Genomic DNA, 115,343 nt, shown 5'->3' on the forward strand with positions numbered 1-115,343 from the left:
CCCCCACTTCGACGAGATAGAGGATCATCTCGTTGTCGCCGCGCGAGGCGGCGTTGTGCAGCGCCGTGTAGCCGTTGTGGTCGCGGACGTTCACGTCCGCGCCCAGTTCCTCTACGAGGTACTTCACGGCAGGTATCCAGCCTTCGGGCGTATGGCGGTGCGCGTTGCCCGCGAACCCCTCGCCGTACCCGACGCCGGAGGCCGCGTGGATCGGCATTACGCCCGGTCCGCCCGGGGGCACGGGCGGCAACCCCGAGGCGTCCGGCGCGTTCGCCCGCGCCCGGTCCGCCGCTTCGGCGGCCTCGATCAGCTTGGCCCTCACGTCTTCCGTGAGGTTGTCGAGATCCTTGTCGGGGAACTCCTCCTGCTCCTCCTCCGGCAACTGCTCCCGAATGTCCTGGAGCAGCTTGAGGCGCTCCTCCTGTGGGAGTTCGGCGTACGATGAGTCGCGCAGCGCGTTCAGCGCCTGTTGCCGCAGAAATTCGTCCGGGGAGAGACGCTGGCGCCGGGGGGGCGCCTTGGTCGGGATGTTCGGGTCGGCCCCGTACTCGACGAGGAGCTTCATCGCCTCGACGTCCGTCGCGTAGGCGGCACGCCAGAAGGCGGTGGCGCCGTTCGTGTCGACGAGACCGCAGTTCCGGTTGCCGCAGCCGGTGTAGACCATGTACCACGGATGCCGCGTGATCCGGTGGTTGGGGTCCGCGCCCGCATCGAGCAGCGCGCGCGCCACCTCCAGGTAGTTCGCGCTCTGGAGCGGGCGCTCCTGCGGTTGCGGGAACCGCGTGCGCGGCTGCCAGCGGGCGTTGATGACGGCCCACAGCGGCGAGACACCGTTGAGTTCGGCGGCGATGTTCGGGTCCGCACCCCGCTCGAGGAGCATGAGCACGAGGTCGAACTGGCCGTTGATCGCGGCCATCACGAGCGGGCTCGTCCCGTCCGCCGCGCTCACCACGTCGATGTCCGCTCCTCCGTCGAGGAGGGCGACGGTCGACTCCACGTACCCCTGCCGCACCGCGTGCAGGAGCGGCGTGAGGCCGCCGATCTTCTCGACCGGGGGCAGGAAGAGACGGCTGAAGTCGCTCTCGTCCTCTTCTTCCTCCTCCTCCTCGGGGAGGCCTTCGGCATACGCCTCGCGGCCTGCCCGCACGGCGGCCTGAAGCTCGCCGGGCGTCGGGGTGCGCGCCTCATCTCCCTCTCCGGTGAAGGCCTCGAGCACCTCCGTCTCACGCTGCCGCGCCAGGCGGTCCAGCTTTTCCTGCTCGATGATATCGATGACGAGCGACGTGACGTCGGGGTCCGCGCCGCCCTCCAGGAGCGCGCGGATCGCGTCGGCCCGGTTTCCGGCCGCGGCGAACGTGAGCGGCGTCTGGCCCCACTCCGTCTCGACCGCGTCGGGATCCGCGCCCGCGTCGAGCAGCACCCGGATCGCGTCGGGGTCGCCGGACGCCGCGGCGAGATGGAGCGGCGTGGCGCCGCTGTTCGCGGTCAGGGCCATCGCGTCCGAACCCGCCGCGACCAAGCTGCCGAGAATCTCCGCCGAGCCCCGGCGCGCCGCGAGGTGGAGCGGCGTGTACTGCCCGATCCGCGTGACGGCCGCCACGTCGGCCCCGGCGTAGATGAGCATGTCGGCGAGTTCCGCGTCGCCCCTGTCGGCGGCCCAGTGCAGGGCGGTCATGCCGTCTCCCTGCGCCGCGTTGACGTCGAGCCCCTGCCGCAGGAGTTCGCGCACCGTCTCGACTTCGCCGCGCATGGCGGCGTCGGCGACGGGCGAATCGGGCGGCGAATGGGGCGGCGTCCCCGCCGAGACGAGGACGGCCGCGCAGAGGACCGCGAAGGCGTGCCGGAGCCTGCCCGCCCGCACGTTCAGGTCCCCGCGTCCGTCGCGACCGGGTCGGCCTGGTTGAGCGACATCGGGCCGGTACTGTCGCCGAACTCGTGCATGTCGTCGACGCCGAGGCCGTGCAGGACGGACAGCATGGCGTTCGCCATCGGCGTCCCGTCGGGCGCCTTGATGTGCAGGTCGCCCTCGAGCATCCCGTTGCCGTGTCCGAGCAGGAAGAGCGGCGCCCGGCGGTGGTTGTGCAGGTTCGCATCGGCCATCGGCGACCCCCACAGCACCACGCTCTGGTCGAGCAGGCTCGACTCGCCGTGCATCGTGTTCTTCAGCTTGTCGATCAGGTACGGGAGCTGACCCACGCGGAACTGGTTGATCCTGTTGAACTCCAGCACCGCCTCCTCCCGGTTCCCGTGGTGGGAGGCCGGGTGGAAGGGCCGGTCCGACTCGCTGTCGGGGAAGACACGGTTCTGCGCGTCGCGCCCCGTCTTGAAGGAGATAACGCGCGTCATGTCGGTCTCGAGGGCGAGCACCTGGATGTCGAACAGCATCTGCATGTGCTCGGTGAACGAATCCGGCACGCCGGCCGGCGCCTCCGGCAGGGCGCGCTCCTCGCCGCTTGAGTTCCGCCCCTCGACCATCTGAATCCGGCGCTCGAGCTCGCGGACGTTCGTCAGGTACTGGTCCATGCGGCGCGCGTCTTCCGCGCCGAGGGTGCGCTGCACGGAGGAGACCTCGCCCGAGATCCAGTCGAGGATGCTGCGCCGCGTGGCCCGCCGCGCTGCCCGCTCCGCCTCGGTACCGCCGGCGCCGAACAGGAGGTCGAAGGCGACCCGCGGATCGCGGATCATGGGCAGCGGTTCCGTCGGCGACGCCCAACTCAGCGAGTCGGTGTACGCGCACGAGTAGTTGTACGTGCAGCCGCCCGCCTGGTCGAGGTTCTCGATGCAGAACTGCATCGACGGCATCGGCGTCTCCTGGCCGAAGCGCTGCGCATAGATCTGATCCATCGAGGTTCCGCAGAAGATGTCGGACCCCTGCGTCTGCTTCGGGTGCGCCTGCGTGAGGAACACGGCGCTCGACCGGAAGTGGTCCCCGCCGATCTCGGGCGGCGTGAACGCCTCGGCGTTCCGCACATCCGTGTTGCTGATGATCGTCAGGTGCTCGCGGTACGGCCGCAGCGAGACGAGCGCGCTGTCATCGATGATCTCGAAGTCGCGTCCCGCCTTCTCCGGCGCGAAGAGAAACTTCGTCGCGCCGTGCTCGCGGTTGCACCCCGCGAGGCCGTGCACCTCCTCGATCGCGATGAGCCGGGTCCCCGTCCCCTCGGTCAGGCTCTTCGCGCTCGTCGATCCCCACAGACGGCCCGCCGGGACCATCGCATCGAGGAACGGCAGGGCGAGCGTGGCCCCGACCCCACGAATGAAGGTCCTGCGAGGCAGGTGCTGTCCGGTGATGAATTCCATGTTCTCCCTCTCGGAACGTCGGACCGTCGCCCGTCCGCACGGGCCGTCTAGCGGCGGTCTTCGGAAACCTCCTCGGAAACTTCCTCTTCTACCGCCGTCGCGGGCATGGCCCGCTTCATCCTGAAGGCGTCGCCGTTCACAACGCCCATGATCAGCGACGAAAGCTTGTAGTCGTCCTCTTCCGCATCCTCCACGACCGACCGGATCCAGGGCTGGTCGTAGTACTCCACGCGGCGGCCGAGCGCGTACGCGGCCAGGTTCTCCGTGAAGTTCCGGAGCAGCGGCAGCGGGCGCGTGAGGAGCGCATCGACGAGTTCAGGCGGCGTCTGAACCGCCGTCCCATCGTAGAAATCGCCACGCGTGTCGAGCGGCATCCCGTTCTCCCGCAGGCGCCACTTCCCGGTCACGTCGAAGTTGTCCAGCGCGAGGCCGATCGGGTCCATGAACCGGTGGCAGGAGCGACACGCCGGACTCGCCCGGTGCATCTCCATCCGCTCGCGCGTCGTGAGCAGCCGTCCGTCCATCGACTCTTCCGTCTCATCCAGGTCCGGCACCCCCGGCGGGGGCGGCGGGGGCGGCGTCCCCAGCAGGACCTCCATCACCCACTTGCCCCGCAGCACCGGCGATGTGCGGTTGGCCAGCGAGGTTAGGACGAGGACGCTGCCGTGGCCCAGGATCCCGACACGCTCGTCGCCGGGATAACTCACGCGCTGGAAGTCGCGCCCGGCCACACCGTCGAACCCGTAGTGATGGGCTAGGCGTTCGTTCACGAACGTGTAGTCCGCCCGGAAGAAATCGAGCACGCTCCGGCCCTCGCGGATGAGGCTCTGGAAGAGGAGTTCGGTCTCCCGCTTCATGGCGTCCGCGAGGTTCTCGTCGAAGTTCGGGTAGAAGTTGGGGTCGGGGCGGACCTTGTAGAGATCCTGCAGCCGCAGCCACTGCGACACGAAGCGCGAACTCAGCGCCTCGGAGCGGGGGTCGGCGAGCATGCGGCGCGCCTGCCGCTCCAGTTCGCCGGTATCGGACAGCCGCCCTTCGACCGCCGCAGTCCGCAGTTCCTCGTCGGGCGGAAGGCCCCAGAGGAAGAACGAGAGCCGCGACGCGAGATCGATGTCCTCCAGCGCGTAGGCCTCTCCGCTCCTGACGCCTTCGGGCTCGCGCTCGAGCCGGAGGACGAAGAAGGGGCTCGCGAGGATGGCCTCGAGAGCCATGCGCACGCCGACCTCGAACCCGCCCTGCTCGACGCCCATGTCGTAGAACGTCATCAGGCCGTCGACCTCGCTCGGTTCGAGCGGGCGGCGGTAGGCGCTGCGCGCCAGGTCGGTCAGGATGCCGCGGGCGCAGGGCCGCTCCTCGTCCGACGACGTGGGACGGCAGGTGAAGATGCGCTTGCGGATCGGCGACTCCGACACGCCGGTCGGGTTGTACGGCCCGCCGACGATGAGATCCTGCAGGTGCGGCAGCGTCGTGACGCCGCCCCCGCCCGAACCGCCGCCGGCGTTGGACCACGCGTGCGGCCGGATCAGATCCTCGTACGGCCCCTCCTGCTTCCGGATGAAGGCGGCGGACACGCGGTGCTGGCCGGCGCGGACGAAGACCGGTTCCGAGCCGACGGGCGTGAAGCCGCGGTCATCCGCCCCACCGCCGCGCCGCGTGTAGTGGAGGAGCGCGACCCGCTCGCCGTCGATCGAGATGTCGACGTCCTCCATGCGGGAGTTCGCGCCGGAGGTGAAGACGAGCGAGAAGGTGTATTCGCCATCGGCCGGGAACGTGTGCTCCACGACCATCCCGCCGCGCGTCCCGAATGGGGCCCCTTCCACGTGGTCCCACGGGTGCTGCGAGACGTACTGGGAGTTCTTGTACGTCGTATTGACGGCGGGAGCGTTGCGGTCGCCCACCGCCATGCGGCTGATCTCCGCCGCCCCGTTCAAGTAGGCGTCGAGGAGCGTCGGCGAGAGCGCCTGTACGTCCGCGATGTTGTCGAAGTTGGCGCTCATCTGGTCGTTGGGGAGCCACTTCCCGGCGTCGACCTCGAGGCCCAGCAGGTCGCGGATCGCCCGCTCGTACTCGGGGCGGTTGAGCCGCTGGAAGGTGCGGCCGCCCGGGTTCGGGTCCAGGGCCGCCGCGTCGTCGACGATGGTCTCGAGCGTCTCGACGAGTTCGAGGAGTTCCTCTTCCGCCGGACGGCGCACCCCGGGCGGCGGCATCATGCCGGCGCGCAGCTTGCGGATCATCTTTTCGGCGGTCTCGGCCTCTTCGTCCGCGGCGTCCACATCGAACGGTTCGAGGTCGAGGTTGCCCGCAAACCGGCGACTGTTGTGGCAGTTGGTGCAGACGCCCTGGACGATGTCGTTCGGCCCCGCCATGACGGGGGCGGCCGTCGCCGGAGACGGGGACGGGGCGGGCGTGTGGACGAACTCGGCGACCGAACCGACGCCGGGCTGGCCGGCGGCCCCCTCCACGGCCGCGGCGGACGCGACCCGGCCTTCCTGCGCCGAGAGGCTCGCGGGGACCGCGAGAACCAGCGCCAGGGCCGCGCCGACCGTGCGGATCGCCATCATTCTGTACGCTTCCTGTCCGGGCATTGAAACCGCTTTTTTCAACCGGTTCGCACTCGGCGCATTAAAAGATGTATCCGCATAACACGCTAAGCACGGAACCCGCTGTGTGGCAAGCGGCGGGAGCCCATTCAGGAGTCTCGCCAGCGCACCGATTCGGGGGTGATCTCGTCCACGGTTCGGGCGCCCAGGAGCGCCATCGTGCGCCGGAATCCGTCGTCGAACCACTTGAGGACGAGGTCCACGCCCCGCTCGCCGCCGGCTCCCAGCGCGTAGAAGTAGGCGCGGCCCGCCAGACAGGCCCTCGCCCCGAGCGCGACGGCCTTCGCGATGTCGCTGCCGCGGCGGACCCCGCCGTCGATGAAAACATCGAGCCGGTCCCCGACCGAATCCGCGACCGGCTGCAGCAACTCCAGCGTCGGGGGCGCATCGTCGAGTTGTCGTCCGCCGTGGTTCGAGATCACGATCCCCTCGACGCCCGCCTCCGCCGCCAGGGCAGCGTCTTCGACCGTCTGGATACCCTTGATGACGATGGGACCATCCCAGATCGAGCGCAGCCAGTCGACATCATCCCAGGCCAGCTTCGGATCGAATTGCCGGTTCACGTATTGTGCGAGACCCATGGCGTCGACGCCCCCCGCCCCGCCCGCCGTATCCCGGCTCACGGCGCTCGAGAAGACGATCGGTTCGGAGGTGAGGAAGTCCCACGTCCAGCCGGGTTTCCGGATCCCGTCGACGACCGTGTCGAGGCCGAGCTGCGGGGGGAGCGTGAACCCAAGCCGGACATCGCGCTCGCGCCGCCCGAGCACCGCGACATCGACCGTGAGCAGGAGCGCCTCGTAGCCGGACTCGCGGGCCCGCTCGACGAGTTCCGCGACCAGGCCGCGGTCCTTCCACACGTAGACCTGGAACCAGCGGGGACCGGAACTGACGGCGGCCACCTCTTCGATCGAGCGGGTGCCGAGGGTCGAGAGGCTGTAGGTGAGCCCCGCGCGCGCCGCGGCCCGGGCCACGGCGAGTTCGCCCTCCGAATCCGCGATGCGGCTGAACCCGGTGGGGGCGAGGATGAGCGGCAGCGGGTGGCGCCGGCCGAGGACCGTCACACCGGGATCCACGTTCGTCACATCCCGCAGGACGCGGGGCCGGAACTCCAGCCGGTGGAAGGCGTTGCAGTTCCGCGCCTGGGTGCGTTCGTCCTCCGCCGCGCCGTCGATGTAGCCGAACACTCCGCGCGGGAGCCGGCGCCGGGCGACCTCCCGAAGATCCTCGACGCTTGCGCAGCGGCCCAGCCGGCGCGCGACGGGGTTTAACTCGAGCTTCCTGAAGCGGACGACGGAGCGCAGCGTCCTCAGCACCGAGACCTCCGAAACTCCGAACGCTGCGGCAAAGAGCGTCCCGCCGGCGAAGCCGAGGATCGCGAGCACGGGGGGCCAGATGTCCACGAGGGACGCCATGGGGAGCCCCCTGGGCAGCGTGTCGGCGAGGACTTCGATCAGCGCGCCGACGAGGGCCCCGGCCAGCGCCCAGATCAGGGCGACCCGGGCGATCCCGCGGATGTGTCTGCGCCTCTTCGTCATGTCTGCCTCCCGACATGGGCCTCGGCTTCGATCTCGACCCGGTATCCTGACCCGATGAGACCCGCCTGGACCAGCGTGTTGGCGGGGCGGATGCCGCCGAAGCGTTGACCGTGCGCCCGGGCCACGGGCTCCCAGTCCGCCAGTTCCGGCACGAAGATCCGGGTCCGGACCACGTCCTCGAGGCGTCCTCCCAGCGCTTCGATCGCCCCCTCGATCTTGTCGATGATGAAGTGGGTCTGCGAGGCGGGGTCGTCCCCACCGACCAGGCGGTCCCCGTGCGTGGCCGTCGTCCCGGAGACCGCGATGCGGTCGCCCGTCCGTACCGCCCGGCTGTAGCCGGCGAGATCCTCCCACACCGTGCCGGAATCCACCCGCATACGGCCGCCGCTCCCGGTGCGGACGGGATACGGCGACGGAAACTCGTCCAGGTGATGGCTGAGGTCGCCCGCCGCGGTCAGATAGGGCGGTCGCCGATATTCATCCCCGCAGTCTCCGGGAATGGGATCCAGCGGTCTGCTCGCTGCCGCCAGCGTTTTTCGGTCTGCGGCGTCGAGCTTCAGCGACGAGAGCTGCAGGTTGTCGGCGATGTGCTCGCGGTGCCCCAGCCGGGCGCCAATGATCACGCCCGCCACCGCGGGCCGGTCGAGGATCGCGCGCGCCGCGACGTTCGCCATCGACACGCCATGCTTCATCGCCACCGCCCGGACCGCCGCGAGCAGCACCTGAAGGCGGCCCCAGCCGCCCGCCGCCTCGACGAAGCGGCGGTACTTCATCTCGGACCACGTCTTCACGCCGTCCGGCCCCGGGTCCTCCACATCGAGCCAGCGCCCGGTGAGCAGGCCGCCCGCCAGCGTTCCGTAGGCGAGGAGCTGGACGCCGTGCCGGAGACAGACCTCCGTCATCGCGCCGGCGGCGCGTCCGTCGAGGAGGGAGTACGAGACCTGGTTCGAGGCCACGTCGATGCCCGTGTGGCACGCCATGTCGAGGTGGACGGCGTCGAAGTTGGTGAGGCCGAGGTGCCGGATCAGGCCTTCGTCCTTCAGTTCCTGGAGCGCGAACAGGCGGTCGAGCCAACTTGGATCCGCGTAGCGCCAGGCGTGGAACTGAAGGAGGTCGATCGCGTCCGCACGGAGCCGGTCGAGAGACCGCTCCACGGCTTCGCGCACGGTCGCGGGCGTGTGCGGACCGGGCGCGGGCGTCCACTTGGTGAGGAGCTGCATGTCTCCGTCGCGATGCGGGGCCCGGGACGCACACGCACCGGCGATCTCCTCGGCCGAACCGTAGTGGTCCGCCATGTCGAACGTCGTGAAGCCGGCCGCCGTGTAGGCGTCCATCGCGGCCGCGGCGGCCTCGACGTCGGTCGGACCCTCGCGTTCCAGGTCGGCGACCTGCCACAGTCCGGTCAGCACCCGCGAGATCTCCAGGCCGGGAGCCAGTTCCCGGCGCTCCGGCCTACTCAGGAGGCAACTCGCGGAAGAGGCGGTCGATGTCCGCGCCGGAGGCCCGCAGCGTTCGCATCCTCCGGATGTAGATGAGCGATCCCAGCGCCATGACGACGGTCCAGAGCAGCGTGGAGCTGAAGTACCACGCCGCGAAGCCCTCCGCGAGGTCCTTCCACGTGTGCGTCACGAGAAACGTCCCCAGCAGCACGATTCCCGCCACGCACACGAACGTTCGCACGGCCGGGCCGCGCAGCACGCGGAAGTTCGCGGCGATCTCGGGGTTCCGCCGCGGGAGAACGAGCACGGAGACGCACATGAGGAGGAAGTTGACGAGCATCGACGTAACCATGATGTCGACGCCGAGGAAGAAGTCCCCCGCCCATTCGCTGCCGACGATCGCGACGGAGGCCAGCGCGGTCGAGAGAAGGATCGCGGCGTGCGGCGTGCGGTGCGTCGGGTGTACCCGGGCGAGGCCCGACGGAAAGATCCCGTCCTCGGCCCACGCGAAGACGAGGCGCGAGACGGAGAGGATCATCGCCGGCAGGTCGTTGATGAGGGCGATCGCAGCCCCCGCCACGATGAGCACCGTCCACCCCGGCGGGAGCACGTAGCCGAGGAGTCCGGGGGCGGTGAGGTCCTGTTCCTGCGCCCGCGCCCACACGAATTCCCACGGAACCGTGTGATAGACGGCGGCCGTGAAGAGCAGGTAGTACGCGCCCACGATGAAGACCGCGAGGCCGATCGCGAGGGGGAGCGCGCGGTTGGGATTCCGTGCCTCGCCGCCCGCCTGCGCGATCGCGTCGAAGCCGACGAAGCTGGCGAAGAGGAGGGCGGAAGCGGCGAGAAAGCCGGCCGGGTCGAGCGGCGGGGGCGCGGCCGCCGGCACCTCCACGCCTTCTCTCGCGAGCAGCGCCGCGGCGAAGTCGCCCTGGTCGAACGAGAATCCGGCCACGATGACGATCGCGCCGAGCGCGAACATGACGACCATGAGCGGCAGCACGGTGCGTTCGTAGGCCCTGAGGCCGCGCAGGTTCACCCACGCGAACGTCCACAGCATCGCGAGGGCCAGCCCCACCCGGACCGGGCCCGTGTCGAGCGCGCCGGCCACCCCCTCCATGCCGAGGGCGCCCGCGATGTCCCGCAGGAACGGGACGATGAGATAGGAGACGACCCCGATGACGATGGAGAGGCCGAACCACTGCGAGAAGCTCGCCACGAAGCCCCAGTACGGACCGAGCGCCCGACTCGCGAAGACGTAGCTCCCGCCGGCGCGCGGCATGGCGGAAGCGAGGATCGCGTAGGCGAGCCCCGCGATGACGGCCGGCAAGGCGCCGAACGCGAACGCCGGCAGTACGTTCTCCGCGATCCCCGGCACGTTCCGCTGGATCATGACGGGAACCACGTTGATCCCCGCGCCCAGCATCGAGCAGATTCCCGTTGCCGCCAGCCCCCACAGTCCGAGTTGGCGCGCGAGTCCCGTTCCGCCGGCCCCCGGGGCCCCCGCGCCTCCGTCCAGCGTCGTCAGACTTCCTCCCCCGCGAGGAACATCCACGTCTCGACGGCGGTGTCCGGGTTGAGCGACATGCTCTCGATCCCCTCCTCCACGAGCCAGCGCGCCAGATCGGGGTGGTCCGACGGTCCCTGCCCGCAGATGCCGATGTACTTGCCCGCCGTCGCGCAGGCGCGGATCGCCATCGAGAGCGTCGCCTTCACCGCCGCGTCGCGCTCGTCGAAGATGTCGGCGATGAGCCCGGAGTCGCGGTCGAGGCCGAGGGTGAGCTGCGTCATGTCGTTCGACCCGATCGACATCCCGTCGAAGTGCTCGAGGAACTCGTCCGCGAGCAGGGCGTTCGAGGGAAGCTCGCACATCATGATGAGCCGCAGACCGTCCTTCCCGCGGGCGAGGCCGTTCTCCGCCAGGAGGTCGACGACGGCCCGCGCCTCGGCCACGGTGCGGACGAAGGGGACCATCACCCACACGTTGTCCAGTCCGATCCGGCCGCGGACACGCCGCAGCGCCCGGCATTCGAGTTCGAAGGCGGGGCGAAAACTCTCCGAGACGTAGCGGGACGCGCCGCGGAAGCCGAGCATCGGGTTCTCCTCGTGGGGCTCGTAGCGGCGGCCGCCGATGAGGTCCGCGTATTCGTTCGACTTGAAGTCGGACAGGCGCACGATGACCGGCTCGGGGGCAAAGGCCGCGGCGATCGTGGCGATCCCCTCGGTCAGCTTCTCGACGTAGAACTCGACCGGATCCGCGTAGCCGGCGTGCTGGAAGCGGATCTCCCGCTGGAGTTCGTCCGGCAGGCTTTCGAAGTCGAGCAGGGCCTGCGGATGGACGCCGATCATGCGGTTGATGATGAACTCGAGCCGGGCGAGGCCGACCCCGGAGTTGGGGATGGAGGCGAAATCGAACGCGCGGTCGGGGTTCCCCACGTTGAGCATGACCTTGAGCGGGATCTCCGGCATGGCGCCGAGCCGGATCTCTCCCTCCTCGAAGTCGAGCAGCCCTTCGTAGACGTAGCCCGCGTCGCCCTCGGCGCAGGACACCGTCACCTCGTCGGCGTCAGCAAGCTCCGTCGTCGCATCGCCGCAGCCCACTACCGCGGGGATGCCGAGTTCCCGCGCGATGATCGCCGCGTGGCAGGTGCGGCCGCCGCGATTCGTGACGATGGCGGCGGACTGCTTCATCATCGGTTCCCAGTCCGGGTCCGTCATGTCCGTGACGAGCACATCGCCGCGCCGGAAGCGCGCGATCTCCGAGGCGGACTCGATGACGCGCGCCGGACCGCCCCCGATCCGGCCGCCGATGCTGCGCCCCTCGGCGAGCACCCGGCCCCGCTCCTTGAGTGTGAAGCGGGAGATGACGCCGCCGGCGCGACTCTGCACGGTTTCCGGGCGCGCCTGCAGGATCCGCAACGCACCGTCGATGCCGTCCCGGGCCCACTCGATGTCCATGGGACGGCCGTAGTGGTCCTCGATGAGGAGCGCCTGGCGGGCGAGTTCGTGCACCTCATCGTCCGTCAGCGAGAAACGGAGCCGCTCCTCGGCGGGAACGTCGACCGTCCTGACGGAGGCGGCCGCGGAATCCGAGTCCGCGTACACGAGCTTGATCGCCTTCCCCCCCAGGTTCCGACGCAGGATCGCGTGGCGCCCGGCGCGCAGCGCGGGCTTGTAGACGTAGAACTCGTCCGGGTTCACGCCCCCCTGCACGACGGTTTCTCCCAGACCGTACGCGCTCGTGATGAACACGACGTCCCGGAACCCCGACTCGGTATCCAGCGTGAACATCACCCCGCTCGACCCCTTGTCCGCGCGCACCATGCGCTGGACGCCGACGGAGAGCGCAACGTCGCGATGCGCGAACCCGTGGTGGACGCGGTAGGCGATCGCGCGGTCGGTGAAGAGCGAACCGTAGACCTCGTGGACCGCCGCGAGGACCGCCTCCACGCCCCGGACGTTGAGCAGCGTGTCCTGCTGTCCCGCGAAGGAGGCTTCCGGGAGGTCCTCGGCTGTGGCGGAGGAGCGCACGGCGACGGAAACGTCGCCCGGGGCGCTGCCGCCAGCGCCGAGTTCGCTGTAGGCCGTCTCGATCCGGGCGGCGAGTCCCGGCGAAAGCGGCGTATCGGCGATCCAGCCCCGTATTTCGTGGCCTGCGCGGGCCAGCGCCCCCAGATCCTCGACGTCCAGGGCATCGAGCGAAGCGTGGATGCGCGCTCCCAGTTCGCCCGCAAGGAAATCGCGGTAGGCCCGGGCCGTGATCGCGAAGCCGCCCGGGACATCCACCCCCGCGGCCGAGAGATGGGAGATCATCTCGCCGAGAGATGCGTTCTTTCCCCCGACCGATTCGAGATCGGCGAGTCCGATCGACTCGAATGGCGCGATATACGAGGCTGAATGCGCGGGCAAGGCGGCTCCGGGCGGTTGTCTCAAGCCAATCGAAGCGGGAGAATCAGCGTACGATGACCCAGCGAACGGTTTTCTTCGTTTCCGACCACTCGGGCGTCACGGCCGAGACCCTCGGCCACAGCCTGATCGCGCAGTTCGACGCCCTCGACTTCACGAAAATCACCGTACCATTCGTCTCCACCGTCGACAAGGCGAAACGGGCTGCCAGGAACATCAACACCACGGCGCGCGTGCAGGGGTCGCCGCCCATCGTCTTCAGCACCCTCGTGAAGGAGGACGTGCGCGACACCGTGCGTGAGATCGTGGAGGAGACCGACGCCCTCTTCCTGGATTTCTTCGACTCCTTTCTCGATCCGCTCGAGAAGGAATTCGGCCACAAGTCGCAGCACGCCATGGGCGTGTCCCACGGAATCCAGAACTACCGGGAATACGACCGCCGCATCGAGGCGATGAACTTCGCGCTGTCCCACGATGACGGCTCGAACCCGCAGGGATACGACCGGGCCGACCTCGTGCTGATCGGCGTGTCGCGATCGGGGAAGACCCCGACCTGCCTTTATCTCGCCCTCCAGTACGGCGTGTTCGCCGCGAACTATCCCCTCACGGGAAGCGATCTGGAGGAGCGGAGGGTCCCGTCCGTCCTCTCCCCGCACCGCGACAAGATCTACGGGCTCACGATCGAGCCCCAGCGCCTCGGGGAGTTGCGGAGCGCGCGCGGCATCGGCCGGCGCTACGCCTCGCCCCGCCAGGTGAGTTTCGAGATCCGCCAGGCTCAGTCGCTGTTCGAACGCCTCGACATCCCCTTCATCGACGCCACGCGCTGCTCGATCGAGGAACTGGCCAGCCGGATCCTCGACGCGACCCGCCTCGAACGGCGCACGACATCATGATTCACTCTCCGACCGGAGGTCCCGCCATGTGTGATTCCCGCACCGATTCGGCTCTCGGCGCCCGACCGGCACCTGCCGGCCCCCGTTTGGCTCCCGCCGGCGTCTCGACGCTGCTCGGTCTCGCGCTCGCCGCGCCCGGGGCCGCCGCGCTCCCGCAGGAGGGTGACGCGGCCCAGGCGTGGGATGTGACCGCGCCGCTCGGCGCGACGCGGGAGGTCGATTTCACGACGGACGAGGGGACGTGGATGTCGATCGACCTCGAGCCGGGGGGGCAGTGGCTCGTGTTCGACCTGCTCGGGCACATCTACCGGCTTCCCGTTGAAGGAGGCGAAGCGGAGGTCCTCACGCAGAACACCGGCGTGGCCGTGAACTACCACCCGGCCCTGTCGCCCGACGGGGCCACGATCGCCTTCATCTCCGACCGCGGGGGCCAGAGCAACCTGTGGCTGATGGACGCGGACGGCTCGGACCCACGTCCCGTGTTCGAGGACCAGGGGCTGCGCGCATGGGAGCCCGCCTGGAGTCCCGATGGCCGCTTCATCGCGGTGCGGCGGGCTTCGACGCGGCGGGGCGGGGGCGGTCCGGCGCCGGGCATCTGGATGTACGCGAAGGACGGCGGCGGGGGCGTGCAACTCGTCGGCTCGGACTATTCCGGCGCCCAGTGGCCTTCGTTCTCGCCCGACGGAGGGTCGCTCTACTTCCACTTCCGGGCCGCGCCTCCGGGGCTGGGGTCCGGCCGGCTGGACATGACACAGGGCCACAAGCAGATCCGGCGCCTCGACCTCGAGACGGGACGGGTCGACGAGATCACCTCCGGCATCACGGTCCAGCAGGGGCAGACGTCGAGCGGCGGGGCGATCGCGCCGGAACCGTCTCCGGACGGGCGCTGGCTCGCCTTCGCACGCCGCATCCCGGACGGGACGATCTCTCACGACGGGCACCGCTTCGGGCCCCGCACCGCGCTCTGGCTGCGCGAGCTGGAGACGGGGGCCGAGCGCGTCCTCATGGACCCGATCGAGGTGGACATGGCGGAGGGGATGAAGGTGTCCCGCGACCTGCCCGGGTACAGCTGGGCTTCGGACTCGCGCTCGCTCGTGGTCTCGGCGGGCGGGAAGATCCGCCGCGTGGACCTCGACGGCGCCGTCGCGACGATCCCCTTCACCGCCCGCGTGCAGCGGACGATCTCGGAGATGGCGGGCCGCCCGCAGATGGCGCTCGGCGAGACGTTCCGGGTGAAGTTCCCGCGCTGGACCGCCTCCTCGCCGGACGGGAGCCGGCTCGCCTTCCAGGCGGTGGGGCGGGTGTGGATCATGGACCTGCCGGACGGGACGCCGCGGAGGCTCACGCCGGATTCGTTCCAGCCGTTCGAGATGGCGCCCGCGTGGTCGCCGGACGGGCGCTCGATCGCCTTCACGAGCTGGGCGGACGCCGCCCAGGGACAGGTGTGGCGGGTGCCGGCGGACGGCGGCGAACCACGGCAGCTCACGACGCGGGCGGCGGAATACCTCAACACCGTGTGGAGTCCTGACGGCGGGGACATCGTCGTCACGCGGGGGTCGGGTGCGACGACTCGCGGCCGGACCGTGGCGAGCAACCAGTTCTTCGACTTCGTGCGCGTGCCGGCGGAGGGCGGCGACGCGACGCTGATCGCGAAGGTGGCGCGGCCCTACACCGGCGGGCGTCCGCTCATGCCGCGGCGGCCCGTCGCGCAGGCGTCGTTCGGACCCGACGGGCGGCTCTTCTATCCTGAGACACTGGGGCCCGGCGACGGCGAGCCGGCGGGGACGGAGATCGCCTCCATCCGCCTCGACGGGAGCGACCGCCGCGTCCACTTCACGCTGCCGGACGCGGACGAGGCGGCGGTGTCGCCGGACGGGGCGTGGCTCGCCTTCCAGGAGGGCGACAATGTGTACCGGATGCCGTTCCCATACGGCGGGACGGGATCCAACATCGTCCGCATCGCCAAGCGCAACGGCCAGCTCCCGGTCACGCAGGTCAGCTTCGAGGGCGGGATCCATCCCCGCTGGCGCGACGCGAACACGCTCGAGTTCGTGAGCGGCCCGCGCTACTACATGCACGACCCGAACAGCGGCGAGACGGTCGAAACGCCGATCGACCTCGAACTCCCGCGCCACATCGCCCGCGGCAGCGTCGCCTTCACCGGCGCCCGCATCATCACGGCCGAGGACGACCAGGTCATCGAGGGCGGCGACATCGTCGTTCGGGACGGCCGCCTCGCCTGCATCGGCGAGTGCGACACCGCCGGGGCGGATCGCGTGATCGACGCGGCCGGCACGACGATCATGCCCGGCCTCATCGACATGCACGCGCACCATCACCGCGACCATGTGGGCGTGATCCCGCAGCGCAACTGGGAATCCGCGATCTACATGGCGTACGGGGTCACGACGACGCTCGACAACTCGCAGTGGTCGTCGAACGTCTTCCCCGCCGCCGAACTCGTCGAGGCGGGCGCCATGATCGGCCCGCGCACCTATAGCACCGGGGACCCGGTCTATTCCGGCGACGGTGCGCGCCAGAACGAGATCTCGAGCTACGAGTTGGCGGACCAGAACGTCGCGCGCCTCGCCTCCTGGGGCGCGGTGATGATCAAGGAGTACCTGCAGCCGCGCCGCGACCAGCGGCAGTGGGTCACCGACGCGGCGCGCGTGCGCGGCCTGCGCGTGACCGCCGAGGGCGGCGATATCGAGTACAACATGGGCATGATCATGGACGGCCACACCGGCTGGGAGCACCCGCTGAGCTACGTGCCGCTGTACGACGACGTCGCGAAGTTCTTCGGGCAGGCCGACGCCGTATACTCCCCCACCTTCATCGTCGGCGGTCCCGGCGCCTGGAACGAGGAGTACTTCTACCAGACCGACGACGTGTGGAAGGACGAGAAGCTGCGCCGCTGGCTCCCGTGGCGGATGCTCATCCCCTCCACCCGGCGCCGCATGATGCGCCCGGAGACGGACTACAGCTTCCCCCTCATCGCGCGCGGCCTCGGCGACATCATCGAGGAGGGCGGCTGGGGCGCGATCGGTTCGCACGGCCAGCTGCACGGCCTCGGGTCCCACTACGAGGTGTGGATGGCCGCGGCGGGCACGGACGAGATGACGGGAATCGAGGTCGGCACGATCCACGGCGCCCACTTCCTGGGCCTGGCGCACGAGACCGGATCGCTCGCCGAGGGCAAGCTGGCGGACTTCATCGTCCTCAACTCGAACCCGCTCGACGACATCCGGAACACGGCGGACATCCGACTCGTGGTCAAGGACGGGATCGTGTACGACGCGGACACGCTCGACGAGGTGTGGCCCGACCCGAGACCGTTCGGCGAGTACTACTGGGTGGACGAAGACGCGCTCATGAGCGACGACCGCTCCACCGACTACTGGGACCGTCGGAGGGAGGGCGGCGGCGGTCCCGATCCCCGGAACTGACATTGTGACAGGGTGCTAGCTGGACGCGGACGTCAGTTGATCCCAGGTTGAGGGTTATCGGGAACCTGGACACGGAAGGCTGCGGTCCAGAGAGCTGCAGCACGTGATTCGGTTCCGGAGGAGGCAGGCGTAATGGGAGCGGAACTCATCGGGATTCTGAGCGTGGGCGCGGCGCTGGCCGCGCTCATCCTCGGCGTTTCGCACAGGCACCGCGACGACATGAAGGGAATGCGCGGCGAGATCCACGGGCTTCGCGACGAGGTGCGCGGCGAGATCCACGGGCTTCGCGACGAGGTGCGCGGCGAGATCCACGGGCTTCGCGACGAGGTGCGCGGCGAGATCCACGGGCTTCGCGGAGAGATGCAGGGGATGCGCGCGGAGCTTCGAGAGGAGATTCAGGGTGTGCGGAGCGAAGTGAACGACCTCCGCGGAGAAGTACACGAGTTCCGCGTGGAGATCACGGATCGGGTGGCACGGATCGAGGCGAAGGTGTTCAACGGCGCGGCGGCCGAACCGGGCAACGCGGCGTGATCGCAGCGGCCGGGTTCCGTCAGTCGTTGCCGGCGATCGAGCGGCGGATGGCGCGGGCGGTGATCCCGGCCCGGTAGTCGACGAGGCGCCGTCCGTTCTCGATCGTCCGTTCCACCGGTGAGAGATCGACGCCGTTGATCGAGAGGAGGCCCGCTTCGAGCCGCTGATCCGCGCGGATCGTGTTCGGATCGACCGTCGCCATTATGGATGAATAGTGATAGTCGTCGTGGTACTCGTTGCGGGTGGCGACGCACTCGTCCGGCTGCTGGAATATTCCCAGTTCCTCCTTCAGATAGTCGCAACTGTAGATGTCTTCCGTATAGTATTCCGGGATGAAATGGACGCGTGCCGGTCTGTCCGCCCAGGCCGCGTTGAGGGCGGCGGCCACGTTCTCCATCCCGCTCACGTTCCCTCCGCTGTCCCCGATGAGGACAAGATCCTCGAACCCGTGCACGGCGAGGCTGCCCAGGACGTCCGTGAGCATGGCCTCGAACGTCTCCTGCCGGACGCTGATCGTGGCATGGTAGCGCATGTGTCCGGACGGCGGATCGATGTTCCCCTCCGGCACGAGCTTGATGACCGGGGCGACGAGCGCGTTCCCCAGTTCGCGCGCGATCGCCTCCGCCGTGGCCCGCAGCACGAAGTTGTGCTTGCCGCTGGCCAGGTAGGGGCCGTTCTGCTCGATGCCGCCGGTGCCGATGATCGCCGTCGTCATCCCCTCGGCGAGCGCGTCGCGCACCTCCATCCACGTCATCTCTTCGATCCACACCGTGTCGAGCCGGTCGATCGGGCGCGGAGCGTCGAGATCCTGAGCGTGGAGCGGAGCGGCGGCGACGACCGCGAGAGCGAACAGCCCGCACGCGGCGAGTCGGCGGGCGCGGCGCGAGGGCGGCGTGCGAGGCGGGGCTTGGCTTGTCACGGCGGTCTCCCGGGATCGAGGCTACGGCGGGCAGCGGGTCATCCCTTACTATACGGCGACGACCGGGCGAGATTCGAGGTCCGCGTCGGAGTCCCGGAAATTCGGAGGGTCCCATGAGGTCAGTTCCAAGCGCCCACGCCCGCGCCCCGCGGGCCGGATTCCGGCCGGCGCGTGTCCGGCCGGGGAGCGTCCTGCCGGGGGGCACCCTGCTGGCGGTCCTTGCGGCGGCGTGCGGCGGGCCCGCACCCGAGGCGGAGCCGTTCGACGTGGTGGAGGCGACGATTCCGGAGATGCAGGCGGCGATGGAGAGCGGGCAGGTCACGTCGCGGCAGATCGTCATGGAGCACCTGGCGCGGATCGCGCGCTACGAGTGGCAGATCAACGCGGCCGTGTCGATCAATCCGACCGCGCTCGCGGAGGCCGAGGCGCTCGACGCGGAGCGGGCGGCGGGCGACGTGCGCGGGCCGTTGCACGGCATCCCGGTCGCGCTCAAGGACAACATCCACACGACACACATCCCGACGACGGGCGGGTCGCTCGCCTTCGAGGGGTATCACCCGCCGTACGAGGCCACGCTGACGACGAACCTGCGCGAGGCGGGCGCGATCATCATCGCGAAAGCGGGGCTCACGGAGTTCGCGAACTTCATGGCGGGGCCGCCGAACCAGATGCCCGGTAACTACAACGCCCTCACGGGTTACGGCCTCAACCCCTACGATCCGCGCCGCGACCCTCGGGAAGACCGGGACGATGGGCGTCCGGCGCTCACCACGGGCGGCTCCAGCTCCGGAATCGGGACCGCCGCGAGCTTCTGGTCCGCGAACGTGGGGACGGATACCGGCGGGTCGATCATCAGCCCCTCGAACGCGAACATGCTCGTCGGCATCCGGCCCACGATCGCGCGAGTCAGCCGCTGGGGCGTGGCGCCGGTGACACTGGACCACGACATGGCGGGGCCGATGGCCCGCACCGTGACGGACGCGGCGATCATGCTCGGGGCGATGGAGGGGGCGCAGCCCGACCCGAACGACGCGGCCACCGCGCGGTGCGAGGCGCCGCCGGGCCGCGACTACACGCCCTTCCTGAACGCCGGCGGGCTGGAGGGCGCCCGGATCGGGATCCCCAGGGCCTTCTACTACGAGCCCGTGGAGGTCGGAGGCGAGACGATCGGGGGCCTCGGCGAGGAGGCCGCGGCGCTCATGTCCGAGGCCATCTCGGTGCTCGAGGCGGCGGGCGCGATCATCGTGGACCCGGCCGAGATCCCGAGCTTCGTCGATCCGGACCCGGAGGCCAACTTCAACACGTGGCCGCTCTGCATCGGCGGGCACCAGGCGAAGGGGTCGGACGAGGGGTGTTCGGTCAACTTCAAGTACGGGATGAAGCGCGATTTCGATGCGTGGCTCGAATCGCTCGGGCCCTCGGCGCCGGTCCGGACGCTGACCGAGCTTCGGGAGTGGAACCTCGCGCACCGCGACGCGGGGTCGATGAAATACGAGCAGTCGCGCTACGACATCTCCGATGAGATGGACGTGGAGGCGGACCGCGCCCGGAACGCGGCGGACATGGCGAAGGACTCGCTGCTCAGTCAGATGCGGGGGATCGACGCCGTGCTGGAGGAATACGACCTGGACGCGATCTTCACGCCGGGGAGCCGGGGCGCCGCACTCGCAGCGCGGGCACAGTACCCGCACATCGTCGTGCCCTTCGGCTTCGTGCCCAACGCACCGACGCCGGCCTTCCCCGAGGGCTTCGACGCACGGCCCGCGCCGTTCGGGATCGGGTTCACGGGGGCCGCCTGCAGCGAGCCGCGGCTCATCGAACTCGCGTACGCCTTCGAGCAGGCCAGCCTGCGGCGCGTGCCGCCCGAGAGCTTCCCGTGAGCTACACCGTAGAGGATCTGGTCGACCTGTTCGACCTTGAGCCGGTGGAGCGGAACATCTATCGCGGGGAGAACCGGGATATCGGCTCGGGCCGGATCTTCGGCGGACAGGTGCTCGCCCAGTCTCTCGTGGCGGCGCGACGGACCGTCGACGCCGAGGACCGCTCCGCGCACTCGCTGCACGGGTACTTCATCCTGGCCGGCGACCTGGAGATTCCCGTCGTCTACTTCGTGGACCGCCTGCGCGACGGACGGAGCTTCACCACGCGGCGCGTGACGGCGATCCAGCACGGACGCGCGATCTTCAACATGTCCGCCTCGTTCCACAAGACGGAGGATGGCATCGAGCACCAGGACGAGATGCCGGATGTGCTGCCGCCGGAGGCGCTCGAGTCGGAGATCGACATCATCCGGCGGAACGCCGAGCGCGTTCCCGAGCCGCTCCGTTCCCTGCTCACGCAGGACCGGCCGCTCGACCGGCGTCCCGTGGCCCCGCTCGACCCCTTCAAGCCGAAGCCGGACCGGCCCGTCCGGCGGGCCTGGATCCGCACCGTCGGAGAATTGGGCGACGATCCGCTCGACCACCAGGCGGTCCTCGCCTACGCCTCCGACTACGGGCTCCTGCGCGCCGCCCTCGTTCCGCACGGGCGCACTTTCTTCGACCGCGACCTGATGGGCGCCTCGCTCGACCACGCGATCTGGTTCCACCGTCCCTTCCGGGTCGACGACTGGCTCCTGTACGTGACCGAGAGCACGGTCGCGAGCGGGGCGCGGGCGTTCACGCGCGGGAGCTTTTTCACGCGGGAAGGGGCGCTCGTGGCCTCGGTCGCCCAGGAGGGGGTGATCCGGACCGGAGGCCGGCCCACTCCGGCTGACGGACCCGCAACCGATGAGGGAGACGACAAATGACGCGACGAACCACACGACTCGGCATCCTTTTCTGCTCCATCGCGGTCAGCGGGGTCGCCGCGGCGTGCGGCGGCTCCGGCGACGAAGGCGGCTCCGCGAACGCGGACGGCGCGGCGCCGCAGCTTGAGCCCGTCAACGACCTGCCCAACCCCTACGAGCGCCTGGAACCGTGGGCGGACCTGCCTCCGGGCGCAGTGCAGTGGGGGCAGGTCACGGGCGTCGAGCAGGGGCCCGACGGCCATCTCTACGTCCTGCACCGCTGCTTCGAGAACAGCTGCGCCGACCGGCCCGAAGACCCGATCGTCAAGTACGACATGTCCGGCCGGGCGCTCGCTTCCTGGGGCGCGGGACTGTTCAACTATCCGCATGGATTTTACGTGGACGGCGAGGGAAACGTCTGGGCGACGGACGCCCGCGGAAACGGGGAACTCGGGCACCAGGTGTTCAAGTTCAGCGCCGACGGCGAACTCCTGCTCACCCTCGGGCAGGCCGGCGTCGCGGGCCTCGGGCCCGATGTGTTCAACCAGCCGACGGATGTCCTCGTCCTTCCCGGCGGCGACTTCCTCGTCACCGAAGGTCACGGCGAGGGCAACGACCGCGTCGTGCGCTTCAGTCCCGAGGGGGAGTTCCTCGACGCCTGGGGCGGGCCCGGCTCCGGCCCCGGCCAGTTCAGCACGCCGCACGCGATCGCCAGCGACTCACAGGGACGGATCTTCATCGGCGACAGGGCCAACAACCGCATCCAGATCTTTCTCGAGGACGGCACGTTCCTGGAGGAATGGAAGCAGTTCAGCCGTCCCAGCGGGATCTTCATCGACGACGACGACACGATCTACGTCGCGGACTCCGAGAGCTGGGGGCCGAACAACCCCGGCTGGAAGAAGGGAATCCGGATCGGGAGCGCGCGGGACGGCTCGGTCTCGTACTTCATCGAGGACATCGAGTCCACGACGATCGAGCACAGCGGGGCCGAAGCCGTGGGCGTGGATTCGGAGGGCAACGTCTACGGCGGCGTCGTCCGCCGACGCATGCTGGAGAAGCACGTGCGCGTGAGGTAGGGGGCCCGCGCCGGGTACCGCGGCCCGGACCGCGGCGCGGCTACTTCGTCCAGATCACCACGGCTCCGCAGCGCGCGTCGTATCCGCCGAACTCCGGCGGCAGCTCGCCGGCTCCCTGGTACACCTCGATGCCGCCGACCTCCACGGGCAACACGAGCGAGTCCAGCTCCCGGACCGGAATCGGGGAACCATCGAGATAGGCGCTGAGTTCGCAGCCTCCGGGCGTGAATCCTCCGGCTGCCCGCGAACTCTCGACCCAGCAGTCGCGGAACCCGGAGCCGGGGCAGCGAAGGCGGATGCCGGGCGCGTCGGCGAGCATGTGCGAGACGCGGAGCGGGCGCCGGCGGTCGATGTCCTCCAGCGTGAAGTACGTGCCGCCGCCTATCAGTTCTCCGAAGTACTTGCGGTCGTAGAACCCGTTGATTTCCAGCCGCCTCGGTCGGGTCGCCGTCACCACGAGCGGTTCCATCTCCACCGGCGCGGGCACGAGGCCGACCTGGAGTTCCGTGCTCAGTCCGCGGACCACCGTCACCTGGTAGCGGAGCGAAGCGTAGCCGATCCTCTCGACCTCGAGCAGGTGCTCCCCGCCGGGCACGCCGGTGAGGGCGAACCGGCCCTGGCGGTCGCTCTGGACCTCGGCCGGCCGCCCGACGAGCGACACCGTGGCCGTGGCCACCGGCTCCTCCGTGGACGCATCGAGCACGCGGCCCACGATCCTCCCCGGGTCGATGTCTCCGAACAGGACGTGCAGGTGGACTTCGACCGGCATACCGGGTTCGAACACGATCGTCGATTCCTCGCTCGAATCATCCCCGAACTCCGCCCACAGCGTCGCCGCCGACACACCGCCGGGAACGCAGACCGAGAAGCGCCCGTCGGCCCCGGCGGGTTCGCGGAGCGGCCTGAGCACCTGCTCGCTGGTCCAGCGGAGGACGACCGTAGCCCCGGGAAGGTTGAGCGCCCCCGACTCCTCCGTGACGAGGACGTGAACCGACGCCCGCTCGCCGCACTGCGCCTGTTGGCCCGCGGCCGCGCCGGCGGTCGTGGCCAACTGCGCAAGCACCAGAGGCGCCAGCGTCGCCGCCCATCTAACGGTTCGGCTGGTCATGTCCCGACTCCCGTGAAGAAAGACTACCTGGTCCAGGCGACGACGGCGCCGCAGCGGTTGCGCTCGTCCCGGAACTCGGCCGGCAGGCCCGCCGGTCCCGTATAGACCTCGAGACCGGCGACCTGGTTCGGCACCACCACTCCACCGATGCCGGATATCCGCAGAGGGATACCGTCGACGTATATGGCCACCGGACAACCCTTCCAGCCCATGAGCCCCGTCGTGTTCACCAACGTCACGCCCCGGCTGCGGATCTCCGGAACATGGTCTTCGATAAAGCGGCCGACGGTGCTCGGCCGCCAGCGCTCGATGTCCTCCGCGGTGAGGAACCTGCCGACGCCGAGCATTTCGCCCCGCAGCCTGCGTTCGTAGAAGCCCGTGACCTCCAGTTGGCGCGGCCGCGTGGCCGTCGCCACCAGCGGGTCCATCTCCGCTGAAGTCGGGACGAGGCCGATCTCCACTTCCGTCGTGAGACCGCGGTGCACCGCGACCACGCGGCGTAGCGGTGCGTAGCCCGGGCGCTGCACCTGCAGTGCGTGGACCCCGACAGGCAGGCCGCTCAGGACGAACCGGCCTCGGCCGTTCGTCTCGACCGTCCCCGTCCGCTCGGACACGGACACGGCTGCCGCGGTCACGGGATCCTCAGTCACGCCATCATTCACCTGGCCGATGATCCGTCCTGTCCCCGCCGAGCCGGTGAGGATCCGCAACTCGACAGCCGTCGTCACTCCAGGCTCGAACCCGACGACCGCCTGTTCGCTCGAGCCGTCCCCGAACTCGGCCCAGAGGGTCGCCTCCCGCCCGTCGTCGGGAACGCACAGTTGGAAGCGCCCATCCGCCCCGGCCGCACCGCGCACCGGCGTGCGCTCGGCGGCCGTCCAACGAAGGACCACCGTGGCTCCGGGCGCGTGCACGGTCCCCGACTCGTCCGCGACGAGGACTCTCAGCAAGGCCCGGTCACCGCAGTCCTGCGCCTGCCGCGCCTCGACGGATCCGGCGCCGGCCGCCAGCGAAACCACCATCAGCGCCGCCATCGCCCGGGCGCGCGTCGGATTCAGGTTGATAACCATATTCGTCACAAGGACGGCTCCCGGTCGGGTCAGGTCACTCCACGGGCGCCGAGAGTCGAACTCGCGGCGTCGGAGTTTCATGCGAACGCCGAGTCGATCGCGGCGGCGTGCCTGCCGAGGAAGGCGTCGAATTCCGCGACCAGCGCGTCGCAATCCTCGTCGTCGTGCGCCATCGAGACCGTGACGAACCCCCGGCGGGCCACGTAGAACCCGGCGAGCAGCATCTCGAGCTGGAAGAGATCGCGGGCCGCCATCGGCGTGTGGGCGACGTCGGCGCGGCGGCGGATCGGCGTCCGCTGGAAGTGGACGGTCATGATCGAACCGCGGCCCGTGACCTGCGCGGGCGCGTCCCTCGCCGCCGCGACCCCGTTGAGGGCGGCCCGCAGGGCGTCTCCCCGCACCGTCAGCCGTCGCACCGCGTCGGGCGTGAACACGTCCCGCAGCCCCGTGAGGCCCGCCGCCATGGTCAGCGAGTTGTTGTTGTGCGTGCCGGGGTGGCTCAAGTGATTCTCCCGGCGCGGATCGAAGCGGTCCATGAGATCGGCGCGTCCCCCGAAGGCGCCGAAGGAGGCGCCGCCCCCGAGGTACTTTCCGAAGGTCGTGAGGTCGGCGTGGATGTCGAGCGCCCCCTGCAGGCCGCCCGGAGCGAGCCGCGACGTCTGGACCTCGTCGAAGACCAGGGGGACGCCCGCCCGGCGCGTCGCGTCCCGAAGCGCCTTCAGAAACACCCGGGTGCCGGGGATGCATCCGCCGCCCGCGAGCATCGGCTCCACGAGCACGCAGGCGAGGTCGGTCGCCCGTTCCGCGATGAGGGATCGCGCGGATTCGGCATCGTTGTAGTCCGCGACGATCCACGGGAAGGGCACGTTGAGGCGCCGGTCCGGGCCCGTGAAGTTCAGGGGTCCGCCATGATACGCACCGTCGAACACGAGCACGCCCTCCCGGCAGGTCACGGCGCGCGCCAGGCTGACCGCCATGAGGTTCGCCTCCGTCCCGGAATTCGTGAAGCGCAGACGGTCGACGGACGGAAAGCGGCGACAGATGAGTTCGGCGAATTCCTGCTGGTTCGGGCTCGGCCCGCCGAGGGTCAGGCCCCTCCCCGCCGCCTCCACGATCGCGGCCCGGATGGCGGGGTCCGAGTGGCCGTAGAGCCCGGCCGTGTAGTCATTGAGGAAATCGACGTAGACGTGCCCGTCGAGGTCGTGGAGCCGCGACCCTTCGCCCCGGACGATGGTGACCGGGAAGGGGTCGTAGTGGTTGACCGTTCGCGTGTCCGCTCCCGGCAGGTAGTTCGTCGAGCGCTCGAAGCTCGCCTGGCTCAGGGGATTCGCGGCCGCATAGCGGGCCGCCGCGTCGGCCGCGAGTTCCTCCAGCGATCGCGTCCGGACCGGGCCAGTCGTCATCTGTTCCATCCCGCGCTCGGGTTCCGCTACGTTGCCGGTACGACCCGGTGCGCCCCCGGTGCGAGCGGGCGTCTCCCGGACGGTTGCACCCCATCGGAGGATACCAAGATCGTGGAGAGAAGAAAACTCGCCCATACCGACCTGGAAGTGTCGCGTGCCTGCATGGGCACGATGACGTTCGGGTCGCAGACCGATGTCGATACCGCCGCGGCGATGGTGGACCTGTGCTTCGAGCGGGGGATCGACTTCTTCGACACCGCGAACGTCTACAACCAGGGCCTTTCGGAGGAGATTCTGGGAGAGGTCCTCGGGGACCGGCGCGCGGAGATCGTCCTCGCGAGCAAGGTCCGCAATCCGATGGGAGACCCCGTCGAATACACGGGCCTCTCGCGCGACGCGATCCGCCGCGGCATCGACGAGTCGCTGCGGCGGCTCGGAACCGACTATCTGGACATCTATTACCTGCACCTGCCGGACTATGACACGCCCATAGAGGAGAGTCTCGCCACGCTGGAGGAGCTTCGCGTCGAGGGCCTCATCCACTATCCGGCGACGTCCAACTACAGTGCGTGGCAGATGGGCGAAATGTTCTCGGTCTGCGAGCGGGAGGGCTGGGCGAAGCCGTGGATCGCGCAGCCGATGTACAACCTCGCGGCGCGCGGAATCGAGCAGGAGTACCTCGCGTTCACGAAGCGCTACGGGATCTCGAACGTCGTCTACAACCCGCTCGCGGGCGGGCTTCTCACCGGCAAGCAGAGCCCGAAGGGACCGCTCCCCGGAACCCGCTTCGACGACAACCGGATGTACCTGGACCGTTTCTGGCACGACGAGTACTTCCACGCCGTGGCCGAGGTCGAGACGATCGCCCGGGACGCCGGCCTGACGCCGGTGCAGCTCGCGCTGGGGTGGCTGCGGGCGCAGGAGGGCGCGGATTGCATCATCCTCGGCGCCTCCCGCATGGAGCACCTGGAGGAGAACCTCGCCGCGTTCGACGCGCCGCCGCTCGGCGACGAGGTGCTTGCCGCCTGCGATGGCGTGTGGGCGCGGCTCCGCGGCCCGACGCCCGCCTACAACCGCTGAGTCTCGAGCGCGGCGCGAACCACGCCCGGGGTGCCGTTACGCGTCGCGGGGCGAGCCCTCCAGCAGACCCTCGAAGGGGCGTTCCTCCGCGCCGTTCTCGGTGCAGACGGCGTAGTGCGTCTCCGCCGACCCGTACAGCGCGACGCCGGCCGTCTCCCCCTGCTTGTTCAGGAGGAAGAAACGGACGTCGAAGTTCGGGAGGCCGCGTTCGTTGAGGAGGCGCGACTCGACCGTGTTCGACCGGATCCGCTCCAGCGTGGCCATGCCCGCGTCGAGCGGGCTCATCCCCTGGCGCATGAACTCGACGGCGAGGAAGGAGGAGAGGTTGTAGAGGTTCGCCTCGCCCCGGCCCGTCGAGCCGACGGCGCCCACGTCGTTGTCCACGTACAGCCCGGCCCCGAGGATCGGGGAGTCGCCGGTGCGGCCGGGGATCTTCCAGGAGAGCCCGCTCGTCGTGGTGACGCCGCAGACGTCCCCGTCCGCGTTCACCGCGTTGCAGTTCGTCGTCCCCCAGAAGGAATGGGCCGGGATCAGGCCGTCGTCGACCATCGAGAGCCCGGCTTCGAGCCGCTTGCGCGGGTCGAGCCAGTGGCCGGGATCGATCCGCCGGCGCCACTCGAGCCACAGGGCGCGTGACGCCTCCGTGTTGAGGTCGTCCTCGATCTCGAACCCGAGTTGGCGGGCGAACGCCTGGGCGCCGGCGCCGACGAGGAGGTGGTGGTCCGTGAGTTCGGCCACGGCCTTCGCGACGAGCGACGGGGTGCGGACGCCCTCGAGCGCCGCGACGCCGCCGGCCCAGCGCCGGGGACCGTGCATGCAGCAGGCATCGAGCTGGACGACGCCGTCCGCGTTGGGGAGCCCGCCGTAGCCGATCCCCATCTCGGTGGGGTCGTTCTCCGGAATGTTCACGCCCGCCATGAGCGCATCGAGCACGTCCTCTCCCTCGACGATCCCGCGGAAGGCGCGTTCCACCGAGCTTTCGGGTCCGCCGTTGTTGAAGCGGATCCCGCTGAGGTCGGAGACGACGATGGGCGGAGCGGCCCGCGGGCGGTGGACGGCGGGAGCCCCGAAGCGGGCGGCGGCCCCGGGAGGACGGCGCTCGGCGGCCAGAGCGGCGGGTGTGGCTGCCGCGGCCAGGCCGGCGGCGGAGGTCCGAACGAAGTCTCGGCGGTCCATGCTCATGTTCTCCATCCTCGGTCGAAGAGCCCGTTTGCCCTCAACATACGACGGTCTGGATGGAAGCCGCAGATGGAAGCCGATGGTGCGGATGGCGGCGGGCACGAATCGATGTTATCATAAGTTAGTATCATGATAACATATGGTCCGGCAACAGCAAAGATCGGAACGGGATGCCGCAGGATGATCCGCACCCAGATTTCGGTAGACAGAGAACTCTACGAGAGAGCCAGGGAAGCGGCCCGGCGAGAGGGAATCTCGCTTGCGGAGCTGTGCAGGAGAAGTCTGGCCGAGACCCTCTCGAGGCTGCCCGACGAGCATCCGTGGATGGCCTATCTGGGAACGGTCGATGGTGAGTCCGGAGACAGCGCAACCGTCGATGAAGTGGTCTACGGGCGCGCGACGCCTTGAAGGGACGAAAGGTCTTCCTCGACACGGGCATCCTCATCGCAGCTCTCAACCGGCGGGACCGGTACCATGCGCAGGCGCGTTCGCTGTTCGGCGGACCCTTGCCACGCTGGCATTCCTCGGTGCTCGTCTGGTCGGAGGCGTATTCCTGGCTCCTGCACCGCCACGGCGAGGAGCAGGCCCGTGCGTGCCGCCGTCTCGTGGAGAACCTCGACGGACTCGTCCTGCTCGAGGGAACGTCCCGGCTCCACCGTGACACCTGCCGCATCCTCGACCGGTTGCGAGGGGCGCGCCTGACGTACGTGGACGCGTCCAGTCTTGCCCTGATGGAACAACACGAGATCGGGATTGCATGGGCCACGGACCATCACCTGGGGCTCACCGGGGCGGAAGTGTTTCCTCGATCGTGAGCCGGGATCGGGCGCCGTCTCTCGGCCTCAGTCGCGGAGCGCCTGTCTCTCGAACAGCAGCCGGTCGAGTCCCTGCGTAAGCCCCACCCGTTCCGGCGCCAGCCGGGCCGCGAGGAGGGTTCCGCCCACGTACGGCTCCGCACTCGACCCCGCGTCGTGGCGGATCGAGAGGCGCTCGCCGGGAAGGCCGAAGATCGATTCCACGGAGATGACGTAGCTCGGAAGCCGGAGCGAGTGGACCTGCGCGCCGCCGATCGTCGCCCCTCGCGCCTCCCGTGACCCCAGCGTGTCCTCGACCGGCCGGCCGAATTCGTTGGTCGCGACCGTCCCCAGGAACTCGGCCAGTTCCTGTGCGGTGCCGCTCGGCGCGTCGGGCTTCGCCACCGAGGCCATGTCGACGATCTCCCAGTGCGGCACGTGGCGCGCCGCGATCCCGGAGAAGTGCTTCAGCAGCGCCGCCGTGATCGAGAAGTTGCCCGCGGCGATCACGCCGACGCCCCGGGCGCGGGCGGCCTCGTCGATCTCTCCGTATTCCCGGCCCGTGAGCCCCGAGGTCCCGACGACCGCGGCCACGCCCGCCTCGATCGCGCAAATGATGTTGCCGTAGACGGCGCTCGGGTGCGTGTAGTCGATGTAGACATCGGCCGACTCGCGGAGCGCTTCGCCCACGTCGGCGGAAATCCGCACGCGGGAGCCGTCCGTCTCGCCCTGCACGTCCCCGACGGTCTGTCGCGCCGCCCGCCGCGCCACCGCGCCCGTCAGCTCGAACTCCTCCGATTCGAGGATGGCGGCCACGACGCTCTCGCCCGTCCATCCCGTAGCCCCTCCCACGCACACCCGAATGCTCATCTTCGCTCCCGTCCGTTGGCGGTTCCATGGCGGCTCTGTGACGGTTCCATGGCGACCCGATGGTGGCTCTTCCGACGTTCCCGCGGGAACGTCTTCAGTCTCCCGGACGGTTGGCGACGATCGCGATCCGGGAGCCGTCGGGGCTCACGGCAAGCCGGGTGATGCCCTCGACGCCGAGGTCCGAGAAATCGGCGATCTCCGTCCAGTCCGAGCCTTCCGACCAGGCGAACAGCCGGCCGCCATCTCCCATGAGGATCTCGCCCTCGGGCGTCCACGCGTAGTCCTCCCGCCCCGGTAGCGTGAGCGTGATCCGCTCGCTGGCTCCGTCAGCCGCGCCGAGACGTTCGATCCACCACTCCTCGTCCGAGATTTTTCGCACGAAGGAGATCGCCGCCGTCCCCGGCACCCGGTGGATGGACCGGCCCGGGCGCTCCGCGACGACCCGAATCTCCCCGCTGAGCGCGTCGCCGACCTGGAGCGTGGGGGGATCTCCGAGGATGAACATCGCCACGACGTGTTCGTTGGCCCACGCGTGGTATCCCACCGGCTCGGCCGTCGCGAAGATCGGCCCCAGCGGCTCGCCCGAGAGGTCGTAGCGCCACAGGTACTGCTTACCCCGGATCTCGTGGATCGCGGAGAAGGCGTCCTGCCCGGGGATCTGGAGCGCCGAGAACTCGCTCGCCTCCTCCGTGCGCGTCAACCGCTCCGACGCGCCGGATCCCGCGCCGTCCCCCGCCCCGGAGGCCGCGAGTCGCATGATCTCCGTCTGCCTCCGGTCCAGCGCCGCCGTGTGGAGGATCGCCGAGCCGTCCAGGAGGAAGCTCGGCTGGTTGTCGTACGCGTCGCGGTCCGTCGCCTGCGCCAGACCGGAGACCGAGAGCGCGCCCCCGTCACGCACGAGCGTACCCATCCAGATGTCGGTCGAGGGGGAGCCCGCAGCCGTCGGAGTATAGCCCTCCGGCGCCGGCCCGATCTCCGGCATCGGCCCATCCGGCGGCTCCGCCGGGAAGGCGACCGCCGCCTCCGGTCCGCCGCTCTCCGGCGCTCCCCCGTTCTCTTGAGCGCAGGCCACCGCGACCGCCGCCGCGAACCCGCCGAACGCCAGGGTCACCATCGTTCGCTGAGTCAGTTGTGCCATGCCTTCCTCCTGACAGCCCGACTAAGGGTCTTGCGGCAGAACGCCGAGGATGACGCGCGAGGGGTGTTCGGCCGACCGGTACACGGTCTGCGTCGCGGCCCGGTAATCGCCCGGTGACGCCGTGTAGGTGTCCACGAACGTCTGCGGGTTGCGGTCGTAGGCCGGGAACCATGAACTCTGGACGTGGACCATCAGCCGGTGCCCCGCCTTGAAGGTGTGGAAACGGTCCCGGAGGTCGATCTCGATCCGTGTGACCTCTCCCGGCACCATCGGCTCCGGATTCTCCAGGTCGTTCCGGAAGCGGCCCCGCATGATCTCGCCCGCGAGATGCATCTGGTATCCGCCCATCGGGACGTCGCAGTTGGCGCTGGGCGGCGCGTCGCCGGGATAGACGTCGATCAGCTTCACGATCCAGTCGGAATCCGTCCCGGTCGTCGAGACGAAGATCTCGGCCCCGATCGGGCCCGCGATCGTGAGATCCTCCGCCAGTGGTTCGGACTGGTACACGAGGACGTCGGGGCGCTCCGAGGCGAAGCGCTGATCCTCCACCTTCCACAGGTGGCCGAGCGTGGTGCGCTCCTCGGCCGAGAACGGCACCGGGTTGGCGGGGTCGCTCACGTATGAATCCGCGTGCGAGCCCGCCGCCGCATCCCCGGCCGACCCCGCGGCGGAGTCGGCGGTACGCGTCGGCGGCTCGAAGCCCAGCGTTCCGTCCGGCCCCAGGTAGATGCTCACCGGAGTGATGCCCACCGGCGGCCATGCGTCGTAGGCGCGCCACTCGTTCGTCCCCGTGAGGAAGACGTTCGCCTCCGTCGCGTCCCACGTCCCCTCGTCCTTCAGGTGGTGCTCGAAGAAGGGGTACTGGAACTCGCGCTGGAAGTGGAGCGAGGTCCTGCTGTCGAAGGCGATGCAGCCGAGGAAGTCGCCGTCCATGCGCCGCCAGCCGCCGTGGAGCCAGGGGCCGACGACGAGCGTGTTCTCGAGGCCGGGGTTCTCCGTCTCGACTGTGCGGTAGATCGACATCGGGCCGTAGAAGTCCTCGGTGTCGAACCAGCCCGCCACGTTGAGCGTCGCGGGGCGGACATCGTCGAGGTAGCGGAGGGCGTTCTGCCGCTGCCAGAACTCGTCGTAGTTCGGGTGCTCGATGAAGTCCCGCCACGCCGGCACGTCGCCGTGGAAGTAGAGTTCGTCCACCGCGATGGCGGAACCGGCGTTGAGGAAGAAGTCGTAGCCGGAGGGGGTGCCGTAGTCGAAGCGGGCGCCGCGCGTGTCCGTGGGGCCGTCGCGACGGCGGGCATTCCCGGACAGCCACGAGAAGGCGTACATGATCCGGAAGGCGCCGTTATGGTGCCAGTCGTCGCCGATGAACATGTCCGAGGGCGAGGCCTGGGGTGACGCAGCGACGAGCGCAGGGTGCGCGTCCACCATCCCCATCACCGTCTGCCAGCCGGGGTAGGAGATCCCCCACTGTCCCACGCGTCCGTTGTGGTTCTCGACGTTCGCGAGCAGCCACTCGATCGTGTCCCAATTGTCCGTGATCTCGTCGGTGTCGGTGGGGCCGCGGGGTTCCGCCGCGGGGGCCCGGATGACCTCGAACTCGCCCTCCGACCGGAACTGACCGCGCACGTCCTGGAAGGCGAAGATGTACCCGGAGCGGTCGAACTCGCGTGACGGCCCGAGCGGGTTCCGATACTGGCCGGGCTCGTACGGACCGATGGAATAGGGGGTTCGGAAGAGGAGGATGGGATATTCGCGCGAGCGGTCCCGCGGCGCGTAGACGAGCGTGTAAAGTTCGATCCCGTCCCGCATCGCGACCATGTGCTCGGACTTCTCGTAGTTCGCTACGAGATAATCGTGGTGCGCCGCCTCGGCGGCTTCGGCCTCGGCTTGGGCGGCAGCGGTCTGGGCCGGGGTCGGCGGCGGGGCGTTCGTTCCGTCTTCCGGCGGCGCGCACCCGGCTGCGAACGGCGCGACCGTGAACAGCGCGACCGCCCGGTGCATAATCCCCAATCCACGGCCCGGCCGGTCCGATCGCGTCATCGTGTTCCTCTCCGCCGAAGCTCCGCCCAGTGGGTGAGCGCGTTGCCGAGCCTCACGTTCGGGAGCGTGATCGCGATGACCGAGCCGTTCAGCACGTCGCCCCTGAGCCGAAGTTCGAGCGAGAGCACGGAGTCCGTCCGGTTCGCGTCCTCGGTGCCGATGTTGCCACGGAAACCGCCGCGCAGGTATTCGCCGTCGAAGCGGGCGTTGTTGAGCAGCGTCCACAGGTCGTCTCCCAACTGGACGTGGACGCGCCCGTCCTCGTCGATCGCGAGCGCCAGGCGGTGCGGGCCCATGTGCGTGTCCACTTCGCCGACCCAGTCCCCCGCGAGATCCGGCATGGGCGCGAAATCGATCAGCGGGGCTCCGCCCTCCGTCTCCTCCTCGAGAATCCCCTCGCGCGCCAGGCGGTGCGGGTCGGGCACCTCCGGCCGCGTCGGCTTCGGCACGGCCTCCGGGAACAGGGTATGCCAGATGAGATTCGAGATGTAGCCGGTGAGGGGCGTCGCCGCGTTCTGGAGGACGACGACCGCCGCATTCTCCTCAGGGGCGATCGCGAGTTCCGTGCGGACGCCGCCCATCCCGCCGCCGTGGCGCTGGAGCGTGAGGCCGCCGGGGAGGTCGCGGATCGTCCACCCGATGCCGTACGCGTTGTCGGGCGCGCTCTCCCGGATCGGCCGCCGCATCGCCTCGATCGACGCGTCCGTGAGGATCCTCCGTTGATGGTCCAGGTCGTGGCCGAGGTGGAACATCCCGAAGCGGACGAGGTCGTGGGCGCTGCTGAACACGGCGGATCCGCCGGGATGGTCGAAGTCGTAGAACGGGATGGGGCTCTGGTCCGTCGCGTATCGCGTCGCCGTGAAGTCCTCGAGCCCGGGGCCGATGTCGACCGAGGTCCGTGTGAGTCCGAGCGGCTGGAACACTTCGTCGCGCATGAAATCCATGTACGACTGTCCCGAGACGCGCTCGATGATGTAGTCCAGGATGCCGTAGCCGAGGTTCGAGTAGTTCCAGCGTTCGTCCGGCGCCGTCACGAGATTCGCGTAGCGGCGGATCGTCTCGTCCATGTGCGGACGCCGGTACGGTTCGTCCTCGTAGAAGAACTGGTAGTGGAGGGGGAGTCCCGCCGTGTGGCTCGCCACGCGCCGGACCGTGGCGCCTGCCGCATCCCAGGCCCGCCCGTCGATCTTCGCCGGGCCCAGGTAGTCGTTCGCCGGCGCGTCGAGGTCCAGGAGGCCCCGTTCCACGAGGATCATGAGGCCCGTCGCCGTGATCGGCTTCGAGATCGAGGCGAGCGAATACATCGTGTGTTCCGTGGCGGGGATCCGCCGCTCCCGGTCCGCCCAGCCGAACCCCTCCTCCCACACGACCTCCCCGCCGACCGCGACGGCAACGGCGATCGAGGGCGCGTCCCAGGCGACGAGCGCGCCCTGGATCTCGCTCCGAACGGGAGAGAAGTCCTGCACCGTCTGGCCGCGAACATCGGCCGCGCCGAGGGTCAGCATGCCGAGGGACGCAACGCCGAGCCGGAGGACGCCAGGCCGAGTGACGTCAAGCCGCGCGACGCCGGAACGTCTGACGGTGTCCTTCATCCGCATCTCCTTCCGGGAGGGGTGGCTTTGGACGGTGGAGCGGTACGCAGGCGGGCGTCAATGGGCCGAGCGCGGGGCGGACTCATTGACCGTTGGTCGAAGCGGCTTCCATGATGCCTCCATCGACCTGACGGGTCGACTCGGGGCCGAGGTCTTCGCCCGAGCCCGGCAGGCGGGGAAACAGGATGGAAACCATGGCTGAAATGGATCGGCGGACCTTCCTCGGCACCGGCGTGGCGGCCGGCGCCCTGCTCTCCCTCGGCGGCTGCGCGCCTCGGGACGATGACCCGGGTTCGGGATCCGTAGGGTTGGGGGACGACGCCTCCGCTCGGGAGGTCACGGACTTCGCGCTCGACGAGATCACGATCGACGAGGTCCACGCGGGGATGCGGTCGGGCGAGTACACCTGCCGATCGATCACGCAGATGTATCTGGAGCGGATCGAGGCGCTGAACCGGCAGGGGCCGCGGCTGTTCGCGGTGCTCGAGACGAACCCCGACGCGATCGGGATCGCCGACGAACTCGACCGCGAGTTCCAGGCCTCCGGACCGAGGGGGCCGCTGCACGGGATCCCCATCCTTCTGAAGGACAACGTCGACACGGCGGACGGGATGACGACGACGGCCGGGTCGACGGCGCTCCTCGGGTCCGTCGCGCCGCAGGATTCGTTCGTGGCGGCGGGGCTGCGCGCCGCCGGGGCGCTGCTGCTCGGCAAGGCGAACATGAGCGAGTGGGCGGGCTGGAAGTCCTTCGAGTTCGGGGCGTCGGGCTGGAGCGGGCGCGGGTGGGACGGGGGCAGGGGCGGCTTCTGCGCGAACCCCTACGCGCTCGACCGCACGCCGGGCGGGTCGAGTTCCGGGTCCGGGTCGGCGGCCGCGGCCAACCTTGCGGTCGCGACGATCGGCTCGGAAACCGACGGCTCGATCGTCGGCCCGTCGTCGCGCAACTGCCTCGTCGGCATCAAGCCCACGATCGGCCTCCACAGCCGGGGCGGGGTCATCCCCATCGCCCACAGCCAGGACAGCACCGGCCCCATGGCCCGCACCGTGCGCGACGCCGCGATCATGCTCGGCACCATGGTCGGCGTCGACCCCCGCGACCCGCTGACCGCCGCGAGCGCGGGCAACTTCCTGACCGACTACACGGGCGCGCTCGACCCGGCCGGCCTCAACGGGGCCCGCGTCGGCGTCCTGCGCGAGTACGCCGGCTTCGACAGCCGCGTCGACACCCTGTTCGAGGAAGCGCTCGACGCCATGCGTGCGGAGGGCGCGACCGTCATCGACCCCGTCACGCTTCCGGAGGAACTCCGCTTCGGCAACGAATACGAGATGGAGGTGCTGTACCACGAGTTCAAGGCGGATCTGAACGCGTACCTCGCGTCGCTGGGCCCGGACGCCCCGATCAGGTCGCTCGCCGAACTCATCGAGTACAACGAGGCGAACCACGACCTCGAACTCGCCCTCTACGGACAGGAACTGCACATGCGCTCGCAGGAGCGCGGGCCGCTCACCGACCAGCGCTATCTGGACGCGCTGGCCGCGAGCCACCGGCTCTCCCGCGACGAGGGGATCGACCGGGCCATGGACCAACACCTGCTGGACGCACTCGTCGGGATCACGGCGGGGATCCCCGCCATGCAGGACCCGCTCGATGCTTCGGGCGGGGGTGGGGGCGGGTGCTCCACGCCGCCGGCCATGGCCGCCTACCCCAACATGTCCGTCCCCATGGGGTTCATCCGTGGCCTCCCGGTCGGCATGTCGCTGTGCGGCCGCGCCTGGAGCGAGGCGACGCTCATCCGTCTCGCGTACGCCTTCGAGCAGGCGACGAACGTCCGCCGCCCGCCGACGTTCCAGGCAACCGTCCAGGTCTGAGCGTGCCCGCGACGCCGAGTGTGCCCGCGACGCCGAGAACGCCCCTGCCACCGGGCGGAGCATGACGCTCACCGACTTCATCGACCGTCACTACCGTCACTTCAACGCGGCGGCGCTGCGCTCGGCCGCCGAGGCCTGGCGCGACCTGGTCGACGGCGGAGGTCAGATGCTCCTCACACTGGCCGGCGCCATGAGCACGGCGGAACTGGGGCTCTCCCTCGCGGAGATGATCCGGGCCGGGAAGGTGCACGCCATCTGCGCCACCGGCGCGAACCTCGAGGAGGACCTCTTCAACCTCGTGGCGCACGATCATTACCGGCGCATCCCCGACTGGCGCGCGCTCACCGCAGAACAGGAGAAGGATCTCGAGCGACGGGGACTGAATCGCGTCACCGACACCTGCATCCCGGAGGCCGAGGCCTTCCGCGCGGTGGAAGCGCCGCTGCGCGAACTGTGGCGGGCGGCCGACGACGCGGGCGAGCGCCGGCTCCCGCACGACTACCTCTATCAGTTGATCCGCGACCGCACCCTCGCCGACCGATACCGGATCGATCCGGCCGACTCCTGGCTCGTGGCCGCCGCGGAAGCCGATCTCCCCCTGTTCGCACCCGGCTGGGAGGACTCCACGCTGGGCAACGTCCTCGTCGCGGAACAACTCGGCGGCGGACTGGACCGTCCCGGGCCCGTCCTCGGAGGCACGGAGTACATGGCGGCCCTCGCGGAGTGGTACACGCGCACGAGCACCGGCCGCTCGCTGGCGGAGGCGCCCGACATCGACGACGCCCCGGACGCGGCGCCGCTGCCGGCGGAGACCGGCGCCGACCCTGAGGCGAAGTCCGTCGGCCTGTTCCAGATCGGGGGCGGGATCGCGGGCGACTTCCCCATCTGCGTCGTCCCCATGATCCGGCAGGACCTGCGCCGCTGGTGTCCCTACTGGGCGTACTTCTGTCAGATCAGCGACTCCACCACGAGCTACGGCTCGTACTCCGGCGCCGCCCCCAACGAGAAGATCACCTGGGGCAAGCTGGACGTGGACACGCCCAAGTTCGTCATCGAGTCCGACGCGACGATCGTCGCCCCGCTCGTGTTCGGCTACGTCCTCGGCTGGTAGTCGGGAGACAGGCCCTTCCCGGCGGGCAGGTCACGGGCCGGACGGGAGTTGCCGGTCTCCTAACCTCCGCTCCCGCTCTCCCCGAGGAGTGCGTTCAGGTCCCACCCTTCCAGAGCCTCCACGGTCGGGCGGTCCGTCCAGTCGAAGCGAAGCGGCGTGATCGTGACGAGGCCCTCGTTGTACGCCTCGGTGTCGCTCCCGGCCGGGATGGTCTCCGGAGGCACGAACACCACGCTGAACCGCCGCTCTCCCTCGGCGTCAGCGGCCTCTTCGCCCGGATCCCCCGTCACCTCCTCGTGGTCGATGACGAAGTAGCTGCCGCCCATGGGACGGGCCGCGATGCCGCGCGTCTCGGCCGCCGTCGCGGCCGGGAAGTTGAGCGAATAGACGATGCCGGTCTCGGGCCCCCGGCGCCGCAGCTCCGAGACGAAGCGGGCGACGATGCCGGCGGCGTGCTCGAAGTCGCCCGGACCAGAGTCCTGCGAGGCCGCCACCGCCGGTATCCCCAGGTACGCCCCCATCATCGCGGCCCCCACCGTCCCGGACATGTGAGAGATTTCACCGACGTTCGCGCCGATGTTGATCCCGCTCACGACGAGATCGAACCCGGATTCCGGCGCGAGCGCCCGGATGGCGAGGCGGACGGCGCTGGCCGGCGTGGCTTCGACGCAGTTCCCCGCCGGCGTGGCCCGGACGCGGAACTCCTCGTCAAGGCTGATGCTCATGCTCGTCCCGCTCTGCTGGTCGCAGGGCGCCGCGACCGTCACTTCGCCGACCTCCCGCAGGGCCGTCACGAGCGCCTGAATGCCGGGCGACTCGATCCCGTCGTCGTTGGTCACAAGGATGTGGTAAGGAGCATCCTGCGCCGGTTCGTCCACCGGCGCCTCCGACGCTGGTCCGCCGCCGCACGCGAGGGCGCCGCTACACGTGACCATTGCCATCGTCCGCTTTGTCGTTCTCCAGGCCTCCATGAGCAGCCCCCCTCACCCGTGTTCCGCGTAGTGCCGGATCCATGCTTGGCATGATCAAGATCGCAAAAGTAGCTCTCGCTGCGGAAGTTGAACATCCGTTGCTCGCCCTGCGTAGTATGTGTTGGTGCGGTGTGCAGTCATTCCCGGCGGAGACGAGGTAGCGAGATGAGTGTTACGGAACAGACCAGGAGCGTCGTCTGGAACGAACTGTTCGATGTCGCGCGGACGGCCAGATACTACGATGGCGCCGTCAGGAAGTACGCGTTGCGACGGTACGTGGTCCGCTTTCTTGCCGCGCTGGGAGCGATGGGTGCGTTCACGGTCAGCGTCGATATCCTGCCCGAGTCGCTACAGGTGCTTGCCCCCGTGTTCCCGCTCGCGCTGCTCGTCGTTCTGGTTGTCGACATGACGACCCGCTTCGATGCGCAACTCGCGCTGCTCACTCGCGCCAGACATGACTACAACCGGCTGGAAGGGGACTGGAAGATCCTGTGGGCATCGGCTTCGGCGCCTGAAACCGCAGACGCGGACATCGTAGCACGCATCAACGAACTTCGGGACTCGGAGCAGATGGTCGCCGCGTGGGTCGGAGGTGCGCAGGTCGGTACGATGAAGAGGCTGAGGGATCGCATCGATGCCGAGACCTATCAAGCCATCGAGGGCCAGTATGCGGCGTAGCCCGATCCGTGAGGTCAAGACCCGAGTCCCCCGTAGCCCGGGTACCTCGCCACCGCCGATGCCGCCGCCGCCGCCTCCACCACCGCCTCCACCACCGCCTCCACCCGGAGAATAGCGACCACCGTCTCGGAGATTCGACCGCAAGAGGAGCAGCCGGCCTGACGCCCCGCTCTGACGACCCGCCGGACGCGCGGCCTCAGAGCAGTTGGTTCGCGGCCAGGGCTCCGGCGTAGGCCAGCGCGAGCATGTAGCCGAACTGGGCCAGCGGCCACTTCCAGCCGGCCGTCTCCCTCCGCATCATCGCGACCGTGGACATGCACTGAAGGGCAAACACGAAGAAGACGAGAAGGGCGATGGCCCCCCCGAAGTCGAGGTCGCGCTGCAGGGCGGCCCTCAGTTCGAGCGACGTCTCGTCGCCGTCCTCGATTCCGTAGATCGTGCCGAGCGTGCCGACGATGACCTCGCGCGCGGCGAGCGAGGAGACGAGACCCACGCCGATCCTCCAGTCGAACCCGAGCGGTTCGATCGCCGGTTCGATGACCTGTCCCATCTGTCCGAGCGCGCTCTCATCGACCGGTGGCGGGGCGCCGTCGACCCGGGGGAACTGTGCCAGGACCCAGAGGACGACGGTCACGGCGAGGATGATCTTCCCCACCCTTCGGAGGAAGATCTTGCTGCGGTCGAGGAGGCGGAGGGCAACCGTCCGCAGCGCCGGAATCCGGTACGGGGGCAGTTCCATCACGAAGCCGGCGGGCTTCCCCCGCAGGAACGTGCGCCGGAGCAGGAAAGCGGTGCCGATGGCGGCGACGAGGCCGAGCGCGTAGAGGCCGAGCATCGTTGCCGCCCGCGTCCCGAAGAACGGCCCCAGGAGCGGCTGTTCCGGGATGAACGCCGCGATCAGGAGGGCATAGACCGGCAGCCGGGCCGAGCAGGTCATGAACGGGGCGATGAACATCGTCGCCATGCGGTCGCGTTCGTCCTCCACCGTGCGCGCGGAGAGGATCGCCGGGACCGCGCACGCGTAGGCCGAGAGGAGCGGCAGGAACGCGCGCCCCTGCAGTCCGACCCTCAGCATCGTGCGGTCGGCGATTACCGCCGCCCGCGCCATGTAGCCGGAGTCCTCCAGAATCCCCAGGAAGAGGAAAAGGATGAGGATCTGGGGGAGAAAGACGAGGACGGAGCCCACCCCCGCCCACACGCCGTCGATGAGGAGATCCCGGAACCAGCTCGCCGGGAGCCGTGCGGCAAGCCATTCGCCGGAGGAGGCGATGCCGATTTCGACCCCGTCCATGATCGGCGTGGCCCATGTGAAGATGGCCTGGAACACGAGCGCGGCGAGGACGAGAAACACGGCCGGACCCGCGATCCGGTGCAGGAAGAGTGCGTCGAGACGCTGCGTCAGCTTCGGAGGGCCGGCCGAGCGGTACTTCGCGGAGGCGAGCGCGTCCTGGACCACCTCGCGGCGGCGGGAGAGCGCGTCCATCGTCGGCAGCCCGGCTCGTCCGGTTCGGGCGCCGGAACCCGACCCCGGCTTCGCGCCGGTCGCGGGCGTCGCCGCGCGCATGGCCACCCGGTCCAGGAAGTGGGCGACCGCTTCGACGCCCCGCCCCGTGCGTGCGTCCGTCCGGACCGCTTCCACGCCGAACGCGGCAGCGAGCGCCTCGTCGTCCAGTGTGCCGTCCCCCGCCTCGAGTTCGTCCGCCATGTTGAGGACGAGGAGCGTCGGGCGTTCCCGCTCAAGCACGGGACCCACGAGCATGAGTTGCGTCTCGAGCCGGACCGCGTCGACGATGAGCACGATGGCCTCGGGCGCCCGCAGGCCTTCGATCCGGCCTTCCAGCACGTCGCGCGTGACGCGCTCATCGGGGGAGCGGGCCGAGAAACCGCTCACCCCCGGCAGGTCGACGATGTCCAGATCGAGACCCGAGGCGAAGCGCGCCCGGCCCACGTGTTTCTCGACCGTGACGCCCGGATAGTTCGCGACCCTCTGCCGCAGTCCGGTCAGACGATTGAAGAGCGTCGTCTTGCCCGAGTTCGGCGGACCGATGAGGGCCACGACGGGCGGACCGGAAGCGGGCGCGTCCGTACCGGCACCGTGATCCGCGCGCGCTGGGGTCGCGACTGGGGGCATGGCGGGAGACTACCGATAACGATTATCGTTAGTTGAGACTGGTTCTCAACCGGAGGAAACGCTAGTATGTCGCGCTTCGATGGTCAAACCAACGTGAGGGATAATTCCGGCGTGAAGAACGGAAGATCGAACGGTTCCCGGACGTCGTTGATGGACGTGCCGCTGCGGCAAGCGGTCGAACTTGAGCGCATCGACGCACCGAACGACGAAGTCGAGCCGTTGCTCGAGCGCGGCATCCTGCCGGGCTGCAAGCTGCGCCGCGTTCGCAATTCCCCCACGGGAGACCCGATCATCTCCGTCGAAGGCACCCTCCTGGCGCTGCGCCGCGAATCCGCCGCGCAGCTCTTCGTGCGTAAAATCTAGGCGTAGGGCATCACCGGCACTTTTCCGAGCAGACGCGCGTAGACCGTGAGCGCGCCACGGTGGTGTGCCGTGTGATCCGTGATCCCGTTCACGATCGCCGCTCGCGGTTGGCCTTCCATGATCCGCGGATCGTCGATCGGCGCTTGGAGTTCCTCGTCCGATTTGGATCCGATGACCTCGACCGCCCGACCGTAGGCTCGGTCGACCCAGGCAATCGCTTCGGCCAGCGAAGTGACGGCCCGCGCCTCCTCGAGATGTCCTTCGAAGTCCATGTTCCAGCCGTCGCCGAAGGCGCCGTCGACGAACCAGTCGACCGTACCGGCGGCGTGCGCCACGTGGCCGGCCACGGTGAACACCTCAGGGTTGGGCCCGAAACCCGAGTCCTCCTCCGTGAACGTCTCCAGCGTCTTCTTGAACAGACTCCTGGACATGGAAAGCTGTGCGGCCAGACCTTCGGCGTAGGACATGGATGCTCCGTGGGGCTTGATGTTCGGTTTTTATTCGGATTGCGGATCATGCGCCCCGACCGGAGCGTTGTCAAGCGTGAACGACAAGACCACTCTCAGCCGCCGGGATTTTCTCGCCCGCGGTAGCGGCGCCCTGGTCTCTCTCTCCCTGGGCACCGGCTGCTCGGACAATGGAATGGGTCCGGTCGTCAGCGTGCCGCCATCAACCGGAGACCGGGTCGACGTGATCGTGGTGGGCGCCGGCCTGTCCGGACTGGTCGCCGCCTACGAGTTGGTCCGGGCAGGGCACGATGTCCGGGTTCTGGAGGCAAGAACCGCAGCGGGCGGTCGGGTACGGACGCTGCGCGAGCCCTTCGACGACGGGCTCCTCGCCGAAACCGGCCCGGCCCGCATCCCGCCCGACCACGATCGAACGCTCGGCTACATCGATCACTTCGGGATCGAGACCTCGCCCTTCTATACGCAGGACGGCGAGTACCTCATCGTTCCCGAGCGGGGGGCCCCCTACCGGGAGACGCCGGGCGTGTTCCTCCGCGGGGGGCGGGGCACCTGGCTCAAGATTCCGGTGGGGACCGACGCCCTGCCCATGGCCTTTGCCGAAGCGCTCGGAGACCGGGTGCGGTACGGCTCACCGGTGACGAGGGTGGTCCGGGACGAGGCCGGCGTCGTGGCGACCTACGAGACCGGCGGCGGCGCGGAGGAACTGAGGGGCGGCCGCCTCATCTGCACTGTTCCCCTCCCCGTCATCGACAGGATCGTCTTCGACCCCACCCTCTCGGCAGCGAAGCGAGCGGCCTTCAGAGCCACGTCCTACGAAGACGTCACCCGGGTCTACGTCCAGTACGCGGAACGGAATTGGGAGGAGGACGGCCTGAACGGATGGGGACTGTCGTTTGTGGGGGGCTTCTCGGAAATGTGGCATCCGACCTGGAATCAGCCGGGGCCTCGGGGCATCCTGATGTCCTACATGTACGGGGACATGGCGCGCACGGTCGCGGCGATGGAGCCCGGCGCCATCGTACCCGATTTCATCGATCGCTTTGATGGCCTGTTCCCCGGCTCCCGCGAGGTCGCGGAGCGCGGAACCCACTTCGCGTGGGAGCATCAGCCCTGGATCGGGGCCGCCTATGCCTGGCACGATCCCCCGTTCGCCGAGCACCCGGAACTGGCATCGCCCGAGGGGCCCATCCACTTCGCCGGCGAGCACGCCTCGGGCGAGCGGGGGTGGATGCAGGGAGCCCTCCAGTCGGGTCTCCGAGCGGCTGCGGAGATCGATGCGACCGTGACGGGGGAACGAGCCCGCACGACCGTGGCGATCTCGCGGCGGCGGCTGGTGCGCCGCGTCGCAGGTGCCCCCCATGCTCCTGAATGGCTGGCGCCCTGATGGGACCAGCTCCAAACACGGAGACCGCGATCGACGGAACCACGCCGGTCGGCGTGGGAGGCTGGCTACTGGTGTACCTCGGTGGGTCCATCCCCTTCCTGCTCGTCCATGCGGCGGGCCTGTCGGGATGGTTTCTCGACTATGCCCTTTGGCTGCTGGTCGCGATCTTCCTCGTCCTCGCGTCCCCGCTCGCCCTCATCCTCCTGAAGTCGCCACGCGCCCCGACGTGGAACGTCGTCGCGCTGTGGGTCGTCGCTCTCGTGATCACGCTGCGCGCGGCCGCCGTCCCCTTCAATCTCGAGACCGACGGGACGGCGCAGAGGAGGAACCCCGAGGAATGGGTGGCCGCGATCGCGATCCTCGCGGCCATCGTCGTCGGGTCTCTGGCGTGGGCGACGATCTGGACGGCCTATTTCCGGCGGTCGCTGCGCGTACGGAACACGTTCCGTCCGCAGTGAGGAGCGCGCACCGGGGTGGGAGAGACTGTCAGCCGACTTCGGGCACCTTCAGGGCGTCGGGGGAGGTCGCGCGGATTCCAGGCGGATCGCGGGGGGGAGGCGCCACACGGTGATGACGGGGACGTCGAACTCGTCCGTGTCGATGAAGGCGACGAGGCCATCCGGGCCGAAGGCGTCCGGCATGTCGGGCAGTGCGGCGGTTCCCGTCTCGAGCGTGCCGAGGTAGCGCCCGTCCGGGGCGATCACGTCGATGGGGCCCGCTTCGTCCGAACCCGGCTCCGTGCTCCGCTGGACCCACAGCGCGCCGTCCCAGGTCGCGCGCAGGGCCGCGATGACCGGCACTTCCGGGAAGAACCGCATGTTCTCGAGGGCCTCCCGCTGCAGCGACCTCATGTTTTCGATCATCTCGCGGACCGCGGCGGGCGGTGCGCTCCCGCGCTGCGTGATCGTGCGGTTGCTCTCGGCCTCGAGTTGCCGTTCGCGCTCCTCCCGTTCCATCTCCTCCGTCACGGCCAGCGGCCGGATCGGCCGGCGCAGGATGCGCGAGATTACGCCCGACGGATCGGTGAGCTTGACGGCCCAGGCCGACGAGTCCGAGAACGCGACCCCGCCCGATGGCAGCGCGTCGAACAGGAGGTCCGGTTCGAATCCCCATTCCTCGCGGATCATGTCTTCGAGATCGCCGCTCCGCGGGCCATCATCCGCGACCGGCGCCCGGGCCTCCGCGATGACGCGATCCTCGACGTCCTCCGAGGACATGTCGACGCGCTGGATCGTGCGTCCGCTACGGCCGATCAGCGTGCGCGCGCCCGTCCGCTCGGGTCGGAGGTTCGGGCGGCGCGCCATGGCGAACCCCATGCCCCCGCCGCTCTCCCTCACCATGCGCTCGAACTCGCCGGCGGGGCTGAAGACGTGGTATCCCGCGTGCAGCATATCCTCGACCAGGGTCTGCCCGTCCTCCCACACGACGAGCTGCGTCGCCGCGCGGAACTCGCCCGGACCTTCGCCGGCGCGGCCGAACTCGCGCACGAAACGTCCTGTCGCATCCACCACGACGACGCGTGCGCTGGACTCCATCCGGGTCCCGTCCAGGAGATAGAGGTTGCTCGCGCCGTCGAAGGCGACGCCGGAGATGGACGTGAACTCCTCCCACTCGGCCGCCGCGGCGGCGGACCCGATGGCGTACACCAGCTCGAGGTCCGGCGAGACGGAACGATCCTCGCCGGGAAGCTCGACCGTCTCCTGCGCTTGCAGGCCGGCGCCCCCGAGCACCGCCCCAAGCACCGCCACCCGCCCGGCGGTGAACCCCCTCGCGAATCCCGCGGCGAGCCGCGGTCCGCGGCTGGCGCTCCGTCGTGACGGCACCTTCATCCTGGCAGCCCCCTGCGGCATCTTGGCAGCCCCCCGCCGCGGCTTAGGTTTGTTCGAGTGTGGGCGCGGTGCCCGGTCCCGTCTCCACCGGGAATTCCGCGCCAACTACTATGGAGGTAGTAGATATGATTCGCAAGCACTCTTCCCCCCCGGCCTCCGGCACGTCGATTCCCCTGATGTCTCGAATCCCCCTGCTCGCACCCGCCGCGCTCGGCGCCGTGGTCGCGTGGGCTGGCTGCGGCGGGGGAGACGCGCCTTCGGACGAACCCGCGGGGGGCGCGGAGGCCGGGGGCGCCGGGGCCGCGGCCGGCGACGCGCCGCCGCAGTTCGAGACAACGGAGGTCGCCGACGGGGTCTACCAGTTCCGCTGGGGCGGACACAACGGCCTGTTCGTCGTGACCTCGGAGGGAGGCTTCGCCTTCGATCCGATCTCCGTCGAGGCGGCCGCCACCTACGCGGAGGAGATTCGCCGGGTCGCACCGGGCGTCGAACTCGCGGCCATCGTCTACAGCCACCACCACGCAGACCACTCGACGGGCGCCGAGGTGCTGCGAGAAGCGTTCGGGGTCGACGTCCCCATTTACGCGCACCGGAACGCGGACGCACCGCTCAGGGAGGCGGCGAACCCCGATCTTCCCCCACCCACGGACACCTTCAACGAGACGATGACGCTCGCGGGCGGCGAGATCGAACTCCACTACCTCGGCCGCAACAACGGTGACGACATCGCGGTGGGCTTCGTGCCGGCGCACAGCCTCGCCTTCGCGGTGGACTTCGTGGCGCGCGACCGGTTCGGGTACCAGGACCTGTCCGGTTTCCACTTCCCCGACCAGTTCGACGCGATCGAGGGCCTGCTCGAGATCCCGTTCGAGACGATCGTGTTCGGGCACGGGCCGTCTGGAGACCGCGCCGCAGTCGAGCGGCAGCTCACCTACTACCGGGATCTGGACGCCGCCGTGCGGGCCGCTTTCGAGGCGGGGCTGAGCGAAGACGAGACGGCCGAGACCGTCCTCATGGAGGACTACAGTCACTGGGACCGCTACGACGACTGGCGCGAACTCAACGTGCGCGGCATGCACCGGAAGCTCCTGGCCGCCGGCGTGGGCGAGGAAGTGGGTGAGCACGAGGAGGGCGGCGAGCACGACCGCGAGGGTCGCGAAGGCCGGGGCGAGCACGATGGCGAGAGTGGCGAGCACGGCGGCGAAGGCGGGCACGACGAGGGCGACGAAGGCGAGGAGTCGGGCGAGTACATCGAGCGGGACGCGACCTGGGATGCAACGCGACGTGGGGCTCGGCTCATCCTCTCCTACGATCCGGGGCGGGACGCCTTCGTGGGGACCGTCGAGAACACGACCGACGAGACGCTGTGCGCGGTGCGTGTCGAAGTCCACCTCTCCTCGGGAACGGAACTCGGACCCACGCAGCGGACGAACGTTGACCCGGGCGGGACGACCGAGGTCGAGCTGGCGGCCGGCGGAGAGGCCTTCGAGCGCTGGACCGCGCACCCCGAAATGTCGCGCTGCGCAGGGTAGGAGACGTTCCCGCGGGAACGTCGTTCGGCGCTTTCACCAGAGAGAGACGTTGAAGGACCGCGTCTACACGGCATCGCAGTGGGTGCCCAGCCCGCTGGACCGGACCTTCGCCTTCTTTTCCGACGCCTACAACCTGGAGCGGATCACACCGCCATTCGTGAAGTTCCGGATCGTGACCCCGCCGCCCATCGTGATGCGCGTGGGAACGCGAATCGATTATCGGCTACGGCTGCACGGAATCCCCATTCGGTGGCAGAGCGAGATCACGCACTGGGATCCGCCACACGGCTTCATCGACGAGCAGCGTCGCGGCCCGTATCGGAAATGGATCCACGAACACCGCTTCCGCGAGGAGGACGGAGGCACGCGCGTCGAGGACCACGTCATGTACGCGGTTCCGGGCGGCGTGCTGATCGACCGATGGTTCGTGCGCCCCGATCTCCTGCGGATCTTCGACTACCGCCAGCGCGTCATCTCGGAATTGCTCTGAGGCCAGGGGTCGGAGACGTTCCCGCGGGAACGCGCCGGAGGGGCGCTGAGGGAACGGCTCGAGGGATGACGTAGCGGCGCGGTCGCCCTGGGCCCATCGCTGTCACGCCCGGCTCGCTGAGCCTACTATGAGCGCAACGGGACCCATCCGCGCGGGAGCTTGCACCATGTCGATCCGTCGCTTCGCCGCCCCCATCCTTGCACTCGCCACGCTGCTCGTACCGCCATCCGGCCGGTTGGCTGCGCAGGAAGCCTACCGTACGCCACCTCCGGACGTCGTCGACATCCTGGACGCTTCCCCGTTCCCCGAGGCGGTGATCAGTCCGTCGGGTGACCGGATGATCCTCGCATACAGCGAGAGCATGCCCGGGATCGAGGATCTGGCGGCGCCGATGCTGCGGCTGGCCGGACGCAGGATCAGTCCGGTCACCAACGGCATGCACGCCGCGCCACCGTTCGTGCGTTTCTCGGTCGTCGACCTGGAAGGCGGCGGCACGCGCGACGTCACCGGCGCCGAGGACGGCCTGGGACCACCGTTCTGGTCACCCGCCGGCGACGGCTTCGCCTTCACGCGAACGACCTCGGACGGCGTCGCCCTCTGGCTGGCCGACCCGGCACCGGGCGCCGCGCGACCCCTTACGAACCCGTCGCTGAACGGCGCCCGCGGCGAACCCTGCTCCTGGATGCCCGACGGTCGTGCGCTGCTCTGCCACTTCATCCCCGACGGCCGCGGCGCCCCGCCCACCCCGGCGGCGATCCCCGTCGGCCCCATCACGCAGGAATCCGGCGGCGAGGCCGCCCCTTCCTGGACCTTCCAGGACCTGCTGGAAGACGCCCACGACGAGGCGCTCTTCGATTACTACCTCACGTCGCAGCCGGCCCTCGTCGACGCCGCCACCGGAGCCACGCAGCCCATCGGCGCCCCGGCGGTCTACGAATCCCTCGACCCTTCACCCGGCGGCGAGTACTACCTGTCCGTCCGCACGGTTCGCCCCTACTCGTACCTCGTGCCCGACTCCCGCTTCCCCAGGGAGGTGGAAGTCCTCGGCGGCGACGGCGCGCCCCTGCGCACGCTCGCCACGCTCCCGTTGGACGAGGGCGGCCCCGAACACCTGGGCTTTCGCCGCGCCGGTCTCCGCCAGTTCTCCTGGCGCCCCGGCGTGCCCGCGACCCTGGCCTACGTGGAAGCCCTCGACGGCGGCAACCCCGCGCTCGACGTCCCCCACCGCGACCGGGTGCTGACCCTCGCGGCGCCCTTCGACGGAGAGGGCACCGAACTCGTGCGCACCGAGCACCGCCTGGGTTCGGGCGCCTTCGGCTTCGGCTACCCGGTCCTGTGGGGCGAGGACGGCGAGACCGCCCTGGTGTACGAGTTCGACTGGCCGACGCGGAGGTCCCGCGCCTGGGCCGTGCAGGCGTCCACTCCCGGCGTCCAGCCCGCGCTCCTCTGGGACCGCAGCACGGACGACTGGTACGGCAATCCGGGCGACCCGGTCATGAAGCAGGACGGGGCCGGCAAGCGGGTCGTTCACATGGACGGCACGAGCATCTTTCTGGCGGGCCCGGGAGGATCTCCGGAAGGAGACCGGCCCTTCCTGGACCGGCTGGATCTGACGGACGACGCGCGGCAGCGACTCTTCCACTCGGGCGCAGGCAGCTACGAGACCGTGGTCGGTCTGGCGGACGCACGCGCCGGCCGGATCGTCATCCGGCGCGAGACGAGCGAGGAGCCGCCGAACTACCACCTCGTCACGACGGCAAACGACGAGCGCACGGCCCTCACGTCCGTCCCCGACCCCCAGCCCCAGCTCGCGGGGATCACCAAGAGCAAGATCTACTACGAGCGCGACGACGGCATCCCGCTATCGGGCGAGCTGTACCTGCCCGCCGACTACGAGCCCGGCCAGAGGCTCCCGGTCCTGGTATGGGCCTACCCGCGCGAGTTCGCCGACGAGGACGGCGCCGGTCAGGTCAGGGGCTCGGCCCACCGCTTCACGACCATCTCCGGCGCCTCGCACCTCCTGCTGCTCACCCAGGGGTTCGCGGTGCTCAACGACGCCGCGATGCCGATCGTGGGCGGCTTCGCTGCGAACGACACCTACGTGGAACAGCTGGTGGCCAACGGCAGGGCCGCGGTGGACAAGCTCGTCGAGATGGGCGTGGCCGACCGTGACCGGGTCGGGATCGCCGGCCACAGCTACGGAGCCTTCATGACCGCCAACATGCTGGCGCACTCCGACGATTTCGCCGCCGGCATCGCGCGCAGCGGCGCCTTCAACCGGAGCCTCACGCCCTTCGGCTTCCAGTACGAGCGCCGCACCTTCTGGGAGGCGCCGGAGGTCTACTTCCGCATGTCGGCCTTCATGCACGCGGAGAAGATCAACGAACCGCTCCTCCTGACCCACGGCGTCATCGACAACAACTCCGGGACCTTCCCCGTCCAGTCCGAGCGCATGTACCACGCCGTGAAGGGCCTGGGAGGCACCGTCCGCCTGGTGATGCTGCCCCACGAGAGCCACGGCTACCGGGCCCGCGAATCGGTCCTGCACACCGTGTGGGAGACGTTCGACTGGATGCGCCGTCACGTGAAGGAGCGGCAACCCGGCGCCCTGGTCCCCTAATGAAGTGCGCCTCCCGGGCATCACACTCTCCAATTTCAAGACCACACCGTGACCACAAACTGGCCGTCACCGGATCTGCACGACGGTCACGCCGTCGATCTCGAGGTCGGACCAGCTTCGGTCGGCGGTGAGGACCGGGAGACCGAGGCTGCTTGCGGTGGCCAGACAGGCCCGGTCACCCAGTCCGAGGCCCTGGCGCCGTGTCCTCATACGATAGGAGCCGCTGAGCAGCGCCGCCTGGCGGTCGAAGGGAATGATTTCGACCCCCAATCCCCGGACGACGCGCGCCACCGTCACGGAGGACAGGCCGTCTTGCGAGAGACGTGCCGCGACCTCGGCCACGTTCACCGATGACATGGCGGCTCCTCGCTTGAGCGCGCGTTCGACGCGAACCGCCCCCGGTTCATTCAGCAGGGCCGCCAGGACGGCCGAGGCGTCTAGGACAGCCTCGGCCGGTTCATTCACGGGCGGCTTCGGCTCGCCGTTCCAGGATGAATTCATCGACGCCGCCGGAGCCCTTCCGGTGCCGGCGCACGATGGCCTGCAGCCGCGCGAGTGCGGCGCTGGTGGTGCGCAGCCGGATCGTGTCGCCCTCCAGGCCCATTATCAGTTGCTGCCGGCCCTGAATGTCCAGTGCGCGGCGGAAGCGGGCGGGGACCACCAGCCGGCCGGCTTCGTCGATCGTCACGCGTTCGGTGTCGGGCACCGAATCCGGCATGGAGTCCGGCGAAGCATCGGTCGGCGAGTTCCGGTTCTCTTTCTTCATGGTATACTCCGTGTTTATGGCATATTTTGCGAAGATACCATGTCGAGAGCCGAGGCACGAGAGGTAGACTTCGTAACCCGTCCGCGGTGAGATTCCGCTGCTGCATGCCACACGTCGCTTTCGTCGATACGATAGGGACCGCCGCTCCGATTCCGCAGTTTCGCGACGGCGATCAACGCGGGATCATCGAATCAGGAAGGGTTCAGCGTGATCACACTTGAGGGGAAGACCGCCATCGTCACAGGGGCGGCGAAGGGGATCGGCGCCGCGTGCGCGCTCGCCTTCGCCCGTCACGGGGCGGATGTCGTGCTGGGGGACGTGCTGGAGGAGCGCTGCGCGGACACGGCGCGCCGCATCGCGAAGGAGACGGGGCGGGAGACGCTCGCGGTGCGTGCGGACGTGAGCGAGGAGCGCGACTGCGCGGCCCTGCTCGAGGCCTGCACGGAACGCTTCGGCCGCTGCGACATCCTGCTCAACAACGCGGGGATCATCGCGGCGGGCTCGATTCTGGACGCCGAAGTCGAGGACTTCGACCGGGTGCTGGGCGTGAACCTGCGCGGGACCTTCCTCGTCTCCCGTCTCGTGGCGCGGGACATGGTCGCGCGCGGGGTGAAGGGGTCGATCATCCACATGTCGTCGACGAACGCGGTGGTGACGATTCCGAACCAGCTCGCCTACGCGGCCTCCAAGGGCGGGGTCATGCAGCTCACGAAGGTGATGGCCATCGCGCTCGCGCCGCACGACATCCGGGTCAACGCGATCGGGCCGGGGACGATCGTCACCGACATCCTCGACTCGGTGATCGCCGACGAGGAAGCGCGGCGCACGATCCTCTCCCGCACGCCGCTGGGACGGTTCGGGGACCCGGCCGAGATCGGGACGGTGGCCGTCTTCCTCGCGAGCGACTACGCCTCGTACCTCACGGGGGAGACCATCTACCCGGACGGCGGACGGCTGGCGCTGAACTACACGGTTCCATTGCGGGAAGACGGGTGATGGGCGCGTGAGCGGCAGGACGACAAGCGAGTCGGGCGTCGGATCCGCAGCTGAAGCCCGGCTCGCCATAGACATCGGCGGCACCTTCACGGATGTCGCGCTGGAGACCGCCGGGCGCCTGGTCACGACGAAAGTGCTTACGACCGCCGCCGCGCCCGAGCGTGGCGTCCTCGAGGGCGTGCACAAGGTGCTGGGGCTCGCGGACGTCCCACCCACCGCCGTCCGGCTCGTCATCCACGGCACGACGCTGGCCACGAACGCGGTCATCGAGCGGCGGGGCGCGCGCACGGCGCTCATCGTCACGGCGGGGCACCGCGACGCGCTGGAGATGGCGCACGAAAACCGCTTCGAGCAGTACGACATCGGGGTCGACCGCCCTGCCCCGCTCGTCCCCCGCCGGCTTCGGCTTCCGGTGGAGGAGCGGGTCGACCACCGCGGCCGCGTCCTCATCCCGCTGGAGGAGGATTCGGTGCGCGCGCTGCTCCCGACGCTCGAGGCGGAGGGCGTGGAGTCCGTCGCGGTGGGGCTCATCCACGGCTACGCGAACCCTGCGCACGAGCGCCGGATCGGCGAGATCCTCGACGAGTGGCGGCCGGGGCTGGCGGTGACGCTCGCCTCGAACGTGTGTCCCGAAGTCCGGGAGTACGAGAGACAGTCCACGGCGTGCGCGAATGCCTACGTCCAGCCGCTCATGGCCCGCTACCTGACGGGGCTCGCGGATTCGCTGCGCGAGTCCGGGCTCGCCTGTCCCTTCCTCCTCATGACTTCGGGCGGGGGCCTCACGACGCTGGAGACTGCGGTCGCCGCGCCCGTCCGCCTCGTCGAGTCCGGGCCCGCCGGGGGCGCGATCCTCGCCAGCCACCTCGCGCGCGAGCTGGAACTGGGGGACGTCCTCTCCTTCGACATGGGCGGGACGACGGCGAAGCTGTGCGTCATCGACGGCGGGCAGCCGCTCCATTCCCGCACGTTCGAGGTCGCGCGCAGCTACCGCTTCAAGCAGGGGAGTGGACTGCCGGTGCGGATTCCCGTCATCGAGATGGTGGAGATCGGAGCCGGGGGCGGGTCGATCGCCGGAGTGGACGACCTGGAGCGGATCCAGGTGGGGCCCGCGAGCGCCGGGTCGGAGCCGGGGCCGGCGGCGTACGGACGGGGCGGAGACGAACCCACGGTGACCGACGCGGACGTCGTCCTGGGACGGATCGACCCGGAGTTCTTCGCGGGAGGCTCGATTCCCCTCGACAGAGGGCGGTCCGAAGCCGCGATCACGACTCGCGTAGGCGACGAACTGGGGCTCGACGCGAAGCTCGCCGCGCTCGGCATCAGCGAGATGGTGGACGAGAACATGTCCAACGCGGCGCGCACGCACGCCGTCGAGTGGGGGAAGGGCGTGGCCGGACGCACGCTCATCGCCTTCGGCGGCTCCGCCCCGATCCACGCCGCGCGACTCGCCGACAAGCTGGAGGTGGACCGCTTTCTGGTGCCCGCCGACGCGGGAGTGGGGTCGGCGGTGGGCTTCCTCCTCGCGCCGATCTCCTACGAGGTCGTGCGCAGCCGCTACATGCGCCTGTCCGGGTTCGACCCCGCCGTCGTCCGCGCCGTGTTCGATGAGATGAGAGACGAGGCGGAAGCGGTGGTGTCGCGCGGAGCGCCGGGCGCGGCCATGACCGGGAAGGCGCGCGCCTACATGCGCTACGTCGGCCAGGGCCACGAGATCGGCGTCGACCTCCCGGAGGACCTCGAGGACGCGGCGGCCCTGCGCGAAGCGTTCGACCGCGGCTACGAGACGGTGTACGGACGCACGATCCCCGGACTGGACATCGAAGTCCTGAGCTGGACGCTCGTCGTGTCGGCGCCCGCGACGCGTGCCGCGGACGTTCCCGCGGGAACGTCTGGCGGGGGGCAAGGGGGGCAGGCCGCCGCGGAGAAACCGGAGCCCGAGCGCTGGACCGAACTTTGGGACGGCCCCGGCGGAGAGTCCTCGGCGGCGGCCGTCCACACCCGCGCGGGGCTGGCCGGAGGTGCCCGTGTCGAGGGTCCGGCGCTGATCGCCGAGGACCAGACGACGACGGTCGTCCCCGAGGGCTGGGAGGCGCGGGTCGCGGCCGGCGGCCACCTCCTCGTCGAGCGGCGCGCGGCGGAAGCGGCCGACGCCGTGGCGGGCGCCATGTCGACAGGCGCCACCGCGGCGGGCGGCACTGCGGCGGGCACCGGCGCGCCAACCGGGATCGCCGCCCTCGAAGGGCAGATCATGTGGAGCCGGCTGCTGTCCGTGGTCGAGGAGCAGGCCCGGACGCTCGTCCGCACCGCCTTCTCGACGCCCGTGCGCGAGGCGGGCGATCTCTCCGCCGGCGTGTTCGACCTCTCCGGACGCATGCTCGCGCAGGCCGTCACGGGCACGCCCGGCCACGTCAACGCCATGGCCGCCTCCGTCGGGTTCTTCCTCCGGGACTTCCCCGTGGAGACGCTGGGCGAGGACGATGTCCTCATCACGAACGATCCATGGGAAGGCACGGGACACCTCAACGACTTCACCGTCGTCACGCCGACCTTCCTGGACGGGCGCCCCGTGGCGCTGTTCGCGGCCACGAGCCACATCGCCGATGTCGGCGGACGCGGCTTCGGGGCGGACGCGAACCAGGTGTTCGAGGAGGGGATCCGCCTTCCCATCGGATACCTGATCCGCGGCGGACGGGTGGACGAGACGCTCATGCGGCTGGTACGGGCGAACGTGCGGGATCCGGATGTCGCCCAGGGCGACCTCTACTCGCTGGCCGCCTGCAACCGCACGGGGTGCGAGCGCCTGGTCGCGATGATGACGGAGTTCGGGATCGATTCCCTCGAGCCGCTGGCGGAGACGATCATCTCCACTTCCAGGCAGGCGATGCGGGAGCGGATCGGGGCGCTCCGCCCGGGCACGTACCGGAACCGGATGAGGATCGACGGCTACGACGAGGACCTCGACCTCGTCTGCGCCCTCACGGTCCTGCCCGATGGGACGATCACGATCGACTGGGACGGCACCTCGCCGATGTCGTCGCGCGGCATCAACGTCCCCGTGACCTATACGCGCGCCTACAGTTCGTTCGGCGTGCGCTGCATCGTCGGCTCCGAGGTCCCGAACAACGCGGGGTCGCTGGCGGCGATCGACGTCTCCGCCCCGCCCGGCTCGCTGCTCAACGCGCCCCCTCCCGCCGCCGTTTCCGCGCGCCACGCGATCGGACAGATGCTGCCGGATGTCGTCCTCGGCTGCCTCGAACAGGCGCTGGAGCCCGGAGCCGTCCCCGCGGAAGGCGCGTCCTGCCTCTGGAACCCCGTCATCATGGCAGGGCCCGGACTGACCGGTACCCACGCGTACGGCGGAGAGGCGTTCGTCGTGAACCCCTTCCACGCCGGCGGCACCGGCGCCCGCCCCGGCAAGGACGGCCTGTCGGCGACCGCCTTCCCCTCCGGCGTCCGCAGCACGCCGATCGAGATCACCGAGACGGTCGCCCCGCTCATCTTCTGGCGGAAGGAGTATCTCCCCGACTCCGGCGGTCCCGGCGAGTTCCGGGGCGGTCTCGGTCAGGTGATGGAGATCTCGCACGCGTCGGACGAGGCGTTCGCCGTCTCGAAGATGTTCGAACGGGTCCGCAATCCGGCGCGGGGACGCGACGGGGGCAGCGACGGGGCGGCGGGGCGCGTCCACGTGCCGGACGTCGGCGAGTTCCGGCCCAAGGGCCGCGAGGTCGTGCCGCCCGGCCGACGCATCGTGCTCGAAACGCCGGGGGGAGGCGGCCTCGGCGACCCGGCACGGCGCCCGCGCGACCGGGTACGGGAGGATGTCCTCGACGGCTACGTCTCCGCCGACGAGGCGACCCGCGCGTATGGAGCACCGTGAAGATCTGGAAGAGGCGACCCGTTGCGGGGCGTCTGCGGGGTGACCTGATCGTGGACACGACACGGAGCAAGTGGACGCTGGCGTGCGCCGCGGCGGCGATCGCCGGCTGCGGCGGCGGCAGCACGGACCCGGATCCGGGGCCCGAACCCGCACCGACGCCCGTGGCGACCATCGTGCCGGGGTCGCCGGAAGCGTACGAGGGCCTCGATGCCATCGTGTCGGTCCGGCTCGATCCCGCTCCGCCATCTCCCCTCACGCTCCGATACACGCTGACCGCCGATGAAGACCCGGGAACGGCGGACGCGGACGCGGACGACTACGAGGCCGGTGGCTCCGCCTCCGTTGCCGCCGGCACGAGCGTCGTCGAAGTCCGGATCCCGATCCGCGACGATGCGGACATCGAGCCGGCGCGTGAAATCTTCCTCTTCACGCTGGACCCGCCGGCGGCGGACGCGGGGTACGTCCTCGGGGCGATGACCTCGATCCCGGTGGCGATCAGCGAAGGAGTCTGCGACCGCACGCCGGAGATTCGGGACGCCCTGGTCGTGCGCTCCCGAGCGACGAGTTGCCAGGAGGTCACGATCTCCCACCTGGGGATCACGACCCTGAACCTCGCCGGTTTCGAGATCCCGACTCTGCGGAGGGGCGACCTTTCCGGACTCTACAACCTGAGGAACCTCGACCTCTCCGGCGTGGCGTTCACCGAGTTCCCGACGGGCGTCTTCGCGGATCTCACGAGCCTCGAGACGCTGCGCCTGCGGAACAACGGCTTCGACCTGCTGCCGGAGGGCGCCTTCGAGGGACTCTCGAACCTCGTGACGCTCGACCTCGGCGGGAACAGGCTGGCGGCTCTGCCGGCGGCAGTCTTCCGGGATCTCCCGGCGTTGAAGGTGCTCGAACTGTTGGGGAACGCGTTCACCGCGCTGACGCCCGGCTCCTTCGCGGAGCTTCCGAAGCTCGAACGCCTGAACCTGAGCGACAACCGTTTCGAGACACTGCCGGACGGGGCGTTCACCGGGCTTTCGTCGCTGCTGTGGCTGTACCTGGGTAACGGCCGGATAGCGGAGTTGAACGGGAACACCTTCTCCGGCCTCCCCGGGCTCGAGAGTCTGCTGCTGCAGGACACCGGGTTGGAGACGCTGCCGGAGGGCGTCTTCGCGGGACTCCCCAGCCTCCGCGAGCTGCGGCTGGACCGGAACGCGCTGGAGTCGGTGCCCGAGGGGGTGTTCTCGGAGCTTACGCGGCTGGAGGCGCTGCGCCTGTACGGCAACCGGCTCGCGACGCTCCCCCCGGAACCGTTCGCGGGGCTCACGGATCTCCGCGTCCTGCGGCTGGAAGGGAACCGGCTGGAGGAGCTGCCTGAGCGGGTCTTCGTCGGGCTGTCCAGCCTTGATACGCTGCTGCTGGCAGTGAATCCGGGAGCCCCGTTCGCGCTCGCACTCGAACTCGAGCGGACCGACAACCCGGACCCCTCCGCCGCGGGTCCCGCCCGGATCGCGCTCACCGTGGCCGGGGGGGCGGCGTTCGCCATGACGGTTCCCCTTGTCGCCCGGGGTGGCACGCTCTCGTCGGAGTCGGCGGTCCTCGGAGCGGGCAGCGAGCGGAGCGCGGAGGTGACCGTGACCGCGACGGAGGGCGGCCAGACCGAGGTGCAGGTCGTGGCGGGCCCGGCGCCCGCAGTACCGGGATGGGTGACGGGAGTCGAGATCGGACTGGGGGACCCGCTCATCCTCTTCGGGGAGGGCGTGAACGCGCCGCCGGTGCCGGAGCGGGAGGTCGCGCGCCAGCGGATGCAGGCGGACGGCCACCCGACCGTGCTTGCAGCGGCCGGGTATTTCCGCGATCCGGAAGGGGCCGATCTGCGCTTCTCGGCCGCCACCGCCGACGCCGCGGTGGCCGCGGTGACGGTCGCGGGCGATGTCGTGACGCTGACGCCCGTCACCGCGGGCTCCACGACGGTGACCCTGACGGCTGCCGACCCGCCGGGCGCTACTGCCGAGCTCTCCTTCCCCGTCATCGTGCGGGAAGCGGCCGCGCGACCCTTCGACATCGACGTGATCCTGGTGGACGCGGTGACGGACTCGCAGGCGGAGGCCTTCGAGGACGCGGTGGACTTCTGGTCGGCCATACTGGCGGACACCGAACTCTCCGATGTCCCTCTCGGCCAGGATGTGGTGCCCGGGTGCTGGGACATCACGACGGATCAGCGCATCGGCACCGTCGACGACCTCGTCATCGTGGCGTCCGTCCGGGAGATCGACGGCGAGGACGGCGTCCTGGCCCGGGCCGGCCCCTGCGTCATCCGCGCCGGGTCCCGTCTGCCCTCCGTCGGCGCCCTCGAGCTGGACGCGGCAGACCTCGCGCGGCTCGAGGAGGAGGGGAACCTCAAGGACGTGGAAGAGGTGATCCTGCACGAGATCGGCCACGTGCTGGGGATCGGGACGGTGTGGATCCACCACGGTCTGCTGCGGAACCCGTCCATCCACAACTCGGGCGCGGACACGCATTTCACGGGCCCCCTGGCCATCGCCGCGTTCGACGAGCGGGGCGGGGCGAACTACGACGACGGCGAGAAGGTGCCGGTCGAGAACACGTCGGGACCCGGGGCGGCGGACTCCCACTGGCGGGAATCCGTACTCGGACACGAGCTGCTCACGCCGTTCCAGGCGGCGGGCGAACGCGACCTCCTCAGCCTGATCACTGTGCAGTCGCTGGCGGATCTCGGTTATTCGGTCAAGGTCGGGCTCGCCGAGATCTACCGGATTCCCGGATCCACGGGCGGCGCCCGCGCCACACCGGCACGCATGATCCCCTACGGCGACGACATCCTCCGGGGCCCCATCAGCGTCGTCGACCCCGACGGCCGCGTCGTCCGAATCATCCCGCGCTGAATCGCGTTCGTCTTGCAATAGTGTCGTCGATATATATGTTGACTTGCATCCACCGGTTCGAACACCGCATCATGAGCGCGCCATGACGATTGTCACGATTTCTTCTCGCTATCAGGTTGTGATCCCCAGAGATGTGCGCGAGCGCCTCGGGTTGAAGCCCGGCCAAAAGGTGCAGGCGCTGCCCTTCAAGGGACGCGTGGAATTGATTCCGCTCGAACCCATCGAGGCAGCTCGAGGCTTCGTCCGGGGCATCGATACGACCGTCCCGCGCGAGAGAGACCGTACGTGAACGTGGTCGATTCTTCGGCCTGGCTGGAGTACTTCGCCGATGGTCCGAACGCGCCGGAGTTCGCCGAGCCCATCGCCGAAATCGAACGTCTTGTCGTGCCGAGCATCACGTTGTTCGAGGTCTTCAAGCGAATCCGCGTCCAGCGAGACCCCGGCGCCGCGCTTTACGCCGTTGCGCAAATGCGGCGGGGGCGCGTGGTCGACCTCGACGGGGATCTCGCGGTCGCCGCGGCGACGTTGAGCGCTGAGCGGGGCTTGCCGCTCGCCGGCAGCATCATTCTCGCAACCTCCAGACAGGAGGACGCGGTCTTATGGACCCAGGACGCGGACTTCGAGGGGATGGAAGGGGTCGAGTACCGGCCGCATCGAACGACGGGAGAACGGAGCCGATGATCGCCAGGAACCTCTCGCTGACCGCCAGGTGGCGCACGGTAGTCGGATCGTGGATCGGCGCCGCGTTGATCGCAGGGTGCGCGACGGACTCCGGCGGCGGCGGGGGCGACGTGCCGATGCCGGCGGAGGTCATCGGGTTCGCGCCCGGCGAGGACTACAAGCTCACGAACTACGACGGGATCAAGGCCTACTTCGAGGCGCTCGCGGCTTCCACCGACCGCATGGCGCTGGAGCAGATCGGCGAGAGCACCCGGGGCGAACCCCTCTACCTCGCGGCGATCTCAGCGCCATCGAATCTCCGGCGTCTGGAACGGATCAAGGAGATCACGCGGACGCTGGCCTATGCCCGCGACCCGGACGAAGGCTACGGATCCGTCCTCGACGAGGAGGAGGCGCGGGCGCTCGCGCGGGAAGGCGTCGCGATCGTGTGGATCGACGGCGGGCTGCACGCGACGGAGGTCGCCCACGGGCAGTTGATGCCGGAGATGGCACGCCACTTCGTGACGGACGAGTCCCCCGAGACCCGGCGTGTGCGGGAGAACGCGATCGTCCTCCTGATGCCGAATATGAATCCGGACGGTCTGAATATCGTCGCCGACTGGTATATGTCGAATGTGGGCGGCGAATTCGAGATGGCGCGCGTCCCGGAGCTTTATCATCACTATATCGGGCACGACAACAATCGCGACTGGTACATGCTGACGCAGGTCGAGACGCAGGCGGTGACGCGGCAGCTCTATCATAACTGGTTCCCGCAGATCGTCTATAATCAGCATCAGTCGAGCCCCTTCCCCGGGCGGATCTGGATGCCGCCCTTCGAGAACCCCGTGAACCCGCACCTCGATCCGCTCGTCGTGAGTTCCCTGAACCAGATGGGACACTCGATGCGGCGCCGCTTCGACGAGGAGGGGAAGCCGGGCGTCAACAGCGGCATCGTCTTCGACCTGTGGTGGAACGGTTCCATGAGAGGCGGACCCGACTATCACAACATGCTCGGGTTCCTGACGGAGACGGCGGGCGCGGGCTACGCGACGCCCCGCTGCTACGACGAGGACGAGATCCCGGACACGTTCGGAGCCCGCGCCGGGAACCTGCCCGCGAAGACGCCTTCTACGAACTACAACAACCCGTGGCTCGGCGGCTGCTGGCACCTGCGCGACGCCATGGACTACATGATGACCGCCGCGAAGGCCGTGGCGGACATGGGCGCGAAGCTCAAGGAGGAGTACCTCTTCAACCACTACCTCATGGGCCGGCGCCAGATCGAGCGCGGAAACGCGGCGGAGGGCGGCCCGTTCGCCTACGTGCTCGACCCGCGGGCCTCGCACGACCCGGGCACGGTCGTCGAGTTCATGGGTCTGATGTCGCGGTCCGGGATCGAGTTCCTGCGCGCGTCGGAACCGTTCTCCGTATCGGGATCGGAGGGAGACCTCGGCTTCCCCGCCGGATCGTACGTGATTCCGCCCCAGGCTTTCCGGCCGTACGTGGTGGACCTGATGGAGCCCAAGGAATACCCCGACCGGCGCCAGTACCCCGGCGGACCGCCGGAGCCGCCGTACGACATGACGGGGTACGAACTCCGCTTCCAGATGGGACTGGTGGTGGTGAACGTGGACGAACCGTTCGACATGCCGCCGGGCGAATGGGGTGAGGTCTCGTCCGACATCGGCGAGGTGCGCGGCGAGGGAGCGGCCGGGTTCGCCGCGCACGGCAACGCCAACTCGATCTATCGCGGGTTGTCCGCCCCGCGCGGTGGACCCGACGAAGGCGGGGACGAAGCTCCGGAGCGCCTCCGCACCGTGGAGATGCTCACGACCCCGAACGGCGAGGTGCCCGCCGGTTCGTACTGGCTGCCGGATCTGTCCGCCGATGAGGCGCGCACTCTCGCCGCCGACCACGGACTTACGCTCACCGGGATCTCCTCCGCACCCTCCGCCGGCGCCGTGGCCGAAGCCCGACCGCCGCGCGTCGCGATCTACCGTTCGTGGCAGGCCCCGATGCCCGAGGGCTGGACACGCTGGGTGCTGGACCAGTACGGCTTCGAGTGGGAGAACGTGTGGGACGCGGACGTGCGGGGCGGCGACCTGTCCCGCTTCGACGTCATCCTCCTCCCCTCGCAGGCCTCGGGCGGGATCGCGAACGGGAACCTGCCGGAGACCATGCCGGAGGAGTACACGGGCGGGCTCGGCGAACCGGGCGCCGCGGCTCTCCGCGCCTTCGTCGAGGCGGGGGGATGGCTCGTCGCCGTCGACCAGGCCGTGGACTACGCGATCGAGACCTTCGGCCTCCCCTTCCGGAACCGGGCGCGGGGGCTCTCCTCGCGGGAGTTCTTCATTCCGGGATCCGTGATCCGACTCGACGTCGACCCCTCGCACCCGCTCGGCTACGGGATGGACGAGGCGGCGATGGCTCTCTTTTCTCGCAGCCAGGTATTGGAGAGGACGGGCGGCGCGGCGGGGGGCGCCGGCGCTGCGGGCAACATTGGCCGGATATCGACCCCGGTGTGCTACGCCGCCTCGGATTTCCTCGTGAGCGGATGGACGCTGGGCGGCGAGGAGGTGCTCGCCGGCTACCCGGCCGCCGCGCAGATCGGCGTCGGCGAGGGGCAGGTCGTGCTGTTCGCGTTCCGCCCGCACTTCCGCGGGCAGCCGCGCAACACGTTCAAGCTCCTCTTCAACGCGCTCGCGGCCTCCACCACGGAGGGACTCCCCGCCAGCCCCGGCCTGACCTGCCTCTAAGCAGAACCCGATGCCTGCTCGAGCCTGCGGTATCAAGCACCCCCTTCGGTGCGCTACCGCCGCCCTGCCTCGCGCGGGACGCCCCTTTGCTTGCAGGCCACACAGCGCTCGTCTAGCATCCAGAGCCCGAGAATCGAGAGACCAGCGGCAGCCCGGAATGCCGATACGACCACACGAGGATCTACGCGGGAGCAACGGAAGTGTTGACGCGCCTTAGGCTGGAGAATTTCAAGGCATGGCGGGAAGCCGACGTGACGCTCGGCAGAGTGACCGGCTTCTTCGGGACCAACAGCGCCGGCAAGAGTAGCCTACTCCATCTCCTCCTTCTGCTCAAACAGACGAGGAATGCAACGGATCGCGGGATCATCCTCGATTTTGGTGGACGGGCGGAAATGGTGAACCTCGGGACGTTCGCGGATGTGGTCCACCGGCATGACGAAGAGAGGACAATCCGCTGGCTGCTCGAGTGGGAACTGCCCAAGTCGCTTAGAATCACCGATCAGTTGACTCGATCCGCCAAGCCGTTGTTGGAGGCAAGCAGCCTTGCGATACGATATGAAGTGGGCTTTGAGAAAGCTCGCCTGTCTCCTCGGGAGCTGGCATATCGGTTTGACGGTGTCGATTTCCTATTGCGGCCAAAGCCCGACTCGAGACGGAAATTCGAACTTGCAGCCGATCCTCCGGTGTTCTCGTTTATTCGAAACCCGGGCCGTGCATGGCATCTGCCGCAACCCGCGAAGACCCATCTCTTTCCCAGCCAAGCAAGGAGTTACTATCAGAACACGGCTTTTCTCGGTGATTTTGAATTGGAGTATGAGAAGTTGATGGACTCCATCTACTATCTCGGCCCCTTGCGCGAGTATCCGCAGCGAGAATATCACTGGGCTGGGTCAAGTCCGGAAGATGTGGGCCGCCGAGGTGAGCGGACGATAGATGCGATACTTGCCGCCAGAACCCGCGGGAAGGACTGGAGCCTCGGGTATAGGATGCACAAGAAGACCTTCGAGGGGATGATCGCGTACTGGCTGCACAGGCTGGGACTGATTCATGATTTCCATCTCGAGGAGATCGCCCCGGGAAGCAACCTGTACCGGGCGATGGTCAAGACGTTCTCGTCCAGCGTGCCGACGCCCCTTACGGATGTCGGATTCGGCGTGTCTCAGGTACTGCCGGTGCTGGTGCTTCTCTATTACGTCCCGGAGGGTTCGACGGTACTTCTGGAACAGCCGGAAATCCACCTCCACCCCTCTGTACAGAGCGGACTGGCCGACGTCATGCTGAACGTGGCTACCGTGCGCAACGTACAGATCGTCCTGGAGAGCCACAGCGAATACCTGATGCGGCGTTTGCAGCGTCGCGTGGCCGAAGAGGACGTATCCGCCGAAGATGTGAAGCTGTACTTCGTTTCCCCAAGGCGAGGCGAAGCGCAGGTCTCCGATCTGCTCCTGAACGAGTGGGGGGAGATCGAGAACTGGCCGGACAAGTTCTTCGGGGACGAAATGAGCGAGATCGCCGCGATCTCCAAGGCCTCCCTGAAACGACGGATCGCGCAGTCGGGATGACGGCGTTCGTCGTGGACACCAACGTGGCCGTAGCTGCCAACGGCCGCGCCGATGCGCAGGCCGACGAAGAATGTCAATTGGCCTGCGTGGAGAAGTTGGAGTCCGTGGTTGCGACCGAGGTCGTCGTGATCGACGATGGAGGGGCCGTTCTAGAGGAATACATGGGACGGCTGAACCTGTCGGGAATGCCGGGGGTTGGCGATGCATTCTTGAGACATGTGTTCAACCACCAGTTCACGAACGAGCGGGTACGAAGGGTCGCCGTCACGCCTTCGAAGGATGACCGGCGAGGGTTCGAGGAACTCCCGGACAATACCTTCGACCGCTCGGACCGTAAGTTCCTCGCCGTTGCTGTGGTTGCAGGAGCCGTCGTGCTGAACGCAACCGACAGCGATTGGCGCGAACACGCAGCGTTGATGGAGAGCTTGGCGGTGGAGGTTAGTCAGCTTTGTCCGCATCAGGCGTCGAAAGCGGCTCCGCGCGACCGGTCCTCGTGAAGAGTCGTTCCAGCGCGCCGTGGAGCGCGAAATACCCCAGTACGCCCTACTGGCCGTGGTCCCCAACCCTCGGGCGGGGTGACGCGGTGCACGGGAATCCGGACCGGTTCGTCGGCGAGCCCGTGGTGGTGACGGAAAAGCTGGACGGCGGCAACACGCTCCTGCATGTCGGCAAGGTCTATGCGCGTAGCGTTGCCGTTCCGTCCAACGACAAGTGGATGGCGATGGTGAAGAAGCACCACGCATGGAAGGTGAACGAACCGGCGGTCTATCTCTACGGTGAGGACATCTACGGCGTGCATAGCATCGCCTACGACCCTGTGGCGGAGCACGAGACGTTCTACGCCTTCGCGCTTCGGGGCGAAGATGGCGCCTTTGCCGCCTTTGAGGAACTTGAGGCCTATGCAGAGCGTTTGGAGATTCCCGTGGTCCCGGTCCTGTTCAAAGGCGTTTTTCGGTCCGTCGCCGAGTTGCGCGCGTTCATCGAGCGGGTCCAAACGGAGCCGTCCGCGCTCGGTGGTGAGCGGGAGGGCATAGTGTTGCGGTTGGCGCGAGGGTTCCCGGCGGAGGAGTTTGCGGACAACGTTTGCAAGAGCGTCCGGGTCGATCACGTTCGGACCGACGAACATTGGACCAGGAACTGGCGACCATGCCGGATCGCGGGGCGCGCCGGTTCGAGTTGAGTCCGGGCACCCTGAACGTCGCGGGCCGTTGCCGAGCCGTTGCCGCGCGGGTTAGCGTCAAACGCGCCGAGCCGTTCGGGGGTTGAAGGCGTGGGGTGGCGAAGGGGTGGGGACTGCGCTCGAGGAGGTCTCGATTTGAAGCTGACGGTACTCACGGCCGCCGTGGTGCTCTTTGCCGGATTCGAGGGAGCCGGCGTCGGCAGCGCCGCAGCCCAGGAGCAGCGAGCCACGGAACGCGACGCCGCCGCGAGCGAGCGGTGGCGCAGGTGGCGGGACTACAACCGCTACCCCGGCCCCATCCCCACGCCCGAGGAGTGGGAGGCCCCCGCGGGCCCGATCCGGATCGGCCTCCAGGTCGGTCACTGGCGCGCCAGCGAGGCCCCGAACGAACTCCGCCGCATCCGCTACAACGGCACGCGGTGGCGGGAAACCGCCGAGTGGGAGGCAAACCTCGCCATCGCCCGGCTGGCGGGCGCGGAACTCGAGGCGCTGGGCTACGAGGTCGACCTCCTCCCGGCCGTCGTCCCCCCCGGCTACCGGGCGCACCTCTTCATCTCGATCCACGCGGACGGGAGCGACAGCCCCGCGGCATCCGGATACCGGGTTTCCGCCCCGCGGCGCGACGCCACCGGACGGGCCGAGGCCGCGGCGCGCGTGCTCCGGGAAACGTACGGCGCCGCGACCGGACTCAGGCAGCTGCCGGTCTCGACCCGCCGCATGCGGAACTACTACGCCTTCAACTACCGCCGGTACGAGCACGCGCTGCATCCGATGACGATCGCGCTGATCATCGAGACGGGGTTCATGACGAACGCGCGGGACCGCGAGATCATCCTCGATGCGCCGGAGAGGGCCGCACGGGGGATCGTTGAAGCGGTCAAGGCATTTCCGATCACGCGGCTGCCGGCCGCGCCGACCCCGGGCCCGCAGGACGGCCAGCGACAGGACGGCCAGCGACAGGACCGTTAGCCGACGGTCCTCGCAGGCCTCTGCGGGTCATCCTCCGACCCGCACTCCAACGCCGGCCAGGATCGACAGGTTGCGCGCCTTCGCCCCGTCGGACGCGGGATCCCAGTGGAGGTTCCGCACCCCGTAGTGGTAGCGGGCCTCGAACGTCGCGAACCAGGCGTCGACCACCGCCGCCTCGACGACCGCGCCGACGACGAGACCCACGTCCGCCACGCCGCGCCGCCGGAAGCGGCCCTCGCAACTGTTGCTTTCTTCGAACTGCGCCACGCCGCCGTCCAGACGGCAGCCGACTTCGTGTCCCCAATATCCTCCCGCCACGAGAATCGGCCGCACGCGCGCGGGCGCCGGCGTCAACCGGAAGCGGAGCAGGATGGGGAAATCCAGGTAGGACATCCTCGTCCTCGACCCGTCCTGATGGAGGCCCGAAGTCGAGAATCCCCGTTCGATGTAGAGCGCTTCCAACCCGACCGTCGCGCGCTCCGACAGGGGCAGTATCACGAAACCGCCCCCCGCCTTGCGCAGGAGCGCTGCCGATGTGAACTGGTCGATGAAGGCGGCGTCGGCCCAGGTCACGCCTCCCTTGAGACCGAACGCGGTCTGCGCCGCGATGGATCCGTGACTCAGCAGCGGCGTGACGGCCGCGAACGCCGCAAGCCACCTGATGGCTCTCACATTCCGCTCCTTGTCTCCATACCCGGCCCGCCCGGTGGTCCGTCGCCGATGCGGCGAGGCGCACAGCGACAAGCTGCGTCGGCGGGTACCGTTCCGCCATCATCGGGTCCGCCAGCGTCATCTTTCCATCATCCGCCGATGGGCCACAGATTCACGCCGCAATGGACAGCGAACGCAGGTACGGAGAAGAGGAGGTCCGCAAGGTCTTCGCGCGCGCCGCCGAGGCGGACGAGGAGGAGCGCGCGAGCCTGCCCTCCCCCGTGGACGGCGGACTCACGCTCGGGGAGCTCCAGGCCGTGGGTCTCGAGGTCGGCCTCTCTCCGGAGCGCGTCGCGGCCGCCGCCGCCGAACTCGATGCGACCCCGCCACTCGTACCGCGGCGGAAGCTGCTCGGCGTTCCGATTTCCGCGGGCCGGATCGTCGACCTCCCGCGGGAGCTGACGGATCGCGAGTGGCACTTTCTCGTCGCCGAATTGCGGGCCACGTTCGACGCGAAGGGCGAGGTCGGGGCCGACGGCGGGATCCGCGAATGGAGCAACGGGAATCTCCACGCCGTCCTCGAGCAGACGGAGTCCGGCCACCGGCTCCGCCTGGGCACCCGCAAGGGCGACGCGCTCGAAACCACCTTCCTGGGGATCATGTTCGCCGTCATGGCGGTGATCGTCGCCTTCATCATGGTCGCCGACGGCAGGGCGGGCGCGGCGCTGATGGTCCCTGCGCTGATGGCCCTCGGCGGGGGAGGCGTGCTGGTCGCCAATGCCATCCGGCTGCCCCGGTGGGCGGGCGAACGGGAACGGCAGATGGACCATGTCGCGGCCTGGACTCAGAGTCTGCTCGCGGCCGCCCCGAAGGACGTGGAGGGGACATAGGATGCGGAGGAGGAGCGGGATGCGAAGGATCTTTATCGTTGCCGTCCTGGCGCTGCCGGCGGCCCCGGCGGAGATGATCGGACAGGGCGGACTGGACGTGTCCGTGCGGGACGCCGAGACCGGCGCCGGACTGCCGCGGGCCCAGGTCTCGTTGCCGGGGCTCGGCTACGGCGGGATCGCCAACTTCGAGGGGCGCTTTCACATCGCGAACCTCCCGGCCGGGACCGTCAGCGTGGAAGTCCGGCTGATCGGCTACGCCATCGCGTCCCGCGAGGCGACCGTCGTGGACGACTCCGTCGTCGTGGTCGAGATCCCGCTGACCCCGACCGTGATCTCCGTCGCCGGTCTCGTCGCCGTCGGCAGCCGGTCGCGACCCCGGACGGCCACGGAATCGATGGTCCCCATCGACGCGCTCGCCCCCTCGGAGCTGCTCGACCAGGGGGACACGGACATCGGCGACCTCCTGAGAACGACGATTCCCTCCTACAACATCAACCCGCAGGCGGTGGGAGACGCGGCCAGCATCGTCCGTCCCGCGAACCTCCGCGGCCTGGCGCCGGACCATACGCTCGTGCTCGTAAACGGAAAGCGGCGCCACCGGGCGGCGGTCATCACCTGGATCGGGAACGGTCTCGCCGATGGCGCGCAGGGCCCGGATCTCTCGAGCATTCCCGCCATCGCGCTGCGCCAGGTGGAGGTGCTGCGGGACGGCGCCTCGGCCCAGTACGGCTCCGACGCCATCGCCGGCGTCATGAACTTCCATCTCAAGGACGCCCGCTCCGGCGGCGCGCTCGAGGTGCGGGGCGGCGGCTTCGGCGACGGCGGGGGCGAAGGCTACACGATATCGGGGAACACCGGACTGCCCCTCGGCGCGACGGGTTTCGCGAACGTGAGCGCCGAGTACGGGCGCTCGAACTCGAGCAACCGCAGCGTACAGCGTGCGGACGCCGCGCTCCTCGTCTCCCGGGGGAACACGCACGTGCGGGACCCGGCACAGATCTGGGGCGCGCCGGAGATCGAGGATGACCTCAAACTGTGGGGCAACTTCGGCTACTTCCTCGGCAGCGGCACGAAGGCCTACGCGCACGTGAACTACGCGAGCCAGCGGCTCACGAGAGGCTTCTTCTACCGCAACCCGAATACGCGGAGCGGCGTGTTCAGCCTCGATGGCGGGGAGACGCTCCTCGTCGGCGACCTGCTCGACGCGCAGGACGGGGTCCTCGACGGCTCCGCCGGCTGTCCCGTCGTCCGGGTCACCGACGGCCTTCCGGATCCGGCCGCCCTGGCTCACGTCCTCTCGGATCCGAACTGCTTCACTTTCCAGAAGCTGTTCCCGGGCGGCTTCACCCCACAGTTCGGGGGAGACCTGAGGGACGCCGCGCTCGTGGCCGGCGTGGAGGGTCAGATCGGCCGCCTGCAATGGGACGTGAGCGCGAACTACGGCACCAACGAGGTGGACTTCTACATCTTCAACACCGTCAACGCCTCGCTGGGCCCGGCCACGCCCACCGAGTTCGATCCGGGGCTCTACCGGCAGGCCGACATCGATCTGAACGTCGATGCGGCGTACACGGTGAGCGATCTGCTCGATCTGGCGGCGGGGTTCGAGTGGCGGGACGAGCACTTCACGATCGGGCTGGGCGAGGACGACGCCTGGACGATCGGCTCCCTCGCGCCGCAGGGATTCAGCGCCGGCTCCAACGGCTTTCCCGGCTTCAGCCCCATCGCCGCCGGCGACTGGCACCGGACGAACACCGCCCTCTACGCGGACGCCGAACTCCGGGACTACCGAAACGACCGGTGGACGCTCGGCGGAGCCCTTCGCTTCGAGAACTTCGAGGACTTCGGCTCGACGCTGAACGGCAAGCTCGCGGGGCGCTACGGCCTCACCGGCAGCCTCGCCCTGCGAGGCAGCCTGAGCACCGGTTTCCGCGCGCCCACGCCCGGCCAGCAGAACGCCTTCAACGTCTCCACCATCTTCGACCGCGAACTCGGAGACCTGGTGAACAGCGGCACGATTCCTTCCACTTCGGCCGTTGCGGAACTCCGCGGGGGCGTCCCGCTCGACGCCGAGAAATCCCGCAACCTGGCGGCGGGCGCCGTGCTGGATCTCGGGTCGTTCCTTCTCACGACGGACTATTTCCGCGTGGTCGTATCCGATCGCATCGCGTTGACGCAGCGCTTCAATCTCACCCCCGACGAACAGACGAGACTCGTCGAGGAAGGCATCGTGAGCGCGCGCAACCTCCAGGAGTTCCGCTTCTTCACGAATGACTTCCGCACCCGCACGCAGGGTCTCGACGTCGTCGCCACCTACGCGCCCCCCGCCCTCGGCGGACGAAGCACGATCAGCTTCGCCTTCAACCGCACCGACACGCGCGTCACGAACTTCGATCCGGTCAAGGTTGACGACACCCGCATTCGCCAGCTCGAGGAGGGCCTCCCGCAGACGCGCTGGATCCTGACCGGGAAGCACGGGCTCGGCCGGCTGAGCTTCATGGGGCGCCTCAGCCACTACGCCGGCTGGTTCGATTCCCGGGACGACGTCTCATATCCCGGCAACCTGCTCGTCGATCTGGAGGCGGCGTGGTCGATCGGCGAGTCGCTCACCCTCACCGTGGGGGGACAGAACGCGCTGAACCGGTACCCGGAGGAAAACCCCGGGGCCGCGTTCTCCGGCAATCGCTACGGCCCCGGAACCCCCTTCGGCTCGAACGGCGGCTACTACTACGCCCGCCTCGCCTATCGCTGGAACTAGCGGCCGCCGCGGAGCCCGTGCGCGGGGTGGCGGTGGTGGCGCGGCTGGTGCGGGATCGCGCGGAATGGAATGACCGGGGTGGGGGTCGAACCCACGACCTGCGGATTAAAAGTCCGTTGCTCTACCAACTGAGCTACCCGGCCGCGAGCGGGGCGCACCCGACGGGGCGCCGCCCGGCGCGGCTCAAGCTAACACCGGCGCCGACGCCGTACACCTTTCGCGGTCAGCCCGGGGGACGGGGCAGCCCGCGGAGGATCCGAACGCGGGAACTGTCCGCCTCCAGTTCCGCCGGGAGCGTGGCGGCCCCGTGACGCGCGATGCTCCGCACCTGCCCGGTGGCGCGGTCGATCACCATCATCGCCCGCGCGCCGGCCTCCCGGCCCACCGTGGCCACGCCCTCCGGCCCGCTGAGTTCCAGCCGATCCAGCGCCTCCGTCCACACGGGATCGAAGGGAATCGAGTAGGAAAAGCCCTTGCTCCCATCCGAGATCTCGCCCGGCGTGAAGCGGATCGAGAACAGCGTCTCTCCCTCGCCATCGAGCCCCCGCACCCGGTAGTCGCCCGGCGCCCCGGGACCGCGGGCTCTCCCCTCGTACGCGAAGGCGGGTTCGAGCACGAGTTCTCCGTCGGCCCGGACGCCCCCCCAGAGCATGAGAACCGTCGATTCCTCAGAGGGTTCTCCGGACGCCTCCGGTGGCCGCTCCTGCGCCAGAATCCCGCCCGCGGGCGGCGCCGCCGCCGCTACGGCCGCCAGGAGTGCGGCCCGAACCGCGACCCGTCGCGTGCACTTTCCCGATCCGTCCATGGTGGGCTCCTACCCGCTCCCTTGCGCGTTGATCCTTGCTCCGTCCTGATCGGCGCCCAGGCCGTCGCAACCGCCGACCGCTTCCTGACGCGCGACCGCGGATTCTTCTCCAGCTACTTCCCCGAACTCGACCGTAACGGCTGAAGCGCGCGGCGCGAGATCCAGCCGCCATAAAGGAGCGCCCGGTAGTATCGCCACGCGTCCTCGAACCCCGCCTCCGCGAGCAGTTGGAGGATGCGCGCCTCCGAAGCCCAGTGGATGCCCTCGTCGATCCTGGCCCTGAACGCGGCTCGCTCCGCCTCTCCCATCCCGTGGATCTTCCAGTAGCGGCTCCACGCCGCGAAGAGTTCGTCGAAGCGGGGGCTGCTCCGGTCTCCGTGGAGTTCGAACAGGAGGAAGGGGGCGCCGGGCGCGAGGCGGCGGGCGATGTCGTGCAGGAGCGACTGCTTCGCGCCGTCGTCCGGGAGGAAGTGCATGACGTTGAAGCAGGTCGCGGCCGCGAAGCCGTCCTCGTCGAGGTCGGAGACGTGGCCGTGGACGAGGCGGGCGCCGTCTCCCACGCCGGCCTCCCGCATCCGGCGCCTGGCGATCTCGATCATCTGGCGCGATGGATCAACGCCGGTCAGCCGCCAGCCGGGTTCCGCCGTCTTGAAGGTGACCAGCTCGATGCCGGTTCCGGCCCCGACGACGAGCACCCTCGGACTCGGGCCCACGCGGCCCGCGAGGAGCGCGAGCGCCTGCCGGAACGAGCTCCGGTAGCCGGGTATCACCGTGCGGGCGATGTACTCGTAGTCGCCGCCGTAGTCTCCGTCGAAGTCGAAGGGTTCCGCGCCCTCGGGTGTATTCATGGGCACAAGAGACTCCCGGCCGCGAATTCGTTCAAGTGTGACGCAGCGGCCACGCGGGGCGTGAACCCGACACGAGGTCGCGACTCGTAAGGGGGTAGGTAGCGGCTCGCATGGGACGGGTCGCGCACGTGTTGAGATTCAGATTGCCGAAAGGCACGATGGTATAGATGAAAAAGATGAGATTGGCCGCGCGCGTGCAGGTTGCGGCGCTGGCCGCACTGTCCGTCTTCGCCGGTTGCGGCGCGGCCGGAGCGGGGAACGATCCGGCCATGGCCGGCCGCCTCGCCGCCGCCACGGCGAACATCCGGCCGGAAGAGAAGATTCGCGGCGTCTCCTTCTCCGCCCCGCGGCGCGAGATGGCGCCCGATGCGCTCGTTCGCGCGTCGATGACGGGGGCGAACTGGGTCGCCGTCATCCCCTACGCCTTCGTGGATCCCGCCCACCCGCGCGTCGCGTTCGACCGCGAACGCCAGTTCTGGGGCGAGAGGACGGAGGGCGTCGCGAAGACGATCGAATACGCCAGGGAGAGCCGGCTCTCCGTACTCCTCAAGCCGCATCTCTGGGTGCGCGGGCAGGGCTGGCCGGGCGAGTTCGTGCCCGACACGGAGGAGGACTGGGAGGTGTTCCTCTCGGGGTACCGCGAGTACATCCTCCGGTTTGCACACGTCGCCGACTCGATGGACGTGGAGATGTTCAGCGTCGGCACGGAGGTCGATCTCGTCGCGCTCGCGCGGCCCGACTACTGGCGGTCGCTCATCGAGGAGGTGCGGGCGATCTACGGGGGCCGCCTCACGTACGCGGCGAACTGGGACAAGTACGCGCGGATCGACTTCTGGGACGCGCTCGACCTCGTCGGCGTGGACGCCTATTTCCCCCTGACCGACGACGCCACGCCGGACGTGGAGACGCTGGTCGAGGCGTGGGAGCCGTGGAGCGAGGAGCTGCGCGAGGTCGCCCTCGCCACGGGGAAGCCCGTCCTCTTCGCCGAGTTCGGGTATCGCAGCGTAGACGGCGCGGCGGGCCGCCAGTGGGAGTTGCCGGACGGACGCCGGGCGCGGGGAGTGCCGGCGAACTACGAGGCGCAGTCCGGGGCCTACGAGGCGCTCTTCCGGGTGTGGTGGGATCGTCCCTGGTTCGCGGGTGGTTTCGCGTGGAAGTGGTACGCGGGATCTCCAGCCGGGGAGTGGATCGCCACCGACTACTCGCCCCAGGGCAAGCCGGCGGAGACGGTCATGGCCACGTGGTACGGGGGCGACGCGAGCCCCGGCACGCCGCCGGTTCTCACGCCTGCGGATCTCACGGCGGATCGACCGCCCGGTCCGGCGCCGGATTGAACTCGAGTTCCGTCTGCAGGACACCCTGGAAGGTGATCCGGTGGTGCGGCGTCGGGCCGTGCCGGCGGATCGCTTCCATGTGCTCGCGGGTCCGGTATCCCTTGTTGGACGCCCAGCCGTAGAGCGGGTACCGCGCGTCGAGGCGCCGCATCAGGCGGTCGCGCGTGACCTTCGCGAGGATCGAGGCGCAGGCGATGGAATGCGAGGCCCGGTCTCCCCCCACGATCGAGCGGTGCTCGCCGAGTTCCGGGACCGGATTGCCGTCCACGAGCACGAGTTCCGCCGGTAGCCCGAGACGATCGAGCGCGCGGCGCATGGCCACGATGGTCGCGGCGCGGACGTTGAAGCGTTCGATCTCACGGGTGGATGCGGCGGCCACCCGCCAGGCGAGACTTTCCGCGCGGATGCGTCGGGCGAGTTGCTCACGGCGGGGCGGGGAGACCTGCTTGCTGTCCGTGCATCCCTCGAACTGCTGTCCCGGGTGAAGCGCCACGGCGCCAACCATCACGGGACCCGCCACCGGACCCATCCCGGCCTCGTCGATCCCGACGACCACGCGGAGGCCGGAAGCCCAGCCCTCTTCCTCGTGGTCGAGCGGCGCCGTGGCCGGCGCGTCTGGAGCGGGCGTCGCGTCCGGAGTGTGCGTCGCCGGTGTCAGCCGTCCTGCTTCTTGTCGAGCCACCACTTTCGCTCTCGCACCCGGGCCCGCTTGCCGCGGCGGTTGCGCAGGTAGTAGAGCTTGGCCCGCCGGACATCGCCCCGCCGAACGACTTCGAGGCCCACGATCCACGGGGAGTGGAGGGGGAAGATCCGCTCGACGCCGACGCCGCCGGAGATCCGCCGCAGCGTGAAGGTCGCGTTGACCCCAGCCCCGCGGCGGCCGATGCAGACGCCCTCGAACGGCTGCACGCGCTCCTTCTGGCCTTCCTTCACGCGTACGCGGACGCGCACCGTGTCCCCCGGCGCGAAGGCCGGAAGGTCCGTGCGCTTATATCCCTCCTCGATACCGGCGATTCTGGGATCCATCGTTCGTCTATCCTCGTTTCCTGCGTCTCCAAGTGCGTTTCCGGCTGCGTATCCTCTGCGTCACGGGAGGGGTGCGGCAATGTGACGATGGGTACGGTCGCAGCCCTTTAGTATACCATTCCTGGCGAACCCGCGCCAAAAAACCGGTCAGTCGGTCAGCCGGTCAGCCGGTCAGTCGGTCGGTCGGTCAGCCGGTCAGTCGGTCGCGTCGAGGTCGAGGAGGTCGGGGCGGCGGCGTCGCGTCGCCGCATCGGCCTGCGCGGCGCGCCAGCGTTCGATGCGGGGGTGATCCCCCGACCGGAGCACGTCCGGCACGTGTCGGCCGCCGTGCTCGGCGGGCCGCGTGTAGGAGGGGGCGGAGAGGCGCCCCTCGTAAAACGAGTCGGAGGAGGCCGAATCGTGATCGCCGAGCGCCCCGGGGAGGAGGCGCACCACGGCGTCGATGACGACGAGCGCGGCCGGCTCGCCCCCGCTGAGGACGTAGTCGCCGATGGAGATCTCCTCGTCGACCCGGGCGTCGATGACCCGCTCGTCGATCCCCTTGTAGCGCCCGCACAACAGCGTGAGGTCGGGCTCGAGCGCGAAGCGCACCGCCGTCTCGTGATCGAAAGGCCGTCCGCGCGGGGAGAGCGAGATCACGCGCCCGGGGCGGTCCAGCGCGGTGAGCGCGGCATCGAAGGGCTCGGGCTTCATCACCATCCCGCCCCCACCGCCGAACGGCTCGTCATCCGTCGTCCGGTGCCGGTCGTCCGTGTACGCGCGCACGTCGATGAGCCGGTACTCGACGAGCCCCGCCTCGCGGGCGCGCCCCGGGATCGAGAGGCCCAGCGGGCCTTCGAGATAGTCGGGGAAGATGGTGAGGACGTTGATTCGCATCGGATCGTTCGCGTCAGATATCGAGCAGGCCGGCGGGGAGCTTCATATGGACCTCCCCGGCCTCGAAGTCCAGCTCCACGACAAGCTCCGCCTCGAACGGGATCAGCCGCTCGCGGCCGCCGACCTCGAGGGCGAGGAGCGGCGCGCCGGGCTGATCGTACACCTCCCGGATCACTCCGATCGTCATGTCCGCCTCGCACACCGACATGCCGATCAGATCGTGCAGCAGATAGCCCCCGTCGGGCAGATCCGGCAGCTCTTCGCGGGGGACACCCAGGCGCGCGCCGCGGAGCTTCTCGGCCGCCGTGCGGTCCGCCACCTCGCAGACCTCGACGAGCCACCGTCTGCCGTGGGGCCGCGCAGTCTCCAGCGTGAGCGCCCGGGGCCGAGGCGACCCGCCCGCCGGGGTGCCGGCGTCCGCTCGCGCACCGGCGTCCGCCCGTACGTCGGTGGTGGCGTCGATGAGATCGAGCCGGCGACCCGCCCGGAAGAGCGTCTCGGCGTGGTCGGTCTCGGCTTCCAGGAGCAGCCCGCCGCGGATCCCGTGGGGCCTGGCGATGCGGGCCACGATCACGGGCGCGTCGGACATGGTCGCGGTGGCGCTAGTCGTCGGCTTCGGCGTCGCCAGCGTCGTCGCCAGCGTCGTCGCCAGCGTCGTCGCCAGCGTCGCTCGCCTCGTCGCCCGCGTCGGCCTCGGCGGCTTCCGCTGCGTCCTCGGCCCCGTCGCCGGCGTCGGCCGCTTCAGCCACCGCGTCTTCGGCCGGAGCGGCGGCTTCGGTCGGAGCCTCGGCTTCGGTCGCGGCCTCCGCTTCAGCGGCTGGCTCGGCGGGTTCGGCTTTCTCGGCGGCGGGCGGCTCGGGCTCGGGCTCCGGCGGGGCCTCGGCGCTCGGCTTCGGACGCCGGGACGTGCCGCGCTGTCCCGGCGGCGGACCGATCTCGATGATCGCCGTCTCGAGCGACCCCGGATCCACGCCGTCGTGGAACTGCTTCCAGACGCCCGTCTTCCGCAGGAGCGACCGCACCGTGTCCGTCGGCTGCGCGCCCTCGTTGAGCCAGTGCAGCGTGCGCGCGGCGTTGATCCGCACGAGTGACGGCTGCGTGCGGGGGTTGTAGAGGCCGAGCCGCTCGATCGACGCGCCCGCCGTCCCCTCCCGCGAATCCGTCACGATGATGCGGAACGAGGCCGCCTTCTTCGCCCCACGCCGCTTGAGTCTGATTGTCGTCGCCATTCAGTTCTCCGATTCGTTAGCCCAGTCCCCGGCCCAGTCCCTTGCCCAGTCGGGCAAGGTCGCCGGGACCTCCCGGCATCATCCGGGGCATGAGCTTGCCCATCTGTTTCATCATCTTCCGCATTTCGCGGAACTGCTTGAGGAGCCGGTTCACCTCGTGCACCGGGCGTCCCGACCCCTTCGCGATCCGCGCCCGGCGCGACCCGTTCAGGATCTCCGGCCGCCTCCGCTCCTCCGGCGTCATCGAGAGGATGATCGCCTCCAGGTGCTTCACCCGACGAGGGTCGACATCCGCCTGGTCCAGCATGCGCGCGTCGACGCCCGGCATCATTTTCAGCAACCCCTTCAGGGGTCCCATCTTCTGAATCTGCTGGATGGAAGTCAGGAAGTCCGCGAGGTCGAACTCCCCCTTCCCTCCGAGCATCTTTTTCTGCAACCGCTCGGTCTCGCCGAGGTCGATCGTCTGCTGCGCGCGCTCCACGAGGCCGACGATGTCCCCCATCTGGAGGATCCGGCCCGCCATGCGCTCGGGATCGAAGACCGCGAGGTCCTCGGGCCGCTCGCCCGTTCCGACGAATCGGATCGGCACGCCGAGCACACTGTAGATCGAGAGCGCCGCGCCCCCGCGGGCGTCGCCATCCATCTTCGTGAGGACGACCCCCGTCAGCCCCACCGCGCCGTGGAACCCCTCGGCGATCCGCACCGCCTCCTGCCCGGTCATCCCGTCCGCCACGAGCAGGACCTGCTGCGGCTCGACCGCCGCCTTCACGCGGCGAAGCTCCTCCAGCAACTCCTCATCCGCCTGCAGCCGGCCGGCCATGTCGAGGAGCAGGTGCGTGACTCCGCTCCGCCTCGCCTCGTCCAGCGCGCCTCGGGCGAGTTCCGCCATGTCCTCGCCGCTCGGCCGCGCCAGAAGCGGCACGCCGATCCGCGCCGCCAGCGCCTCCAACTGCTCCGGAGCCGCCGGGCGGTAGGGATCGCACGCCACGAGCCCCGGCCGCCGTCCCTCGTGCGCCAGGCGCCGCCCCAACTTCGCCGCCGTCGTCGTCTTCCCCGACCCCTGAAGGCCGACGAGCATGACCACCGTGGGCGGAACCGACGCCTCCGACTCCTCCGGCGCCGCCTCGCCCAGCAGGGCGACGAGTTCGTCGTGGACGACCTTCACGATCTGGTCGCCCGGCCGAACCGACTTCAGCACATCCTCGCCGAGCGCACGCTCCTTCACCTTCGCGAGGAAGTCGCGCACGACCCGGAAGTTGACGTCCGCCTCGAGCAGGGCGCGCCGTACCTCGCGCAGCCCCTCGTCCAGCATCTTTTCCGTGATGACGCCGCGCTGACGCAGCTTCTTCAGCGCACCGTCCAGCCGGTCACCCAGGCGTTCGAACATCTACCGTTCCAAGCATCAAAAAAACGCGATTGGAAGGTTTCCATTCGCGTCTCGAGAAGGCGCCGAACCGCCCGCACCCGATCCGTATTGAGCCGCGCAGTCTAGGGGTTTTCTCGATCTCAGGCAACGAATTCAGGCAACGAACTCAAGCGGCGGCACCGGTGGAGAGGGCGATCGTCTCGCGCCGGGCCGCGCCGACGCCGACGAAGCGGATGGGCGCGGCGCACACTTCCTCGATCCGGGCGAGGTAGCGGCGCGCGGCGGCGGGCAGGTCGCCGACGGCGCGGCACCCGCTCGTGTCCGCGTTCCAGCCCGCCCAGCGCTCGTAGACCGGACGCACGCGGGCGAGGTCCGCGACGGAGTCCGGGAACGAAGCGGTCGGCGCCCCATCGAGTTCGTAGCCGGTCGAGAGCCTGATCGTCTCGAAGGTGTCGAGCACGTCCAGCTTCGTGACCGCGAGGCCGGTGAGACCGTTCACGCCGGCCGCATAGCGCGCCACGTTCGCATCGAACCAGCCGGGGCGGCGGGGGCGGCCGGTCGTCGCGCCGAACTCGCCGCCGAGCTGCCGCAGACGTTCGGCCTCCGCCTCCGGGAGTTCCGTCGGCAGCGGACCTTCGCCCACGCGCGTGATGTAGGCCTTCACGACGCCGATCACTTCGTCGATGAGCGTCGGCCCGATCCCGACCCCCGAAGCGGCGCCTCCCGCCGTCGTCGTCGAGGAGGTCACGAACGGGTACGTCCCGTGGTCGATGTCGAGAAGTGCCCCCTGCGCCCCTTCGAGGAGGACCCGTCCCCCCGAGGCCAGCCCGCCGCGGATCTCATCCCCCGCGTCCGTCGACAATCCGACCATCGTGGGGCGGACCGTCTCGAGTTCGGCCATCACCTCGTCCGCGTCCACGCGCCGCTCGTCGCCGAGTCCCGCCAGCGTGACGTTCGCGCGCACCGCCGCCGCGGCCACGATCTCGCGCGTGCGGTCCAGGTTGCGCAGATCGCCGACGCGGAGCCCCGTTCGGGAGATCTTGTCGCGGTACGCCGGACCGATTCCCCGCCCCGTCGTCCCGATCTTCTTCGCGCCCCGGCTGTCCTCCTGCGCGGCATCGAGCAGCCGGTGATAGGGGAGGACGAGATGCGCGCGCCGGCTCAGCCCCAGGCGCCCGTCGAGGTCGATACCGCGCGACCGGAGCGTGTCCATCTCCCGCGCCAGCACCCACGGATCCACGACCACGCCGTTTCCGAGCAGGCAGCGCGTCTCTCGATTCAGGATTCCGGAGGGGATGAGGTGGAGGATGAACTCCTCCTCGTTCGCGCCCTCGCCCACGCGCACCGTGTGCCCCGCGTTCGCGCCCCCCTGGTAGCGCGCCACGATCGTGGCCTGCTCCGCGAGCACGTCCACGATCTTCCCCTTCCCTTCGTCTCCCCACTGCGCGCCGACCACGACGACGCAGCGCACGCTGTCACTGAACATGGTGTGTCTTTGGCTTTCGATTCGGGTGCTGTGCTGCGACGGATTTCAAAGATAGCTCAATGATGCGTTCCCGCTTGAACGCGCCGCAGGGCGAGGCGACCCGGGCCCGGCTTCGGGCCGCGGTCAGGCGGAGACGCCGAGGGCGGCGGCCTCGAGCGCGGCGTCGACCACGGCGAGTCTGGCGTCGTCGGCGGGCTGGAGAGGGCTGCGCGGCGGGCCTCCGTAGAGGCCGAGCCGGTCCAGGGCGGCCTTCACCGACACGATGCCTCCCTCGGCGACGAGGCGCTTGTGGAGGGGAGCCACGCGCTCCTGCATCGCCCCGGCGCGGCGATGGTCGCCCTCGCGCCAGGCGTCAAAGATCTGGCAGCACGAGCGTGTCGCGACCACGGCCACGCCGAGGATGCCGCCCACGGCCCCCGCCTCGAGCGCGGCGTAGAGGAGCGCCCCGGAGCCCACGAGCACCTGCGCGTTGCGGCCGCACGCCTCGATGAGTTGGCCGAGGTTCCGGAGATCGCCCGAGGAATCCTTGATCCCGATGATGTTGGGGTGCTCGACGAGCCGGCCCACGAGATCGGGCGTGAGGTGCACAGGCACGAACTGCGGGATGTGGTAGAGGACGACGGGCACGGGCGACGCGTCGGCCACTGCAAGAAAGTGATCGCGCACGACGTCCGGCTTCATTGCCTTCAGGTAGTAGGAGCCGGAGCGCACGAGGACGGCACTCGCGCCCAGTTCGGCCACCTCGCGGGTCACGGAGATCACCTCGCGCGTGGACTCGGCCCCCGTCCCGACGGTGAGGGTACGGTCTCCGATACGCGCGGCGATCGTCTCCACCAGCGCGCACAGTTCACGGCGGTCGAGGAGCGGCGCCTCCCCCGTGGAACCGGCCACGACGATCCCGGCGATGGGGTGCGAGAGCCACTCGCGCAGGTTGTGGTCGAACGCGTCGAGCGCGAGCTCGCCGTCCTCGCCGAAGGGCGTGGCCACGGGCGGATGTACACCTGAAAGATCTCTCATGGGACTTCCGAAGTTAGGGTCGGTGGCAGGTCATGGACGTTGCCGCGGGAACGTCTTCAGGGGTTCGCGCCTCAGGCCGAGGGACTCGGCGCGTTGCCGTCCCGGCGGCTGAAGCCTTCGAACAAACCTTCGAGTCGGGCCAGACGTTCACGCACGTCCGCCATGTCCCGGGTCAGGGCCGTCAAGTCGCGGCGGATTCCCATCAGGACCGGCGCGAATGTGCCGACGAGCGCGATGGTCGCCCCGATGATCGTCCAACCTTCTGCCGTCATAACCGTCTCCTCGTGTCTCGGGTTCGTTGGTGTCTCGAACCCAAGTTCCGGGCAGGGCTCAATGTGCTATCAAGCGGGGGGTCCTTCAAGGTGATCGAAGGTCCACCGGCGTTCCCGCGGGAACGTCCGCGGGCCTCGGACTCAGTAGCCGCGCGCCTTGTCTACGCGGTTCTCCAGGGGGTCGCCGCGTTGGTAGCGGGAGATGTTGCGGACGATGAGGTCCGTCTCGCGCTGCCAGAAGTGTGCCGAGGTGCCGCCCACGTGCGGGGTGATGAGGACGTTATCCAGCCCCCACAGTGGGTGGCGGGACGGGAGCGGCTCCATCCTGAACACGTCCAGCATTGCGCCGCGCAGGTGTCCCCCCTCCAGCGCGCGGACGAGCGCGGGCTCATCCACGAGGGTGCCGCGGGCGAGGTTGATGAGCACGGCGCCCGGCTTCATGCGCGCGAGTTCCGCGGCGCCGAGCAGGCCCTTGGTCTCCGGCGTCTCGGGGGCGGTGAGGGCGACGAAATCCGAGGACGCCAGCAGTTCAGGCAGACGGTCGGGCGCGTCGAGGCGGGTGAGCTCGGGGGGCTTTGGGCCCACGGTTCGGCGAATGGCCTTAACTCGCATGCCGAGGGCGTGCGCGCGGCGGCCGAGCGCCGATCCGATGCCGCCGTAGCCGACGATGCCGAGCGAGGCCCCGGCCACTTCGCCGGCGGCGGGCGCGGCGTGCAGGGGGCTGCGGGGCGAGTTCAGCGCGGACTGGACCCACTTGCGCTCGCGCTGCGCCCGCACCGCGAGGTCCAGGCCGCGGACGAAATAGAGGATGCCGGCCATGGCGTGGTCCGCCAGCGAGTCCGCGTACATGCCCGCCGAGTTCGTGAAGATGACATCGCTCTCCCGCATCTCCTCGAACAGCGAGTTCCGCGCCCCGGCCGCGCCCGAGTGGAACCAGCGCAGCTTGCGGGCGGCGAGGAAGACGTCGCGCCGGATGCCCCACCCGCAGTAGACCTCCGCGTCGGCCACCGCTTCCAGAAGCTCCGAGGGCGTCACGCGCACGCCGTCGCCCGTCGCCTCGAGCGCGACGCGGACGGACTCGATCTCCCACTCCGGATCCAGCGCGCCGCGGATGCGGTCGAACGACCACTCCGGCATCGACCAGTGGGGGGTCTCCGGCGCGTACATCCAGATCACGAAGCGGCGCAAGGCGACTCCCGGCGCTTGGGGCTCAGCCGCCGTCGCCCGCGGTGGCGGCCGCGGCGGTGGCGGCCGCGGCGAGGCGGGGCAGATCGGCGTCCAGCGTGCGGGGGCCGACGCCCATGCGCTCGCGCACGACCTCCATGGTGCGGGCGGCCTCGGCCCGGGCGCGCTCCGCCCCCGCCGCCAGGATCTCGATCACACGCTCCGGGTGCGCGCGCAACTCCGCCGCGCGTTCGCGCACCGGCGCGAGTTCCTCGGCCACGTTGTCCGCGAGCTGCCGCTTGCAGGCGACGCAGCCGATCCCCGCCGTCTGGCAGAGGATCTCGATCTCCTCCCGCTCCGCCGGATCGGTGAAGAACTCGTGCAGGGCGAAGACGTTGCACACGTGTGGATTCCCTGGATCGTCCTTCCGCACCCGCGCCGGGTCCGTGACCGCGGTGCGCAGCCGCGCCCACAGTTCGTCCGGCTCGGCCACCATGCGCACCGTGTTGTCCTTCGACTTCGACATCTTCGCCACGCCGTCGAGCCCGCGAACCCGAGCCCCCGTCCCGACCAGCGTCTCCGGCTCCGGGAAGACGTCGCCGAAGCGCGCGTTCCAGCGCCGCGCGACCTCCCGCGACAGCTCGAGGTGCTGGCGCTGGTCCTCGCCCACCGGCACGAAGTGCGCCCGGTAGAGGAGGATGTCGGCCGCCTGCAGCACCGGGTAGTTGAGGAGACCCGCATTCACCGACTCCCGGCCCTGGGACTTCTCCTTGAACTGCGTCATCCGCCCCAGATCGCCCACTGGCGTGACCGTGTTGAACAGCCACTGGAGTTCGCTGTGATAGGGGACGTGCGACTGCGCGAAGAGCGTGCAGCGTTCCGGGTCGATCCCCGAGGCCACGAGCGACACCGTGAGATCGAACACGCGCCGCAGCAGATCCTCGCGCTCGTACTCGCGCGTGATCGCGTGCAGGTCGACGATGCAGTAGTAGCACTCGTACTCGTCGACCATCGCCGCCCAGCGCCGGAACACCCCGAGATAGTTCCCGAGATGCGCGTGCCCCGTCGGCTGGATCCCGCTGAACACGCGCTTGCGCGGCCCCGGCGGGGCCCGGTCGGTCATTGCGCGCCGACCTCCAGCGTCTCGCGAGCGCGGATCAGGTCGCTCAGTTCCCGAACGTCCTCCCGAAGCTCCTCTCGGAGACCCGCAATCTCCTCCCGAAGCTCCTCACGGAGACCCGCCATCTCCGCACGAAACTCCTCGCGGAGACCCGCCACGCTCGCGTGCAGTTCTTCGCGAAGGGCCGTGACGTCCTCGCGAATAACCGTAACGTCCTCCTGGAGGGCCGTGACCTGCACTTCCAGGCGGGTCGCTCGGGTGACGAGTTCGATCTGCGTCGCGTGAAGGGCGTTCGTCCGCTCCCACAGCAGGGAGAAGCCTCCCATCACGACCGTGAGCGCGAGGGTGAGCGAGAGGCTCAGGTTCCACCGCGTGATCATGATCCCGTCCGCGACGCGGCGCCCTTCCGCGCGCGAACGGCGGCCCGCAGCGGCGGCGGGCTTGCCGGCCACCGTCCGGGGTTTTGCTGCGTCTGTGTTCGATTCGGACATTGAGGATCCCTGGGATGACGTGAACGTAACCCGTTGGCGTGCCGCGCGGAAACTTCCGGCGGCAGCGCCAACCACAGCATCGCAGGGGTCCTCAACGGACGATCAACGGCGGCGGACGACGACGTCGGGCGTAGGGGCCGGACACGCGGCCGTCAGGCGGGGGCTGCGGCCTCCCGGTGGGTTCCGTGGGCTTGGAGGATGGCTTCGACCAGGGGATCGGTGCCGAAGCGGATGGGGTCGGTGGCGGGGAGGCCGGTGACGTCGCGGGCGTGGCGGACGGCGGCGCGGGCGTCGTCTTCGGGGATGTCGTACGTGGCGAGGGAGACGCCGATCACGCGGCCGGGGACGTCGGGACAGGCCCACGCCAGCGCGTCCTCGTAGCGGCGGATCACTTCGTCCAGTTCCGGGAGCACGACCCAACTGTGGTTGCCGCCGTAGATGCGGGGGCGGCTCGGCATCCAGGTGAGGATCATCGCGTGCGGCAGCGTGCCGTGCAGGAGGCCGTGCGTGACGCCGGAGTAACCGGGGTGCATGAGCGAGCCCTGGCCTTCGACGAGGACGATGTCGACGCCCTCGCCGTCCTCGCCGCGGGCCGCCTCGAGCGTGAGGCGCTCGGCGGCGCCGGAGATGAAGTCCGACACCACCGCGTCCACGGCGATGCCCGTGCCGGCGATGAGGATCCCCGTCTGTCCCGTGGCCGCGAAGCCGGCGCGCACGCCCCGGGCCCGCAGGGCGCGCTGCAACTCGAGCGAGACCGTCATCTTGCCCGTGTTGCAGTCGGTGCCGACGGTGAGCACCCGGAACGCGTCCGTCGCCATGGCCCGGCCCGCGCCCACCGGCAGATCCGGGGGCGGTTTGCGGAGGTCGAACAGCGTGCAGCCGTGCCGGTCCGCCAGCGCCGCCAGCTCGGGATCGTTGCAGAGGAAGAAGTGAAGGCCGCTGATGATGTCGAGCCCTTCCTCGAGCGCGGCCACGAGCACGGCCCGCCACGCCTCGGGGAGCTGCCCTCCCTGGGGCGCGATCCCCACGAGAAGGGCCTCAGGGCGGGGTTCGGCCGCGAGCGCCTCGGCGAAGGTCGCGACGATGGGGATGTCGCCGCCGAAGCCCAGCGTCTCCCCCACGGTGCTGCCGGCGAAGCGGGAATCGATGACGGCGCCCACCCGCTCCGGCTGGTAGCGCACGGCGGACGAGGCGGTCTTCGCCGTCTCGACCCCGAAGGCCCCCTCCGCGAGGATCGCGAGCCGAGAGGAGGAAAGCCGCTTCCGCCCCGGGCCCGGGCTCATTCGCTCTCGGCCCGCTCCGTCTCGCCGGACTCGCCCAGCAGCTCGAGGAGTTCCGCCTCGGGGATCTCCTCCACGTCATCCGCGTCGCCGGCTTCAGCCGCCCCCGACCCGGAATCCGCCTCCGACCCGGCGTCCTCGCCGGAGCCGAGCGCCTTCACGTCCTCGGGCTCGCCGGAGGAGAGGAGACCCATGGAGGCCTTCATCTCCAGCAGCTTGTCCTCCACCGCTGCGTCGCCCCCCGCCTCCAGCGCCTTGAACTCGCTGAGGAGCGTGTCGCCGGTGAGTTCTTCGGTGACCTCCGCGCTCGCGAGCGCCTGGCGCTCCGCCTGTTCGATCCTCTCGGTCATCTGATCGAAGGCGCGGAAGGCGCTCTTGTCGTGAAGCCCCTGCATCGTGTCGTGGATGCGCTTCTGGGCCTCCGCGCGCTTCTGCTTCGCGATGAGGAGGTTCTTCTTGCGCTTCGCCTCCTCGATCTTCGCGTTCAGCTGGCGCAGCGAGTCCTTGAGCTTCTCCGTTTCGGCACGGTGGTTCTGCCACTGCGCCTCCAGCTCGCGCGCGTGCTCGGCGTGCTCCTGCCCGCGCACGAGCGCCTGGCGCGCGAGGTCATCGCGGCCCTCGCGGATCGCCAGCCGCGCCCGCCGCTCCCACTCCTGCGCCGTGGAGCGCGACTCCTCGAACTGCGCCCGCAGCTTGCGTTCGTCGGCGATCGCGACCGCCACCTCCTGCTTCGCCTGGGCGAGCTGGCGGCGCATGTCCTCGATAATCGTGGTGAGCATCTTCTCGGGATTTTCAGCCCGAGCGATGAGGTCGTTGAGATTCGATCGAATCAGCCGGGAAAGACGGTCCAGGACACCCATGGTGTATGCTCGTTTCCTGTGCTTGCTCGTCAGTCGGTAGATATGTCGGCGGTGAGGCTGTCCCAATGGGAGGTCAGCGCGAGCGTGAGGCTCTCGAGCGTGGCGCGGAACTCGGAGAAGTCGAGGTTCTCCAGTTCCAGCGTGTCGCTCAGGATGACCTCCCCGTCCTCGAGGCCGTAGGCCCCGTGGATGAGATCCACCGCGTTCAACTCCAGGAGCCTCCGGTAGAGCGCAAGCTGGTCCTCATCATCGATCGGGAGGTCGCGGATGTCCGCCCGGCACACGAGCACGGGCGGCTGGTAGTTCACCAGGATCCTCGGCTGCCGCTCGGCGCTCGCCCCGTCGGGGTGGACGATCCACAGTCCCTCGTCGAGTTCCTGGTAGTCCGCTTCGGTGCGGATGAGGAAGCTCTCTATGTCCTCTCTGTTCAGCATCAGTTCGGCCCCCGCAGTCGTGAATCGGGTCGCCCTTCCGGGCGAGACTCATCCGATGGCGCCCTGCCCCGGAGCCCGCCGCCCTCGAGGAGGCGGGTCATGAAGCGCTGCTCCTCCGTCAACCGGTCCACCTGGCCCGCCAGCAGCGCGACATGCTCACGCAGACGCTCGATCTCGTCATCCCCGCCGGGTTCCACCGGCGTGGGCGACGGGCGGGCCGCGAACCATTTCTGGGCCACTTCCCCGAACGTGACGAGCGCCACGATGATGATGATGAAGACGAAGACGCTCATCGCCGTCCTTGACGCAACTGGTACCGCCCGGGTCCGGCCGCCATCGGCGAAACGAACCTACGAGGCGGACCGGACCGGAGTTTCCCCGCAGACGGCCGCGCAAGCCGGCGAAAGCGGCCGTGCGAACCGGCGACGGCGGGCCATGATAACGCCGGAACACCCGCCACGTAACCCGCAGACGGGGCATCAACCGCCACGCCGTTGGCGTCAGACCGATCCGGGCGCGACAGTGAGGCGAACCCCCAGCGCGTCAAGAACCCTCATCACCGTACCGAGTCGCGGGTCACGCTCGCCGGATAGCGACTTGTACAGGCTCGGACGGCCCAGTTGCGCCCCCCGGGCGACCGTCGTCATGCCCATAGCACGGGCGACGTTGCCGACCGCCTTCGCGAAGAACTCCGGATCGTTCTCCGCCAGCGCGGCCTTCAGGTATTCGATGCGCGCTTCGTCATCATCGAGAAACTCAGCGCTGTCCCAAGGGGTGTAGGTTTCGCCGCTCACGCCGCCTCCTCCTCAGAGCTCGCCCGCCATGCGCCGGGCGCGTTCGCCGAAGTTGCCCTCGACGACGCGGTCGATGCGAACGACGATCCGCGCAAGGGCTCGCCTGTCGCGCAGGCTCTTCAACCATCGGAGAAACGTCTAGCTCTTGACGACGGTGTATTCTACGGGAGGACAAGTGTATCCCATTGGATACACTTGTCAAGCCCGAGGCACGGGCACGTCGACGGACGTGGCCCTCTCCTCCTGTGCGTTTCTTCGGGTCGCCAATGGTGTCTTCTCCCTGTTCCGCCATATGAACGTCAGCCGTGTCGGCACGGTCACACAAAAGATCGCGGAGGAGATCAACGGGTTATGAAGAGAAGACGGCGGCTGCGGCGGCGAAGCCGGCATAACGCGGGGGCTCGCGCCACGGAACCCGCAGGAGGCATTCCATATGTAGTGCGATGAATAACCCGGCCTCCACTCCCATTCCCCCCAAAAAAGGAAAGCCGAAGGGCTGCTATCCGGACAAGGCGCTCTCGGCCCAGTTCGTGCGCGCGGCGCCGCCGGGCCGGTACGCGACGGCAACACGCTGTACCCGTTCGTGCAGGAGAGCGGAGCCCGGAGCTGAGTGCAGCACCTCGTCATCCGCGGGCGGCGCCACGACGTGGGATTCGGCAGCGTCGCGCTCGTCTCGCTGGCCGAGGCCCGGGTGAAGGCGCGGGCGAACCGCAAACGGTAGCCCGAATCGCTAGCTTGAGATCATCGTCGAAGGAGCCTCCATGCCCGGACCGAAAGCAGACACACCCGAAGCCGGTGCGGATGCCGGGCGGACGCGCGTTGACCCCCGCCGATCCCGCACGCGCGTTCAACCAACGGGAGCCACGGACGGCATCACGATCACCCGCTGGAGCCTGGGACTCTTCATCACGTTCGCGCTCTCCGTCGTGACCGCGGCCTTCACCCTCGTCTGGAACCAGACCCTGAAGCTCGGTGACACACAGGTGCAACTCGTCGCCCACGTCGCCGGTCTGGATGCGCGGATGATCAGTCTCGAGACGCGTGTGGCCGGCGTCGAGACGGAGGTGCGCGACCTGCGCGCGGAGGTACGCGTGGAGATCGGCGGTCTGCGCGAGCAGATGCGCGAACTCGCCGAGCTCATCCGCGACCCGGAACCGCCTCGTCCGCCGTCCCAGTAGGTGACACGCCCCCGCTTCAGGGGCCGGTCCAGGGGTCCAGGACGTCGATTGCCAACTCCCGCAATAGGGTGCTTGCCCCTTGGGCTTGGGCGCCGCGACACACTTGAGGCCGGGTTCGGTTGATACGACATTGAACGTCGCCGGGAGGTTCGGTGCAGACGGGCGAACGCGGCCGCACGGCGCGCATCGCACTTCGAACCTCCTGTGGAAGGCGTGGAAACGATGGGATTGGACGTGATCGGAATCCTGAGCGTGATGCTGGCGATCCTCGGCGTGGGCGTGACCATGGGCGGCCTCGCGCTCCGCGGCATCGGGAATCTCAAGGAGTATCTCACCAAGAGGACCGACAGGCTCTCCGACCAGTTGGAGAGCGCGCACAAGGAGCTTCGCGACGAGCTGAAAGCCGAGCTCGTCGGTCTGCGCAACGAAGGGAGAGCCGACATCGTCGGTCTGCGCGACGAAGTGAAGGGCGACATCGTGAGTCTGCGCAGCGAGCTGAAGGGCGAGATCGCCGGTCTGCGCGACGAAGTGAAGGGCGAGATCGCCGGTCTGCGAGACGAAGTGAAGGGCGAGATCGTCGGTCTGCGCGACGAAGTGAAGGGCGAGATCGCCGGTCTGCGAGACCGCATCGACGCCGTCCACTCGGAAGTGGTCGAGATGCGCTTAGCCATTGGCGACCGCGTGGCCAGACTCGAAGGGCGTGTGTTCGGCGTGCCCCTCACGGATACCGGCACCGACTAGCGCCGGTCGGCGGCGATTCGAGCTTGTACCGACCTCCTATCGTTACCGCGGGGGGGCGGCCGGGATGCCGCGGCTCACGAGAACCTCCAGCTCCGATCCGGCCGCTCCGGCCGCCGCCAGCCCGGCCGACGCGGCGGTCCGGACGGGGTCGCCGGAGGATGGGCCGCGCAGAATGCCGAGCAGACGGCCGCTCTCGGGATCGCGCAGGATGGCCATGGGCCGGTCCGTGGCCCGGTCCAGCGTGGTCGATCCTGCGGGGCCGGAGAGCGTGATGCTCGCGAGGCGGCCGACCCACTCGGCCGGCGCGGGCAGCGCGATGACGAAGGCCGAGCCGCCATCGCCGTCCACCGTTGCCTGCATGTCGAAGCTCAACGAGAACAACTCGTCGCCGGTCTCGGCGCGGCCCGTGAGTTCGTACTCGCCGTCCGAGGGTGGCACGGAGGGCGGGGCATCCAGCACGAAGGCGGGTTCGAGGAAGGGCTCGCCCCGCGCGTCGGCGCCGCCCCAGAGCAGAAGCGTCGTCGTCGGAGCCTGCGCGGGAACAGGACCGCGTACGGCCGCAACGCGGGACGCGCTGGCGTCGGTTTCCGTCTGGAGTCGGTAGTTCAGGGCCTTCGTGAACCCGTAGCCGCTGATCCAGTGCGGAGGACCGCAGTAGGACATGATGTCCGCCGCGCGGGGCGATACCAGGGCCCCGCTGCCCCGGAAGTCGTATCCGCGGTTGCCGACCGTCCCATCCGGCTGCGGGAACGCCGGATCCGGGCCGCCGGCGCCGCCGCACGGCGCGTGGCGGAGACTCAGGTTGTGCCCGATTTCATGGCTGATCACGAAGGGGTCGGCCACGCTGAAGCTGTAGAAGCCGCCGATCGCGGCGATCCCCGACTGCCCGCCGATGACGTAGGCGGGCATGATGCCCATGTACCGGCCCCTTCTGCCTTCCAGGGTCCAGGCCAGGGCAGTTTCCAGATACAGGGTGACGACGTTCGTGGTCGACGTCAGGATGGGCTCGTGGGCCTTCACGTCGAGGTCCCGGACCGGGAGGAGCGTCCGCGTATGCCACAGCATTTCGTGTCCCTGCGGATCCTGCGCCATCCCCTCGGCAATGTCGACGATGGATAGATCGGAACCCGCGGCCCACACGAACGGAACGACGGTGAGGTCGAGTGCCGGCACGGCCTCCACCCGGACGCTTGCACGGCCCGTCTCGGGGATCCGCGGCGCGACCCCCAGTCCGGGATCCAGTGTGTTGGCGGGGTCGACCTCCACGACGAACTCCAGGCCCGGCTGGATGACGGATCCCGGGATCTCGATGTTCGCCGACTTGTCGAGCGCGCGCTCGGCGTCCTCCACGTCGGTGGGGATGGGGGTCCCGGAGCCGGGAATATCGGCGACGTACGTCTCGACGCCATCGAGGTAGAACGTGGCCCGCATCGGCGGGAGGCCCTCGCTCGTGCTGCGCGAGGCCGTCACGAAGACGCGCAGCAGCGCCTCGTCGCCGGCGACGAGGGGCACGGGAAACGCCGACGACTGTATGGCCTGCGTCAGGTACGCTCCCGAGCCGCGCGCCGCCTTGCACGCCCGCACCTGTGCCAGCTGAACGCCGGACAGCCATGCCTGAAAACCGGCGTCGGCGTTCGCGCACAGATCCGTACCGTTCAGCAGGAGTTCCTGCAGCCCGGTCAGAGCCGTCAGCCGCTCGGGCAGCGGCCCGGACAGTCCCGGGTTGTTCGTCAGGTGGAGCTGTCGGAGCGAGGCGAGGTCGCCCAGTTCCTCCGGCAGCGGGCCGGTCAGCCGGTTCCCGATCACCGACAGCACGCGCAACCGGGACAGAGCGCCGAGTTCCGCCGGGATCGGGCCCGCCAGGTCGTTGTTGTAGAGGTACAGCTCCGTGACGTTCGGCAGGCGGCCCAGTTCGGGCGGGATCGGCCCCGTCAGGTCGTTGTGGTAGAGGTAAAGCCGGGCGAGGTTCGACAAGCCGCCCAGTTCGGCCGGAATCGGTCCCGTCAGGTTGTTGCCGTTGAGAAACAGACTCGTCAGTCCGGACAGGCCGCCCAGCGAGGGCGGAATCGGGCCCGTCAGATCGTTGGAGCCGAGGGCCAGCGCCGTCAGAGCGGGGAGGCTGCCGAGTTCGGGCGGAATCGATCCCGTCAGGCCGTTGTACGAAAGGTCCAGCACCGTGAGGCGGGAGAGGCGGCTCAGTTCGGGCGGGATCGGGCCCCTCAAGCCGCTGAACCTGAGGTTCAGCACGGTCAGGCGGGAGAGGCCGCCCAGCTCGGGCGGGATCGATGCCGTCAGGCCGTTGGATCCGAGGTTCAGCGTTGTCAGGCGAGAGAGGTTGCCCAGTCCGGGGGGGATGGGTCCGGTCAGGTCGTTGAACGCGAGGTCCAGCACCACGAGGTAGGAAAGGCCGCCCAGTGCGGGCGGAATCCGCCCCGTAAGGTCGTTGGAGCGCAGCTCCAGCGTCGTGAGGCCGGACAGGTTGCCCAGCTCCGCCGGGATGCGTCCCGTGAGGCTGTTGGCCCGGAGGTCCAGCCGGGCAAGGTTGGAGAGGCCGCCCAGCTCCGGCGGCACCAGCCCCGTCAGGTTGTTGGAGGCGAGAGACAGCCCGACGACACGGCCATCGGCGTCCAGCGTCACCCCCGCCCATTCGTTGAGCGGCCGGTCGGAAAGCCAGTTTGCATGGTCCGCCCAGCGGGGGCCGCCGGTCGCCTCGTAGAGCAGCGCCAGGATCTCCCGGTCGTCGAGGGCCGAGCACGCCGTGCCCGTGCCCTCGTGCGACGGAATCGCGCCCAGCCATGCGCCGAACGATCTGGCGGGCGAGATGCAGAGTCCGGTGTCCGCATAGTGAAGTTCCCGCAGGGAGAGCGCGGACAGCGACAGGGGCAGCGGACCCTCCAGCCCGGGGTTCCCGCCGATCCTGAGCGACGTCAGGCTGCTGAGCTGCCCCAGCCGCGCGGGCACGCGGCCGGTCATCCCGTTGTCCGCGAGGTCGACGCGGACCACCCGCCCGAGGGAGTCGGAGTCGATGCCGTGCCAGTCGCCCAGCGGGCCGTCTCCGAGCCACCCGTCCGAGCGGATCCAGTCCGTCCCGCCGCCGGCCTCGTACAGCGACGCGAGCACGGCCCGGTCGCGCGCATCGCAGAGCGGGCCCACGTAGACCTCGAGGCCCGCGAGCCAGGCCCGAAAGTCCGCCGACCCGGAGACGCAGAGGCCGTCGTTGCTCTCGAAGTGCAGCGTCTGGAACCGCTCGAGCTCCAGGAACCCCGCCGGGATCGACCCGGCGAGCCGGTTCCTCTCGAGCCCCAGCCTCCGGAGGTTGCGCAGGTTGCTCAACTCGGGCGGTATCGGCCCGGTCAGATCGTTCCGGCGCAGCCGAAGGACCTCGAGGCGGCCGAGCGCGCCCAGCTCCGGCGGAATCCCACCCCTCAGTTGGTTTACGCCGAGGTTCAGGCTCTCCAGGCTGGCCAGCCGGCCCAGTGCGGGCGGAATCCGCCCCGCCAGCCTGTTACGCTCTAGATCGAGCGTCTCCAGGCGCACCAGACGTCCGAGTTCCGGCGGAATCGACCCGACCAGGTTGCTCGCCGAGAGCCGCAGCGCGGTGACGCGGCCGTCCGCGGCGGTCGTCACGCCGTGCCACTCCCCGATCGGCCGATCCGACAGCCAACCCCCGTTTTCGAGCCATCCGGCGCCGTTCGTGGCTTCGTAGAGCGCGACGAGCACGGCCCGGTCCGCCTGGGCCACCGTGACCGTCGAGCTTCCCGCTGCGGAACCCGCCGTGGCCGTGATCGTGGCCGTCCCGTTGCCCACCGCCGTCACGAGACCCGACGCGCTGACCGTCGCCACTCCGGGGCTGCCGGATGTCCAGGTCACCGCAGCCCCCGCCATCACCTGCCCGTTCTGGTCGCGGACCTCCGCCGCGAGCTGCACCGTCGCGCCGAGCGCGGCCAACTCGGCCGCGGCCGGGCTGACCGCGACCGTCGTCGCCCGTGGGGGATCCGGGGGTGGAGGCGGCGGAGGCACCGGATCGGTGGTCGAATCGCCGCAGCCCGCCAGCCACCCTGGACCCGCCAGGACGGCCCCGAGAACGAACGTTCGACGAAGGCTCATTTTACTCCCGAAGGACAACCCCCTGGGCGTGGGTCGCACCCATGGCGCCCCGGTTCACCAGCCAGATGTCGACCAGCCGTTCCAGAAGATCACTCACGGTCGTTCTCTGATGGCGGTCGGGTCGTGGGAGAGGCCGGACAGGAGCGCCGGGATGTCCGCCGGCCCTCCGTTACACCGCTGGAGGACGTCGAAGATCTTGTCCCGGGCGTCGATGCCCCCGCGATAGATCGCCGTCGTGGCGCCGCCGGGAAGCGGCCACTCGATCGAGACCTCCTGATTCTCGAGGCTCAGCGCAACGAGGAAGTCGACGCGTTGCTCGCCGTCGATGCGGGCCGTCCACACGCCCCAGGGCGGGAACTGGTGCATGCCGATCTGGTCCACGGGCCTGAGCGGCGCCACGAGCCACTGCGCGGGGACGAGCGTGGTATGGCGGGCGTTGAAGCCGGCGCCTCCCTCGAGCCGCGCGCCGCCGGATATGAAGGCGAAATCCACCGACGCGTAGGTGGCGGTGCAGAAGACGGCCACCTGGCTCACGATCCCCAACCCGCCGAGGTCCGGCTCGTGGGCGGACACAACCTGCCAGCCGCTCTCCTCGCCCAGCTTCATCGGCTCGATCGTCCACGACTCGGGAGCGAATACCATCTCCGTCGACGTGCACTCCGACAGTACCGCCTCCAGGGCGTCGCGTTCGGCCTCGTCCACGGTGAGTTCGTACTTGCGGCGCACGGCCACGACAGCACCCGCGTACCAGCAGCGGTTGAAGTCCGGCAGCCACTCCGCCGCGTCGTTCTCCGCCTTCACGCCGCGGTCCAGCGTCGGCGATGCCAGGGTGAGGTTCACGAGATCGCGGGCGAACGCCCTGCGCTGGGTCCTGCCCCACGTGCACCCGCCGGAATCGTGCACCTCCGTCTTGGACACGATGTGGTCGACGGAGACGTCCAGGAGGCCCCCGTAGTAGATCCCCGTATAAGGAGTGTAGATGCGGTCATCCATCGCGGCCACGATCTCCACGGCCAGCGCGTCAGGATGCCGGTAGTCCTCCGGATCGTAGGTAGAGCAGCGGTCCTCGGGCTCGACCACGAGCCCGCGCCACGTCCCCGGCGGCGCGGCGGCCCTGACCCATACCGTAGTTGAAGAGGCGGTTGCTGGTTCGGCGATGATGATGGTCAGCGTGTCGCCGGATACGGCATACGAGCCCTCGCCGGACACCTGCCCGGTCTGCTCCCAGCGTCGGTCGCCATGCACGGTATACGAGCCCTGGTCCGTGATGACGCTGGCCGGGGTGGTCACGGTCACGCCGTAGCGACCGACCGCGGAGGTGCCGACGGGCGCCCGCTGATCCAGTTCCAGCGTGCCCGAGACCGTAGGCCGGGTGAGTTCGACACCGCCCGTCGCCGCGCCGATGATGCTCTCGAGTCCGTAGTAGCCCGTGAGATCCGGCGGCGGCGGCGGCGGCGAGACCGTGATTTCGGTCGTTCCCTCCGCGACGCCGGAGACCGCGGCGATCGTCGCCGCCCCCTCGGCCAGCGCCTTCACGAGGCCCGTTTCGTTCACCGATGCGATGGTCGTATCGCTCGAGGTCCAGGTGAATGTGACCCCCGCAATCGCGTGTTGGTTGGCGTCGGTGGCCGTCGCGGCCAGGCGCACGGTATCTCCGGGAGAGAGGGTCGCCATCTGCGGCAGAACCTCCACCGCAGCCGCCCGTTGCACCACCACGAGCGACGCCCTTCCCGACGCTCCGTCCGACGTTGCCCTGATGTCCGCGCTTCCGTTGTCCACGGCCGTCGCCAGACCGTCCTCGTCCACCGTCACGACGCTTTCGTCGGTGGACGACCACATGAACTCCGCGTCCGCCACCACGTGGCCGTTCGCGTCCACTGCCTCGGCCGCGAGGCGCACGGTGTCGCCCAGCGCCGTCAGCGTGTCGGCAGCGGGCGAAACGTCGACCGAACTCGCCATCTGATCCACGTGGACGAGGGCCGTGCCGGACGCGTTCCCCGATGTCGCCGTGATCGTCGCCTCGCCGTTGCCGACTGCCGTCACACGGCCGTTCGCGCCCACGGTCGCAACTGATGTTTCCCCGCTCGACCAGACCACGGACACCCCGGACACCGGGCGGCCGAGCTGGTCCAGCACTTCGGCCGAGAACTGCACGGTTTGGCCGACCGCCGTAAGCGTGGCCGTCCCGGGCGTCACCGTCAGTCGCGTGGGCGCGACCGCCGTCACCTCGACCGCGAAGGTCACCGACGCCGACAGACCGCCCGGATCCGTCGCCGTAATCGTGATCGCTGCTGCGCCCGGCGAGACACCCGTCACCGACAGCTCACTACCCGAGAACGTGGCCGCCGCAACGGCTTCGTTGGAGGAGCGCGCCGTGTACGTAAGAGCGTCTCCGTCCGGGTCCGAAAATGCCCCCGTGACATCCACCGTGATGGTCACGCCTTCGATCACCGTCTGGTCGGGGATCGGTGCCGCCGCCATCGGGGGCCCGTTCGCCGGAGTGGGCGGCGTGGGTTCCACCGAGTCGCCGCCGCCACAGGCAGCGGCGACAGCGGCGACTCCGATCAGAAGGCGTATCCTCGCCGACGCGCGCGGGTGGCTGTCGCGGAGATGGGTGCTGAGGCGATCGCGCTGTGTCGAGTCCGGGGTCCACTCACGGTCATGCATCGTGTTCTCACCATGAAGGGGCGGGATGGAGTGTGTCTAGGAAAAGAGAGGGGCCCGGCGCAGGCGCCGGGCCCCTCTCCAACTTCGACCGGTACTGACGCCGCTTTCGCGGCTCCGGCGGTTACGAGTCGTCGTTGTCGGTGATCGCCAGCTTGACGCTACCGAAGGTGTACGCCTTGGCTCCGATAGTGACGTTGGCGGCCGTGAACTCGATCGTCTCGCCATCGTCGTCGTCGGCGTCATCCAAGATCGTCACCGTCGTGGTCGCCGTACCGACCGTTCCTCCCGCATCGATCCTAAGCTCCACGGGGGTCGTGGCCGTGTAGTCGGTGTCCGCAACAGCCCCATCAGCACCGGCAATCGCTACCGAGGCGGTGACGATCCCGCTCACCGCGCTCTTCGCCGTGGCCGTGATCGTGAGGGTTACAGCACCGTCACCCTCAGCCGCGGCGGACTGACTCAGCGACAGCTGAATGTCCGGATCGTCGTCGATGATCATGATCTCCGCCGGCGCGTAGTACACCGCGGCGGGAGCGCTTCCGCTGACGTTTACCGAGATCGAATCGTTCTGCTCGTCCTGGTTGCCGTCATCGGTGGCATCCACTTCGACGGTGTCCGTCACCGACGTCATACCGGCAGGGATCGTCATGTCGATCGCAGTGATGGCCGTGAAATCATCCGCGGTCGCAGCCCCGCCAGCAGTGAACTGCACGCTGATTGGGCTGGCGTTGGGGGCCCCCGTCAAGGTCACCGCCACCTTCACGGCATCGTCATCCTCGCGCACCGACGGCGTATTCACGGAGATCGCGTAGTCGTCGTCCATCACGCGCACCGCGAAGTCGGTGTCGTCAAAGCCCGTCGCCTTATGGGTCAGGCTGTGCATCTCGGACATGATGTTCAGGTCGTGCGCGTTGGTGACTGCCACCGAGACCGTATCCGTCGCCGACGCGAACTCCAGCGTGCCGCCGCCGGACTCCGCCGCCGTCACGGTCGCCGGGCCATCGATCATCAGCGCGAGCGGGTACGTCGCACTCGACGGCGCATCCTTCAGCGTGACGTGGTAGACGTTATCGGTCGTCGCGCCCTCGCCCACGCTCAGCGAATCGGCAGCCGTCGCCGTCGCTGGATCCGCGTCGTCCGTTCGCGTCTGGAACTCGAACGTCGGACCCGGAGGTGGCGGTGCCGGACCTTCCGGCCACTGCACGCTGAACTGGCCGACATCGTACAGCGCGCCGTTGCCGTCGCCCCGGCCGTCGCTATCCGTGGCCGAGTCTTCGACATCGAGGAGGAAGCAGTACGTCTCGGGACCGGCGCCCGTACCCGTGGGCCTCCGGATCGTGAACGACTCATCGAACTCGATCGAGTTCGTGTCGTTCTCGAGATCCCGCTTGTTGCGGGCCACGCGACCCGTCCGGCCCTGCGAGAGCGTATCGCCGGATGCGCAGGCGTCGCCGGCTGCCGCGATCTTCCGGATGCTCAGCTCCGCTTTCTGGATCACGGAACCGTCGGAGATGACGCCGCCGACGGTCGCGAGCACGGAGGGCGAATTGGTGAAGCCGATGTCCGACTGGCTCTTGCTCACCACGAACTCCGGATCCTTCGTGTCGCGCACGAAGGTGAAGCTCGTCACCCCGTAGTTGGCGGGCGATGAGCCGTCCGGAACCGCGACGGACACCGTGTGCCTGCCGTCCTCACCGGCCGAAGCGCCCACCCGCGAGGTGCGGCCGACATGCGTCGGAATCATGACCAGTCCGTCGCTCTCCGACACGAAGCTGTCGCCGATCCAGTAGGCGCGGCTACGGCTGGAACCGGCCCAGGCGAGGATTCCGGCGGCATTGACGCCGGTGCCCGCTTCGCCCGTCTCGAGATCGGGATCCTCGACTTCGAACGTGAGCATGGAGCCGCCCTTCAGCACCAGCACCTCGTCGGGCTCCTGATCGTCGATCACGGGACTCCCTCGGTCGACGCCGAAGTGCCCGGCCGTCTGGATCCGAACCGTGCTCATGCTCCTCGAGTTCCCCAGCGGGTCGGTCAGAGACTGCAGCTCGGCGGTGTAGCAATCCACGCCGCCATCGTCGCTCAGCTCTCCGGCGACCGCATCGTCCTCGGGGATGTCGCCGACCACGTTGGCGTCGTCGACCACGGCCACGAACGGCGTGCCCGCGCCCGCCCGGCCGCCGTCAACGTTGGCCCCGACGGAGCAGTCACCGACCGCGATGACCTGGGTGTTGTTTCCTCTCGCACCACCGGAACCCATTTCAGTGACGTTGGAGACGGAGACGCTCTGCGCCCGGCCGCTCTTCACGTCGGAGTAGTATGTCCCCGCGACGACGGCTGCACCGCCGATCTGCACTTCGGATGGCGCGTCTGCGCCACCGAGCCGCGGCGAAGCGAAGTCGAAGTAGACCGGGCCGATCTTGGTCAGGTCGTTCTCCATGTCGCCCGGCATGAACTTGTCCGTGATGTCGAGCCCGTCGGGATCGCTGATCGTGCCGTCCTGGATGATCCAGTGCCCGCCGTGACCGTCCATTGCCCGGTCCTCGGTGAGGGCGTTCTGGCTCGACAGAACCGTCCACGTGAACGGCGCTTCGCTGTCCGTGCGACGTGCGCCGTTGTACTCGCCGTAGCGCCCCGTCCGGTGGGTCCGGAAGGACAGGTTGTCACCGTACGAGCCGTCGCCCTTCATCGTGTCCGTCATGCCACGCAGGCCGATCGCACCAACCATCGTCCCATCGAAGGCCACCGGACACACGTCGAACGTGTTCAAGTTGTCGTCGCTGGAAGGACCGCCGTAGTACGTCACGCCCGAAACGACGAGCGACGTGCCACCGGGATTGTGATCGATCATCACGTAGTTGGAGTTCTTCAACGTGATCATCTGGGTGGCGAGGGCCTCGCGTGTCGACCCGTCGGACGTCGTGATCCGCGCGCCGAGTTCGTGCACTCCGTTGGCAAACCGGGGATCGAGCTGCATGCCCATGCACTCGCCGGCCACCTGGTCGGTGTCGAAGAAGCACTCGATCTCGACCGAGCTGCCGGAGTCGGCAACACCCGGCACCACGCCGGTCGGTGCGGCGGCATCGCTCGAAGCGCCGCGACAGGAGATGACCTCGTCGCCCAGCATGAGGTCGACGCCCGTCACCGTCTCGTCGTTGTACTGCACGTCGAGAAGGACGGAGATGTCGCCGGCCACGTTGCTCGGGTCGACCGAAGTGTTGCGGTCGCCGACTTCCCGCAGACCGAAGATCGTCACGGTCGCTTGCTGGACCCCCTCGTCCTCGTCCTTGACCTCAACGCCGAACGCCTGCGCCGCGGAGGCGCCGTCCGGGTCGCTGGCCGTCACTGTCACAACCGCGTTACCCACGGCCACAGCCGTGACCGTCGCGACCGTGCCCTCCATGGAGACCGTCGCCACGTCGGAGTTCGAGCTTGACGCGGCGTAGGTCAGTGCGTCGCCATCGTCGTCGCGGAAGTAGCCGGCCACGTCCTGCGTGACCGTACCACCCACGACCACCGAGTGCGCCGGGATCGTCCCCTGCGGCGCCGGAGCCTGGTTAACAGGCGGAGGCGGCGGAGGCGGCGGCGGAGGCGGCGGTGGAGGCGGAGGCGGCGGTGGAATTACCGGCGCCGGAATGGGCGGAATGTCCGGAAACGGCGGCGTGACGACCTCGACGGTGTCACCGCAAGCGCCGATGGTCAGGACCGCCCCGACCGTCAACAGCCTTTTGGTACCCTTTTTCATTCTTCACTCCTCCTAGGATGGAGTCCTTCGGGTGTATGGCTGACTCGATCGATCAACATACCACCGTTAACCAACGATGCACCACACCCCAGCCCGTGAAATCGGGCTGAACATACCAACGGCCTTGCAGGGTGGCAAGAGCGCCGGAAGCCGCAAAAACACCTTGTTTTCGTCGATGTTTCCTTCGGTCGAGCAAGTCCGTGAACCCATCACTTCGGATCACGTTTTTTCGGGGGGATCGAGGCAGGCCCCTCCACACTCTCCACCACCCAGTCCCCCGCGTAACCTGGAGTATCGCACCGATTCGCACCTGCCGTCAAGTTTTCCGCCAAGTGTTGCTGCGCCGGACCGCGCGCTGATACGGGGCCCTACACCGATCATATGGCCAGGGTTCCGCTCGACTTCGGGGTCGATTCCCGGCTCGATTCGGGCAGGAGCGAGGCGAGGTGGCGGCCGGTGTGGCTGCCCGGGGTCGCGGCCACGAGTTCCGGGGGGCCCTCCGCGACGACGAGGCCGCCGCCCGCCCCTCCCTCCGGTCCCATGTCGATGACCCAGTCCGCCGTCTTCACGACGTCCATGTGGTGCTCGATGACGATGATCGTGTTGCCGCGGTCGGCGAGCCGGTGGAGGACGCGGAGGAGGAGGCGCACGTCCTCGAAGTGGAGGCCGGTGGTGGGCTCGTCGAGGATGTAGATGGTGCGGCCGGTGCTCGTCTTCGCGAGTTCGGTGGCGAGCTTCACGCGCTGGGCCTCGCCGCCGGACAGCGTGGTGGCGGGCTGGCCCAGCGTCACGTAGCCGAGGCCGACGTCGGAGAGGGTGCCCAGGCGGCGCTTCACGGACGGCACGGCGTCGAAGAATTCGAGCGCCTCGTCCACGCTCATCGCGAGCACGTCGGCGATGCTCCGCCCGCGGTAGAGGACCTCGAGCGTCTCCCGGTTGTAGCGGCGCCCCCGGCAGATGTCGCAGGGGACGTACACGTCGGGCAGGAAGTGCATCTCGATCTTCACGAGGCCGTCGCCGCGGCAGGGTTCGCAGCGCCCGCCCTTCACGTTGAAGCTGAACCGCCCGGGCGCGTAGCCGCGGATGTTCGACTCGGGCAGGCGGGCGAAGAGTTCGCGGATGGGGGTGAAGAGGCCGGTGTAGGTGGCCGGGTTCGAGCGCGGGGTGCGGCCGATGGGGCTCTGGTCGACGTCGATGACCTTGTCGAAGAGGTCGATGCCCTCGATCGCGTCGTGGGCGCCGGGGACGAGCTTGGAGCGGTAGATCTCGCGCGCGAGGCGGCGGTAGAGGATCTGCTCGACGAGGGTGGACTTGCCGGAGCCGGACACGCCGGTGACGCAGATGAAGGTGCCGAGCGGAAACTCGACGTCGATCGCCCGCAGGTTGTGCTCGCGGGCGCCGCGCACGACGAGGCGGCCGCCTTCCGGCGGGCGGCGGCGTTCGGGGACGGCGATTTCGCGCTCGCCGCGCAGGTAGGCGGCGGTGAGGGAGCGGTCGTCGGCCAGGAGCCGGTCGATGTCGCCGGAGACGACGACTTCCCCGCCCTCGCGCCCGGCCCCGGGCCCCATGTCGACGATGTGGTCGGCGCGACGGATGGTGAGTTCGTCGTGCTCGACGACGAGAACGGTGTTTCCGAGGTCGCGCAGGGCGCCGAGCGTCTGCAGGAGCTTGCGGTTGTCGCGCGGGTGGAGGCCGATGCTGGGTTCGTCGAGGACGTAGAGGACGCCGACGAGGCGGCTACCGATCTGGGTGGCGAGGCGGATGCGCTGGGCCTCGCCGCCGGAGAGGGTGCCGGCCGAACGCGCGAGGGTGAGGTAGCCGAGGCCGACGTGGTCGAGGAATTCGAGGCGCTCGACGACTTCCTTGAGGATGGGGACGCGGATCTCGGCCGCCTGGCCGCCGGCTTCACGGGCTTCGGCGAGCCAGCCGCCGAGGAGGGGGCGGAGTTCGGCCACGGATTGCGCGGTGAGCGCGGGGAGGGAGAGTCCCTCGAGGGTCACGGCCCGGCTCTCGGGGCGCAGGCGGCCGCCGTCGCAGGCGAGACAGGTGGAGAGCGTCATGTACTCCTCGAGCGCGAGGCGCACGCGCTCGCTCGTCGTGTCGTGGTAGCGGCGCAGGGTGGCGGCGACGGCTCCTTCCCATCCCACGTCGGTGTCGCCGTAGAGGATCGCCTCCTGCTGGTCGGCGTCGAGGTCGCCCCAGACGGTGTTGAGGTCGAAGTCGAGCTTGCGCGCGAGGCGGGCGAGGGCGTGGCGGCGGCCGCTCCAGCTCGGGGTCCCCAGGGGGAGGAGGACGCCCTCGAGGATGGAGATCTGGTCTCCGCCCACGATGAGGTCGGCGTTGGGGACGCGCTGATGGCCGAGGCCGTCGCACTCCTGGCAGGCGCCGAAGGGGGAGTTGAAGGAGAACTGCCGGGGCTCGAGTTCGGGCATGCCGAGGCCGCAGCCGGGACAGGCGTAGCGCTCGCTGAAGAGGTGGATGCCGTCTTCGTCGCCCCCGGCATCTCCGTTCTCCAGGGCGACCTCGGCGACGCCGTCGGCCATGCGGAGGGCGGTGGCCACAGAGTCCGAGAGGCGCTCGCGGTCGGAGGCGCGCACGACGAGCCGGTCGACGACGACGGAGATGTCGTGGTTCCGACGCCGGTTAAGGAGGGGTGGGTCGGAGAGGTCGACGAGTTCGCCGTCCACGCGGGCGCGCACGAAGCCGTCGCTGAGCGTGCGCTCGAAGAGGTCGCGGAACTCGCCCTTGCGGCCTCTTACGAGGGGGGCGCGGACTTCGATGCGGGCGCCGGCGGGCCAGCCGAGGATCTGCTGCGCGATCTCCGACGGGGACTGGGGGCGCACGGGGCGGCCGCACGAGGGACAGTGGGGGGTGCCGGCGCGGGCCCACAGGAGCCGGAGGTAGTCGTAGATCTCGGTGACGGTGCCGACGGTGGAGCGCGGGTTGCCGCCGGCGGTGCGCTGCTCGATCGCGATGGCGGGCGAGAGTCCCTCGATGACGTCGACGTCGGGCTTCTCCATGACGCCGAGGAACTGCCGGGCGTAGGCGGAGAGGGATTCGACGTAGCGGCGCTGCCCCTCCGCGTAGATGGTGTCGAAGGCGAGCGAGGACTTGCCGGAGCCGGAGAGGCCGGTGACGACGATGAGCCGGTCGCGCGGCAGTTCGACGTCGACGTCGCGGAGGTTGTGCTCCCGCGCCCCCCGCACGATGAGAGCGCCGCCGCCGTCGGCCGCGTCGGCGCCATTGGCCCCGGTCCGGTCGGCGCCGGTCGGGTTCGAGTTTTCCCTGGTTTCTTCCATAGCCGGGGATCGTAGACGCGCCCGGCGCTCCCGCGCCAGCTTCACGCCGCGTCGCGCGCCTGCCGGTCCGGTTCGCGCCCGGCCGAACCACGCGCGCGGGGGCCCGGCCGGCTAGGTTGATGTGGCGGGCGGTCGCAGGCGGCGGGCTGCGGAGCCCGTCTTGATACCCCGTTGATGGCGCCGGGCAAGGTTATGGCGTCACGCAGATCCGGGGACGACGGGAGGGACGTTGTTGATCCGCAGATTCACACGTAACGACCGCGATGCGGCCCTGGTGGCCGCGGTCGTGCAGGCGCTCGAGCCACGCTTCGAGGGCATCGAGAACCGCCTGGACGTCATGGATGGCCGCTTCGAAGCCATCGAAGGCCGTCTGGACGCCATGGACCGCCGCTTCGAAGCCATCGAAGGCCGTCTGGACGCCATGGACCGCCGCTTCGCGTCGATAGACCACCGCTTCGAGGCCATCGATAACCGCTTTGGGGCGATGGACGTGAAGTGGGAACGCCGGTTCGTCGCTCTCACCGACGAGATGTCCAAACTGCGGGTTGGCTACGCCGATGTCCGCGAACACGTCGCCCGGCTGCATGAGAACGTCAACGCGCGAATGGATGGGTTCGACGCGCGACTCGACACAATGGGCGCGGATATCGACGCGCGATTCGACGCGATGCGCCAGGACATCGACGCGCGATTCGATACGATGCGTCAGGACATCGACGCGCGATTCGACACGATGCGTCAGGACATCGCCGCGCGATTCGACACGATGCGCCAGGAGATCGCCGCGCAGTTCGCGACCCTCTCCGAGACCGTGGTGCACGGGTTCAGCCGGCCGGAGCCCGCCTGACGCAGGCGCTGTCCCCTTACCTGGGGATCACGCGGGTGATGCGGCCGTTGGGGTCGACGAAGATCAGGGGGCCTCTCCAGATGTCGTCTCCGTAGGGGATTCTCGGGGCCCCCTCGAGGGCGCGGGCGAGGGCCGCGTCGGGCAGGCGGTAGGGGTCGGCGAGCGTCGCGTCGACTTCGTAGCCGAGATCCGCGAGCGACTGGATGGTGATCGCGCTCAGCGGTTCGGCCACCCCGAGGCGCTGGTACGGCGTCATGAGTTCCGGCGCGAGGACAGTGTCCCTCCAATGGCTGTTGCGCGATCCCTGACCGCCCATGTTCTCCACGGGCACCTTGGCGCCGCCGTAGCTCGTGCCGCCCGCCTCGTCGAACGCCGCGATGGTCAGCGGGCCCGCGAAGTGGGTGTCCGGCGCCGACGTTGCCGAGGCGGGGTTCCGGAGCAGGTCGAGACGCCGCCACACAAGGCCGATGCCGAGCACATGACCCATCTCGTGAAGGATCACTTCCTGCAGGTCTGCGGCCCCGAGCCGTCCGAGGTCGGCGGCGTCCATCTCGATCCGGCCATAGAGGGGCAACGATGACGCGACTCGGAGCCAGCAGGGCCCGGCGCGTCCCAGGGTGCCGAGCGGACCGTCGATTTCGACCACCGCTACGACGATCATCAGGTCGTCGATCGTCTCCACGTAGCGCTCGAATCTCGGATCGCCGCCGCAGCCCAGCGTCCGGTCCATCCGCGCGTCGGGCAGGTCCGTCGGCGCCAGGATCTCCATCCATCGCTCCGCCGCCCGGCGGAACGCGGCCTCCTGCGCCGCGGTCATCGACGTCGCGAACACGAGTTCGATGTCGAAGGGAGTCGCGGGGCGGACGACGGTGACGTCGAACGATGTGGCGGCGGCGGCTTCCTCCGGGTCGGTCGCGGTCACCGTGACCGTCGCGACGCCGCTGGCGACGGCGCGGATCGTCAGCGTATCGGCGGAGATCGTGACCTCCGCGAGGGGACTGGAGGAGGTCGCCGTGTAGGTGAGCGGGTCGCCGTCCGGGTCCCGGAAGTGAGTGGACGCATCCACGGATGCGGTCTCGCCCTCGAGCAGCGTACGGGCCGGGATCGGGTTCAGGACTTCGGGCTCGCGGTTGGGCACCGTGACCTCGAAGCGCTGCTCGGCGGTCAGTCCCCCTCCGTCGGTCGCCGTCACCGTGACCGTCGCCACACCCTTCGCGAGCGCCGTGACCGTCACCGTATCGCCCGAGACGGTGACGGCGGCGACCGCGCTGTCCGACGAGGCCGCCGCGTACGTGAGGGCGTCTCCGTCCGGGTCCCGGAAGAACGGGGACACGGCCGCGGGCTCCGTCTCGCCCACGGTGATCGTCCGCGGCGGGAGCGTCCCAACGGCCTCCGGCTCGCGGTTCGGCACCGTGACCTCGAAGCGCTGCTCCGCCCCGGCGCCGTCCGGATCGCTGGCGGTGACCGTGACGGTCGCGACGCCGGCGGCGACCGCGCGGATCGTCAGCGTGGCCTCGGAGACCGTGACGGTCACGACCTCGGGGCTCGAAGAGGTCGCCGTGTAGGTGAGCGCGTCGCCGTCCGGGTCCCGGAAGTGGGCGGAGGCGTCCACGGTGGCCGTCTCGCCCGTGAACAGCGTTCGGGCGGGAATCGTGTCCCCGACCGCGGGCGCCCGGTTCGGCACCGTGACCTCGAACAGTTGCTGGGCGAGGAGACCCTGCGGATCGCGTGCGGTCACCGTGATCGTGGCGACGCCCCGGGCGACGGCCGTGACCGTGACGGCGCTGCCGGATACCGAAACGCCGACGACGTCCGCGTTCGATGACTCCGCGGTGTAGGAGAGCGCGTCACCGTCGGGGTCGCGGAAGTGGGCCGACACGTCCACCGTCGCCGTGTCTCCGACGGGGAGCGTCCGCGCGGGGATCGTCCCCACCGCCTCCGGCGCGCGGTTCGGCGCGGGGACGGGCGCCATGACGTCCGGCTCCCCATCGCCGCAGGCGGCGGCCCACACGAGAGCGGCCACCGCGAGCGCGCGGACGCCCCGCGATCTCACTCTCGGCCCCACTCCCGGTCTCACTCCGGCGCGGGCGAACCGCGGCGGGAGCCGGCGAGGAGGCCGACCGTCACCGTGATCGCGGTGCCGATGAGGACGAACCAGGGCCAGGCGACCGCGGCCCGCGCCCCAATCCATATCGCGGTGACGGACCCGATCCCGACGGCGATCCCGAGACGGGCCGAGCGGCTCGTGGCCCGGCGCGAGAAGCGGGCGAGCGCGAACGCCCCCAGCAGCCCGCCGTAGACGAGCGACGCGATCCCGAGCGACACCTCCACGGCGGTGCTCTCCTCGCTCAGGGGGATGAACCCGATCGCCGCCGCCACGAGCAGCACGGTCCACAGCACGGCCGCGATCCTCCCCACGCGCAGGATCCGCCGCTCGTCCGCCTCCGGACGGGCCGCCGCCCAGAAGTCGTACGCCGCCGTCGATGATAGCGCGTTGATCGAACTGGACAGCGTAGACATGGCGGCCGCGAACACGCCCGCGATGAGGAGTCCGCGGACGCCCGCGGGGAGCGCTTCAACGATGAATCCCGCGAAGATCTCGTCGGCCCGGACGAAGGCGGCTCCGTCGTACCACGCCCAGAGGCCCAAGCCAACGAAGAGGAAGAGGGTGAACTGGAAGAGGACGGCGAAGCCGCTGCCGACGAGGGCGCGGCGGCTCGCGGCGAGGTCGCGGCAGGCGAGGAGGCGCTGGACGATGAGCTGGTCCGCGCCGTGGGAACCCATGGAGAGGAAGGCGCCGCCGAGCAGTCCGGCCCACAGCGTGTAGGGTCGCCCGAAGTCGAGCGCGGGGTCGATGACGGTGAGCTTCCCGGCGTCGCCGGCGCGGGCGAGGATCTCGGGCCAGCCGCCGGGCACGGCGCCGCCGAGGACGACGAGGGCGATGAGCCCGCCGGCCAGGTAGAGCGCCATCTGCGAGGCGTCCACCCAGACGACCGCGCGGATTCCGCCGATGAAGGTATAGATGAAGGTGACGGCCCCGATCACGAGCACGGAGGTGATGAGCGGCCACCCTGTCACGAGGGTGAGCGGAATCGCCGTCGCAAAGAGGCGCACTGAATCGGCGAGGAGGCGCGTGATCATGAAGATGCCGGAGGTCAGCCGCCGGGTCTCCGTCCCGAAGCGGGCCTCGAGCAACTCGTAGGCCGTCCGCAGACGCCCCTCGCGATAGGCAGGCAGGAGCCAGGAGGCGACGGCGATCCGCCCGAGCACGTACCCCGCCGCGATCTGCACGAAGGCGAGCGATCCGCCGTACGCGATGCCGGGGATCGAGAGGAAGGTGAGCGTGCTCGTCTCCGTCGCCACGACGGAAAGGAGGACGACGACCCACGGCAGGTCGCGCCGGCCCAGGAAATACTCCTCTCCCCCGCGCGCGCCCTTCCCGAGCCACGCCCCCCAGGCCGTGATCCCGCCGAGGTAGACGACGAGGATCGCGAGGTCGAGAGAGGTCAGCGGTCGCGCACCCGGAGCGTCGGACCGCCCGCGTCGCCCGGGTCGCCGGGATCGCCCGGGTCGCCGCGATCGCGGGGCCGCACCGGCTGGTCGCGGATCGAGGTCGCGACGGCATCGTGGACCGCGCGGCGCAACGCGATGTGCTTGCGGTTGTCCCGGGTCGGGTTCACGCGGTTCGTGAGCAGGACGACGAAGAGGTCCAGTTCCGGGTCCACCCAGAAGCTCGTGCCCGTGAAGCCGGTGTGCCCGAAGGCGTCTTCACCGAAGTAGTCTCCCGCCGACGAGCGTCCGGAGGGGGTGTCCCAGCCCAGCGCCCGGCTCGAGGCGGTGGCGGCCCGCGCCGTGAACCGGGCGATGGTCGCCGGCGAGGGCGAGTCGAGGCGGGCGGAGAAGGAACGGGTATCCGGCCCCGGCGGGGGGCGCCCGGCGACGGGGAGACCTCGGCCTTCGCGCGCGGCGGCGAGGATCCAGGCGGCGAACTTCGCGAGGTCCCGGGCCGACGAGAAGAGTCCCGCGTGTCCCGCCACGCCATGCAGTGCGTGGGCGTTCTCGTCGTGTACCTCCCCGTGGACGTGCCGGTGCCGGTAGACGGTGTCCACTTCGGTCGGAGCCGTGCGGCGGTGCAGCGAGCGGGGCGGATCAAACCACGTCTCCCTCATCCCCAGCGGACGGAAGACGGATTCGTTGAGGTAGTAGTCGAGGGGCTGTCCCGTGACTTCCTCTATCAGGAAACCGAGCGTCATGAACCCGATGTCGGAATAGACCGTCGTCTCGCCGTCGTCCCCCGGCTCGTAGTCGGGTTCGAGGGCGGCGAAGGCCTCGCGGTACTCCTCCTCCCCTCGGAGAGTGCGCCAGAATGGCAGGAAGGGCGGCAGGCCGCCCTGGTGCGTCAACAGGTGGCGGACGGTGACGTCGCGCTTCCACCCCTGGGACCACTCCGGCAGGTGCTCGGCGATGCGGGTGTCGAGGGAGAGATCGCCACGGTCGATGAGCTGCATCACGCCCGTCGTCGTCGCGACGACCTTCGTGAGGGACGCGAGGTCGTACAGGCTCGAATCCGTGGCGGCGGCCCCGGAGGGCAGCGTGGCGGAGGAGGCCCAATCGAGGTTGCCGTAGCCGCGCAGCCGGACGACCCGGTCCCCCCGTCCCGCGGCGAGGACCGCGCCGGGCGCCGCGCCGTCCGCGATCGCCGCCTCGATGATCCGGTCCACGCGGGCGAGGGCATCCCCGTCCATCCCCAGCGCCGCTGCCGACTCGACTCCGGCCTCGGCTCCGGCGTCGACTCCCGCTTGGACTCCCTCTTCCGCGCTTCCTCCAATGACCAGGCCATCGCCCAGGTCGTGACGGGGCGGAAGCGAGATCGGGAGGCGGCCGGAGATCGGCGCGCCGAGGAGGGCGAGGGCGGCGGCTTCCTGGGAGGCGTCCGCCCCGCCCCACGCGATGAGGTAGGTCTCCGCGTCCGGCACCGAGGTGAGCAGGTAGGGGCTCCCGAAGGAGACGAGCACGGCGGTTCGGCCGGCGTCGTGGAGGCGGTCGAAGAAGCTTCGGACCTCGTCCGGGAGGTCGGTGGAATCGCTGGCGGCGCCGGGCCGGACGTAGGCGGAGAAGATCACGGCGTCGACGGAGCGGGCGCGCCGGAGGAGCGAGTCGTAGACGGCGGGGTGGGTGTCGAACCCGATCCGGGCGCGGCGGACGCGGACGGCGCGGCCAAGTTCGCGATTGAAGACGCGTCCCGCGGCGAGGTCGTTCGTCCCGGCGAAGGTCACGGACAGGACGGAGCGCACGGCGCGCGATTCGATGCGGTCGAGGGGCACGGCGCCGGCCTCGTTGCGCACGAGCGTGATGGAGCGTGCGGCGGCCCCGCGGGCGAAGGATTCGTGCCCCTGGGTGCCGACGAGCCGGGCGATGGCCTCGGGGTCGACGTCGGCGCCCTCGTGCAGGCGGGCACGCGCCTTCAACTCCAGCACGCGCCGGGCGGAGGCGTCGATGCGCTCGGCGGTGAGGCGGCCGGAGCGGACGGCGCCGACGACGGCCGCGATGGCCCGCAGCGGCTCGCGCGGCATGAGGAGGACGTCGCTCCCCGCCTCCAGCGAACGGATCGCGGCTTCGCTGGCGCCGTAGCCGTCGGCGATGGCGGCCATGTCGAGGGCGTCGGTGAAGAGGACGCCGTCGAAGCCGAGGTCGTCGCGCAGCATGTCCGTCATGAAGTACGGGGAGAGCGTCGCGGGCGGGGCGCCGGCGCCGAGGATGCCGGGGGCCGCGACGTGGGCCGTCATCACCGCGTCGACGCCCTCCGCGATCGCGTGGCGGAAGGGGACGAGTTCGAGGCTGTCGAGGCGGGCGCGGTCGCCGGGAATGACCGGGAGGGCGACGTGGGAGTCCGTCCCGGTGTCTCCGTGGCCGGGGAAGTGCTTGGCGGTGGCGAGGAGGCCGGCGTCGTGCGCGCCCCGGATGAATGCCGCGCCGAGCGCCGCCACGCGCTCGGGATCCTCCCCGAAGGAGCGCGTGTTGATGATGGGATTGGCGGGGTTGTTGTTGACGTCGAGCACGGGAGAAAAGGTGATGTGGACGCCGAGGGCGCGCGCCTCGATGCCGGTGATCCGGCCCGCGGAGTAGGCGTCGTCCTCGTCGTCCGCCGCGCCGAGCGCCATCGCGGGGGGGAGGACGGTCGCGCCGGGCATCTCAAGCATGTTCGGCAGCGCGAATACGCCGCTCACGCGGAACCCGGCGCCGGACTCGAAATCCGCGCCGACGAGGAGGGGGACGTCGGCGGAGGCCTGGAGTCGGTTGAGTCGCGCGGCGTACCCCAGGGGGGTCCCGAGCGAGATCACGATCCCGCCGATCGCGTCGTCGCGCACGAGGGATTCGATGCGCGTGAACTCCTCGTCGTCGCGGGGGGCGTAGCCGCCGCTCATCCACACCATCACGAGCTGCGCGACCCGCTCCCGGAGGCTGAGGCCGGCGAGCGTCTCCTCCACCCAGGCTCGCGCGTCGGCGGAGAGCGCCGGCTCGACCGGACGAGTGCCGGGGGAAGCGGTGGCAGCCGGGCCGGCAGCGGCGGCGGTAGCAGCGGAGGCGTCGGCGGCGCTGGAGCGGGCGGTGGCGGAAGCGTCGGTGGCGGCAGGCACGGAGGCGGCGGGGCCTGCGGCGACCGGGCCGGAAGCGGCGGGACCGGCGGAGGAGCGGCAGGCGAAGGAGCCCGCGGCCAGGAGCGTGACCAGCCCGAGAGCCAGGACCGTCCGCGCCGGCACAACCGCCCTCCCCCGCCCGTCCCGCTTTCGGGGGCCGCTCCACGTCTCTAATCTCCGCACCATGTCGACCTCCACCCGCCCCGCGTCTCGCGCTCGCTGCCCCGAACCTACGCGGCACGAGGTGAATCCGCTCGCCGGTTTCCTCCCCCTTCTTCTCCCCCGTCATCCGCTTCTCCATCCCCTTCTTCATCCCCTTCTCTTCGTCGTCCTCCCGATCGCCCTCCTCATTGCCGCGTGCGGGGGGGCGGAGCGCGGGCCAGAGGGGGGATCGGGAGCCGGCGAGGCGGTGGGGGGATCGGCGGCGGCGGATGCGCCCGCAGCGACCGTGCGACCCGGGATCGACGTCCTGCTCGCGGACTCCTCCCATCTCATCGACGGGTGGCGGGTGGGGCTGATCACGAACCGGAGCGGCGTTGGGCGCGATGGCACGAGTTCCATCGACCTCCTGCACGGCTACGCGGAGGCGGAACTCACTGCGCTCTTCGCCCCGGAGCACGGGATCCGGGGGACGGAAGCGGAGGGATCGGCGATCGGCGACGGGACGGATGAAGGGACGGGGCTGCCGATCTACTCGCTCTACGGAGAGACGCGGGCGCCCACGGCGGACATGCTGGCCTCGATCGACGTGCTCGCGTTCGATATCCAGGACATCGGCTCGCGCTACTACACCTACGTATCGACGATGGCGCTCGCGATGGCGGCGGCGGGGCGCGCGGGCATCCCCATGATCGTCCTCGATCGCCCGAATCCCATCGGAGGCCTCACGCAGGGTCCCGTGCTGGACCCCGCCTTCGCGACCTTCGTCGGCATGTACCCGGTGCCCGTGCGTCACGGACTCTCGGCGGGAGAACTCGCGCGCCTGTATCGGGGGGCGTTCGGCGTGGAGGTGGAACTGCACGTCGTCCCGGCCGCAGGGTGGTCCGCGGACCGCTGGTTCGATGAGACGAGCCTTCCCTGGATCGCGCCGTCGCTGAACATGCCTTCGCTGGAGAGCGCCACGCACTATGCCGGCACCTGCCTGTTCGAGGGGACGAACCTCTCCGTGGGGCGCGGGACGCCGACCGCGTTTCAGGTGCTGGGGGCGCCGTGGCTGGACGGGGAAGCCTGGGTGGCGGAGATCCGGGCCGTGGCAGGCGCGTCAGACGTGGCCGGCGTGGCGGGCGCCGTGCGCCTGCCGGGAGTCGAGATCCGGGCGGTCACCTTCACGCCGGAATCGCCGAGCGACGGGAGGTTCGGGGGCGAGGAGATCGACGGGATCCGTCTCACGGTCACGGATCGGTCGGCCTACGATCCGGTGCGGACCGCGGTGGCCGCGCTCCTCGCCGCTCGTCGGCTCTCCGGCGACGCGTGGGAGTGGAGGGTGCGGCACTTCGACCGTCTCGCAGGCTCGGACGGCCTCCGGCTCGCCATCGACCGCGGGGCCCCGCTCGACGAGATCACTTCGGAATGGGCAGCCGGCGTCGCCGCCTTCGAGGCCCTCCGCCGCCCGTACCTGCTCTACCCCCGCTAGAGGAGCTCATGGGGCGGGACTCCGGGGGCCCAGACGTTCCCGCGGGAACGCGGGGCTACCTGGGGACGATGATGCGGGCAGCCAGCGGTGAGACCTTCGCCTCCATCGGAGTCTCGCCCCGTGGGTCGCCGTCGATTTCTATCGCGACGGGCGGGTCGGCCTCGATCCGGACGCTGCGGGCCTGGAAGTAGATGATCTTGTCGTCCCCCGAGAACCGGTTTCGCGTGACGCGCCAGATGATGCGGGCAACCTCCGGGAGGTTGCTGGGGGCGTAGATGCACACGTCGATGAGGCCGTCCTGGAAGGAGGCCCCGGGCGCCATCCGGAACTCCACGGGCAGGGGGCCGGCCCCGAGTTGGCCCGCGTTCGCGACGAGCACCATCGACGCCTTCACCTCCACCTCCTGGTCATCGGCGGTGATCCGGAAGTCGGCGCCGGGGCGGTTGATGACGTTTTTGAGCCCGCTGTAGATGTAGGCGCCGAAGCCGAGGCGGCTCTTGAGTTCGGTGGTGGCGTCGGCCATGACCTGCGCGTCGAGGCCCGCGCCGGCCATGAGCGCAAACGTCTCTCCGTTTGCTTCCGCGAGGTCGATCTTCGTCACCCTTCCCTCGACCGCGACCCGCACGCTGTCCTCCAGCGACGTGGGAATGTCGAAGTTGAGGGCGAGCTGGTTGGCGGTGCCGAAGGGGACGATCGCGACGGGCACGGACGTTCCGGCGACGCCGCGAAGCGCCACGCTCACGGTGCCGTCGCCTCCCGCGGCGACGATGGCCCGGTATCCTCGCTCCGCCGCCCTGCGGGTGACGTCCAAACCTGCCTCGGAATTCTCGGCCTCGACGATGTCGAAGGGGACGCCCCGCGCGGCGAAGGCGCCGCCCAGCCGCCGGCGCAGCGTCTCGGGCTCTGCGGTGCGGCCGCCCGCGCCGGGGTTGAGGAGCACGAGGAATCGCTCCGAATCGGGATAGAGGTGCGCGCCGGACATGGACGGAAACTAGGGGCCGCTACCGCGAACCGCTGCCGGAGCCGGACCCGCTGCCCGAGCCGGAGCCGGAGCCGGAGCCGGAGCCGGACTCGTCGGAGTCGCTGTCGGAGCTGGAACCTTCGCCGAACTCCCACTCACGGAAGAGGAAGAGGCTGTAGGTCCGGTCGTTGGCGACGTTCGTGCCGACGCTGAGACCGAACAGCCTCTCGTCGAATCGGCTCGCGGTGCCGGCTTCGACGGACCATCCGGGAAGGAACGCCCAGTCCAGGGCCGCCCTCGGAGGCCCGCCACCCAGCGGCTGCCAGTAGGAGAGGAAGAGCGCGTTGCTCGCGTACCATCCGACTTCCAGCGCCGTGCGCTCGAACAGGCTCCGGTTCGCCGCGAGTCCTCCGGCGCCCCGTCCGGCAGCGACGGACGTCAGGTTGAAGTAGGGGATGCCGGTCGCTCCCCCGAGCGCGGACGTGAGCCCGGAACTCAGCGGACCCAGCAGCGTCTGCTGCAGGAGCCGCTGTCCCAACTGCGGATCGGCGGAGCGGTAGCACGGCGTACCCACCGCGAGCAGGCAGTGCTGATCGGTGTCGCTCATGGGCGGGTTGCTCGTCAGGAGGACCTCCGGCGCGATCGCGGTGCCGGTGATCCGGGCCTCGACGAACACGGGGCCATCGATGGTCCGGTCCCGGTACTCGGCGGTGATGTCGATGATCGGATTGAAGCCGGCGTCCCCCGCGAACTGCAGGCTCCCCTCGGTGATCCGGAGCGGCCGGACGTACGGCGGCACGCGGTTGAAGAAGTAGATCCCCCCGGGTATCTCGGCGCTTCCGCTGATGTGGAGCGAATCGAGGCGGCGGTCCATGCGGACGGAAATCCCCTCCCCCACGACCTCGGCATCGAGGCGCGCCGACCGCAGTGAGAGGCCGGAGCCGAGGTCGACGTTCGCGTTCAGGACGAGGTTGTCGAGGAACGGGTTCCGGAACTGCTCGAGCACGCCTTCCGCGGAGGCGCCGAGGAAATTGAACACTTCCATCTCGCCGGGATTGAAGACCTCGAGTCCACGGAGGAATTCGTCCTGCTCCAGGTATCCGTCGGAGAGGACGACGTCGCCGCTCACCCAGGGTCTGGCGTAGGCGCTGTCGAGGCGCGCCCGGCCGCTCACGGCGAACGCCATGTCGTTGCGCACGATGCCGTGGAACTCGTCCGCGTCGAAGTTCAGGGCGAAGACCGGGTTGGTGATCCGGGCGATGTCCACGGTGCCGCGCGCCCGCAGCGAACCGCCGAGATCCGACCCCACGTGGGCGGAATCGACGAAGGCGAGCGAGGAGCCCCGGAAGGCGATCCGGGCGCCGGTGTCGGTGAGCCAGACGCCGAGGTCCGGGACCCAGCCCCGCCCGTCCACGAGCCGCAGGGCGCCGTCGTAGCGGAGGGCGCCGGGGGCGCCGCGAATCGTGAGGTCGGTCTCGGCGACGCCGGTCACCTCCTCGAAGCTCCCCAGCACGAGTTCGACGAGCGCCAGCGGGAGGCGGTCTCCGGTCAGGTCGAGGTCGAACGGGTCGTCGAGGAGCCGGCGTTCCACCGGGAGGATCGCGAGGTCCGTCGCCACGGTGCCGCCGAGCCGTCCCAGGAGGGCGCCGCCATCGACGAGGTCGATCTCCCCTCCGAGTTCGCGGGCGGCATAGTCGACCCGCGCGTTCAGCGCCTCGTAGGCCTGGTGCTGAAGGGAGGGATCGAGGACCTCGAATTCTGCCGTCACGACGGGTTCCGCCAGCGTTCCCGTCGCCCTCACGGACCCTCCGAAGGTGCCACCGAGGATCGGTTGCTCCGAGAGCAGGTAGCCGAACTGGTCCACGCGCACGCCGAAGATCTCGACGTCGAGCGACCCCTCGCCGGCGGCGGGGATGAGGCCGTCGGCGCGAAGCCTGCCGAGTTGACCGTTCAGGTAGAGGCCCTCGACGAGCAGCGCCGAGTCGGAGTAGACGAGTCGGGCGGGCGTCACGAGCGCGGATTCGAGCTTGCCGAGACGGAGGCGGAGATCCGTCAGGCCTGCGCTCCACAGGTCGCCGCCCACCACGACGCCCCGGCCGGAGACTTCGAGGCTGGAGTCGCGCTGGGCGTAGAATTCGGCGTCCAGCGCGTCGGCGCCGGGCTCGCCGGCGCCCGAGCGGGCGAGCAGCACGAAGAGCGAATCCACCCGTCGCCCGGCCAGTTCAACGTTCGTCGCCGTGAACCGGGACCGCAGGTCGCCGAGCCGCGGAGGGTCGAACAGTTCGACGCGGGCCGAGAAGTCGCCGGCGCGGTAGCTCCGGAAGCGCGCGTCCGAGGCCTCGATGGCGGCGTCGAGCGTGAAGTCTCCCCAGCGCCCCGTGGCGGTGCCGCGCGTCTCCAGCCGGCCTTCCAGTCCCTCCGTCGGTTCGCGGGTTCGCCGGGTCCGGCCCAGCAACTCCTCGATACTCTCGAACAGCGCTTCGCCGGCCTCGGCCTCCGCGCCGCCCGGAATCTCATCCACGAACCAGCGGTCCCAGTCGGAAAGATCGGAAGCTTCCGCCTCGAAGGCGATCTGTCCGCTCCGGCCCTCCGCGAGCCCGAAGTCGCCCAAAGCCGAGAGAGTCCCGACATCGGAGGCGAGGAAGGCGCTGTCGATCGTCGCCACGCCGTCGGCCACCCGCAGCCGCACGCGACTGTCGAAGATCTCGGCCTGGTCCACCTGGGAGGCGAGGACTTCGAGGTCGAACGCCGCCTCGAGCGTCGCGGGATCGATCCCTTCTCCCCGCACGCGCCCCCGAACGGCGAGTCTCGACGCCGGGGCGCCCTCGATCCACTGGTCCAGCGACAGGTCCGTCCCCTCGATCTCCGTGTCGTAGCGCAGTTCCTCGGAGGCGAGATCGAAGTCGCCATTCAGGGTGAGTCGGCCGCGTGCCGATTCGAGGTCCGCCTCGAGGGCCAGCGCCTCGAGACTCCCGCGCGCCCGAATGGGACCGGTCACCGAGCCCGCCAGTTCGATTCCGGAAGTCCATGGGC

Annotated in this window: 86 protein-coding genes and 1 tRNA gene (1 of these 87 running past the window's edge); 35 read left to right on the forward strand and 52 right to left on the reverse strand. The window is 69.6% G+C overall.

Features of this window, described 5'->3' with window-relative positions:
• The 7 genes from RN729_RS03655 to ppsA form a co-directional block, all read right to left on the reverse strand.
• A partial coding sequence (locus tag RN729_RS03655; RefSeq protein WP_310782323.1) for an ankyrin repeat domain-containing protein occupies window positions 1–1,861 on the reverse strand: 1,861 nt, incomplete at its 3' end.
• A gap of 2 nt (window positions 1,862–1,863) precedes the next feature.
• Entirely contained in the window at window positions 1,864–3,300 is a 1,437-nt protein-coding gene (locus RN729_RS03660) for a DUF1552 domain-containing protein (RefSeq protein ID WP_310782324.1), read from the reverse strand.
• 47 nt (window positions 3,301–3,347) lie between these two features.
• The gene (locus RN729_RS03665) at window positions 3,348–5,861 is read right to left on the reverse strand and encodes a DUF1592 domain-containing protein (protein ID WP_310782325.1); all 2,514 of its coding nucleotides are present in this window, start codon (window positions 5,859–5,861) and stop codon (window positions 3,348–3,350) included.
• A gap of 128 nt (window positions 5,862–5,989) precedes the next feature.
• The gene (locus RN729_RS03670; protein WP_310782326.1) at window positions 5,990–7,435 is read right to left on the reverse strand and encodes an alpha-hydroxy acid oxidase; all 1,446 of its coding nucleotides are present in this window, start codon (window positions 7,433–7,435) and stop codon (window positions 5,990–5,992) included.
• Entirely contained in the window at window positions 7,432–8,844 is a 1,413-nt protein-coding gene (locus tag RN729_RS03675) for an aldo/keto reductase (RefSeq protein WP_310782327.1), read from the reverse strand. The genes RN729_RS03670 and RN729_RS03675 overlap by 4 nt, the downstream gene beginning before the upstream one ends.
• A 43-nt stretch (window positions 8,845–8,887) precedes the next feature.
• A complete protein-coding gene (locus tag RN729_RS03680) occupies window positions 8,888–10,429 on the reverse strand; it encodes an APC family permease (RefSeq protein WP_310782328.1) in 1,542 nt (513 codons plus the stop codon).
• Window positions 10,399–12,783, reverse strand: coding sequence for a phosphoenolpyruvate synthase (ppsA, locus tag RN729_RS03685; RefSeq protein ID WP_310782329.1), 2,385 nt, complete (start codon window positions 12,781–12,783; stop codon window positions 10,399–10,401). Before ppsA ends, RN729_RS03680 begins: the two co-directional genes overlap by 31 nt.
• A gap of 53 nt (window positions 12,784–12,836) precedes the next feature.
• Here ppsA and RN729_RS03690 point away from each other — a divergent pair, with 53 nt between their 5' ends.
• The 3 genes from RN729_RS03690 (at window position 12,837) to RN729_RS03700 (ending at window position 17,650) form a co-directional block, all read left to right on the forward strand.
• Window positions 12,837–13,673: a pyruvate, water dikinase regulatory protein gene (locus tag RN729_RS03690; protein ID WP_310782330.1), complete on the forward strand. Its 837-nt coding sequence runs from the start codon at window positions 12,837–12,839 to the stop codon at window positions 13,671–13,673.
• 26 nt (window positions 13,674–13,699) lie between these two features.
• A complete protein-coding gene (locus RN729_RS03695; RefSeq protein ID WP_310782331.1) occupies window positions 13,700–17,119 on the forward strand; it encodes an amidohydrolase family protein in 3,420 nt (1,139 codons plus the stop codon).
• Window positions 17,120–17,251: 132 nt separating this feature from the next.
• Window positions 17,252–17,650, forward strand: coding sequence for a hypothetical protein (locus tag RN729_RS03700; RefSeq protein WP_310782332.1), 399 nt, complete (start codon window positions 17,252–17,254; stop codon window positions 17,648–17,650).
• 19 nt (window positions 17,651–17,669) lie between these two features.
• Here the strand turns inward: RN729_RS03700 and RN729_RS03705 are convergent, their stop codons facing one another.
• Entirely contained in the window at window positions 17,670–18,569 is a 900-nt protein-coding gene (locus RN729_RS03705; protein WP_310782333.1) for a creatininase family protein, read from the reverse strand.
• Between the two features lie 113 nt (window positions 18,570–18,682).
• Here RN729_RS03705 and RN729_RS03710 point away from each other — a divergent pair, with 113 nt between their 5' ends.
• The 3 genes from RN729_RS03710 to RN729_RS03720 are packed head-to-tail and all read left to right on the forward strand — an operon-like array spanning window position 18,683 to window position 22,415.
• Window positions 18,683–20,449 carry an amidase family protein gene (locus tag RN729_RS03710; protein WP_310782334.1) on the forward strand — a complete coding sequence of 589 codons (1,767 nt, stop codon included), beginning with the start codon at window positions 18,683–18,685 and terminating at the stop codon, window positions 20,447–20,449.
• Complete coding sequence (gene tesB / locus RN729_RS03715) at window positions 20,446–21,357, forward strand: acyl-CoA thioesterase II (RefSeq protein ID WP_310782335.1); 912 nt, start codon at window positions 20,446–20,448, stop codon at window positions 21,355–21,357. The genes RN729_RS03710 and tesB overlap by 4 nt, the downstream gene beginning before the upstream one ends.
• Complete coding sequence (locus RN729_RS03720) at window positions 21,354–22,415, forward strand: peptidyl-alpha-hydroxyglycine alpha-amidating lyase family protein (RefSeq protein WP_310782336.1); 1,062 nt, start codon at window positions 21,354–21,356, stop codon at window positions 22,413–22,415. The genes tesB and RN729_RS03720 overlap by 4 nt, the downstream gene beginning before the upstream one ends.
• Window positions 22,416–22,455: 40 nt before the next feature.
• On the opposite strand, the gene RN729_RS03725 is transcribed toward RN729_RS03720, so the two are convergent.
• The 3 genes from RN729_RS03725 to RN729_RS03735 all read right to left on the reverse strand — a co-directional run bounded on the left by RN729_RS03725 (window position 22,456) and on the right by RN729_RS03735 (window position 25,996).
• Entirely contained in the window at window positions 22,456–23,523 is a 1,068-nt protein-coding gene (locus tag RN729_RS03725) for a carboxypeptidase-like regulatory domain-containing protein (RefSeq protein WP_310782337.1), read from the reverse strand.
• Between the two features lie 23 nt (window positions 23,524–23,546).
• Window positions 23,547–24,593, reverse strand: coding sequence for a carboxypeptidase regulatory-like domain-containing protein (locus tag RN729_RS03730; RefSeq protein WP_310782594.1), 1,047 nt, complete (start codon window positions 24,591–24,593; stop codon window positions 23,547–23,549).
• A 77-nt stretch (window positions 24,594–24,670) separates the two neighbouring features.
• Window positions 24,671–25,996 carry an aminotransferase class III-fold pyridoxal phosphate-dependent enzyme gene (locus tag RN729_RS03735; protein ID WP_310782338.1) on the reverse strand — a complete coding sequence of 442 codons (1,326 nt, stop codon included), beginning with the start codon at window positions 25,994–25,996 and terminating at the stop codon, window positions 24,671–24,673.
• Window positions 25,997–26,107: 111 nt separating this feature from the next.
• Here RN729_RS03735 and RN729_RS03740 point away from each other — a divergent pair, with 111 nt between their 5' ends.
• Window positions 26,108–27,076, forward strand: coding sequence for an aldo/keto reductase (locus RN729_RS03740; RefSeq protein ID WP_310782339.1), 969 nt, complete (start codon window positions 26,108–26,110; stop codon window positions 27,074–27,076).
• Window positions 27,077–27,112: 36 nt separating this feature from the next.
• On the opposite strand, the gene RN729_RS03745 is transcribed toward RN729_RS03740, so the two are convergent.
• Complete coding sequence (locus RN729_RS03745) at window positions 27,113–28,252, reverse strand: N(4)-(beta-N-acetylglucosaminyl)-L-asparaginase (protein ID WP_310782340.1); 1,140 nt, start codon at window positions 28,250–28,252, stop codon at window positions 27,113–27,115.
• 183 nt (window positions 28,253–28,435) lie between these two features.
• Here RN729_RS03745 and RN729_RS03750 point away from each other — a divergent pair, with 183 nt between their 5' ends.
• Window positions 28,436–28,663 (forward strand): hypothetical protein, encoded by a 228-nt coding sequence (locus RN729_RS03750; protein WP_310782341.1) that lies wholly within the window; start codon window positions 28,436–28,438, stop codon window positions 28,661–28,663.
• Window positions 28,660–29,070 carry a PIN domain-containing protein gene (locus tag RN729_RS03755; protein WP_310782342.1) on the forward strand — a complete coding sequence of 137 codons (411 nt, stop codon included), beginning with the start codon at window positions 28,660–28,662 and terminating at the stop codon, window positions 29,068–29,070. The genes RN729_RS03750 and RN729_RS03755 overlap by 4 nt, the downstream gene beginning before the upstream one ends.
• A gap of 27 nt (window positions 29,071–29,097) precedes the next feature.
• On the opposite strand, the gene dapB is transcribed toward RN729_RS03755, so the two are convergent.
• From dapB to RN729_RS03775, 4 genes are all read right to left on the reverse strand, one after another.
• On the reverse strand, window positions 29,098–29,919 hold the full coding sequence (dapB, locus tag RN729_RS03760; protein WP_310782343.1) for a 4-hydroxy-tetrahydrodipicolinate reductase: 822 nt from the start codon (window positions 29,917–29,919) through the stop codon (window positions 29,098–29,100).
• 94 nt (window positions 29,920–30,013) lie between these two features.
• Window positions 30,014–31,057, reverse strand: coding sequence for a hypothetical protein (locus RN729_RS03765; protein ID WP_310782344.1), 1,044 nt, complete (start codon window positions 31,055–31,057; stop codon window positions 30,014–30,016).
• 21 nt (window positions 31,058–31,078) lie between these two features.
• Window positions 31,079–33,097 (reverse strand): CocE/NonD family hydrolase, encoded by a 2,019-nt coding sequence (locus RN729_RS03770; RefSeq protein WP_310782345.1) that lies wholly within the window; start codon window positions 33,095–33,097, stop codon window positions 31,079–31,081.
• Window positions 33,094–34,689 (reverse strand): serine hydrolase domain-containing protein, encoded by a 1,596-nt coding sequence (locus tag RN729_RS03775; RefSeq protein ID WP_310782346.1) that lies wholly within the window; start codon window positions 34,687–34,689, stop codon window positions 33,094–33,096. The genes RN729_RS03770 and RN729_RS03775 overlap by 4 nt, the downstream gene beginning before the upstream one ends.
• A 194-nt stretch (window positions 34,690–34,883) precedes the next feature.
• On the opposite strand from RN729_RS03775, the gene RN729_RS03780 reads away from it, so the two are divergent.
• Window positions 34,884–36,560 (forward strand): amidase, encoded by a 1,677-nt coding sequence (locus RN729_RS03780; RefSeq protein ID WP_310782347.1) that lies wholly within the window; start codon window positions 34,884–34,886, stop codon window positions 36,558–36,560.
• 61 nt (window positions 36,561–36,621) lie between these two features.
• Entirely contained in the window at window positions 36,622–37,671 is a 1,050-nt protein-coding gene (locus RN729_RS03785) for a deoxyhypusine synthase family protein (protein ID WP_310782348.1), read from the forward strand.
• A gap of 59 nt (window positions 37,672–37,730) precedes the next feature.
• Here the strand turns inward: RN729_RS03785 and surE are convergent, their stop codons facing one another.
• Window positions 37,731–38,549, reverse strand: coding sequence for a 5'/3'-nucleotidase SurE (gene surE / locus RN729_RS03790; protein WP_310782349.1), 819 nt, complete (start codon window positions 38,547–38,549; stop codon window positions 37,731–37,733).
• A 258-nt stretch (window positions 38,550–38,807) separates the two neighbouring features.
• Here surE and RN729_RS03795 point away from each other — a divergent pair, with 258 nt between their 5' ends.
• Window positions 38,808–39,320, forward strand: coding sequence for a hypothetical protein (locus RN729_RS03795; protein ID WP_310782350.1), 513 nt, complete (start codon window positions 38,808–38,810; stop codon window positions 39,318–39,320).
• Window positions 39,321–39,516: 196 nt separating this feature from the next.
• Here the strand turns inward: RN729_RS03795 and RN729_RS03800 are convergent, their stop codons facing one another.
• Window positions 39,517–41,451 (reverse strand): ferrous iron transporter B, encoded by a 1,935-nt coding sequence (locus tag RN729_RS03800; RefSeq protein WP_310782351.1) that lies wholly within the window; start codon window positions 41,449–41,451, stop codon window positions 39,517–39,519.
• 66 nt (window positions 41,452–41,517) lie between these two features.
• Between RN729_RS03800 and RN729_RS03805 the strand changes: the two genes are divergently transcribed.
• Window positions 41,518–41,814 carry a FeoA family protein gene (locus RN729_RS03805; RefSeq protein ID WP_310782352.1) on the forward strand — a complete coding sequence of 99 codons (297 nt, stop codon included), beginning with the start codon at window positions 41,518–41,520 and terminating at the stop codon, window positions 41,812–41,814.
• Here the strand turns inward: RN729_RS03805 and RN729_RS03810 are convergent.
• Entirely contained in the window at window positions 41,811–42,281 is a 471-nt protein-coding gene (locus RN729_RS03810) for a DinB family protein (RefSeq protein WP_310782353.1), read from the reverse strand. The genes RN729_RS03805 and RN729_RS03810 overlap by 4 nt on opposite strands.
• 175 nt (window positions 42,282–42,456) lie before the next feature.
• On the opposite strand from RN729_RS03810, the gene RN729_RS03815 reads away from it, so the two are divergent.
• Window positions 42,457–43,665: an FAD-dependent oxidoreductase gene (locus RN729_RS03815; RefSeq protein ID WP_310782354.1), complete on the forward strand. Its 1,209-nt coding sequence runs from the start codon at window positions 42,457–42,459 to the stop codon at window positions 43,663–43,665.
• Window positions 43,665–44,123 carry a DUF2569 family protein gene (locus RN729_RS03820; protein ID WP_310782355.1) on the forward strand — a complete coding sequence of 153 codons (459 nt, stop codon included), beginning with the start codon at window positions 43,665–43,667 and terminating at the stop codon, window positions 44,121–44,123. The genes RN729_RS03815 and RN729_RS03820 overlap by 1 nt, the downstream gene beginning before the upstream one ends.
• Window positions 44,124–44,171: 48 nt before the next feature.
• Here the strand turns inward: RN729_RS03820 and RN729_RS03825 are convergent, their stop codons facing one another.
• Complete coding sequence (locus RN729_RS03825) at window positions 44,172–45,488, reverse strand: hypothetical protein (RefSeq protein WP_310782356.1); 1,317 nt, start codon at window positions 45,486–45,488, stop codon at window positions 44,172–44,174.
• A gap of 182 nt (window positions 45,489–45,670) precedes the next feature.
• Between RN729_RS03825 and RN729_RS03830 the strand changes: the two genes are divergently transcribed.
• The 3 genes from RN729_RS03830 (at window position 45,671) to RN729_RS03840 (ending at window position 50,136) form a co-directional block, all read left to right on the forward strand.
• The gene (locus tag RN729_RS03830) at window positions 45,671–47,026 is read left to right on the forward strand and encodes an MBL fold metallo-hydrolase (RefSeq protein WP_310782357.1); all 1,356 of its coding nucleotides are present in this window, start codon (window positions 45,671–45,673) and stop codon (window positions 47,024–47,026) included.
• Between the two features lie 49 nt (window positions 47,027–47,075).
• A complete protein-coding gene (locus RN729_RS03835; RefSeq protein WP_310782358.1) occupies window positions 47,076–47,516 on the forward strand; it encodes an SRPBCC family protein in 441 nt (146 codons plus the stop codon).
• A gap of 166 nt (window positions 47,517–47,682) precedes the next feature.
• The gene (locus tag RN729_RS03840; RefSeq protein ID WP_310782359.1) at window positions 47,683–50,136 is read left to right on the forward strand and encodes a prolyl oligopeptidase family serine peptidase; all 2,454 of its coding nucleotides are present in this window, start codon (window positions 47,683–47,685) and stop codon (window positions 50,134–50,136) included.
• A 66-nt stretch (window positions 50,137–50,202) separates the two neighbouring features.
• On the opposite strand, the gene RN729_RS03845 is transcribed toward RN729_RS03840, so the two are convergent.
• The gene (locus RN729_RS03845) at window positions 50,203–50,601 is read right to left on the reverse strand and encodes a type II toxin-antitoxin system VapC family toxin (protein ID WP_310782360.1); all 399 of its coding nucleotides are present in this window, start codon (window positions 50,599–50,601) and stop codon (window positions 50,203–50,205) included.
• Window positions 50,594–50,902, reverse strand: coding sequence for a hypothetical protein (locus RN729_RS03850; protein ID WP_310782361.1), 309 nt, complete (start codon window positions 50,900–50,902; stop codon window positions 50,594–50,596). The genes RN729_RS03845 and RN729_RS03850 overlap by 8 nt, the downstream gene beginning before the upstream one ends.
• Window positions 50,903–51,109: 207 nt before the next feature.
• Between RN729_RS03850 and RN729_RS03855 the strand changes: the two genes are divergently transcribed.
• The 10 genes from RN729_RS03855 (at window position 51,110) to RN729_RS03900 (ending at window position 65,796) form a co-directional block, all read left to right on the forward strand.
• Window positions 51,110–51,898 (forward strand): glucose 1-dehydrogenase, encoded by a 789-nt coding sequence (locus RN729_RS03855; protein WP_310782362.1) that lies wholly within the window; start codon window positions 51,110–51,112, stop codon window positions 51,896–51,898.
• A gap of 7 nt (window positions 51,899–51,905) precedes the next feature.
• Complete coding sequence (locus RN729_RS03860; protein WP_310782363.1) at window positions 51,906–55,775, forward strand: hydantoinase B/oxoprolinase family protein; 3,870 nt, start codon at window positions 51,906–51,908, stop codon at window positions 55,773–55,775.
• Entirely contained in the window at window positions 55,772–58,666 is a 2,895-nt protein-coding gene (locus tag RN729_RS03865) for a leishmanolysin-related zinc metalloendopeptidase (RefSeq protein WP_310782364.1), read from the forward strand. Before RN729_RS03860 ends, RN729_RS03865 begins: the two co-directional genes overlap by 4 nt.
• An 82-nt stretch (window positions 58,667–58,748) precedes the next feature.
• Window positions 58,749–58,955 (forward strand): AbrB/MazE/SpoVT family DNA-binding domain-containing protein, encoded by a 207-nt coding sequence (locus RN729_RS03870; RefSeq protein WP_310782365.1) that lies wholly within the window; start codon window positions 58,749–58,751, stop codon window positions 58,953–58,955.
• Window positions 58,952–59,347, forward strand: a complete 396-nt coding sequence (locus RN729_RS03875) for a type II toxin-antitoxin system VapC family toxin (protein ID WP_310782366.1) — start codon at window positions 58,952–58,954, stop codon at window positions 59,345–59,347. Before RN729_RS03870 ends, RN729_RS03875 begins: the two co-directional genes overlap by 4 nt.
• On the forward strand, window positions 59,344–62,085 hold the full coding sequence (locus RN729_RS03880) for a M14 family metallopeptidase (protein WP_310782367.1): 2,742 nt from the start codon (window positions 59,344–59,346) through the stop codon (window positions 62,083–62,085). Before RN729_RS03875 ends, RN729_RS03880 begins: the two co-directional genes overlap by 4 nt.
• Window positions 62,086–62,285: 200 nt before the next feature.
• A complete protein-coding gene (locus RN729_RS03885) occupies window positions 62,286–63,647 on the forward strand; it encodes a DUF3696 domain-containing protein (protein WP_343218892.1) in 1,362 nt (453 codons plus the stop codon).
• Window positions 63,644–64,144 (forward strand): hypothetical protein, encoded by a 501-nt coding sequence (locus RN729_RS03890; RefSeq protein WP_310782369.1) that lies wholly within the window; start codon window positions 63,644–63,646, stop codon window positions 64,142–64,144. Before RN729_RS03885 ends, RN729_RS03890 begins: the two co-directional genes overlap by 4 nt.
• A gap of 86 nt (window positions 64,145–64,230) precedes the next feature.
• The gene (locus RN729_RS03895) at window positions 64,231–64,827 is read left to right on the forward strand and encodes an RNA ligase family protein (RefSeq protein ID WP_310782370.1); all 597 of its coding nucleotides are present in this window, start codon (window positions 64,231–64,233) and stop codon (window positions 64,825–64,827) included.
• A gap of 135 nt (window positions 64,828–64,962) precedes the next feature.
• On the forward strand, window positions 64,963–65,796 hold the full coding sequence (locus tag RN729_RS03900) for an N-acetylmuramoyl-L-alanine amidase (RefSeq protein ID WP_310782371.1): 834 nt from the start codon (window positions 64,963–64,965) through the stop codon (window positions 65,794–65,796).
• 27 nt (window positions 65,797–65,823) lie between these two features.
• Here the strand turns inward: RN729_RS03900 and RN729_RS03905 are convergent, their stop codons facing one another.
• A complete protein-coding gene (locus RN729_RS03905) occupies window positions 65,824–66,468 on the reverse strand; it encodes an outer membrane beta-barrel protein (protein WP_310782372.1) in 645 nt (214 codons plus the stop codon).
• Between the two features lie 161 nt (window positions 66,469–66,629).
• Between RN729_RS03905 and RN729_RS03910 the strand changes: the two genes are divergently transcribed.
• Window positions 66,630–67,337, forward strand: a complete 708-nt coding sequence (locus RN729_RS03910) for a hypothetical protein (RefSeq protein ID WP_310782373.1) — start codon at window positions 66,630–66,632, stop codon at window positions 67,335–67,337.
• Between the two features lie 19 nt (window positions 67,338–67,356).
• A complete protein-coding gene (locus RN729_RS03915) occupies window positions 67,357–70,095 on the forward strand; it encodes a TonB-dependent receptor (RefSeq protein WP_310782374.1) in 2,739 nt (912 codons plus the stop codon).
• A gap of 70 nt (window positions 70,096–70,165) precedes the next feature.
• Here the strand turns inward: RN729_RS03915 and RN729_RS03920 are convergent.
• The 3 genes from RN729_RS03920 to RN729_RS03930 form a co-directional block, all read right to left on the reverse strand.
• Window positions 70,166–70,238: transfer RNA gene (locus tag RN729_RS03920), tRNA-Lys, on the reverse strand.
• Window positions 70,239–70,318: 80 nt separating this feature from the next.
• Window positions 70,319–70,900, reverse strand: coding sequence for a hypothetical protein (locus RN729_RS03925; RefSeq protein ID WP_310782375.1), 582 nt, complete (start codon window positions 70,898–70,900; stop codon window positions 70,319–70,321).
• 113 nt (window positions 70,901–71,013) lie between these two features.
• On the reverse strand, window positions 71,014–71,748 hold the full coding sequence (locus RN729_RS03930; RefSeq protein ID WP_310782376.1) for a class I SAM-dependent methyltransferase: 735 nt from the start codon (window positions 71,746–71,748) through the stop codon (window positions 71,014–71,016).
• A 167-nt stretch (window positions 71,749–71,915) separates the two neighbouring features.
• Here RN729_RS03930 and RN729_RS03935 point away from each other — a divergent pair, with 167 nt between their 5' ends.
• Window positions 71,916–73,082 carry a hypothetical protein gene (locus RN729_RS03935; protein ID WP_310782377.1) on the forward strand — a complete coding sequence of 389 codons (1,167 nt, stop codon included), beginning with the start codon at window positions 71,916–71,918 and terminating at the stop codon, window positions 73,080–73,082.
• Here RN729_RS03935 and RN729_RS03940 read toward each other — a convergent pair.
• The 17 genes from RN729_RS03940 to RN729_RS04020 form a co-directional block, all read right to left on the reverse strand.
• Window positions 73,045–73,764 (reverse strand): ribonuclease HII, encoded by a 720-nt coding sequence (locus RN729_RS03940; protein WP_310782378.1) that lies wholly within the window; start codon window positions 73,762–73,764, stop codon window positions 73,045–73,047. The two genes, RN729_RS03935 and RN729_RS03940, sit on opposite strands and share 38 nt — an antisense overlap.
• The gene (rplS, locus tag RN729_RS03945) at window positions 73,737–74,108 is read right to left on the reverse strand and encodes a 50S ribosomal protein L19 (protein ID WP_310782379.1); all 372 of its coding nucleotides are present in this window, start codon (window positions 74,106–74,108) and stop codon (window positions 73,737–73,739) included. The genes RN729_RS03940 and rplS overlap by 28 nt, the downstream gene beginning before the upstream one ends.
• Window positions 74,109–74,303: 195 nt before the next feature.
• Window positions 74,304–74,984 carry a tRNA (guanosine(37)-N1)-methyltransferase TrmD gene (trmD, locus tag RN729_RS03950; RefSeq protein WP_310782380.1) on the reverse strand — a complete coding sequence of 227 codons (681 nt, stop codon included), beginning with the start codon at window positions 74,982–74,984 and terminating at the stop codon, window positions 74,304–74,306.
• A 13-nt stretch (window positions 74,985–74,997) separates the two neighbouring features.
• The gene (gene rimM / locus RN729_RS03955; protein ID WP_310782381.1) at window positions 74,998–75,573 is read right to left on the reverse strand and encodes a ribosome maturation factor RimM; all 576 of its coding nucleotides are present in this window, start codon (window positions 75,571–75,573) and stop codon (window positions 74,998–75,000) included.
• A gap of 13 nt (window positions 75,574–75,586) precedes the next feature.
• Window positions 75,587–76,213, reverse strand: a complete 627-nt coding sequence (rpsP, locus tag RN729_RS03960) for a 30S ribosomal protein S16 (RefSeq protein WP_310782382.1) — start codon at window positions 76,211–76,213, stop codon at window positions 75,587–75,589.
• A gap of 16 nt (window positions 76,214–76,229) precedes the next feature.
• A complete protein-coding gene (gene ffh, locus RN729_RS03965; protein ID WP_310782383.1) occupies window positions 76,230–77,600 on the reverse strand; it encodes a signal recognition particle protein in 1,371 nt (456 codons plus the stop codon).
• A 145-nt stretch (window positions 77,601–77,745) separates the two neighbouring features.
• Window positions 77,746–79,050, reverse strand: a complete 1,305-nt coding sequence (locus RN729_RS03970; protein WP_343218894.1) for an adenylosuccinate synthase — start codon at window positions 79,048–79,050, stop codon at window positions 77,746–77,748.
• A 138-nt stretch (window positions 79,051–79,188) separates the two neighbouring features.
• Complete coding sequence (locus RN729_RS03975) at window positions 79,189–80,082, reverse strand: dihydrodipicolinate synthase family protein (protein ID WP_310782385.1); 894 nt, start codon at window positions 80,080–80,082, stop codon at window positions 79,189–79,191.
• 71 nt (window positions 80,083–80,153) lie between these two features.
• Window positions 80,154–80,354, reverse strand: a complete 201-nt coding sequence (locus tag RN729_RS03980) for a hypothetical protein (protein WP_310782386.1) — start codon at window positions 80,352–80,354, stop codon at window positions 80,154–80,156.
• A gap of 141 nt (window positions 80,355–80,495) precedes the next feature.
• A complete protein-coding gene (locus tag RN729_RS03985; protein ID WP_310782387.1) occupies window positions 80,496–81,542 on the reverse strand; it encodes a D-2-hydroxyacid dehydrogenase in 1,047 nt (348 codons plus the stop codon).
• A 22-nt stretch (window positions 81,543–81,564) separates the two neighbouring features.
• Window positions 81,565–82,641, reverse strand: a complete 1,077-nt coding sequence (trpS, locus tag RN729_RS03990; protein WP_310782388.1) for a tryptophan--tRNA ligase — start codon at window positions 82,639–82,641, stop codon at window positions 81,565–81,567.
• Window positions 82,638–83,129, reverse strand: coding sequence for a hypothetical protein (locus RN729_RS03995; protein WP_310782389.1), 492 nt, complete (start codon window positions 83,127–83,129; stop codon window positions 82,638–82,640). Before RN729_RS03995 ends, trpS begins: the two co-directional genes overlap by 4 nt.
• 152 nt (window positions 83,130–83,281) lie before the next feature.
• Complete coding sequence (locus tag RN729_RS04000) at window positions 83,282–84,412, reverse strand: DUF1611 domain-containing protein (RefSeq protein ID WP_310782390.1); 1,131 nt, start codon at window positions 84,410–84,412, stop codon at window positions 83,282–83,284.
• Window positions 84,409–85,269 (reverse strand): PspA/IM30 family protein, encoded by an 861-nt coding sequence (locus RN729_RS04005; protein ID WP_310782391.1) that lies wholly within the window; start codon window positions 85,267–85,269, stop codon window positions 84,409–84,411. The genes RN729_RS04000 and RN729_RS04005 overlap by 4 nt, the downstream gene beginning before the upstream one ends.
• A 29-nt stretch (window positions 85,270–85,298) precedes the next feature.
• Window positions 85,299–85,703 (reverse strand): CesT family type III secretion system chaperone, encoded by a 405-nt coding sequence (locus RN729_RS04010; RefSeq protein ID WP_310782392.1) that lies wholly within the window; start codon window positions 85,701–85,703, stop codon window positions 85,299–85,301.
• The gene (locus RN729_RS04015) at window positions 85,703–85,996 is read right to left on the reverse strand and encodes a hypothetical protein (protein WP_310782393.1); all 294 of its coding nucleotides are present in this window, start codon (window positions 85,994–85,996) and stop codon (window positions 85,703–85,705) included. Before RN729_RS04015 ends, RN729_RS04010 begins: the two co-directional genes overlap by 1 nt.
• A gap of 207 nt (window positions 85,997–86,203) precedes the next feature.
• Window positions 86,204–86,497 carry an addiction module antidote protein gene (locus RN729_RS04020; RefSeq protein WP_310782394.1) on the reverse strand — a complete coding sequence of 98 codons (294 nt, stop codon included), beginning with the start codon at window positions 86,495–86,497 and terminating at the stop codon, window positions 86,204–86,206.
• A 761-nt stretch (window positions 86,498–87,258) separates the two neighbouring features.
• On the opposite strand from RN729_RS04020, the gene RN729_RS04025 reads away from it, so the two are divergent.
• Window positions 87,259–87,675: a hypothetical protein gene (locus tag RN729_RS04025; RefSeq protein ID WP_310782395.1), complete on the forward strand. Its 417-nt coding sequence runs from the start codon at window positions 87,259–87,261 to the stop codon at window positions 87,673–87,675.
• A 234-nt stretch (window positions 87,676–87,909) separates the two neighbouring features.
• Window positions 87,910–88,416: a hypothetical protein gene (locus RN729_RS04030; protein ID WP_310782396.1), complete on the forward strand. Its 507-nt coding sequence runs from the start codon at window positions 87,910–87,912 to the stop codon at window positions 88,414–88,416.
• A 42-nt stretch (window positions 88,417–88,458) separates the two neighbouring features.
• On the opposite strand, the gene RN729_RS04035 is transcribed toward RN729_RS04030, so the two are convergent.
• From RN729_RS04035 to uvrA, 4 genes are all read right to left on the reverse strand, one after another.
• Window positions 88,459–92,523, reverse strand: a complete 4,065-nt coding sequence (locus RN729_RS04035; protein ID WP_310782397.1) for an Ig-like domain-containing protein — start codon at window positions 92,521–92,523, stop codon at window positions 88,459–88,461.
• A gap of 93 nt (window positions 92,524–92,616) precedes the next feature.
• Entirely contained in the window at window positions 92,617–95,043 is a 2,427-nt protein-coding gene (locus RN729_RS04040) for an Ig-like domain-containing protein (protein WP_310782398.1), read from the reverse strand.
• A gap of 268 nt (window positions 95,044–95,311) precedes the next feature.
• A complete protein-coding gene (locus RN729_RS04045) occupies window positions 95,312–98,704 on the reverse strand; it encodes an Ig-like domain-containing protein (RefSeq protein ID WP_310782399.1) in 3,393 nt (1,130 codons plus the stop codon).
• 605 nt (window positions 98,705–99,309) lie between these two features.
• Window positions 99,310–102,231, reverse strand: coding sequence for an excinuclease ABC subunit UvrA (gene uvrA / locus RN729_RS04050; protein ID WP_310782400.1), 2,922 nt, complete (start codon window positions 102,229–102,231; stop codon window positions 99,310–99,312).
• Window positions 102,232–102,505: 274 nt separating this feature from the next.
• Here uvrA and RN729_RS04055 point away from each other — a divergent pair, with 274 nt between their 5' ends.
• Window positions 102,506–103,078: a hypothetical protein gene (locus RN729_RS04055; RefSeq protein ID WP_310782401.1), complete on the forward strand. Its 573-nt coding sequence runs from the start codon at window positions 102,506–102,508 to the stop codon at window positions 103,076–103,078.
• Between the two features lie 16 nt (window positions 103,079–103,094).
• Here RN729_RS04055 and RN729_RS04060 read toward each other — a convergent pair whose 3' ends face one another.
• The 3 genes from RN729_RS04060 to RN729_RS04070 are packed head-to-tail and all read right to left on the reverse strand — an operon-like array spanning window position 103,095 to window position 109,839.
• Window positions 103,095–105,131: an Ig-like domain-containing protein gene (locus RN729_RS04060; protein ID WP_310782402.1), complete on the reverse strand. Its 2,037-nt coding sequence runs from the start codon at window positions 105,129–105,131 to the stop codon at window positions 103,095–103,097.
• A gap of 20 nt (window positions 105,132–105,151) precedes the next feature.
• Complete coding sequence (locus tag RN729_RS04065; protein ID WP_310782595.1) at window positions 105,152–106,588, reverse strand: sodium:solute symporter; 1,437 nt, start codon at window positions 106,586–106,588, stop codon at window positions 105,152–105,154.
• Window positions 106,585–109,839 carry a glycoside hydrolase family 3 N-terminal domain-containing protein gene (locus tag RN729_RS04070; protein ID WP_310782403.1) on the reverse strand — a complete coding sequence of 1,085 codons (3,255 nt, stop codon included), beginning with the start codon at window positions 109,837–109,839 and terminating at the stop codon, window positions 106,585–106,587. Before RN729_RS04070 ends, RN729_RS04065 begins: the two co-directional genes overlap by 4 nt.
• A gap of 121 nt (window positions 109,840–109,960) precedes the next feature.
• Here RN729_RS04070 and RN729_RS04075 point away from each other — a divergent pair, with 121 nt between their 5' ends.
• Window positions 109,961–111,349 (forward strand): DUF1343 domain-containing protein, encoded by a 1,389-nt coding sequence (locus RN729_RS04075; protein WP_310782404.1) that lies wholly within the window; start codon window positions 109,961–109,963, stop codon window positions 111,347–111,349.
• 55 nt (window positions 111,350–111,404) lie between these two features.
• Here the strand turns inward: RN729_RS04075 and RN729_RS04080 are convergent, their stop codons facing one another.
• Both RN729_RS04080 and RN729_RS04085 read right to left on the reverse strand, forming a co-directional pair.
• The gene (locus tag RN729_RS04080) at window positions 111,405–112,331 is read right to left on the reverse strand and encodes a diacylglycerol kinase family lipid kinase (protein ID WP_310782405.1); all 927 of its coding nucleotides are present in this window, start codon (window positions 112,329–112,331) and stop codon (window positions 111,405–111,407) included.
• A 19-nt stretch (window positions 112,332–112,350) separates the two neighbouring features.
• Window positions 112,351–115,343 carry the 3' portion of a translocation/assembly module TamB domain-containing protein gene (locus RN729_RS04085; RefSeq protein WP_310782406.1) on the reverse strand. The gene runs 1,807 nt beyond the window's last position, so only the last 2,993 of its 4,800 coding nucleotides appear in the window; its start codon lies beyond the right edge, outside the window; its stop codon occupies window positions 112,351–112,353.

It is taken from the genome of Candidatus Palauibacter polyketidifaciens (assembly GCF_947581785.1).
Classification (GTDB): domain Bacteria; phylum Gemmatimonadota; class Gemmatimonadetes; order Palauibacterales; family Palauibacteraceae; genus Palauibacter; species Palauibacter polyketidifaciens.

Excerpts from the sequence above, each read along its gene's own strand:
- RN729_RS03800 (WP_310782351.1), bottom strand. The coding sequence starts at position 41,451 with ATGCCCCCAGTCGCGACCCCAGCGCGCGCGGATCACGGTGCCGGTACG.
- RN729_RS03700 (WP_310782332.1), top strand. The coding sequence starts at position 17,252 with ATGGGAGCGGAACTCATCGGGATTCTGAGCGTGGGCGCGGCGCTGGCC.
- rimM (WP_310782381.1), bottom strand. The coding sequence starts at position 75,573 with ATGTCCGACGCGCCCGTGATCGTGGCCCGCATCGCCAGGCCCCACGGG.
- RN729_RS03935 (WP_310782377.1), top strand. The coding sequence starts at position 71,916 with ATGAAAAAGATGAGATTGGCCGCGCGCGTGCAGGTTGCGGCGCTGGCC.
- RN729_RS03840 (WP_310782359.1), top strand. The coding sequence starts at position 47,683 with ATGTCGATCCGTCGCTTCGCCGCCCCCATCCTTGCACTCGCCACGCTG.
- RN729_RS03750 (WP_310782341.1), top strand. The coding sequence starts at position 28,436 with ATGATCCGCACCCAGATTTCGGTAGACAGAGAACTCTACGAGAGAGCC.
- RN729_RS03660 (WP_310782324.1), bottom strand. The coding sequence starts at position 3,300 with ATGGAATTCATCACCGGACAGCACCTGCCTCGCAGGACCTTCATTCGT.
- RN729_RS04015 (WP_310782393.1), bottom strand. The coding sequence starts at position 85,996 with ATGAGCGTCTTCGTCTTCATCATCATCATCGTGGCGCTCGTCACGTTC.
- RN729_RS03725 (WP_310782337.1), bottom strand. The coding sequence starts at position 23,523 with ATGACCAGCCGAACCGTTAGATGGGCGGCGACGCTGGCGCCTCTGGTG.
- RN729_RS03925 (WP_310782375.1), bottom strand. The coding sequence starts at position 70,900 with ATGGACGGATCGGGAAAGTGCACGCGACGGGTCGCGGTTCGGGCCGCA.
- RN729_RS03975 (WP_310782385.1), bottom strand. The coding sequence starts at position 80,082 with ATGAGAGATCTTTCAGGTGTACATCCGCCCGTGGCCACGCCCTTCGGC.
- rplS (WP_310782379.1), bottom strand. The coding sequence starts at position 74,108 with ATGGATCCCAGAATCGCCGGTATCGAGGAGGGATATAAGCGCACGGAC.
- RN729_RS03780 (WP_310782347.1), top strand. The coding sequence starts at position 34,884 with ATGGCTGAAATGGATCGGCGGACCTTCCTCGGCACCGGCGTGGCGGCC.
- RN729_RS03915 (WP_310782374.1), top strand. The coding sequence starts at position 67,357 with ATGCGAAGGATCTTTATCGTTGCCGTCCTGGCGCTGCCGGCGGCCCCG.
- RN729_RS03710 (WP_310782334.1), top strand. The coding sequence starts at position 18,683 with ATGAGGTCAGTTCCAAGCGCCCACGCCCGCGCCCCGCGGGCCGGATTC.
- RN729_RS03665 (WP_310782325.1), bottom strand. The coding sequence starts at position 5,861 with ATGATGGCGATCCGCACGGTCGGCGCGGCCCTGGCGCTGGTTCTCGCG.
- RN729_RS03815 (WP_310782354.1), top strand. The coding sequence starts at position 42,457 with ATGGGTCCGGTCGTCAGCGTGCCGCCATCAACCGGAGACCGGGTCGAC.
- RN729_RS03735 (WP_310782338.1), bottom strand. The coding sequence starts at position 25,996 with ATGACGACTGGCCCGGTCCGGACGCGATCGCTGGAGGAACTCGCGGCC.
- RN729_RS03820 (WP_310782355.1), top strand. The coding sequence starts at position 43,665 with ATGGGACCAGCTCCAAACACGGAGACCGCGATCGACGGAACCACGCCG.
- RN729_RS04025 (WP_310782395.1), top strand. The coding sequence starts at position 87,259 with ATGCCCGGACCGAAAGCAGACACACCCGAAGCCGGTGCGGATGCCGGG.
- RN729_RS03880 (WP_310782367.1), top strand. The coding sequence starts at position 59,344 with ATGATCGCCAGGAACCTCTCGCTGACCGCCAGGTGGCGCACGGTAGTC.
- RN729_RS03870 (WP_310782365.1), top strand. The coding sequence starts at position 58,749 with ATGACGATTGTCACGATTTCTTCTCGCTATCAGGTTGTGATCCCCAGA.
- RN729_RS03730 (WP_310782594.1), bottom strand. The coding sequence starts at position 24,593 with ATGGTTATCAACCTGAATCCGACGCGCGCCCGGGCGATGGCGGCGCTG.
- RN729_RS03980 (WP_310782386.1), bottom strand. The coding sequence starts at position 80,354 with ATGACGGCAGAAGGTTGGACGATCATCGGGGCGACCATCGCGCTCGTC.
- RN729_RS03775 (WP_310782346.1), bottom strand. The coding sequence starts at position 34,689 with ATGAAGGACACCGTCAGACGTTCCGGCGTCGCGCGGCTTGACGTCACT.
- RN729_RS03765 (WP_310782344.1), bottom strand. The coding sequence starts at position 31,057 with ATGGCACAACTGACTCAGCGAACGATGGTGACCCTGGCGTTCGGCGGG.
- RN729_RS03930 (WP_310782376.1), bottom strand. The coding sequence starts at position 71,748 with ATGAATACACCCGAGGGCGCGGAACCCTTCGACTTCGACGGAGACTAC.
- RN729_RS04010 (WP_310782392.1), bottom strand. The coding sequence starts at position 85,703 with ATGCTGAACAGAGAGGACATAGAGAGCTTCCTCATCCGCACCGAAGCG.
- RN729_RS03830 (WP_310782357.1), top strand. The coding sequence starts at position 45,671 with ATGTCTCGAATCCCCCTGCTCGCACCCGCCGCGCTCGGCGCCGTGGTC.
- RN729_RS04080 (WP_310782405.1), bottom strand. The coding sequence starts at position 112,331 with ATGTCCGGCGCGCACCTCTATCCCGATTCGGAGCGATTCCTCGTGCTC.
- RN729_RS03720 (WP_310782336.1), top strand. The coding sequence starts at position 21,354 with ATGACGCGACGAACCACACGACTCGGCATCCTTTTCTGCTCCATCGCG.
- dapB (WP_310782343.1), bottom strand. The coding sequence starts at position 29,919 with ATGAGCATTCGGGTGTGCGTGGGAGGGGCTACGGGATGGACGGGCGAG.
- RN729_RS03690 (WP_310782330.1), top strand. The coding sequence starts at position 12,837 with ATGACCCAGCGAACGGTTTTCTTCGTTTCCGACCACTCGGGCGTCACG.
- RN729_RS04035 (WP_310782397.1), bottom strand. The coding sequence starts at position 92,523 with ATGAGCCTTCGTCGAACGTTCGTTCTCGGGGCCGTCCTGGCGGGTCCA.
- ffh (WP_310782383.1), bottom strand. The coding sequence starts at position 77,600 with ATGTTCGAACGCCTGGGTGACCGGCTGGACGGTGCGCTGAAGAAGCTG.
- RN729_RS03795 (WP_310782350.1), top strand. The coding sequence starts at position 38,808 with ATGAGTGTTACGGAACAGACCAGGAGCGTCGTCTGGAACGAACTGTTC.
- RN729_RS03805 (WP_310782352.1), top strand. The coding sequence starts at position 41,518 with ATGTCGCGCTTCGATGGTCAAACCAACGTGAGGGATAATTCCGGCGTG.
- RN729_RS03910 (WP_310782373.1), top strand. The coding sequence starts at position 66,630 with ATGGACAGCGAACGCAGGTACGGAGAAGAGGAGGTCCGCAAGGTCTTC.
- RN729_RS03810 (WP_310782353.1), bottom strand. The coding sequence starts at position 42,281 with ATGTCCTACGCCGAAGGTCTGGCCGCACAGCTTTCCATGTCCAGGAGT.
- RN729_RS03670 (WP_310782326.1), bottom strand. The coding sequence starts at position 7,435 with ATGACGAAGAGGCGCAGACACATCCGCGGGATCGCCCGGGTCGCCCTG.
- RN729_RS03995 (WP_310782389.1), bottom strand. The coding sequence starts at position 83,129 with ATGTCCGAATCGAACACAGACGCAGCAAAACCCCGGACGGTGGCCGGC.
- trmD (WP_310782380.1), bottom strand. The coding sequence starts at position 74,984 with ATGCGAATCAACGTCCTCACCATCTTCCCCGACTATCTCGAAGGCCCG.
- rpsP (WP_310782382.1), bottom strand. The coding sequence starts at position 76,213 with ATGGCGACGACAATCAGACTCAAGCGGCGTGGGGCGAAGAAGGCGGCC.
- RN729_RS03745 (WP_310782340.1), bottom strand. The coding sequence starts at position 28,252 with ATGGACCGCCGAGACTTCGTTCGGACCTCCGCCGCCGGCCTGGCCGCG.
- RN729_RS03785 (WP_310782348.1), top strand. The coding sequence starts at position 36,622 with ATGACGCTCACCGACTTCATCGACCGTCACTACCGTCACTTCAACGCG.
- RN729_RS04005 (WP_310782391.1), bottom strand. The coding sequence starts at position 85,269 with ATGGGTGTCCTGGACCGTCTTTCCCGGCTGATTCGATCGAATCTCAAC.
- RN729_RS03770 (WP_310782345.1), bottom strand. The coding sequence starts at position 33,097 with ATGACGCGATCGGACCGGCCGGGCCGTGGATTGGGGATTATGCACCGG.
- RN729_RS03890 (WP_310782369.1), top strand. The coding sequence starts at position 63,644 with ATGACGGCGTTCGTCGTGGACACCAACGTGGCCGTAGCTGCCAACGGC.
- trpS (WP_310782388.1), bottom strand. The coding sequence starts at position 82,641 with ATGACCGACCGGGCCCCGCCGGGGCCGCGCAAGCGCGTGTTCAGCGGG.
- uvrA (WP_310782400.1), bottom strand. The coding sequence starts at position 102,231 with ATGGAAGAAACCAGGGAAAACTCGAACCCGACCGGCGCCGACCGGACC.
- RN729_RS03695 (WP_310782331.1), top strand. The coding sequence starts at position 13,700 with ATGTGTGATTCCCGCACCGATTCGGCTCTCGGCGCCCGACCGGCACCT.
- RN729_RS03850 (WP_310782361.1), bottom strand. The coding sequence starts at position 50,902 with ATGAAGAAAGAGAACCGGAACTCGCCGACCGATGCTTCGCCGGACTCC.
- RN729_RS04000 (WP_310782390.1), bottom strand. The coding sequence starts at position 84,412 with ATGAGCCCGGGCCCGGGGCGGAAGCGGCTTTCCTCCTCTCGGCTCGCG.